103 protein-coding genes, 3 tRNA genes and 1 pseudogene (2 of these 107 cut by a window edge) are annotated in these 115343 nt (G+C 68.7%); 49 read left to right on the plus strand and 58 right to left on the minus strand.

The window, feature by feature from the left end; translation table 11 throughout:
• The 4 genes from FEK34_RS25915 to FEK34_RS25930 all read left to right on the plus strand — a co-directional run.
• Positions 1–1087, plus strand: partial view of an alpha/beta hydrolase family protein gene (locus tag FEK34_RS25915; protein WP_171048406.1) — the 3' portion only. 65 nt of this gene lie to the left of the window's left edge; 1087 of the gene's 1152 nt are visible here — the last part of the coding sequence; the start codon falls outside the window, past its left edge; it ends in the stop codon at positions 1085–1087.
• A gap of 342 nt (positions 1088–1429) precedes the next feature.
• Positions 1430–3460, plus strand: a complete 2031-nt coding sequence (locus tag FEK34_RS25920) for an MDR family MFS transporter (RefSeq protein ID WP_249359617.1) — start codon at positions 1430–1432, stop codon at positions 3458–3460.
• A 254-nt stretch (positions 3461–3714) separates the two neighbouring features.
• Complete coding sequence (locus FEK34_RS25925) at positions 3715–4362, plus strand: PadR family transcriptional regulator (RefSeq protein WP_138451967.1); 648 nt, start codon at positions 3715–3717, stop codon at positions 4360–4362.
• Positions 4363–4539: 177 nt separating this feature from the next.
• A complete protein-coding gene (locus FEK34_RS25930) occupies positions 4540–5760 on the plus strand; it encodes an FAD-dependent monooxygenase (RefSeq protein WP_138451969.1) in 1221 nt (406 codons plus the stop codon).
• Positions 5761–5820: 60 nt separating this feature from the next.
• On the opposite strand, the gene FEK34_RS25935 is transcribed toward FEK34_RS25930, so the two are convergent.
• The 3 genes from FEK34_RS25935 to FEK34_RS25945 all read right to left on the minus strand — a co-directional run bounded on the left by FEK34_RS25935 (position 5821) and on the right by FEK34_RS25945 (position 8584).
• Positions 5821–6045, minus strand: coding sequence for a hypothetical protein (locus tag FEK34_RS25935; protein ID WP_138451971.1), 225 nt, complete (start codon positions 6043–6045; stop codon positions 5821–5823).
• Positions 6046–6080: 35 nt separating this feature from the next.
• Positions 6081–6857 carry an HNH endonuclease family protein gene (locus FEK34_RS25940; RefSeq protein ID WP_138451973.1) on the minus strand — a complete coding sequence of 259 codons (777 nt, stop codon included), beginning with the start codon at positions 6855–6857 and terminating at the stop codon, positions 6081–6083.
• Positions 6858–7441: 584 nt separating this feature from the next.
• The gene (locus FEK34_RS25945; RefSeq protein ID WP_138451975.1) at positions 7442–8584 is read right to left on the minus strand and encodes a TDT family transporter; all 1143 of its coding nucleotides are present in this window, start codon (positions 8582–8584) and stop codon (positions 7442–7444) included.
• Between the two features lie 70 nt (positions 8585–8654).
• Between FEK34_RS25945 and FEK34_RS25950 the strand changes: the two genes are divergently transcribed.
• Positions 8655–9575, plus strand: coding sequence for a LysR family transcriptional regulator (locus FEK34_RS25950; RefSeq protein ID WP_138451976.1), 921 nt, complete (start codon positions 8655–8657; stop codon positions 9573–9575).
• Between the two features lie 15 nt (positions 9576–9590).
• On the opposite strand, the gene FEK34_RS25955 is transcribed toward FEK34_RS25950, so the two are convergent.
• Entirely contained in the window at positions 9591–10262 is a 672-nt protein-coding gene (locus FEK34_RS25955; protein ID WP_138451978.1) for a phosphate signaling complex PhoU family protein, read from the minus strand.
• Positions 10263–10443: 181 nt separating this feature from the next.
• Between FEK34_RS25955 and FEK34_RS25960 the strand changes: the two genes are divergently transcribed.
• From FEK34_RS25960 to FEK34_RS26000, 9 genes are all read left to right on the plus strand, one after another.
• Positions 10444–11913, plus strand: a complete 1470-nt coding sequence (locus FEK34_RS25960) for a hypothetical protein (protein ID WP_138451980.1) — start codon at positions 10444–10446, stop codon at positions 11911–11913.
• Positions 11914–12483: 570 nt separating this feature from the next.
• Complete coding sequence (locus tag FEK34_RS25965) at positions 12484–13329, plus strand: MlaE family ABC transporter permease (RefSeq protein ID WP_138451982.1); 846 nt, start codon at positions 12484–12486, stop codon at positions 13327–13329.
• Complete coding sequence (locus tag FEK34_RS25970) at positions 13329–14195, plus strand: MlaE family ABC transporter permease (protein ID WP_036534003.1); 867 nt, start codon at positions 13329–13331, stop codon at positions 14193–14195. Before FEK34_RS25965 ends, FEK34_RS25970 begins: the two co-directional genes overlap by 1 nt.
• 20 nt (positions 14196–14215) lie before the next feature.
• Positions 14216–15241, plus strand: coding sequence for an MlaD family protein (locus FEK34_RS25975; protein WP_249359637.1), 1026 nt, complete (start codon positions 14216–14218; stop codon positions 15239–15241).
• Positions 15238–16242 (plus strand): MlaD family protein, encoded by a 1005-nt coding sequence (locus tag FEK34_RS25980; RefSeq protein WP_138451984.1) that lies wholly within the window; start codon positions 15238–15240, stop codon positions 16240–16242. The genes FEK34_RS25975 and FEK34_RS25980 overlap by 4 nt, the downstream gene beginning before the upstream one ends.
• Complete coding sequence (locus FEK34_RS25985) at positions 16230–17297, plus strand: MlaD family protein (protein WP_249359619.1); 1068 nt, start codon at positions 16230–16232, stop codon at positions 17295–17297. The genes FEK34_RS25980 and FEK34_RS25985 overlap by 13 nt, the downstream gene beginning before the upstream one ends.
• On the plus strand, positions 17297–18400 hold the full coding sequence (locus FEK34_RS25990) for an MlaD family protein (protein ID WP_138451985.1): 1104 nt from the start codon (positions 17297–17299) through the stop codon (positions 18398–18400). The genes FEK34_RS25985 and FEK34_RS25990 overlap by 1 nt, the downstream gene beginning before the upstream one ends.
• Entirely contained in the window at positions 18397–19476 is a 1080-nt protein-coding gene (locus FEK34_RS25995) for an MlaD family protein (protein WP_138451987.1), read from the plus strand. The genes FEK34_RS25990 and FEK34_RS25995 overlap by 4 nt, the downstream gene beginning before the upstream one ends.
• Positions 19473–20429 carry an MlaD family protein gene (locus FEK34_RS26000; RefSeq protein WP_138451989.1) on the plus strand — a complete coding sequence of 319 codons (957 nt, stop codon included), beginning with the start codon at positions 19473–19475 and terminating at the stop codon, positions 20427–20429. The genes FEK34_RS25995 and FEK34_RS26000 overlap by 4 nt, the downstream gene beginning before the upstream one ends.
• Positions 20430–20488: 59 nt before the next feature.
• Here the strand turns inward: FEK34_RS26000 and FEK34_RS26005 are convergent, their stop codons facing one another.
• Both FEK34_RS26005 and FEK34_RS26010 read right to left on the minus strand, forming a co-directional pair.
• The gene (locus FEK34_RS26005) at positions 20489–20869 is read right to left on the minus strand and encodes a DUF5313 family protein (RefSeq protein WP_138451991.1); all 381 of its coding nucleotides are present in this window, start codon (positions 20867–20869) and stop codon (positions 20489–20491) included.
• The gene (locus tag FEK34_RS26010; RefSeq protein ID WP_138451993.1) at positions 20866–21384 is read right to left on the minus strand and encodes a MarR family winged helix-turn-helix transcriptional regulator; all 519 of its coding nucleotides are present in this window, start codon (positions 21382–21384) and stop codon (positions 20866–20868) included. Before FEK34_RS26010 ends, FEK34_RS26005 begins: the two co-directional genes overlap by 4 nt.
• Before the next feature lie 81 nt (positions 21385–21465).
• Between FEK34_RS26010 and FEK34_RS26015 the strand changes: the two genes are divergently transcribed.
• Positions 21466–22095, plus strand: a complete 630-nt coding sequence (locus FEK34_RS26015) for a TetR/AcrR family transcriptional regulator (protein ID WP_138451995.1) — start codon at positions 21466–21468, stop codon at positions 22093–22095.
• A 104-nt stretch (positions 22096–22199) separates the two neighbouring features.
• Positions 22200–23300: a DUF6670 family protein gene (locus FEK34_RS26020; protein WP_249359620.1), complete on the plus strand. Its 1101-nt coding sequence runs from the start codon at positions 22200–22202 to the stop codon at positions 23298–23300.
• Between the two features lie 106 nt (positions 23301–23406).
• Here the strand turns inward: FEK34_RS26020 and FEK34_RS26025 are convergent, their stop codons facing one another.
• From FEK34_RS26025 to FEK34_RS26090, 15 genes are all read right to left on the minus strand, one after another.
• A complete protein-coding gene (locus FEK34_RS26025) occupies positions 23407–23793 on the minus strand; it encodes a phage holin family protein (RefSeq protein WP_138451997.1) in 387 nt (128 codons plus the stop codon).
• A gap of 67 nt (positions 23794–23860) precedes the next feature.
• Positions 23861–24451, minus strand: a complete 591-nt coding sequence (locus tag FEK34_RS26030) for an SRPBCC family protein (protein WP_138451998.1) — start codon at positions 24449–24451, stop codon at positions 23861–23863.
• A 26-nt stretch (positions 24452–24477) separates the two neighbouring features.
• Positions 24478–24930 carry a hypothetical protein gene (locus FEK34_RS30995; RefSeq protein WP_138452000.1) on the minus strand — a complete coding sequence of 151 codons (453 nt, stop codon included), beginning with the start codon at positions 24928–24930 and terminating at the stop codon, positions 24478–24480.
• A gap of 23 nt (positions 24931–24953) precedes the next feature.
• Entirely contained in the window at positions 24954–25106 is a 153-nt protein-coding gene (locus tag FEK34_RS31000; protein ID WP_171048407.1) for a hypothetical protein, read from the minus strand.
• 151 nt (positions 25107–25257) lie between these two features.
• The gene (locus tag FEK34_RS26040) at positions 25258–26520 is read right to left on the minus strand and encodes an MCE family protein (RefSeq protein ID WP_138452002.1); all 1263 of its coding nucleotides are present in this window, start codon (positions 26518–26520) and stop codon (positions 25258–25260) included.
• Positions 26517–27599, minus strand: a complete 1083-nt coding sequence (locus FEK34_RS26045; RefSeq protein WP_138452004.1) for an MCE family protein — start codon at positions 27597–27599, stop codon at positions 26517–26519. Before FEK34_RS26045 ends, FEK34_RS26040 begins: the two co-directional genes overlap by 4 nt.
• Positions 27600–27661: 62 nt before the next feature.
• A complete protein-coding gene (locus FEK34_RS26050; protein WP_138452006.1) occupies positions 27662–28756 on the minus strand; it encodes an MCE family protein in 1095 nt (364 codons plus the stop codon).
• Positions 28753–29835 (minus strand): MCE family protein, encoded by a 1083-nt coding sequence (locus tag FEK34_RS26055; RefSeq protein ID WP_138452244.1) that lies wholly within the window; start codon positions 29833–29835, stop codon positions 28753–28755. The genes FEK34_RS26050 and FEK34_RS26055 overlap by 4 nt, the downstream gene beginning before the upstream one ends.
• Positions 29835–30857, minus strand: coding sequence for an MCE family protein (locus FEK34_RS26060; RefSeq protein ID WP_138452008.1), 1023 nt, complete (start codon positions 30855–30857; stop codon positions 29835–29837). Before FEK34_RS26060 ends, FEK34_RS26055 begins: the two co-directional genes overlap by 1 nt.
• A gap of 60 nt (positions 30858–30917) precedes the next feature.
• Entirely contained in the window at positions 30918–32552 is a 1635-nt protein-coding gene (locus FEK34_RS26065) for an MlaD family protein (RefSeq protein WP_138452009.1), read from the minus strand.
• An 8-nt stretch (positions 32553–32560) separates the two neighbouring features.
• On the minus strand, positions 32561–33421 hold the full coding sequence (locus FEK34_RS26070; RefSeq protein WP_138452012.1) for an ABC transporter permease: 861 nt from the start codon (positions 33419–33421) through the stop codon (positions 32561–32563).
• Between the two features lies 1 nt (position 33422).
• Entirely contained in the window at positions 33423–34277 is an 855-nt protein-coding gene (locus FEK34_RS26075) for an MlaE family ABC transporter permease (protein ID WP_138452013.1), read from the minus strand.
• 328 nt (positions 34278–34605) lie between these two features.
• Positions 34606–35397: a hypothetical protein gene (locus FEK34_RS26080; RefSeq protein ID WP_138452015.1), complete on the minus strand. Its 792-nt coding sequence runs from the start codon at positions 35395–35397 to the stop codon at positions 34606–34608.
• Positions 35398–35455: 58 nt separating this feature from the next.
• Complete coding sequence (locus tag FEK34_RS26085) at positions 35456–36190, minus strand: VIT1/CCC1 transporter family protein (protein WP_138452017.1); 735 nt, start codon at positions 36188–36190, stop codon at positions 35456–35458.
• 9 nt (positions 36191–36199) lie between these two features.
• Positions 36200–37246: an AraC family transcriptional regulator gene (locus tag FEK34_RS26090; protein WP_138452019.1), complete on the minus strand. Its 1047-nt coding sequence runs from the start codon at positions 37244–37246 to the stop codon at positions 36200–36202.
• A 70-nt stretch (positions 37247–37316) separates the two neighbouring features.
• On the opposite strand from FEK34_RS26090, the gene FEK34_RS26095 reads away from it, so the two are divergent.
• The 3 genes from FEK34_RS26095 (at position 37317) to FEK34_RS26105 (ending at position 41156) form a co-directional block, all read left to right on the plus strand.
• Positions 37317–38828, plus strand: a complete 1512-nt coding sequence (locus FEK34_RS26095) for a flavin-containing monooxygenase (RefSeq protein ID WP_138452021.1) — start codon at positions 37317–37319, stop codon at positions 38826–38828.
• 213 nt (positions 38829–39041) lie between these two features.
• On the plus strand, positions 39042–39851 hold the full coding sequence (locus tag FEK34_RS26100) for an SAM-dependent methyltransferase (protein ID WP_138452023.1): 810 nt from the start codon (positions 39042–39044) through the stop codon (positions 39849–39851).
• Positions 39852–39887: 36 nt separating this feature from the next.
• Positions 39888–41156: a sensor domain-containing diguanylate cyclase gene (locus FEK34_RS26105; protein ID WP_138452025.1), complete on the plus strand. Its 1269-nt coding sequence runs from the start codon at positions 39888–39890 to the stop codon at positions 41154–41156.
• A gap of 27 nt (positions 41157–41183) precedes the next feature.
• On the opposite strand, the gene FEK34_RS26110 is transcribed toward FEK34_RS26105, so the two are convergent.
• The gene (locus FEK34_RS26110) at positions 41184–41885 is read right to left on the minus strand and encodes a metal-dependent hydrolase (protein ID WP_138452027.1); all 702 of its coding nucleotides are present in this window, start codon (positions 41883–41885) and stop codon (positions 41184–41186) included.
• 469 nt (positions 41886–42354) lie between these two features.
• On the opposite strand from FEK34_RS26110, the gene FEK34_RS26115 reads away from it, so the two are divergent.
• Positions 42355–43158, plus strand: coding sequence for an SDR family oxidoreductase (locus tag FEK34_RS26115; protein ID WP_138452029.1), 804 nt, complete (start codon positions 42355–42357; stop codon positions 43156–43158).
• Positions 43159–43211: 53 nt separating this feature from the next.
• Here FEK34_RS26115 and FEK34_RS26120 read toward each other — a convergent pair whose 3' ends face one another.
• Both FEK34_RS26120 and FEK34_RS26125 read right to left on the minus strand, forming a co-directional pair.
• Positions 43212–44498, minus strand: coding sequence for an MFS transporter (locus tag FEK34_RS26120; protein ID WP_249359622.1), 1287 nt, complete (start codon positions 44496–44498; stop codon positions 43212–43214).
• Between the two features lie 64 nt (positions 44499–44562).
• Positions 44563–45039, minus strand: coding sequence for an RrF2 family transcriptional regulator (locus FEK34_RS26125; protein ID WP_138452031.1), 477 nt, complete (start codon positions 45037–45039; stop codon positions 44563–44565).
• Between the two features lie 59 nt (positions 45040–45098).
• Between FEK34_RS26125 and FEK34_RS26130 the strand changes: the two genes are divergently transcribed.
• On the plus strand, positions 45099–45938 hold the full coding sequence (locus FEK34_RS26130) for a DUF72 domain-containing protein (RefSeq protein ID WP_138452033.1): 840 nt from the start codon (positions 45099–45101) through the stop codon (positions 45936–45938).
• Between the two features lie 37 nt (positions 45939–45975).
• Here the strand turns inward: FEK34_RS26130 and FEK34_RS26135 are convergent, their stop codons facing one another.
• On the minus strand, positions 45976–47481 hold the full coding sequence (locus tag FEK34_RS26135; RefSeq protein ID WP_138452035.1) for a hypothetical protein: 1506 nt from the start codon (positions 47479–47481) through the stop codon (positions 45976–45978).
• Between the two features lie 257 nt (positions 47482–47738).
• On the opposite strand from FEK34_RS26135, the gene FEK34_RS26140 reads away from it, so the two are divergent.
• Together FEK34_RS26140 and ilvD are read left to right on the plus strand one after the other, a co-directional pair.
• On the plus strand, positions 47739–48089 hold the full coding sequence (locus FEK34_RS26140; protein WP_138452037.1) for a hypothetical protein: 351 nt from the start codon (positions 47739–47741) through the stop codon (positions 48087–48089).
• Between the two features lie 61 nt (positions 48090–48150).
• Positions 48151–49866, plus strand: coding sequence for a dihydroxy-acid dehydratase (ilvD, locus tag FEK34_RS26145; protein ID WP_138452248.1), 1716 nt, complete (start codon positions 48151–48153; stop codon positions 49864–49866).
• Between the two features lie 111 nt (positions 49867–49977).
• Here ilvD and FEK34_RS26150 read toward each other — a convergent pair whose 3' ends face one another.
• Positions 49978–50580: a VOC family protein gene (locus tag FEK34_RS26150; RefSeq protein ID WP_249359624.1), complete on the minus strand. Its 603-nt coding sequence runs from the start codon at positions 50578–50580 to the stop codon at positions 49978–49980.
• Between the two features lie 33 nt (positions 50581–50613).
• A complete protein-coding gene (locus FEK34_RS31005) occupies positions 50614–50781 on the minus strand; it encodes a hypothetical protein (protein ID WP_249359626.1) in 168 nt (55 codons plus the stop codon).
• Between the two features lie 267 nt (positions 50782–51048).
• On the opposite strand from FEK34_RS31005, the gene FEK34_RS26155 reads away from it, so the two are divergent.
• From FEK34_RS26155 to FEK34_RS26175, 5 genes are all read left to right on the plus strand, one after another.
• Positions 51049–52419, plus strand: a complete 1371-nt coding sequence (locus FEK34_RS26155; protein ID WP_138452039.1) for an ABC1 kinase family protein — start codon at positions 51049–51051, stop codon at positions 52417–52419.
• 44 nt (positions 52420–52463) lie between these two features.
• Positions 52464–53162 carry a TetR/AcrR family transcriptional regulator gene (locus FEK34_RS26160; protein ID WP_138452041.1) on the plus strand — a complete coding sequence of 233 codons (699 nt, stop codon included), beginning with the start codon at positions 52464–52466 and terminating at the stop codon, positions 53160–53162.
• 175 nt (positions 53163–53337) lie between these two features.
• Positions 53338–54609: a PucR family transcriptional regulator gene (locus FEK34_RS26165; RefSeq protein WP_171048409.1), complete on the plus strand. Its 1272-nt coding sequence runs from the start codon at positions 53338–53340 to the stop codon at positions 54607–54609.
• 343 nt (positions 54610–54952) lie between these two features.
• Positions 54953–56254, plus strand: coding sequence for a lipase family protein (locus tag FEK34_RS26170; RefSeq protein WP_171048410.1), 1302 nt, complete (start codon positions 54953–54955; stop codon positions 56252–56254).
• Positions 56255–56264: 10 nt separating this feature from the next.
• On the plus strand, positions 56265–57029 hold the full coding sequence (locus FEK34_RS26175; protein WP_138452044.1) for a hypothetical protein: 765 nt from the start codon (positions 56265–56267) through the stop codon (positions 57027–57029).
• Here FEK34_RS26175 and FEK34_RS26180 read toward each other — a convergent pair.
• Entirely contained in the window at positions 57013–57705 is a 693-nt protein-coding gene (locus FEK34_RS26180) for a TetR/AcrR family transcriptional regulator (RefSeq protein WP_138452046.1), read from the minus strand. The two genes, FEK34_RS26175 and FEK34_RS26180, sit on opposite strands and share 17 nt — an antisense overlap.
• A 450-nt stretch (positions 57706–58155) precedes the next feature.
• On the opposite strand from FEK34_RS26180, the gene FEK34_RS26185 reads away from it, so the two are divergent.
• Positions 58156–59841, plus strand: coding sequence for an FAD-binding dehydrogenase (locus tag FEK34_RS26185; RefSeq protein WP_138452048.1), 1686 nt, complete (start codon positions 58156–58158; stop codon positions 59839–59841).
• A gap of 157 nt (positions 59842–59998) precedes the next feature.
• Here the strand turns inward: FEK34_RS26185 and FEK34_RS26190 are convergent, their stop codons facing one another.
• Positions 59999–61348: a TIGR01777 family oxidoreductase gene (locus tag FEK34_RS26190; protein WP_138452050.1), complete on the minus strand. Its 1350-nt coding sequence runs from the start codon at positions 61346–61348 to the stop codon at positions 59999–60001.
• Between the two features lie 160 nt (positions 61349–61508).
• On the opposite strand from FEK34_RS26190, the pseudogene FEK34_RS26195 reads away from it, so the two are divergent.
• Positions 61509–62008: pseudogene (locus tag FEK34_RS26195) on the plus strand (DUF6764 family protein).
• A 497-nt stretch (positions 62009–62505) separates the two neighbouring features.
• On the plus strand, positions 62506–62730 hold the full coding sequence (locus tag FEK34_RS26200) for a hypothetical protein (RefSeq protein WP_249359627.1): 225 nt from the start codon (positions 62506–62508) through the stop codon (positions 62728–62730).
• Positions 62731–63249: 519 nt separating this feature from the next.
• On the opposite strand, the gene FEK34_RS26205 is transcribed toward FEK34_RS26200, so the two are convergent.
• Together FEK34_RS26205 and FEK34_RS26210 are read right to left on the minus strand one after the other, a co-directional pair.
• The gene (locus tag FEK34_RS26205; RefSeq protein ID WP_138452053.1) at positions 63250–63732 is read right to left on the minus strand and encodes a GNAT family N-acetyltransferase; all 483 of its coding nucleotides are present in this window, start codon (positions 63730–63732) and stop codon (positions 63250–63252) included.
• Positions 63733–63931: 199 nt separating this feature from the next.
• Positions 63932–64016, minus strand: a tRNA-Leu gene (locus tag FEK34_RS26210).
• 382 nt (positions 64017–64398) lie between these two features.
• On the opposite strand from FEK34_RS26210, the gene FEK34_RS26215 reads away from it, so the two are divergent.
• Positions 64399–73752: a type I polyketide synthase gene (locus FEK34_RS26215; protein ID WP_138452055.1), complete on the plus strand. Its 9354-nt coding sequence runs from the start codon at positions 64399–64401 to the stop codon at positions 73750–73752.
• Positions 73753–73763: 11 nt separating this feature from the next.
• The gene (gene acpS, locus FEK34_RS26220; protein ID WP_138452057.1) at positions 73764–74201 is read left to right on the plus strand and encodes a holo-ACP synthase AcpS; all 438 of its coding nucleotides are present in this window, start codon (positions 73764–73766) and stop codon (positions 74199–74201) included.
• Here acpS and FEK34_RS26225 read toward each other — a convergent pair whose 3' ends face one another.
• Positions 74202–74846, minus strand: coding sequence for a TetR/AcrR family transcriptional regulator (locus tag FEK34_RS26225; protein ID WP_171048418.1), 645 nt, complete (start codon positions 74844–74846; stop codon positions 74202–74204). It lies immediately after the preceding gene.
• A 320-nt stretch (positions 74847–75166) separates the two neighbouring features.
• On the opposite strand from FEK34_RS26225, the gene FEK34_RS26230 reads away from it, so the two are divergent.
• A complete protein-coding gene (locus FEK34_RS26230; protein ID WP_138452059.1) occupies positions 75167–76438 on the plus strand; it encodes a hypothetical protein in 1272 nt (423 codons plus the stop codon).
• 19 nt (positions 76439–76457) lie between these two features.
• On the opposite strand, the gene FEK34_RS26235 is transcribed toward FEK34_RS26230, so the two are convergent.
• Entirely contained in the window at positions 76458–77246 is a 789-nt protein-coding gene (locus FEK34_RS26235) for an ABC transporter permease (RefSeq protein WP_138452061.1), read from the minus strand.
• A 27-nt stretch (positions 77247–77273) separates the two neighbouring features.
• Positions 77274–78251, minus strand: a complete 978-nt coding sequence (locus FEK34_RS26240) for an ATP-binding cassette domain-containing protein (RefSeq protein ID WP_138452063.1) — start codon at positions 78249–78251, stop codon at positions 77274–77276.
• A gap of 126 nt (positions 78252–78377) precedes the next feature.
• Here FEK34_RS26240 and FEK34_RS26245 point away from each other — a divergent pair, with 126 nt between their 5' ends.
• Positions 78378–79109 (plus strand): TetR/AcrR family transcriptional regulator, encoded by a 732-nt coding sequence (locus tag FEK34_RS26245; protein ID WP_138452065.1) that lies wholly within the window; start codon positions 78378–78380, stop codon positions 79107–79109.
• 18 nt (positions 79110–79127) lie between these two features.
• On the opposite strand, the gene bcp is transcribed toward FEK34_RS26245, so the two are convergent.
• Positions 79128–79598: a thioredoxin-dependent thiol peroxidase gene (gene bcp / locus FEK34_RS26250; RefSeq protein WP_138452067.1), complete on the minus strand. Its 471-nt coding sequence runs from the start codon at positions 79596–79598 to the stop codon at positions 79128–79130.
• Between the two features lie 180 nt (positions 79599–79778).
• Here bcp and FEK34_RS26255 point away from each other — a divergent pair, with 180 nt between their 5' ends.
• Positions 79779–80000 (plus strand): DUF3618 domain-containing protein, encoded by a 222-nt coding sequence (locus tag FEK34_RS26255; protein ID WP_138452069.1) that lies wholly within the window; start codon positions 79779–79781, stop codon positions 79998–80000.
• A gap of 93 nt (positions 80001–80093) precedes the next feature.
• Here FEK34_RS26255 and FEK34_RS26260 read toward each other — a convergent pair whose 3' ends face one another.
• Positions 80094–80393 carry an excalibur calcium-binding domain-containing protein gene (locus FEK34_RS26260; RefSeq protein WP_014349542.1) on the minus strand — a complete coding sequence of 100 codons (300 nt, stop codon included), beginning with the start codon at positions 80391–80393 and terminating at the stop codon, positions 80094–80096.
• A 293-nt stretch (positions 80394–80686) separates the two neighbouring features.
• Here FEK34_RS26260 and FEK34_RS26265 point away from each other — a divergent pair, with 293 nt between their 5' ends.
• A complete protein-coding gene (locus FEK34_RS26265; protein WP_138452071.1) occupies positions 80687–82807 on the plus strand; it encodes an acyltransferase family protein in 2121 nt (706 codons plus the stop codon).
• A 54-nt stretch (positions 82808–82861) separates the two neighbouring features.
• Positions 82862–83356, plus strand: coding sequence for a MarR family winged helix-turn-helix transcriptional regulator (locus FEK34_RS26270; RefSeq protein WP_138452073.1), 495 nt, complete (start codon positions 82862–82864; stop codon positions 83354–83356).
• Between the two features lie 107 nt (positions 83357–83463).
• Here FEK34_RS26270 and FEK34_RS26275 read toward each other — a convergent pair whose 3' ends face one another.
• The 3 genes from FEK34_RS26275 to FEK34_RS26285 all read right to left on the minus strand — a co-directional run bounded on the left by FEK34_RS26275 (position 83464) and on the right by FEK34_RS26285 (position 85055).
• Positions 83464–83778, minus strand: a complete 315-nt coding sequence (locus FEK34_RS26275) for a hypothetical protein (protein WP_138452075.1) — start codon at positions 83776–83778, stop codon at positions 83464–83466.
• 38 nt (positions 83779–83816) lie between these two features.
• Positions 83817–84437 carry a transglycosylase SLT domain-containing protein gene (locus FEK34_RS26280; protein WP_138452076.1) on the minus strand — a complete coding sequence of 207 codons (621 nt, stop codon included), beginning with the start codon at positions 84435–84437 and terminating at the stop codon, positions 83817–83819.
• A gap of 545 nt (positions 84438–84982) precedes the next feature.
• A tRNA-Lys gene (locus tag FEK34_RS26285) sits at positions 84983–85055 on the minus strand.
• Positions 85056–85365: 310 nt separating this feature from the next.
• On the opposite strand from FEK34_RS26285, the gene FEK34_RS26290 reads away from it, so the two are divergent.
• Positions 85366–86577: a L,D-transpeptidase gene (locus FEK34_RS26290; RefSeq protein WP_138452078.1), complete on the plus strand. Its 1212-nt coding sequence runs from the start codon at positions 85366–85368 to the stop codon at positions 86575–86577.
• Between the two features lie 68 nt (positions 86578–86645).
• On the opposite strand, the gene FEK34_RS26295 is transcribed toward FEK34_RS26290, so the two are convergent.
• The 7 genes from FEK34_RS26295 to orn form a co-directional block, all read right to left on the minus strand.
• Entirely contained in the window at positions 86646–86930 is a 285-nt protein-coding gene (locus tag FEK34_RS26295; RefSeq protein WP_138452080.1) for a hypothetical protein, read from the minus strand.
• 183 nt (positions 86931–87113) lie between these two features.
• Positions 87114–88604, minus strand: a complete 1491-nt coding sequence (locus FEK34_RS26300; RefSeq protein ID WP_138452082.1) for an amino acid permease — start codon at positions 88602–88604, stop codon at positions 87114–87116.
• Between the two features lie 34 nt (positions 88605–88638).
• Positions 88639–89751 carry a Glu/Leu/Phe/Val family dehydrogenase gene (locus tag FEK34_RS26305; RefSeq protein ID WP_138452252.1) on the minus strand — a complete coding sequence of 371 codons (1113 nt, stop codon included), beginning with the start codon at positions 89749–89751 and terminating at the stop codon, positions 88639–88641.
• 167 nt (positions 89752–89918) lie between these two features.
• Entirely contained in the window at positions 89919–93392 is a 3474-nt protein-coding gene (locus FEK34_RS26310; protein ID WP_138452084.1) for an indolepyruvate ferredoxin oxidoreductase family protein, read from the minus strand.
• A 197-nt stretch (positions 93393–93589) separates the two neighbouring features.
• Entirely contained in the window at positions 93590–94075 is a 486-nt protein-coding gene (locus FEK34_RS26315; protein ID WP_138452087.1) for an Lrp/AsnC family transcriptional regulator, read from the minus strand.
• Between the two features lie 67 nt (positions 94076–94142).
• Positions 94143–94215: transfer RNA gene (locus FEK34_RS26320), tRNA-His, on the minus strand.
• Positions 94216–94270: 55 nt separating this feature from the next.
• A complete protein-coding gene (gene orn / locus FEK34_RS26325; RefSeq protein ID WP_138452089.1) occupies positions 94271–94912 on the minus strand; it encodes an oligoribonuclease in 642 nt (213 codons plus the stop codon).
• A 264-nt stretch (positions 94913–95176) separates the two neighbouring features.
• Between orn and FEK34_RS26330 the strand changes: the two genes are divergently transcribed.
• From FEK34_RS26330 to FEK34_RS26345, 4 genes are all read left to right on the plus strand, one after another.
• Positions 95177–97105 carry a helicase HerA-like domain-containing protein gene (locus FEK34_RS26330; protein ID WP_138452091.1) on the plus strand — a complete coding sequence of 643 codons (1929 nt, stop codon included), beginning with the start codon at positions 95177–95179 and terminating at the stop codon, positions 97103–97105.
• A 112-nt stretch (positions 97106–97217) separates the two neighbouring features.
• A complete protein-coding gene (locus tag FEK34_RS26335) occupies positions 97218–97460 on the plus strand; it encodes a ribbon-helix-helix protein, CopG family (RefSeq protein ID WP_138452093.1) in 243 nt (80 codons plus the stop codon).
• Positions 97457–97885 carry a type II toxin-antitoxin system VapC family toxin gene (locus tag FEK34_RS26340; protein ID WP_138452095.1) on the plus strand — a complete coding sequence of 143 codons (429 nt, stop codon included), beginning with the start codon at positions 97457–97459 and terminating at the stop codon, positions 97883–97885. Before FEK34_RS26335 ends, FEK34_RS26340 begins: the two co-directional genes overlap by 4 nt.
• A 134-nt stretch (positions 97886–98019) precedes the next feature.
• Positions 98020–98985: a peptidase gene (locus FEK34_RS26345; protein WP_138452254.1), complete on the plus strand. Its 966-nt coding sequence runs from the start codon at positions 98020–98022 to the stop codon at positions 98983–98985.
• Positions 98986–99060: 75 nt separating this feature from the next.
• Here the strand turns inward: FEK34_RS26345 and cmrA are convergent, their stop codons facing one another.
• The 3 genes from cmrA to FEK34_RS26360 all read right to left on the minus strand — a co-directional run bounded on the left by cmrA (position 99061) and on the right by FEK34_RS26360 (position 102818).
• Positions 99061–99864 carry a mycolate reductase gene (cmrA, locus tag FEK34_RS26350; RefSeq protein WP_138452097.1) on the minus strand — a complete coding sequence of 268 codons (804 nt, stop codon included), beginning with the start codon at positions 99862–99864 and terminating at the stop codon, positions 99061–99063.
• 323 nt (positions 99865–100187) lie between these two features.
• Entirely contained in the window at positions 100188–102224 is a 2037-nt protein-coding gene (locus FEK34_RS26355) for an NADPH-dependent 2,4-dienoyl-CoA reductase (RefSeq protein ID WP_138452099.1), read from the minus strand.
• Positions 102225–102245: 21 nt separating this feature from the next.
• On the minus strand, positions 102246–102818 hold the full coding sequence (locus FEK34_RS26360; RefSeq protein WP_138452100.1) for a PadR family transcriptional regulator: 573 nt from the start codon (positions 102816–102818) through the stop codon (positions 102246–102248).
• A 249-nt stretch (positions 102819–103067) separates the two neighbouring features.
• Here FEK34_RS26360 and FEK34_RS26365 point away from each other — a divergent pair, with 249 nt between their 5' ends.
• Positions 103068–104420 (plus strand): MFS transporter, encoded by a 1353-nt coding sequence (locus FEK34_RS26365; protein ID WP_138452102.1) that lies wholly within the window; start codon positions 103068–103070, stop codon positions 104418–104420.
• A 69-nt stretch (positions 104421–104489) separates the two neighbouring features.
• Here the strand turns inward: FEK34_RS26365 and FEK34_RS26370 are convergent, their stop codons facing one another.
• Positions 104490–105098 (minus strand): TetR family transcriptional regulator, encoded by a 609-nt coding sequence (locus tag FEK34_RS26370; RefSeq protein WP_249358059.1) that lies wholly within the window; start codon positions 105096–105098, stop codon positions 104490–104492.
• A gap of 181 nt (positions 105099–105279) precedes the next feature.
• On the opposite strand from FEK34_RS26370, the gene FEK34_RS26375 reads away from it, so the two are divergent.
• The 5 genes from FEK34_RS26375 (at position 105280) to FEK34_RS26395 (ending at position 109350) form a co-directional block, all read left to right on the plus strand.
• A complete protein-coding gene (locus FEK34_RS26375; RefSeq protein WP_138452106.1) occupies positions 105280–106338 on the plus strand; it encodes a ferredoxin reductase in 1059 nt (352 codons plus the stop codon).
• Positions 106339–106358: 20 nt separating this feature from the next.
• Positions 106359–107543 (plus strand): fatty acid desaturase family protein, encoded by a 1185-nt coding sequence (locus FEK34_RS26380; protein ID WP_138452108.1) that lies wholly within the window; start codon positions 106359–106361, stop codon positions 107541–107543.
• Entirely contained in the window at positions 107544–107888 is a 345-nt protein-coding gene (locus FEK34_RS26385) for a hypothetical protein (protein ID WP_138452110.1), read from the plus strand.
• A gap of 241 nt (positions 107889–108129) precedes the next feature.
• Positions 108130–108450, plus strand: coding sequence for a hypothetical protein (locus FEK34_RS26390; RefSeq protein ID WP_036534317.1), 321 nt, complete (start codon positions 108130–108132; stop codon positions 108448–108450).
• Between the two features lie 174 nt (positions 108451–108624).
• A complete protein-coding gene (locus tag FEK34_RS26395; RefSeq protein WP_138452112.1) occupies positions 108625–109350 on the plus strand; it encodes a DUF4389 domain-containing protein in 726 nt (241 codons plus the stop codon).
• 61 nt (positions 109351–109411) lie between these two features.
• On the opposite strand, the gene FEK34_RS26400 is transcribed toward FEK34_RS26395, so the two are convergent.
• The 8 genes from FEK34_RS26400 to FEK34_RS26430 all read right to left on the minus strand — a co-directional run.
• Positions 109412–110653: an MFS transporter gene (locus FEK34_RS26400; RefSeq protein WP_138452114.1), complete on the minus strand. Its 1242-nt coding sequence runs from the start codon at positions 110651–110653 to the stop codon at positions 109412–109414.
• Positions 110650–111750 (minus strand): PLP-dependent cysteine synthase family protein, encoded by a 1101-nt coding sequence (locus FEK34_RS26405; protein WP_249359642.1) that lies wholly within the window; start codon positions 111748–111750, stop codon positions 110650–110652. Before FEK34_RS26405 ends, FEK34_RS26400 begins: the two co-directional genes overlap by 4 nt.
• A gap of 272 nt (positions 111751–112022) precedes the next feature.
• Complete coding sequence (locus FEK34_RS26410) at positions 112023–112448, minus strand: hypothetical protein (protein WP_138452116.1); 426 nt, start codon at positions 112446–112448, stop codon at positions 112023–112025.
• Between the two features lie 46 nt (positions 112449–112494).
• Entirely contained in the window at positions 112495–112980 is a 486-nt protein-coding gene (locus tag FEK34_RS26415) for an excalibur calcium-binding domain-containing protein (RefSeq protein WP_138452118.1), read from the minus strand.
• Positions 112981–113007: 27 nt separating this feature from the next.
• On the minus strand, positions 113008–113166 hold the full coding sequence (locus FEK34_RS30235) for a hypothetical protein (RefSeq protein ID WP_171048411.1): 159 nt from the start codon (positions 113164–113166) through the stop codon (positions 113008–113010).
• Between the two features lie 213 nt (positions 113167–113379).
• Positions 113380–114357 carry an ABC transporter ATP-binding protein gene (locus tag FEK34_RS26420; protein ID WP_138452120.1) on the minus strand — a complete coding sequence of 326 codons (978 nt, stop codon included), beginning with the start codon at positions 114355–114357 and terminating at the stop codon, positions 113380–113382.
• The gene (locus tag FEK34_RS26425) at positions 114358–115179 is read right to left on the minus strand and encodes an ABC transporter permease (protein ID WP_138452122.1); all 822 of its coding nucleotides are present in this window, start codon (positions 115177–115179) and stop codon (positions 114358–114360) included.
• Positions 115172–115343 carry the 3' end of an ABC transporter permease gene (locus tag FEK34_RS26430; protein WP_138452124.1) on the minus strand. The gene runs 656 nt beyond the window's last position, so the window shows 172 of its 828 coding nt (coding positions 657–828); the start codon falls outside the window, past its right edge; the stop codon is at positions 115172–115174. Before FEK34_RS26430 ends, FEK34_RS26425 begins: the two co-directional genes overlap by 8 nt.

Genomic DNA, 115343 nt, shown 5'->3' on the forward strand with positions numbered 1-115343 from the left:
GGAACCGCCCGGCGTGACCGTGCTTCCGCGGCCCGGCGGTGAATCGCCGGTCGGCACAACGGTTCTGCATCTGGTCGACCATGCGCGCGCGGATCCGTTCGAACCGGATCGCCCGCGCGAGTTGATGGTCTCGGTGTTCTATCCGGCGGCGAAGGTCGACGGGCATCCGCGTGCGCATTACGTCTCGACCGAGCTGATGCCGTCGCTGGAACAGCGGTTCGGCGTCGAATTGCCTGGGTTGCACACCAATTCGTACACCGGGGCGCCGGTCGCGGACGGCGCGCATCCGGTGGTCCTGTACAGCCCGGGAGCCGGCGTCACCCGGCTGCTCGGCACCGGGTTGGCCGAGGATCTGGCCAGCCGCGGGTACATAGTGGTGACCATCGACCACACCTATGAGGCGCCCGCGGTGGAGTTCCCCGGCGGCCGCATCGTCGCCTGGGAACCGGCGGCACAGTTCGATACCGCGCTGCGGCAGAAGTACGTCGAGGCACGCCTGCCCGACGTGCGCTTCGTGCTCGATTCGCTGGAACGGCTGGCACGGGGCACGAATCCGGACGCCGGGCAGCGGACACTGCCCGCGGGGCTCGACCGCGGGATCGACCTGGACCGCATCGGCATGGCCGGTCATTCCTCCGGCGGGTACGTCGCGGTCGAGTCCATGCACCTGGATCGCCGCATCGATGCCGCGGTGAACCTCGACGGGCAGATCGGCGTCGACACGGCGTTCGGGAAGTCCGTCACCGAAGGCGTCGACCGACCCGTCCTGGTGATGACGAGCGCGCAGGCCGAAGAGGTCGGCGACGCCCATCCATCCCTGGACGAGTTCTGGCGCACCTCCACCGGCTGGAAACGCCAGCTGACCATGCGCGATTCGGCCCACTACGACTACACCGACTTCCCCCTCATCGTGCCCACACCCGCCCGCGACGCCGCAAAGACCTACATCGGTCCCGTCGCCGCCGACCGCGCGTCCGCCCTGACCCGCATCTACGTCGCCGCGATGTTCGACAAGTTCCTGCGTGATCGCAAGGACACCGCGCTGGACCGGACGCCTACAGAACCCGAGATCGTCATCGTCCGCTGACCGGCGCATGCCGGGCCGATGAACTCGGGCAGCCGGACGCCGCTGACAACACCCGCATCACCCAGGGCGGACCGCCCGCATCTTGCCGTTCACTTGGCGCCGGGGACAAGCACCGGATTCGATGCCGAACGGTTGCTGCGCCGGACGCGATGCTTCGCGCCGTCTGTGCGGCTGACGTTTTGGGTAAGGCGGCGCCGTGACTTCGCTCTGATCCGACCACGCGAGTCGGTCTCGGTAGCGGGCCGCAGTCGAAGAACGGCAGGCGGCTGAAGGCGACGTAGCTGTGATTCGCTGCCGTGTCGCTGCCTTCCGCGCGATGGGGGTCCGGACCATACTGGGCCGATGAGCGGTGCGGTGGCAGTCGCGCAGCGACCACCCGAGCCGATGAGCCGGGCGAAGACCAATGTGGTCTTCGGGACCATCGTGCTCGGGATGCTGATGGCCGCGCTGGATCAGACGATCGTGTCCACGGCACTGCCGACGATAGTGGCCGATCTGGGTGGGGCCGGGCATATGGCGTGGGTGGTCACCTCGTATCTGCTGGCCGAGGCGGTGGCGACGGCGCTGGCGGGCAAGCTCGGTGACCTGTTCGGGCGCAAATTGATCTTCCAGCTCAGTGCACTGATCTTCATCGTGGGGTCGATGGTCGCGGGGCTGGCGAACGGGATGCTGCTGCTGATCATCGCGCGCGCGATCCAGGGGATCGGCGCGGGTGGGCTGATGGTCACCTCCATGGCGTTGATCGCCGACATCATCCCGCTGCGGGAGCGCGGCAAGTATCAGGGCGCGCTCGGTGCGGTTTTCGGCGTCACCACCGTGATCGGGCCGACCCTCGGCGGGCTGTTCACCGACCATGCGAGCTGGCGGTGGTGTTTCTACGTCAACGTGCCGCTGGCGATCTTGATGATCGTGCTGGCCGCGCGCACCATCCCGCACGTGAAGGCCATGGCGAGGCCGATCATCGATTACGCGGGCATCGGCCTGGTGGCGCTGGGCGTGTCGAGCCTGATCCTCGGCCTGGAGTGGGGCGGAACCGAATACGCGTGGGGTTCGGTGCAGATCATCGGGTTGTTCGTGGCGGCGGCGGTGCTGCTGTCGGCGTTCGTCTGGGTGGAGTTGCGGGCGCAGGAACCAATGCTGCCGATGGGGTTGTTCCGCAGCCAGGTGTACACGGTGTGCTCGATCCTGAGCTTCATCGTGGGGTTCGCGATGCTCGGTTCGATGACGTATCTGCCCGCCTACCTGCAATACGTCGACGGTGTGTCGGCCACCGCGTCGGGTGTGCGCACGCTGCCGCTGGTGTTCGGCCTGTTCGCCACCTCGATCCTGTCCGGCCAGGTGGTCGGCAAAACCGGCCGCTATCGATGGTTCCCGATCGCGGGCACGGGGGTGATGGCGATCGGGCTGTTCCTGATGTCGACGATGGGGCGCAATACCAGCATCTGGCTGGAATCGCTGTACATGCTGATCCTCGGTCTCGGCATCGGCCTGGCCATGCAGGTGCTGACGATCGTCGTGCAGAACACCGTCCCTTACGCGCAACTGGGCACCGCCACCTCGGGTGTCACCTTCTTCCGCACGCTCGGCAGCGCGTTCGGCACCGCGGTCTTCGGCACCCTCTACACCAACAAACTCGATCCCGAACTCGCCGGCGCGCTGACCCAGGTGCAGGTGGTGCCGCCCGAAGTGGCCGCCAATCCGGAGGCGTTGCGCGCGCTGCCGCCGGAACTGGCCGAACCGATCATCGACGCCTACGCGGCCGCCATCGACCATGTGTTCCTGTGGGTGGTTCCGGTCGCTCTCGCCGGTTTCGTGGTCGCCTGGTTCCTGAAGGAAGTCCCGTTGCGTGACAGTGCGCGCGCCGACGCGAGTGACGTCGGGGAGGGCTTCTCGGTGCCGGATTCGGCCGATCGGGTGGTGCTGCTGGAACGCGCGATCGCCGCGACCATGCGGTCCGCGCGCGCCGAGGGCCCGATCGGCCCGGTCATCCTCGCCGACGCCGGCACCGACCTCACCCGCGGACAGGCCTGGGCGCTCGGACAGGTCTACCTGCACAACCGGATTCGCGGCGAGGCCACGATCGAGGCGATAGCGCGCGTGCACCGCCTGCCCGACGAGGTGATCGCGCCGGTCTTCGCCGAGGTGAGCGACGCTGGATACATCATCCAGGACGGCCCGCTGCTCACCGTGACCCCGGCGGGGCAGGCGCAGATCGACCGGATCAAGGCGGCGTGGCGGCGCTGGCTGGACGTGCGGCTCGACGACTGGGACCGCACCGATCCGACCGACCGGTTGCTGCTGGATCAGGCGCTGGAGAGCATCGCCACCAAACTGCTCGACCAGGACGTACAGGAACTCGTCCCCGCGCACTGATCGGCGTCCGAGGCAGATCAGCCCAGCGGGTGGCGCGGTCATCGAGCCTGCCGCGGATCTCGGCGGCGGTGGCTTCGGGGCCGGCTGCTCGCGGATCGTCCCGGCGGATCGCTGTTGTGCCGGTCCTGTCGCGTTCGAACCTGGCCCACGCCACTCAGCCCTGACCTATGCCGACAACGTCCCGAGGCGCGCCGAATGACCCTTGCCGTCCAATACTCGTGCACGTATATTCGTAGACGAGTAAGGAGGTGCGCGTGGCGGCCAAACGCAAGGTCGGCAACCTGCTGGCGTTGGCGGTGCTCTCGGTGATCATCGAACGGCCCATGCACCGCTACGAGATCGCCTCCACGCTGCGCGACCGCGGCAAAGACCGCGATATGGACATCAAATGGGGATCGCTGTACACGGTGGTGCAGAACATGGCGAAGGCCGGATTCCTCGAAGTCGTCGGCAGCGAACGTGCGGGCGCGCGGCCCGAGCGGGTGATCTACCGGATCACCGACGCCGGCCGCGCCGAACTGGTCGACTGGACCAGGGAACTGCTCGCCGAACCGCAGCCCGAGCAGCGGCAATACGTGGCCGGGCTGTCGATCCTCGCGGCGCTGCCACCGGATGAGGTGATCGAACTCCTCGGGCGCCGGATCGACGCCTTGGACGAGCAGATCGCCGGTGTGCGCGCCGAATTCGACGCGGTCGCGGGCTCGCTACCCAGGTTGTTCATGGTCGAGACCGAATACGGGCTGGCCATGCTGGAGGCCGAGCGCGCGTGGACCGCGGCGTTCCGTGACGAGCTGGTGTCGGGGACGTTCCCCGGACTGGACGGCTGGCGCACCTGGCACGCCGAAGGCATGGATCAGGCGAAAGCCGACGACCTCATGGAAGGGGGGACGCCGCACTCCTAGCAGCAACCGAGACCGAGTCCGGCGGAGGTGCGGCAACACCGCCGCCGAACTCGGGGAACCGTCTCGGACCGTGCCCGCATACGCACACCCGGCCAGAGTTTGGCAACCACAGGATAACCGGGTGGGTGATTCGGGGCGCGGTTCGCCGTACACACACGACCCCATCAGGAGTTACCCATGTCCACAGTGCGTTCCGCACTCGTCATCGGCGGCGGCATCGCGGGCCCGGTCGCCGCCACCGCCCTGCGTAAGGCGGGTATCGATGCCCGCGTCTACGAGGCCTATTCCGGGCCATCGATCACTATCGGCAGCGGGCTGGCCCTCGCGCCCAACGGCCTCGCCGCCCTGGACGTGATCGGCGCCGGTGATCGTGTCCGGGGGATCGCGGTGCCGATCCCGAAGATGAACCTGTCCGTCGGCGGCAAGCGCATCGAGGTGCCGACGCTGCCCGATGTGGAGCCGATGCAGGTCGTCGACCGCAGCGAACTGCATCGCGTACTGCACGATCACGCGATCGAAGCGGGCGTGCCGATCGAATACGACAAGCGGCTGACCGCTGTCGACGAGCACGCCGACGGCATCACCGCCCACTTCACCGACGGCAGCACCGCCACCGCCGACGTCCTCGTCGGCGCCGACGGAATCCGCTCCACCGTGCGCGGATTGATCGATCCGGACGCGCCGGGCCCGGAATACACCGGCATGCTCGGCTTCGGTGCGCTGACCGAATGCGAGATCGATACCCCACCCGAGACCATGGTCTTCGCCTTCGGCAAACGCGCGTATTACCTGTACTGGCCGGAGGGTGTGGGCACGATCGCATGGGGCGCCAACCTGCCGCACAAGGAATACCTGTCGCTGACCGACGCCCGCGCGATACCGGCCGAGCACTGGCTGACGATCCTGCGCGAAACCTACGCCGAGGACACGCCGGGCGGCCAACTGGCCCGCGCCACCACTGCCGATCAATTGCAGATCACCGGCGCGCTGCACATCATGCCGCCGGTGCCGCACTGGTATCGCGGGCGCATGGTGCTGGTCGGTGATGCGGTGCACGCACCGTCCAACAGTTCGGGTCAGGGCGCGTCGCTGGCGGTGGAGAGTGCCGTCCAACTGGCGCGCTGCCTGCGAGATCTGCCCGGTCCCGCCGAGGCTTTCGCCGCTTACGAGGCGCTGCGGCGTCCGCGGGTGGAGGGCATCGCGGCTCGTGCGGCCAAGATCAACCGGTCCAAGACGCCGGGGCCGATCGCGGGCCGGATCATGCGTGCGGTGATGCCGGTGATGATGAAAATGATGAAGGGTCAGCAGAAGACGATGGGTGCCGAGCAGCGGTATGCGATCGATTGGGAGGCACCGGTCGGCGCGGAACTGGGATCCGATCCGGCGCCGGTGCGCTGAGTGCTTGTCTGATGGGTGTGGCCGGACGGGTTTCCGGTCCACCCATCAGGACAGATTCGGTTACGCCTCGAAGGGGATGGTGTTGCCCGCCGCATCCCGCTCGCCGATTCCGGCTTCGATCGCGGTGACCAGTTCGGTGACCGAGGCCCAAGTGCGCGGCGGTTCGGCGTCGAGGTTGCCGATGGTGTACCAGGTTTCGGTGTCGCGGTAGCGCACCAAGCCCCTGCCGGATTCGTCGACGGTGACATCGAGGTCGCCGGATACCGTGCCTTCCTCTTCGGTCATGACGGCAGCCGCGGCGGTGAGCTCGATGATGTCGCTTATCGGAATTCTCCTCGCTTGACACAATCGTCGACGGCGGTGCGGAGGGCCTTCTGCTCGTCGGGGTCGACGGCGAGCCCGTACTTTACCTTGATCTTGACGTAGTGATCGATATAGCCACACCGGAAATTGCCCGGTGGGAGGTAGTGCGCGGGGTCCTGATCACCCTTGGACCGGTTGGCCGACGGGTCGGAGGCGATGAGATTGCCCGCATCGTTGGCGATCCGGCGGCGGGTGTCCTCGTCGAGCTTGTCGGCTCCCGAACGCCAGGCCTCGGCGAGCGGGACGATGTGCTCGGCGTCCACGGAGGCCGGATCGGTCATCCACTTGTACGGCTTCAGCTGCCCGGTCTTGCGGTCGGTGAAGCCGTACTGGTCGCGCCAGCCGCCGTCCGCGCCCACGGTCAGCTCGCAGGTCTTCGCGTCGAGGGTGACCTTGCCGGTGGCGTCGCGCAGCATCATCACTTCGCGGGTGGTGCATTTGGCGTACTGGGCGAATTCGGGGCCGAAGCCGTGTTCGGGCTTGTTGGTGTCCCAGTGCGGGAACTTCTCCCGGCTGTAGCCGGTCATCGACCCCTCGGCCGAGACGGCCAAGCGGCCGAGCAGTTCGCTGACGTCGCGTCCGGATGTGGTTGCCGCGCCCGCGGAACCCGCGCCACGCTTGGCGAACAGGTCGTCGACGTAGCCGTAGCCGACGATGGCGAGGGCGATGAGGCAGACGGCGGCCGCGATGATCGTGCGGGTGCGGCCGGAGGTGCGTGCGAGCAGATCGTTCACCGCGAGACCTCGCCGCGGACGGAGGAACCGATCTGGAGTGCGGTGAAACTCAACTGACTTCCTTGTCCTGCGCCCGAAAATTACCGGGCGTCAAGCTACCCGGTGTCAGCAGCCGTCGAAGAGACTGACGGGTATGAGATTACGCACAGCACGACGGGGCGGCCACGTGGACCATCCCCGGACCGGCGTGCCGGCGCCGATCCGGGGATGGCGTGCCACGGGCGAATTCGATACACCGCCCGCGCGACTGAGGGCGGCCGGTTGTCCAGACCGGGCCGCGGCCACGACACCTCGAGGCTGATGAGGGGGTAGTCCCGGGGTGTCGTGTCGCACGAGCGCGAACTCGTCGTGACGTTTCGCGGTCCGGGAGCTACCCAGACCAAGCTTTCATCTACGTAATCGAATAGTAGATGTCCGTTTTCGTCTCTGCAAACACCCTACCCACTTCCCAGGATTGGGAGTTTTGTCCAAGTCCTGAGCGCTTGATCTACGGTGCGAGTACGGAAATGGGCTACAGGCTGGGTGTTCGCCTGCTCACTCTTCGGGCCGATGCCCGGTGAGCTGCTGTTTCCCGGTGGGCACGATCACACCGGGGCCGGTACGGCCGGGCGCAGCAGGGAACCATCGCGCACACCGAGCGCGGTGCGTGGCGCGACCGTGCACCAGGCGACGGCCAGCAGCGCGTACAAGGCGACGGCCGCGACGGCGAACAGTTCGGCGCCGGTATGCGCGAACAGTGCGGTGCTCCCGGTGACGCAGGTGCCCAGCGGGAAGGTGAAACCCCACCAGGTGAGCGAGAAGCCGAGCGCGCCCGCCCGGACGGTGCGCACGGTGACCGCGAGCGCCAACGTCAACCACAGCATGGCGAAACCCCAGGTGGCGATCCCGAACACGGTGGCGGCCAGCGCCAATCCGGCGGCCTGTTCGGGCGCGGCGACAGCGGGTGCGGCATCGGCCATCGCGCCCGCGGCGGTCACCGACTGACCGAGCGGGCCGAGCACGATCCACAGCGTCGGCACCAGCGCGGCGGCGGGCGCGCCGAAATGCATCAGCTTCGACCAGATCATGGTGGTGGTGATCAGGGCGGCGATCAGGCTCAGCCCGAACATGGCGCCGCAGCACGCCAGCAACGTCATCCGGGCCTGGCCGGGCGGGAGATACGGGAGAAGCAGGACGCCGGTGGCGGCCGAGACCATCGGGGGCACCACGGGCATGAGCCAGCCGCCGAATGCCGCGTCGGATGCGCCTGCCGGAGTGCGGGTGATCATCCGGTAGGGCACGGCGACCGCGGTGGCCAGGCCGAGCGCGGTACCCAACGGCCACAGCACCCAATCCATCGCGACCGCCGCCGGTTCGCCGATGACGTCCTTGCCGAGCAGCATCGCGCCCGCGCCGACCGTCAGCAGGGCCATCGGCGGCGCGCCGGAGAAGTGGGCGAGCACCGGATGGTCGCGTTCGGCCCGCACATGACCGCGATGGCGGATCATCCGCACCGCCCAGACCAGGCCGAGTGCGGCAAGCAGCAGCGTGGCCAGCAGCCAGACGCCGGTGGCGGCGGCGCGCTGCCCGGGGAGCTGGAGCGGCAGGGTGGCGGCGGCATTGGCGAGGATGCCGGTGCCCATCACGATCGCGAACCAGTTGAGCCCGACCTGCGCCAGCGCGCCGGTGCGCGCGGACGCGGTGCGGCGGGCGACGGAGACGGGCCGGTGGGTCGCGGTGAGGGTCATGGATCCAGGCTCGCGCGCTGGCCGCGTGGCGGGTAGGCGTCATCGATCTATGGGTACATAGAATGGTTCTATGCCTTTGTCGCCGCGGGTGCCCGACCTCGCCGCGCTCGACCTGCTGCTTTCGGTGGTCGAGCTCGGCAGTCTCGGGCGGGCCGCGCAGGCGCACGGCATCAGTCAGCCCTCGGCGTCGTCGCGGATCCGCACCCTGGAGAAACTGGTCGGCGTGCCGGTGCTGGAACGCACCACGCTCGGCTCCCGGCCCACTCGCGCCGGCGCGCTCATCGTGGAATGGGCCCGCGCCGTCATCGACGCCGCCGGACAGCTCGAGGCCGGCATCGACACGCTGCGCTCCGAACGTGACTCCCGCTTGCGCGTCGCCGCCAGCCAGACCATCGCCGAATACCTGTTCCCCGGCTGGCTCACCGCCCTGCGCGCCGCGGCCGCCGACCTGACCATCGCGCTGGAATCGGGCAACTCGGTGGAGGTCGCGCAGGCGGTGTTGGACGGACGCGCGGCCATCGGATTCATCGAGAGCAGACAGAGTTTCGCCGGGCTGGACAGCCGGGTGGTGGGCAAGGACCGGTTGGTCGTGGTGGTCGCGCCGGGCCATCGATGGGCGCGGCGCGGATCGGTGAGCGTCGACGAGCTGGCCGCAACGCCGTTGCTGCAACGAGAAACCGGATCCGGGACGCGGAACTGGTTCGAGCATGCGCTGGCTCGCATACGTCCGGGAGTGCAGCCGGCGGTGGCGCTGGAGCTGTCGTCGACCACGGCGATCAAGACGGCCGTCGCCGCGGGAGTCGGCCCGGCCGTGCTCAGCTCACTCGCGGTAGCGGCCGAAGTCGCGGCGGGAACACTGGTCGCGCCTGCGGTGACCGGCCTCGACCTCGACCGCGTGCTGCGGGCAGTGTGGCCCGCGGGGACGCGGCCGACGGGACCGGCGCGTGACCTCTACGCGATCGCCCGGAGATCCGGGTCGGCGTCACGATAGGCGCCGTCGGGGCGTTCAGTCCCTTTCTTCTTCGATGGGCTGTGCGGTCGGTGGGACGCCGGTGTCGAGGAAGCGGATCAGGCGTTCGATGCGGGCGGTGTGGTCGACGCAGCGTTCCAAATGGTGGCCGAGCAGGGCGAGTTCGATTGCGGTGTCGGTGCTTCCGGTCCAGGCGGGGGCGCTGAGGGCGGCATGGAGTTGGCGGTTGAGCTCTTCCATGGTCTCGGCGGGCGGGTCGGGGGCCTCTTCGGGCGGCTGCTGGCCCGCGGCGACCGAGCGCAGCGCGTGCGCGGTCGCGTGGGCGGCGCGCCTGCCCATCTCGGCGAGCAAGGCCACGATCGGTTCGGGCGCCACCGGATCGGGGCTGCTCTTGTAGACCTGATCGGCCACCCGGCTGGTGAGCCAGCCGATCCGGGACAGCTCACCGGCGATCTGGATGGCCGTCACCACATGCCGCAGATCGCGGGCGACCGGCGCCTGTAGCGCCAGCAGCACCACCGTGCGCTCCTCGCAGGCCGCGTACATGGCCTGTAGGCGCTCGTCGAGCGCGAAAACCTCGTAGGCCGCCGTGAGATCGGCCTCGACGAGCGCATCGGTGACGCGCTCGGCGGCGTCTTGGGTGAGCCGGCACATCTGCGTCAACTCATCGGTCAACGCGACGAGCTCATTGGTGAACTGGGTCCGCACGCGCCAAATTGTCGCCTATGTGTACCCCGCCGGTCGATTGATCGCGTGATCTTCGTTGCCGCGTCCCTGCGCGATACACTCCCGCACACCGCGAAGCCGGGAACCCCCGCAGCCCGTGACGGCTCCGATCCGGCCCGGTCAGCCGGTATTCCCACTAGTGCAGGCACCATAAACTGCGGTAATGGCGGGCCCAAACCCCTGGCAGGCCAAGGCTGCCCGAGACACCGGCGAATCCGCGACCACGCACGGCTCCGAGACGACCGGCTCGGCCGAACCCACCGCGCTCCCTCCGCACGAGAGCGCGTCGAGTGCGGGCGGTGGCATCGTGGCGGTGTCGGGCGAGTTCGTCGGCGGGGGAACGCTCGAATCCGATACGGGGCGATCGGGCGAGCCGATGGCGCCGCGGATCGCCGGGGAGGGATCGGGAGGACACGCGGACGCCGACTCGGTCGAGGTGGGCGCACCGGAGGTTTCGGCCGCGGGCGAGATGAGCGCCTCGGGTTCCAGCAGTCCGGCGAGCGCGCCCTCCGGAGGATCCGGGGCGGCTGCGCGGGGACGGCTCGGAGGGGCGGGTTTCGCCGGCGGCGCAATGGCCGTCTCGCACAAGCTCGTCGGCGGGGGAGCAGCCGAATCCGATGCAGTGCGATCGGAAGCGCCGGGGCCGGAAGTTCGCGCATTTGCCGGTTCGCGAGCAACCGCAGGTGAGGGCTCCCGCAGACGCGGCGCGGCGGAACGCTCCGGGGAGTCGATGAGGCGCCGCGCCGGTGCGGTCCGGGGACGGGTGGCGGCGGTGCGCGGAGTGGGGACGCCGTTGCAGGGACATTGGGGTTATCTGGTGGCGGCGGTGGGGGCGTTCATCACACTGGTGTTGATGACGCGGCCATGGCTGGTGGCCACCGGCGCCAACGGGTCGGTGGAGTCCACGGCGTTCGGGCGCATCGACATATCCACCAAATACCTGACGGTGTGGTCGAAGTCGGCGCCGAAAACGCCGCAGATCAGCGGGCTGTGGGCGTTCGCGACGGCCGCCGTGATCGTGCTGACGATCTGTCTGGTCGTGCTCTATTTCCGCATGCGCTCGGAGTATTTCGCCCGGCTGGTGGCCGGATCGTCGGTGGCGGTCGCGGTACTGGTGCTGTTCACCATGCTGTACCTCGACAGCAAGGGCGCCGAACTCAAGGCCCTCACCGCGCGCAAATACGACCTCGGCGGTCAGGTCGGCCAGTTCCTGAGCTGGGTCAAGGGCAATGGCAAGTTCATCCTGCCGGGCGCGAGCCAGGGACAATACGTCGCGACCGCCCGTTTCACTCCCTCGGCTGTGGCTGCCGCCGTCGTCGCGGTGATCTCGGCCTTGGCCGCGGTGACCCAGTGGATGGTCGGACGCGGTGTGGAACCGGGTGGGCTGATGGCGAAAGTGGCTGTCCTGCGCGAGAAGTGGGACGCCGCCGGTCGCGCAGCGGCCGCGAAGCCGGTTCCCGCCGGATCCGGCGCAACGCGTACGGGTTCCGGCGACGCCGAGCCCGCGACGGCGTATGCGGGTTCCGCAGACACACCCGCGACCGCGGAACCCGCCAGGGCACAAGCGGATTCCACCGGCCCACCGTCCACCGGCGCGACAGCTGGCGAGCGCGCGGCGGGCACCGACCGCTGATACCGGGCCCGGGAGTTCCTCGCCGTGCGGCGTTCGATACCGCTCGGGATGACGGTGCGAGCGGTTCACCGAACGAGCCCGAAACAGCACAGGAATCATCGGTTCGCGGGCCGTTTGCCGGACCTGCGGCCGCGGACTCCGTGACCGGCACATGCCCACCGATGCCGCCGGGCGGGCGGGTTCCCGAGGGCGTGCGGAGAGCCTCGCGGTAATCGGTCAGGCGTGCTTGTTGTGGGAGCCGCCGACGCGACCCATCTCCGCCGTCGCACCGTTCTGAAGTGCGCAAACAGCCTGCGCGCGGCCTGTGCTCGGTGGTCGAAGGCCCAGCGCGAGCCGACCGCTCCACGCCCGATGGTGACCTATAACACCAATGCTCTCGCGTGATGTCGAATTCGGTTTCTTTGTGTTCATGGTCACCCCCCTGTGAATTTGTATGTCACCTCTCGTAACGATTAGCTTCCTCAGGGTTGGCATCGACGCCGAAAGCAGAGAGTGCGCCATGAAACCCGAAACACGCCGCCGCCCGCGCGGGTGCTCGAGCATCGCGAGCGCGGCGCGAGGACTTCGCCGATGACGCTGGATACCCGCAAACCGCCGAGCGATTCCGCCGTCGCGATCGTGCGCAAGAATTTCTCCGGCACGGTGGTGTCGTCGCTGCGGACCTTCGGTCGCGCGGTCGGGATGGCGCAGGAATCGGTGACGGGCGCGGCGAGCGATATCGCGCGCGGGAAATTCCAATGGCAGGAGACGCTGGTCCAGGCGTGGCGGTTGATCACCGTCACCGCGATCCCGGCGATCCTGATGGCCATCCCGTTCGGTGTGATCGTGTCGGTGCAGGTCGGCAACCTCATCCACACCCTCGGCGCGGATTCGCTGCTCGGCGCGACCGGCGGGCTCGGCGTGATCAAACAGGGTGCGCCGATGGCGACCGGATTTCTGCTCGGTGGCGCCGGTGCGGCGGCGATCGCGGCCGATCTGGGTGCGCGCACCATCCGTGAGGAGATCGACGCGCTCAACACCATGGGCATCAGCCCGATCCACCGACTGGTCATTCCGCGCATGGTCGCGATGCTGATCGTCGCGCCGCTGCTGAACGTGCTGATCATCTTCGTCGGCGTGCTCGCCGGGTACCTGGTGGCCATCGGCGGCCAAGGTGTCACGCCCGGTTCGTACTGGGCGACCTTCGGTTCGTTCACCACCGTCGCCGACGTGTGGGTCTCCTTGTTGAAGGCGTTGATCTTCGGCTTCCTCGTGGTCGTCATCGCCTGCCAGCGCGGGCTGGAAGCCAAGGGCGGGCCGCGCGGTGTGGCCGACGCGGTGAATGCCGCCGTGGTGCTGTCGGTGGTGTCGATCGTGATCGTGAACCTGGCGATGTCGCAGATCAGCGCCATGTTCATGCCGACGAGGCTGGTCTGATGTCGACGTCGTCGTATGTCCCGAAGGGGCTCGGCTGGGCCGCGCGCTACTTCCGTCGCGGCAGCCGGGTGCTGCGCGGTGTCGAATCGCTGGGTTTCGTCGCGGTATTCGTCTGGCAGGTGCTGTCCTCGGTGCCGCTGACGTTGCGCCGCTACCGCCAGGAGACGATGCGCGCGATCACCGATATGACCTGGGGCCGTGGCTCGGTGATCGTCGGCGGCGGCACGGTGCCGATGATGATCGTGCTCGGCCTGGTGATGGGCGCCTCGGTGGGCGTGGAGTCGTTCGCGATCCTGGACATGCTGGGCATGGGCCCGGTCACCGGCATCGTCTCGGCCTTCGCCAGCACCCGTGAGCTGGCGCCCATCGCCGCCGCGATCGGGTTCGCCGCGCAGGCGGGCTGCCGGATGACCGCCGAGATCGGTTCGATGCGCATCTCCGAGGAGATCGACGCCATCGAGGCGCTCGGGCTGCGGTCGGTGCCGTTCGTGGTCACCACCCGCGTCATCGCGGGCGCCATCGCGATCGTGCCGACCTTCCTGATCGCGCTGATCCTGAGCTACCTGGCCTGCCGCGGCCTGCTGACGCTGGTGCACAGCCAGTCCGCGGGCGTCTACGACCACTATTTCTTCCAGTTCGTGTCCGGGTTCGACGTGATCGCCGCGGTGATCAAGGTGGCGATCTTCGGCACGGTGGTGATCCTGGTGCACAGCTACTACGGGTTCTTCGCCACCGGCGGCCCCGAGGGCGTGGGTATCGCGTCCGGTCGCGCGGTGCGCGCCAGCTTCGTGGCGATCATCGCGATCGACATGGTGCTGTCCATCGCCCTGTGGGGCTTCAACGCGGCGATCAGTTTCACGGGGTAGGACAGATGCCGAAATACGGAATGCCCGGAGTGGCAGCGGATCGCACGCGCGCGATGACGGTGGGCGCGGCCATCGTCGGCGTGATCGTCGCGGTGGTGCTCGCCACCGTCTGCTATCGCGGGCTGCGCTCCGAGGACGGGCTGCGCATCGCCTTGCGGACCGAGCAGATCGGTGACGGCGTCATCGCGGGCACCCAGGTGCGCGTGGACGGCGTGCTGGTCGGCGAGGTCGCCGAGATCGCGCCCGCTGAGCGCGGCACCCAGCGCATCACCCTCGACCTCGACGAGTCCCGGCTGTCCGGGCTGGACGACAGCCTGAAGGTCGATTACGCGCCGTCGAATCTGTTCGGCGTCAGCGAGCTCGAATTGCTGCCGGGCTCCGGCGGTTCGCCGCTGCGCGCGGACATGGTGATCGACCTGACCGGCGACCGCGCCGCCGACGTCTACGACGCCACCATGGGCAGCCTGTTGCGCGGCATGTCGCAGGTGGGTGCGACGGTGTTCACCCCGCAGATGGCGACCGTCATCGCACAGGCGGCCGCGGATGTGGAGGCGTTCACGCCGCTGGCGCAGGCGTTGATCGCGGCCGCGCGCACCGTCGCTGACAACCAGTCCATGCCGTCCTCGGAGCTGGTCGGACGATTGGGCGGCGCCTTCGAGGGTGGCGGCAAGTTCGCCGGCGCCACCATCGAGGTCATCGATCAGTTCGTCGAGATCGACGTGCTGAACACCGACCGCGAGCGGCTCGATGCCGGTGTGGCCGCGCTGACCGGGCAGATTCTGCCCGCGCTGGCCACCACCCTCACCGAGGCCGGGCAGCTGTCGGGCTACACCGACATGCTGGCGCCGATGCTCACGGTGCTGGCGCGCACGGTGTCGACCCCGCAGCAGTCGGCGGCCGATCTGCGCGCGCTGCTGACCCGGCTCGGCGCTGCCATGAAGGACACCCCGGACGGTCCCGTTCTCGATCTCGAGCTGGAACTGCGTGGCGTGCCGGGTATCGCGGTGCCGCTGCTCGGGCTGCCCGCGAAGGGAGGTGCCCGATGACGGTGCGTGGTGCGGCCTGGCGGCTGGCGACGTTCGCCGCGGTCATGGTGGGGATTCTGCTGGTCGTGATGACTGCGATCAAACGGCCGGTCGACGGTGACACCGAGGCGCACAGCGCGCTGTTCACCGACGCCAACGGCCTCAAGGTCGGCGATGACGTGCGCATGTACGGCGTGCAGGTCGGCAAGGTGGAGGGCATCGAGCTCGACGGCTATCAGGCCGAGGTGCGGCTGACGGTCAAGACCTCGACCCCGATCTACGACAACAGCGTGCTGGCCATCCGGTACCAGAACCTCACCGGCCAGCGCTATATCGACTTGCAGCAGCAGCCGAATCCGGGCACCCGGCTGCCCGACGGCGCCCGCATCGGCACCGATATGACGCTGCCGTCGTTCGACGTGACCAGCCTGTTCAACGGTTTGAAGCCGGTGCTGGCCACCATGTCCCCGGAGGCGATCAACCAGTTCACCGAGAGCATGCTCGCGGTGATCGAGGGCGACGGCGCCGGTCTGGGTCCGGCGCTGGACGCCATCGGCAAGCTCAGCGAGCATGTCGGCAACCGGCAGGAAGTGATCGCCACCCTGGTCGGCAACATGTCCGATCTGGCCGATCGGGTGGGCGGCCGGGTGCATCATCTGGTGCCGCTGCTGGCGCGGCTGTCCGACATCTTCGAGGGCTTGCGCGCCAATGTCGGTGGCCTGGCCGAATTCGCCATGACCGCGCCCTCGGTGCTCGGCCCCATCGACCGCCTGCTCGACGCGCTCGGGCTGGCCACCGACGGCAGCACCGATGTGGACGCGATGATCCGCGGGCTGTTCCCGGACCCGCAGGAGGCGGTCGAGGTGTTCGGCCGGCTGCCCGGCCTGCTCGCCGCGGTCGACAACGCCCTGCCGCGCACCGTCGCCGGGTGGAAGCCGGAGTGCAGCAAAGGACAAGCCGAACTGCCCGAGCCGGTGCAGGTGCTCATCGGCGGACAGAAGGTCGCGATATGCAACGCGTGAAACTGCCCGGCCTGGGCCGGATCCGCCGCGATACCCCGATCATGGACGAGCCGACCCGGCTGCGTAAGGAGTTGCGGCTGGGCATCATCGGCGCCGTCGCGCTGGTGATCGCCGCTGTCGCGGCCGCGGTGGTGTACGTGGTGCCGTTCGGCAAGACCACCTACACCGCCGAACTCACCGAAGCGCAATCGGTGAAGGCGGGCGACGATGTGCGGCTGGCCGGAATCTCGGTGGGCACGGTGGAATCGCTGGAGTTGAAGCCGGATCGGGTGGTCATGCGCTTCACCGTTGACTCGGAGGTGTTCGTCGGCGATCAGACCTCCCTCGACATCCGGATGCTCACCATCGTCGGCGGCCACTACGTCGCACTGTTCCCGGCCGGTGAGCGGCCCTTGGGGGACAAGCCGATTCCGGCCGAGCGGGTCCGCCTGCCCTACAGCCTGATCGAAACCTTCCAGGACGCCACCGCGCCGTTGCAGGCCACCGACGGTGACACCCTGCGCCGCAATCTGGCCTCGATCCAGACCTCGATCGACGGTGCTCCCGACACCCTGCGCACCACGCTGGACACCCTCGGCCAGTACCTCGACGCCATCGAACGTCAGCGCACCCAGGTGTCCAACGCGATCGCCGTCGCCGACGAGTACGTCACCATGTACGACGGCGCGAAGTCGGATCTGGGCCGGCTGATGGACAACGTCAACCTGATGGAGACCGTGCTGCTGGACAAGCGCGCCGAGCTGAAAGCGGCGGTCGGCCTGCTGTCCTCGGTGGTGCAACGGCTGGCCACGCTGGCACCGGCCTGGGACGACACGCTGAAACCGAAGGCGCAGCAGCTCGCCGACGCGCTGCCGCGGCTGCAAGAGTTCGGCACCCAGCTCGAACCGCTCATCACCGCCGTGCAGGGGCTCGGCGACCGGCTGAGCGGGCTGGTGATCCCGGACGGCCCGGTGACCATCGACCGCTCGGGCGAAACCGTCACCGCGCCACCGGGTCTGGACCCGGCTGCGGCGCTGGGCCCGATCTGTGTTCCGGTGCCGGGGAAGGTGTGCTGATGGTGAAGCGGATTCTCGGCTCGCAGGCGTTCATGTCGATCGCGGGCGCGCTGGTCATCGTGGTGCTCGCCGTCGTCGGCTATGTGATCGCGTTCGATCCGATCAAGGAGACCAGGTCCTACTGCGCGATCATGCCCGACAGCGTCGGCCTGTACGAGGGCAACAAGGTCTCGATGCGCGGGATCGACGTCGGCACGGTGACCGGCATCCGGCCCGACGGTGCGGCCGTGCGCGTGGATTTCGAGGTCGACGCCCAGTATCCGGTGTATGCCGATGCCTCCGCGACCACGGTGTCCGACAGCGTCGTCGCCGACCGTGAGCTCGCCGTGCTGGCCAGCGGCAAGACCGCCGACGAGTGGGACGCCGGGCAATGCATCACCAAAACGCTGACGCCCAAGAGTCTCACCGAAACCATCACCGCGCTCGCGGCCCTGTCCGAGGAGATCGGCGGCACCCCGCAGACCCAGCCGGACGCGCTGGCCGGTGGCTTGCGCGCCCTGGATTCGGCCACCGCGGGCACCGGCGCGCAGATCAACAACCTGGTCATGAAGCTGGGTTCGACGCTGAAATCGCCGGACGCCGATATCGGCCACCTCGCGGGCATCTTCGACGCGTTCTCCTCGGTGTCGCAGAAGGTCAGCACGCACTGGGGTGATCTGAAGACCATGCTCACCCGGCTGGCCCCGGTGTTGAACCAGGCCAGCAATGATCTGCTGGTGCCGGGCGCGGCCCTGTTCGACGGGCTGCGCGAGGTGCTGCCCATGCTCAACGACCTGACCACCATCCTGGCCGACCCGCTCATGGGCACCCTGGACGGTTTGCTGCCGCTGGTGAAGATGTTGCGCGCCAACGTCGGATCGCTGCGCGACATCGTCCTGATGACGCCGGCGCTGACCTCGGCGTTCCGCTCGGTCACCGATCCGGCGACGGGTGCGCCCGGCCTGGTCTACGCCCCGCCGAAGGTGGCCATCGCCCAGCGCGACGCCGAACAGGTCTGCGCCGCCATCAACGCCGTCGCGCCCGGCCGGTGCGCGGGTGCGGGCAACGGCATGGTCGATGTCCAACTCGTTCAGCTGGTGCTGGGATTGGCAGGTACGCGATGACCGCGTTGCTCGGCAAGCGGATGCGCTCGGCCGCGATCGCGCTGGCCTCGGCGGCAGTGCTGTATGCCGGTGGCTGTGCGTTCGATCCATCGCAGGTTCCGGTGCCCGGTACCTCGGTGTCGGGGTCGACCTACAAGGTCAGCATCGAATTCGCGAATGTGCTGAATCTGCCCGCCCGCGCCAAGGTGATCGCCAACGGCGCGCAGGTCGGGACGGTGGATTCGGTGCGCGTGGTGCCCGCGGCCGAGGCGCCCGAGGGACGCGGCGGCTACGTGGTGGTCGACATCGAGGTCTCCGATGACGTGCGCCTGCCCGCCACCACCGTCGCCGAACTGCGGCAGAACACCGTCCTCGGCGACATCCACATCGCGCTGACCACCCCGCCCGACGGGTTCGACACACTGCTGCCGCGCGGTGGCACCATCACCCTCGAGCACACCAAACCGCCGGTGCAGCTCGAGGACACCATGGCCGCGATGGCGGTGTTCGTGCAGGGCGGCGCGGTCGGGCAGGTGCAGGACATCATCAACCGGTTCAACTCGGTGCTGCCGCAGGACCCGATGGAGACCCAGCGCATCACCCAGGTGATCGCGGGGGACGTCGTCGATCTGGCGGCCAACCTCGATCAGGTGGACCGGCTGCTGTACGGCCTGGAAACCAATTCCAGTGTGCTGCACAAGATCCAGCCGGAACTCGACAACATTCTGCGCCCGGAGTCGGTGCAGCAGATGACCTATGCCACCGACTCCATCGGCGGGGTCACCGATATCTTCGGCGCGCTCGCGCCGGTCGGCGCCTCGATGACCTGGCTGACGCCGCTGGTGCAAGCCGGTGACGCGGCGGCGATGGCGTTCGCGCCGCTGGTCACGGGTGCGCCGTTGAATACCGCGTCGCCGTCGAATCTGGCGCTGCTCACCGCATTGCTGCGGGACAAGATCATTCCGTTCGTAGAGCGCGGCGCCAAGGTGAACATCGCCGACGTCCAGGTGACGCCGTCAGGCGGTGCCCCGGTCTCCGCCGACGACCAGATCGACCGCATCATCGAGACCCTGCGCATGATCGGAGCCATCCGATGAAGATCGGCCCGCTGGCTTCTCTCGGCGGCATCGCCGCCATCACCGTGCTCGGCGCGAGCTACCTGACTTTCGGTGTGGTGCAGGTGGATCCGTTCGCCGACTACACCGAGGCGTCGATGGTGCTGAAGAACTCCGGCGGTCTCGGCGTCGGTTCGCCGATCCTGCTGACCGGTATCGAGGTCGGCCGGGTGACGTCGGTGGACCGCACCGCCTCCGGGGTGGAGGTGGGGTTGCGCGTCGACAGCGAGCACAAGGTGCCCACCGACAGCGTCGTCACCATCGAGCATCTGTCCGCGCTCGGTGAACCGTATGTGCAGTTCCGGCCGAGAACCGGTGCGGGACCGTACCTCGAGGATGGGCAGCGGTTGCAGTCGCAGGACGTGCGCACCCCGCTGTCGATTCCCGAGGCGGCCAGGATGGTCACCGACACGATGAACCAGCTCGACCCGGCGGTGGTCGGTTCGCTGGCCGAGACGATGAGTGTGGCGCTGCACGGCACCGACGCCGTGATGCCCGAGCTCACCCGCGCCGCCGATCTGCTGGCCTCGACCATCGTGTCCCGGGAACCGCAGATCGCGCAGCTGCTCAACGATTTCGAAACCGTCTCCCAGGACATCGACTGGGCGGGCCCGGCCACCGCCGCCGCCGCGCCCGCCTTCACCCAGTTCGCGCAGCGACTCGACGAGCTGGTCGAATCGGTGGGCCGGCTGATCCAGACCGGCGACGCCCCGCAGATGTACCTCGAGGGCAACGGCCTGGTGCCGTTCCTGCAACGGCTCACCGAATGGGTGCATCAGGTCGGCCCGGAACTGGCCTCGCTGCTGCCCGGCCTGCAACCGCTGGCCGATGCCGTCACCACCGCCGGTCCGCGCCTGGATCTGTCGGCGCTCATCGCCCAGGCGCTCGAATCCACCGACGACGACGCCGTCAAGGTCCGCGTCACCGTCAAATAGCTCACCGAGAGCTACATGAGCGAGGGCGGTACTCGCGAAACGCCTCGCTCATGTAGCTCTCAGTGCGGGTGCTGTGCCGCGTAGCGGGCGCGTTCCTCGGCGCGGCGGTCGGCGCGTTCGGGGTTCTCGAGATCTGCGGGCAAGCCGTGCTTGGCGAGGCGGTGCGCGCGGTTCATCGGCATGAAGGCGACGGTGTAGAACAGCGCGAGCAGCAGCGCCAGCAGCACCATCGAACCGCGTAACCACAGCTCACCGGGGAAGAACAGGAATACCGCGAACAGCGGGACGAACGGCACCAGGCCGCGCAGCACATGCCGGGGGAAGGCGTATGTGCCGGTGAGATCGTTGCGGACCCAGTCGCGCATGGAGTCCGGCAACCTGCGCCCGCAGGCGTAGCCGAGCCACTGGATCGGATTCGGGCGGCGGCGTTCTCGGCTCATGAGCGGGCTCCTTCGGTGCTGTGCTTGTTCGCTTCGGTCGCTTCGGGCTCGGCGAGCACCGAGCGGCGCGCCGCCTGGTTCACCCGGGTCAGCACGGTGTGCAATTCCTCCAGGTCATCGAGGCTGACGCCGAGTCGCTGCACCACCGCGGGCGGGATGGCCTCGGCCTGAGTGCGCAGGGCGCGGCCCTGTTCGGTCAGGTCGATCACCAGGTTGCGTTCGTCGCGCGGATCGCGTTCCCGGGTGATCAGCCCGGCGCTGTGCAGCCGCTTGAGCAGCGGCGACAGGGTGGGGGAGTCGAGCTGGATGGCCTCGGCGATCTCCCTGACCGTCATCGGCGCCGAACCCCACAGCGCCAGCATCACCAGATACTGCGGATGGGTCAGGCCCATCGGCTCCAGCAGTGGCCGGTAGACCGCGAGTACCGCGCGGTTGGCCACCGCGAGGGCGAAGCACACCTGGCGGTCCAGGCGCAGCGGATCGTCGAGCTCGAGGTCCGTCGGCTGTCCGTTCATGCCCACCACGTTAGCGCATTAATAGTTAGTGCGTTAAGTAATGTGATCGGCATCCTGTGCGGGCTGTGGTCTGATAGGTGCATGGGCACGGCAGGTACGAAGGGTGTTCCGCGCGCGGAGCGGGAGCGGCAGATCCTGGATGCCGCGACCGAGGAGTTCGGCAGGCACGGATACGCGGGTACCTCGCTGGCGGCGGTGGCGGCCCGGTCCGGGGTCTCCAAACCGATGGTGCTGGCGTACTTCTCCTCCAAGGACGGGCTGTACGCGGCCTGTGTGCGCCGAGCGGGCGACAACTTGACCGGCCACATCGAGACCGCGATGGCCGACGGCGCCTCGGGCCTGCAATTGCCCGCGCTGGTGTTCACCGCGATCTTCGCCGCCCTGGAACCGCGGCCCAACGACTGGAACGTCATCTGGGATCGCGGCCTGCCCGACGACGGAAACGCGCTGGCCGAGGCGACGCGGGTGCGGCAACGGCTGATCGAGCAGGCCTCGCGCGGTGCCGCGGTGGTCGGCGAGGCGGGCGCGCGGACGGTCGATGCCGACGACCTGGCTGTGCTCACCGAGGTGTGGACCGGGATGGTCAGCTCGGTGGTGCGGTGGTGGCTGCGGCATCCGGAGCAGTCGGCACCGGAGATGGCCGCGCGCTGCCTGCGCATCGTCGACCTGATCGCCGACGCGGGCATGCGCGATCGGCAGCGGACTCCTTGACCCCGGTATGACCGATCGGTAAATTACCGAGTGGTCACGCAACGGCGCGTCGACCGGACGACCGCCCCGGCGGACGTCCACGCTGGTCGAGAGGATGTTCTCGGATGTCGGCAACCCCAAGCACCGATCGGTTCCACCCAGGCCGGCGCAGCCTGCCGGTGCGGCTCGCGGCACGAGCGCTGCTGTCCGGGCTCGCACCACGGGTGGACCGGCGGGTCATCGAATCCAGCCGCCCGTTCGACCGGCCGGAGATGCTCCGGCCGCACCAGGATTCGTCGCTGTGGGCGTGGACGCACTACGGGATCTTCCTGCCTCGCCTGCCCGGACGTCACCGCTACCTGAACACCATGACGCTGATCGGCGCCACCGGCTCGGTCTGCTTCGACAACGACTATTTGGCCGTCGCCGACGCCAGGCACACCAGCACCGTTTTCTCCTCGACCGCGCATGCCGCGCAACGTCATTACCGGGCCTACGACACCCGCACCGACTGCGCATTCGCCGTCGACGGCTCGGCGCTCAGATGGGGTGAGGACCTCGACATCACCGGCAGCTACCCGCATTTCACCCTGACCGGCCGCTATCCCGGCTTCCGGGTGGACGCCGAGATCACCGCGACGCCGCAGGTGTCCTGGTTCATCCGCACCCCCGTCTACGACCACTTCAGCCTGCTGGCGACCTGCCGCGGCACCCTCACCGACGCCGAGGGCAGCACCGCTTTCGACACCCTGGGCACGGTCGAATACGCGCGCTGCCTGTCTCCGCAGGCCTTGACCGCACGCCCGGTGCCCGAGAACCTCAAGGTGCCGGTCGACTTCTTCACCTACCAGATCATCAACCTCGACCAGCGCACCCAACTGCTGCTCACCGACGTCCGCGCCGCGGGCACCACCGCCTGCCGCATGGCGCATCTGCGCTCCCTGGACGGTGACGCCCGCGCCTACACCGACGTACGCATGGAGGTGCTGTCCGACCGCCCGGCCGTGGACGAACTCGGCCGCGTCATGCGGGTGCCACGCGCACTGCGCTGGTCGGTGCGCGACGGCAGTCGCGAAGTCTTCGCGCTGGCTGCCGTGGTCGACTCGCCGCTGCGCTACGGGCACGGCCGCGGATACGCGGGCGCGATGACCTACACGGGTAGTTGGCGCGGGCGCCCGATCGACGGGAGCGGGTACGTGGAATGGGTGGACTGCGAGAGCCGGTGAGGGGCTGAGGGGTGCACCGGGGGTGGACGCGGGCGGCAGGCGGGGGAGCCGCGCGGCTGTTGCGGGCGGGCGCGACACCTTGCCGGGCAGGTGGTGGTCGAGCCTCCTAATGGCCGCCGGGTGCGGTGGACCGCCGGCGGCGTGCGCGCGCCAGGAGCCAGAGGCCGATGCCTGCCGCGCCGGCCGCGAAGAGCAGGAGCGCGCAGCCCTCGATCAGGAGAGCAGCCCAGCGCGGTAGCCACAGGTCGAGCACCTCGACCCCGGCGGCGAGCAGGAGATAGCCCGCGCAGGCCAGCATGACGGCGGCGGCGCCCAGAGCGACGGCGCCGAGCAGGGCGGTCTGTAGACGGTCGAGCAGGTCGGCGCGCAGTGCGAGAGCCTTGCGCCGCAACCACTTCCACACTGCGCGCAGCGTTCGATAGCTGCTGGTGAGCAGGGTGTCCGGTTGCGGGGCGGTGGAGCCAGGCCTCGGTTCGGTGATGGTTTCGGTCATGCCGGCTCCTTGTGCCGCAGTGGTGCGCCCTCGGTTCGGTGCTCGATCGCGGCGTCGGTGGATCGGTTCATGCCGCCACCCGCGTCGACAGTCGGCCGAGGGCGAAGCGGGCGAAGGGGCGGACGAACGGTGCGACCCAGCTCGCCGGGAGGAACGCGAAGATGGCGGGGCGGCCGCCGACGGTCCAGGAGACGTCGGTGCCGCCGTCCGCGGTGGGTTCCAGCCGGAAATCCTGCTGGTAGGTGAGCACCACCAGCGGCACCGAAGTTCGTACGCCGACCACGGTCAGGCGGCGGCCCGGCTCGGCCCTGGTGACCTGTTCGACGGCCGCGAACAGCAGCGCGTCAAGGGTCCGCATGGCGCCGACGCCGCGCTCGCCGCGCTGGTAGCGGATGCCGTTGATCAGCGGGAACCAGGAGAACGCACCCTCACCGAGGGCGTCGTAAATCCGCTCCGGTGGTGCGTGGAAACGGCAGACCACGGTCATCTCGAAGGTCGGGCGCCGCGATTGCAGGGTGTCCAGCAGCGTCTCCGATTCCGGCTCGGCCCTGGCGGACAACAGTTTTCGCACTCGCGCACGCAGAATGGCCAGCGCGATGAGCCCGGCGACCGCGCCCGCGACGACGAGCACCGCCGCGACGATGACGAGTTGTTTCATGGGTTTGTTCCCTCGATAGATGGTGGTCACTGCGGCAGCAGCGGCGAGCTGACCTCGTTCACCAGCCACGATCCGTCCACGTTCCGCATGGACAGGGTGACCGTGAGCTGCCCTTCGCGCGGTTGCCCCTGGGTGCCGACGCTGCTGATCGACTGCCCGATCACGACGACCGCTCTGGCGCTGTGTTCGTCGCCGGATTCGATGGCGCACTGCACCTCTCCCGGCCTCGACACCACCTGCCCGTGCGTCAGCACCTCGCGCAGGTCCTTACTGGTGGCGTCGAATTCCTGCTTCCACGCTCCGGTCGCCCCATCGAGCACAGCGGCGAAATAGGTGTCGAGGTTCTGCGCGTTGTAGTCGGCCAGCACCGGCGCGTACTCGCACGCCGCCAGCCGCGCCGCCTCCTTGGCGTCCTCGCGGGACTGGATCTGCTCGGCACGGAAGGCGAAGTACCCGGCGGCGCCCAGCGCTGCGAGCACAAGAGCCGCGCCAGCCGACCAAATTACTCTGTTGCGACGCAGAGTGATTCGATCCGCACTGTCGCCGCTTCGGCCCTGTCTGGGGATGGCACCGTCGGCGGCACCGGCACCGGCACCGGCACCGGCACCGGCATCGGCATCAGCACCGGCATCAGCATCGGCATCAGCACCGGCATCGGCACCGGCATCGGATGCCGCGGGTGCGCTCGTTTCGGAGTCGGCGGCCGGGTCCGCGATGTCAGCACTGGCGCCGGAGGGTGCCTCGTCTGATCGGTTCGGTTCCGGGTCTTTGACGCTCATTGCAGTCCTGTCGTCGATGGGGTGCGTTCACTTGGCGGGCAACGGGACCGACAGCTCGTCACCGCTGACGCCGGGCGGGGGACCGGCGCCACTGTCGGGCACCTGCGGGCGTGGCGCGTTGGCGGAGCCACGGATCTGGATCTCGGGGCGGGTGGTGACGCAGTAGTTGTAGAGGCGGACCCGGCCGTCGGAGATCTGCGTGGGGGAGACGGGGATGGTCTCGTATTCGCAGGTCGGGCGCGGCCAGATGTCGGTGAGGGTGTGGAAGGCGTTGTCGTGGGCCGGGATTCCCATGGCGGCCGAGCCGAGCCGGATCGCCGGGAACAGCGCTCGCATGGCCGGGGTGCGCAGCCGGGCGGCGCGGGTGATGGCGACGAAGTTCGTCACTAGATCGGTGATCGGGTCGGTGGTCTCGGCGATGACGCCGCCGAGGGTCGCCAGCTGGCCGGGCCCGAGATCGAGCAGCCGCCGGACCTCCTGGTCGGCGGCGGTCAACTGGTCGAACAGGATGCCGGAGCCGCGCACCAGCGTGCCGAGATCGGGTTGGGCGTGTGAGGTGGTTTCGGCGATGACGCTCAGATTCCGGATGAGTTGGGTGGTCTGCGGAAGCATCCCGGTGAGCCCGGCCATGGCCTGGCTGATCCCGGCGATGACGCTGCGCAGCCGGTCGGGCCCGTCGGCGAGCGCCTTGTCCAGTTCGTCCACGATGACGCCGAGGCGCTGCGGGTTCAGCCCCGAGATCAGCCCGCTGGTATTGGACAGGAACGATTCGATCGTCACCGGCGTGGACACCCGAGCCGCATCGATCACCGAACCATCGGCCAGGTAGGGGCCGTCGCCGGTGCTCGGCCGCAGATCCAGGTACTGCTCACCGGCCGCGGACAGGCGCTGGACGGCAGCCGTCGTGTCCTGCGAGATCCGGATACCGGACTCGATTTCCGCGACGGCCGTGACCCCGGAGCCGGACAACTCCACCGACCGCACCGTGCCCACCCGTACCCCGCGCACGGTGACGTCGTTGTCGGCCAGCAGCCCACCCGAGACCGGCAGCAACACCGTCACCCGGTAGGTCTCCCGCAACGGGTTGAACCGCACGATGTCGACCGCGATATAGCCGGAGCCGAGCAGCAGCATCGCGACCAGGCCGATCGAGGCGACCATCGTCACCCGGTCCGAGAGCCAGGTCGCGCCGCGCACGAGCACACTCGCCCCGCGATCGAGCCACCGATCCGCCAGCCGCAGGCCGGCATCGAGCAGCCGCAGCAGCGGATAGGTCAGGTGCCGCTTCATCGGTGCCCGCCCTGCAATCGTTCCTGCACCCGGGCCAGCACCTGCGCCAGACTGCCGACGAAGGCGGCCGGATCGCTGCCATCGGGCAGTCGGCTGCCGCGCGGATCGGTCAGCGCCCCCAGACTCAGATACGAGATCCGCGCACCCACCGCGAGAGCGGTGCCCTCGGTGGTCGCTTGCAGCGACGGATACAGAGTGTGCAGGCCGTCGAGAGTGCCCGCCAGGTTGTCGCCCATCCGGGTGAACCCGCCCATCAGCTGCTGCACGCTGTCGAACAGGCTGCGGAACTGCTCGCCTGTGGTGGTGGTGAAATCGCCGAGCGCGGCCATGGTGACCGACACCTTCGCGGTGAGATCGACGATGGCTTGATTGTTCTCGGCGATCACCCCGATCAGCGGCGGGAATTGCTCTGCGGCAGCGCCCAATTCGGCCTTGCGAGCGTTGAGCACGGTGGTGAGCCCGGTCAGGCCGTGCAGCACGCTGTCGATCTGGCCGGTGCGCTGGTTCAACGCGTCCAGCGTCTCGGTCAGCTCGGTGAGCAGATGCGCCAGCTGCGGGCCGCGGCCGCCGATCATCGAGTTCATCTCGTTGGTGATTCGCGCGACCTGATTGAGCGCGCCGCCGTCGAGCAGCATCGACATCGACATCATCAGCTGCTCCACCGACGCACCCGCCGAGGTGTGCTCGCGGTCGATGGTGTCGCCGTCGGTGAGCAGCGCGGCGCCGGGGCGCTTCGCGGGCAGGGTGAGTCCGATGAAGATATCGCCGAGCGGCGTCGCCTGGCGCAGTTCGGCACGGGTGCCCTCGGGGAGCTGGATATCGCTGCTGATGGTCAGCTGGACTTCGGCGCGGAAATCCATGGTGTCGATCTCGGTGACCACGCCGACATCGGTGCCGCCGATCTTGACCCGTGCGCGTTCGGGCAGGTTGAGGGCGTCGTCGAAGACCGCGTGCAGGGTGTAGCTCGGCCCGTCCACACCGGGTTGCGGCAGCGGCAGGTTGTCGATGGTGACCGCACAGCCGCCGACGGTGAGCACCGCGAGCACGGCGCCGGTGATGCGGGTGAGCCGTCCGCTCATGCTGCTGCCTTCTTCCTGCCGTTGCGACTGCGCTCGGCACCGCGTCGTGGCCGGAAGCGCCCTCATGCCGTCAGCCCCAGCAAGGCGGCGGTCAGTCCGAAGTCGGGTCCGAAGTCCGCGAGCCGCCCCGTGCGGCATCCGTCCGACCGCAGTTGCACCCGCTCGCAGAACAGCGACAGGGTCTCGTTGTCCAGCAGGGATTTATCGGTGAGCAGGTGCAGCCGCAGCGCCCGATGCTCCGGGCTCATGGCGGCCGCGAAGTTCTGGAAGAACAGCGGGCCCACGTCCACGATCTCGGTCAGCCCGCGGGCGTGGGCGCGCATCTGCGCGGTGATGGTGGTGAGCCGGTTCAGTGCCGCCGTCAACGGTGCGCGATTCTCCGCGACCACGGCGCTGGTATTGGTGACGAAGTCGTTGAGCTGGGTGAGCACCGCCTGTAAGCCGGGCGCCTGGTCGCTCATCAATGTCACCAGTTCGGTGAGCCTGGCGCTGAAATCGCGGACGGTCCGATCGTTCTCGGCGACGATCTGGGTGATGTCGTTGAGTTTCACGATGGTCGTGGAGATCTGGTCCTTGTTGGCGAGCGTCACCTCGAACGCCGATGACAGCGCGTCGAGGGTCTCGCGGATCTTGTCGCCATTGCCGTCCAGCATCGGGAACAACACCCGGCTCGCCATCGGTCCCTCAGTGGAGCTGCCCTTCAACGCATCGCCGAGCTGTTCGAAAGTGCGCAGGATGCGATCGAGTTCGACGGGAGTCCTGGTGCGGGCCAGCGGAATATGCGCACTGTCGGCCAGCGTCGGGCCGTCGCCGGTGGTGGCGGGGGTGAGTTCGATATGGCGATTGGTGATCAGCTGCGGCGACACCAACGCCGCCTTCGTGTCGGCCGGTAGTCCCACATCGTCGATGGTCATACGCACTTCCACGAACGCGCCCTTGGCCTCGATCGCGTCGACCCGGCCGATCGGCAGCCCGAGCACCGCCACCTCATTGCCGGCATACAGTCCGGCGACGTTCTCGAAGTCGGCGCTGATATGCAGCAGATTCCCGCGCAGGCGATCCGGCAGCGAGGTCAGGCTGTGCGGTAGCGCCGAACAGCCGGCGGCCACGACCGCGACCACGCCGAGCACGGTGAGACGAACGAGATCGCGGATCATCGGCACTCCTGTACCGCGTGCGCCAGGCACAGCCAGTTGTCGGGGAATACCCACGGCAGATAGACCTCGCCGTAGGGTCCGTTGCCGAAGGCATTGTTGAACTGCCGCAACGCCACCGGCATCACCTGGTAGAGGGCGTCGAGGTTGTCGCGGTTCTTCTGCAAGCCGTCGGACATGGTGTTCAAGTTCTGGATCAGCGGGCCCAGCTGACCGTTGTTCTGCACGCCCATGTCCTGCAAGGTCGCGGACACGGCGGCGATATCGTCGAGCAGGCCGCGAATCAGTTCTTGGCGCCGCGCCACCGCATCGCCGATGGCCTGCCCGTGGGTGAGCAGCATGAGCACGCTGTTCTGGTTGTCGGCCACCAGCTGCGAGACGGCGTCCATGTTCTTCAGCAGACTGTCCACCTCGTCGCGCCGATCGCCGATCACCCCGGCGAGCACACCGACGCTGTCGAGCGCCTGCGCGGTCAGTTCCGGGGAATCACCCATCTGCTGGTGCACTGCCTCGAGCGCGGCCCGCAGCTTGTCCGGATCGAGACGTTCGATGTGCTCGAAGGAGTTCTCGTAGACCGGATCGTCGATGACCTTGGACAGGTTGTACGGAACGGTGGTGCGCTCGAGCGGGATCAGCTCACCGGGCAGGTCGCTGCCGGTGCCGGGATTCAGCTCGACGTGCATCTTGCCGAGAATCGTGGACATCTCGATCGCCGCACCCGCGTCCGCGCCGAGGGTGAGATCGTCGCGGATAGACAACTCGACCACGATCCGGTCCCGCCGCAACTGCGCCGCCCGCACCGTCCCCACCTCGATCCCGGCCACATCCACGCTGTCACCCGGACGCAACCCGGCGGCCTGGGCGAACTCGGCGCGCACCGTCCGGTGACCGATGCCCGCCTGGGTGAGCAGACTCGAACCGGCCAGCAGCGCCAGCACCACCGCACCGGCCGCCAGACCGAGCCACCAGTGCCGGTTCTGCGAATAGCTGGGGATCGCCGCCCACATCTCGGGCAGCGTCGGTAGCCCGAACCACACCAGAATGCGGTTGATCAACCGGAACCGCCCGAGGAACTTCTCCATCACCGGCACACCTCCGTATGCGAGTTCCCGCCGACCCGCGAGAACAGGCCCTGCGGGAACAGCACGCCCCACAGCGACACATCGAGTCCGCAGACATAGGAATTGATGTAGGTCCCGTTGCCGCTGATGCGGGCCAGTCCGGCCAGCACATCCGGCAGCTCGACGGCCGCGCGGTCGAGCCGGGCGCCGTTGGACAGCAGCAGATTCACCCCGGCGGTCGCATCCAGCTGCGCCTGCGCCATCCCCGGCGCCACCTGCCCGATCAGCTCGGTGAGCTTGTCCGTCGAATCCGCGACCTGGGTGACCGCGCCCTTCAACGTCTCGCCCTGCTCATACAGGCCGGTGACCAGCGCACGCGATTGCGTGATGAGCGTTTCCAATTCGTGGCTGCGGTTCGCGAGCCCCGCGAGGACGCCGCTGAGGTTGGTGATCACCGCGCCCAGAATCTCGTCGCGCTCCCGGAACGTGCTCGCCAGGCTCGCCGCACGGGTGATCAGTGCCGACAACGACACCCCATCGCCCTGCAACGCCTGCACCATCGTCTCCGACAGCGAATTCACCTCATCCGGCTGCAACATGCTGAACAGCGGCTCGAACCCGGCCAGCAGCGTGGAGACATCGAAGGACGATTCGGTGCGCTCCAACGGAATCGAGGCACCCGCCGTCAACCGCTGGCCCGCACCCTCGCCCGGCGCCAGCGCGATATAGCGCTGACCGATCAGATTCTGATACCTGATCAGGGCCTTGGTGGTGGTGTAGAGCTTCTGCCGCGACTGCACCGAGAACTCCACCCGTGCCTTACGCTGCGGATCGAGTTCGATCGCATCGACCCGGCCCACCCGCACCCCGGCCATCCGCACGTCGTCACCGACGCGCAGGCCGAGCACATCGGTGAAGGTGGCGGAGTAGCCGGTGGTGTCGCCCGGGACCGAGCGTTGCAGGGTCGACCAGATCGTGTACGTGGCGCCTAGAGCGAGTGCCACGAAGACGGCGAGTCCGGCTATCGCACTGCGGGAGTTCATGATTCGGCCTCATGATCGGTCGGTGGTGGCTCGTGTGCTGAGCGGTGCGCGAGAGGCATGTCACCGTCCTCCGTTCGGCCCGCTCGCGGCGGTGTCGCGAACGACGAGGGACCCGCCGGCCACGACCGGGCCGAGCAGCAATAGTTGGGCGGCGTTGGGCTCACCGCCGACGAGGGCGGCGACGGCGGCGCGACCGCGGAGCGGCCGGGTGGTGGCGGGCGCCGACTGCTGGGTGAGGGATGCCGCGCCGGGGTCCGCGGGGGAGCCCGGCGCCGGTTCGGGTTGCGGGGTGGCCTCGCCGGATTCGGCCGTGCCGGCCGTGGTCGCAGCAGGTCGAGGTGTTCCTGGAGCCGCGGAACCGGCAGGCGCAGACCCTGGTGCGGTTCCCGGAGGCGGCGGAGTTGATGCACCCGGGACCGGGAAGGGGAGCGGGGGCAAACCCGGGATGAGCGGGACGCCGGGCGTCGGCGGCGTCGCGGGCGCTCCAGCGGTACCGGGTGTTCCGGCCGTTCCCGGGGATCCGGGTAGCCCGGGCACTCCAGGAATCCCGGGAGCGATCGGTGCAGGTCCGGCCGAATCCAGCCGGCGCGGGACCAGTGACGATGGAAACTGTTGTACTGGTGTGGCATTTGGCACCGACCCATCGGTGCAGCGCGGACCTGCCACCTCCCCGTATCGCGGGCAGTCCTTCGCGGTGTACTGCTGGAACGGGGTGAATGTGACGTCGATGGCCCAGCTCATCTGCTTGCTCGGACCCCAGTTGAAGACGGTCGCCAGCTTGCCCAGCGCGGCGTTGAGGTTGGCGACCGATACGGGAAGTGCGTCCGGATCGTCGGCGAGCGCGCCGAACGTCTCATCGAGGCCTGCCACCAATTCCTTGCCGGCGTCGGGGTTGCGGGCGAACAGGGCATTGGTGGCGTCGATGGTGCTGCTCGCACCGGTGAGCAGGGCGACGACGCCGGCGCGCCGTTCGGTGATGGTGCGCGCCGAGGTCACCGATTCGGCGAGCACGTCGATCAATTCGGGAGCCGACGCGCTGATGGCCGTTGTCGCCGCACCCAGATCGCCGAGCAGATCGCCGATTTCGGGGATGGCCCTGACCTGCGTGGTCCAGGTATCCAGGCGCTCGATGGTCGAACCAGGCATCCGGGCGGTGGGGTCGAGGGCGTCGGCCAGGGTGCCGAGCACCCGGCCGAGCTTCTCGGGCTGGATATGGTCGAGCACGGTCCGCAGGGTGGTGAGGGTGGTTTGCAGCTCGGTGGTCGCCCGGCTGGTGTCCTGCTCGATGATGACGCCGGCGTGCAGCCCGCGCGGTGACGGGCCATTGTCCACCAGTTCGACGGCCGTGACGCCGAAGATATTGGCCGGCACCACGCGCGCGGTGACGCTGCCGGGGATATCCTCGGCGGCCTCCGGCAACAGATCGATCTCGACCCGCTGACGCTCACCCTTCGCGACGATCTCGACGCCGGCGACCGAACCCACCAGCATCCCGCGAAACTTCACGTCCGCGCGCTCGGGCAGCCCGTCACCAGTGCTGGTCAGCATCGCGACGACCGCCACCCGGTCGTCGAACGCGCCGGTATAACGCAGGCCGAGCAGCGAGACCACCGTGGCGATGACGGCCAGCATGGCCACACCCGCCAGGCCCAATGTGCGGTGGGACGGCCCGCGCCCGCTCGGATCGATGATCATCGCCCGCCCTATCCGGAGATCCGCAGACCCGGGTCGATGCCCCAGATCGCCAATGTGAGCAGCAGATTCGCGAAGACCACCACGATGATGGTGGTCTTGATCGCCTTACCGGCCGCGACGCCCACACCCTCGGGTCCACCCGAGGCGACGAACCCGTAGTAGCACTGGATGAAGGTCGCCAGCAGCACGAAAACCACGACCTTGAGCACCGAATACGCGATGTCGGCCGGGTTGAGGAACTGGTGGAAATAATGGTCGAAGGTGCCGAGGGTGGTGCCGCCGAGGAACAGGATCGACAGCTTGGTGGTGAGGTAGGCGATCGCCAAGCCGATGCTGTAGAGCGGCACGATCGCCACCATCGCCGCCAGCATCCTGGTGCTGATCAGGTACGGCAGCGGCCGGATCGCGATGGATTCCAGGGCGTCGACTTCCTCGGAGATCCGCATCGAACCGAGCTGCGCGGTGCACCGGCAGCCGGCCTGCGCGGCGAAGGCCAGCGTCGCCAGCAGCGGAGCCAGTTCCCGTGTGGTGGCGAAGCCGGAGACCGCGCCGGTCAGCGGGGTCATGGTGAGCAGCTCGAGTGCGGTGTGCGATTCCATGCCGACGGTGATGCCGCCGAAACCACACAGGATCAACACAACGCCCGCCGTGCCGCCGCCGACGACAAGGGAGCCGTTTCCCCAGGTCACATCGGTGATCAGCCGGAGCAATTCCTTGCGGTAGTGGCGCAGCACGAACGGCATCGCGGCGATCGACCGCACCAGGACCAGACCGATATGACCGAGCCGGACACTGGCCTGGACCGGCCCGGAGACCGCGATGGCGAGCGTGCGCGCGGGGCGCAGCAATGGCGGTGTGTAGGAGCTCATCTCAGAGCACCTTCGCCGGGAACAGCGTGTTGTAGATCTGGGTGATGACGATATTGGTCGCGAACAGCACGATCGCCGAGGTGACCACCGCCGAGTTGACCGCGTTCGCGACCCCGGCCGGACCGCCCTTGGCATTGAGCCCGGTATCGCAGGCGATGATCGCGGTGAGCGCCCCGAAGATCGCGGCCTTCACGATCGCGACGACGAGGTCGGCGGCCACCGCGAACGAGGCGAAGGTGCTGACGTAGGAGCCGGGCGTCCCGGACTGGATGTAGACATTGAACACATAGCCGGTGGCGAAGCCGACGAAGACCACGAATCCGCACAGCAGCATGCTGATCAGCACCGCCGCCAGCAGCCGTGGCGCCACCAGCCGGCGCACCGGGTCGACACCCATCACCCGCATCGCATCGATCTCCTCGCGAATGGTGCGCGAGCCGAGGTCGGCGCACATCGCCGAGCCGACGGCTCCCGCGATCATCAGCGACGCCACCAGCGGCGCGCCCTGCCGGATGATGCCGAGGCCGTTCACCGCCCCGATGAAAGTGGTGGCGCCGACCTGACTGACCAGCGAGCCGACCTGGATCGAGACCACCACCGCGATGGGGATCGCGATGAGCAGCGTCGGCGCGGCCGACACATTGGCCATGAAGGCGGCCTGCTGCACGAATTCCCGCCCCGGAAAGCGCCGTCGCGCAAGCGAAGTGAACAGTTCGGCGAAGGCCCGACCGGTCATGGTGACCTGACGCCCGGCCGTTTCCACCGAACGCCGCGGATGGTCGCGCCAGTAATCGAGCCCGAACCGGATTACTCGTTCTCGGTCCGTCGGATCGGCAAGGTCCCCGGTACTGATCATGCAGCCGCCTTTGGCTAGGTAGAGCACATCGACCCCCGCGCCTCGCCATGTTCCTACATCGGCGAAGCAAATTGTCTGAGACAGTAGCAATTGCGCGTGTTGACCGCTACCCCTTTCGGGGAGTTTCTCGGGCGGCGCGGTGAATCGGCCGCGCAGTCGTCGGGCTCGATCGTCGCGAGGAGGCGACGCTCGAGTCGGGTCGTGGAACTCGGCCTGGTGTCGCCCGCGCGCGAGGATGCGCGATGTCCGCGTATGCGTCGCTGGGCAGTGGATGCCGGAACGTCAGGTGCAGGAATGGCTTTCGGCCACAGGAGCGGTGAACGAAACGTCAGACGTCGAAGGTGGGAATCTCGATATCGAGGACCGACTGGGTCAGTGCGTCCAATTGGTTCAACGCCGCAGCGGCATCGAGGGCCTCGAGGTCGTCGACCTCGGCGCGCAGCTGCTCGAGTTCGGCCAGCAGCGCGGCGGCTTCGTCGGTGACGGGTGCGTGGTCGGCCGATGCGTCGCAGGGCTGCCAGGAGATGGCATCCTGCCACCAGTCGTCCCGGCGAGCCCACGACCAGGTGACTCTGCGGGCGAGACGCGCGTCGTCGGTGAGCAGGCGGAAGTGTCCGCTCCCGGTGTGGTGGGTCAATTCGACGATGCCGTCCGGCAACTGTCTGATACGGAGCTGGACGTCACGATTGTGGGCCAAGGTCAGCGCCGGGTCGTCGAGGCCGCGGTTTTCCGGGATCAGCAGGTCCACCAGCGGTTCTGTCACGGTGGGGAACGCATGAGGTCCGGCTTTGACGGGTACCCGAGCCGCGGCGCGCGGATTGTGCAGGCGCCGGGCGTCGACCTCGAAGACGGCAAGATCACGTGTGGCGGTCAGGCGCAGCGCGGCGCACAGGCCGGTGAGCGGATCGCCGGATTCGGCGCGCAGCACCAGCCCGCGCCCGTCGGGCGGTTGAACGACCGACAGCGGCGTCGCCTGACGCCGCAGCTGCGCGACGACGATGCCGACCACCGGCAGCGGCGCGGTCGATTCCGGACGGTCCAGGATCGCCCGGTACTGCCCGAAAGCCTGTTCCGGCGAATCTGTTCCGGCGGCGGGCAATACGGCGAACACTGAACTCACCCGCCAAGTACAGCACCAACCGCCCGCACGCGCGCCCGCACTCGGCAGAAATCGGACCTCAGAGCCCGGAGACGTCCGCGAGTTGCCCGATTCCGTAGGTGACCGCCATGGCCAGCGCCCCGCCGATCACCACCCGCACCACCGCCCGGCCGCGGCGGCTGCCGCCGAGGCGCGCGCTGATCGAACCGGTGAGCGCGAGCGCGACGAGCACCGCCGCGAAGGTCACCGGGATCCGGAGATGGGTGGGCGGCAACAGGATTGCCAGCAGCGGCAGCAGCGCGCCGACGGTGAACGCGACGGCGGAGGAGAACGCGGCATGCCACGGATTGGTGAGTTCGTCGGGGTCCAGGCCCAATTCGGCTTCGGCATGCGCGGTGAACGCGTCGTGCGCGGTGAGTTCCCCGGCGACCTGGCGCGCGGTCTCCGGAGACAATCCCTTGGCCCGGTAGATGGCGGTCAATTCGGCGAGTTCGGATTCCGGTTCCTCACGCAGCTCGCGGCGCTCCTTGGCCAGCAGCGCCTTCTCGGAATCGCGCTGGGTGCTCACCGAGACGTACTCGCCGACCGCCATCGAGATCGCTCCCGCACTCAATCCGGCGATACCGGCGGTCAGAATTGTGCTGGTCGCGGTATTCGCGGCGGCCACACCCACCACGAGACCCGCGGTGGAGACGATGCCGTCGTTGGCCCCGAGGACGCCGGCGCGCAACCAGTTCAGCCGCGTCGCCAAGGCTTCGGTGTGCGGCTCGCCCGGGTGTTGTGCCGCGCCGTCGATCCCGCTCGATGCGTCCATGGCCGCAGCCTATGTGCCGGTGGCCGTCGGCGGGGAGACGTGGTCACGGGCCAGGGCGGGGTCCTTGCGGATCGCGGTCGGCGGCCTGCCCCACCAGCGGCGGCAGCAGCGGGTCAGCGTGGCCTGTTCGGTGAGGCCGACGAGCGAGGCGATCTGGCTCATCGCGATATCGGTGGTGGTGAGGTAGCGGCGGGTTTCGGTGCGGCGCACGTCGTCCAGGACGGCGGCGAAGGTGGTGCCCTCGGCGCTGAGCCTGCGTTGCAGCGTGCGCGGATGCATCGTCAGCAGTCCGGCCACCACACCGATTTCGGGTGGGGTGGTGCCGAGCAGCTGCTTGACGGCGGCGCGCACGGTCGGCACCACCGAGCTGCCGGTGGTGGCGGTCTGCTGGGCCAGGAACTCCATGGCCAGCCGGTGCAGCTGCTCGTCACCGCCGCTGAGCTGACGCGCGGCGAGGCTGCTCGGCACCCGCAGCAGCGCATCGCGGCGGCCGACCCGCACCGGCGCGCCGAAGAACTCCTCGTACACCGACAGCGACGCGGGCGGCCGATACGGCAGCTCCACCGAACGCAGGCCGTAGCGGTCGCCGGTCAACCGCTGGATGGCCCGGTGGACGAAAGCGAGCCCGAGGTCGGTGCCCTGGATCGGGGTCGCCATCGCGGCCCGCACGCCGTAGCGCAACGCCACCACACCGCGGTCGCCGTACGGATCGGGTTCGAGCACCAGGCTCAGCGAGCGGGCATGCACGAACAAATACCGGGAACTGCATTCGAGGACGTCGGCCAGCGTCGGTGAGCTGCGGATGGCCAGCGCCAGCGGACCGAGCATGGCCAGATCCTGGCGCGCCGACATGCGCAACCCCAGGTCGGGGCAGTCCAGCCGGTGCGCGGCCAGCTCCAGTACCGCCGCCACCGCTTGATCGGAGACCAGCATGTCGTCGGTGTCCAGGGCCGCGACGGGCAGCCCGCACGCGGTGGCGAACTCCTCGGCATTGCCGCCGAGCTCGGCGACCGTCGCCCGGAATCCGCGCAGACCGGCGGAACGAATCACCGACATGTCGCCCAGAATCAAATACTTGTCGTGTGAAGTCAAGTAGTGGCGGCAGGCGCCTCGCACACTGGAGACCATGACCGAGACCGTTGTTGCTCCGGAACACCTGGATGTGGTGATCGTCGGCGCCGGCCTGTCCGGCATCGGCGCCGCCTACCGGTTGCAGACCGAATGCCCCGGCAAGTCCTACGCCGTGCTCGAGGCGCGCGACGCCATGGGCGGCACGTGGGACCTGTTCCGCTATCCGGGCATCCGCTCCGATTCGGACATGTTCACCCTCGGCTATCCCTTCAAGCCGTGGCGCGATGCCAAGTCGATCGCCGACGGCCCCTCGATCCTGCGCTACATCACCGAGACCGCCGCCGAGAACGGCATCGACCGCAAGATCCGCTACCGGACCAAGGTCGTCGGCGCCGAATGGTCCAGTGCCGCCGCGCGCTGGACGCTCACCCTCGAGCAGCGCGACGAGCACGGCGCGGTCGAACAGCGCGAGCTGACCTGCGAGTTCCTCTACGCCTGCGCCGGCTACTACAACTACGATCAGGGGCACGCGCCCGAATTCCCCGGCATCGACGACTTCGCGGGCACGGTGGTGCACCCGCAGTTCTGGCCGGAGGAGCTGGATTACACGGGCAAGCGTGTGGTGGTCATCGGCAGCGGCGCCACCGCCGTCACGCTGGTGCCGTCGATGGCCGAGCAGGCCGAACTGGTCACCATGCTGCAACGCTCGCCCACCTGGATCAGCCCGGTGCCCGGCCGCGACAAGATCGCCGACCGGATCCGGGCCACGCTGCCGCCGAATCTCGCGCATCGGCTGATCCGCACCAAGAACATCCTGTTCAACGTCGGTTTCTACCAGTACTGCCGTCGGCGTCCCGAGGCCGCGCGCAAGCTGCTCACCGGCCTGACCACCCGCATCCTGAAGGACGAGCAGGCCGTCGCCGAACACTTCACGCCCAGCTACAACCCGTGGGATCAGCGGTTGTGCGCGGCGCCGGACGCCGACTTCTTCAAAGCCATCCGCAAGGGCAAGGCCGAGGTCGTCACCGACCGGATCGACACCTTCGTCCCGGAGGGCATCCGGCTGACATCCGGGCGCACCCTGCCCGCGGATGTGGTCATCACCGCGACGGGCCTGCAATTGCTGGCCTTCGGCGGCATCACCCCGGTGGTGGACGGACGCCGGGTGGAGCTGTCCGAGCAGTTCGTCTGGCAGGGCGCGATGCTCACCGGCGTGCCGAACTTCGCCGTCTGCATCGGCTACACCAACGCCTCGTGGACCCTGCGCGCCGACCTGACCTCGCGGCTGGTCTGCAAGGTCGTCAACCATATGGACCGCAACGGTTACGCGGCCGTGGTGCCGCGTCCGGACGGCCGCCTCGACGAACGTCCGCTGCTGGATCTGGCCTCGGGCTACATCCAGCGTTCCATCGGCGACTTCCCGCGCCAGGGCGATCGGCATCCGTGGAAGGTGCGGCAGAACTATCTGCTCGACTCGGCCACCACCATGCGCACCGATCTCGGCAAGACCCTCGCGCCGACGCCGCGCTCGGCGGTGCGGGCGCCGGTCGAGGCGGCCGCGCGCTGATCCGATGCGGCACTGCCGTGGATCCGGCTCAGGTGAAATGCCTACCGGCGCACGGTAATTGAATCCGCAAGCAGATGTAACGTGCGGCCGGTCGCGGACTATATGTCGATGCCCCGGGCTATCATGCGCTTGGTTCGTTCGGGGTGAACGAGCACACAGACCGTGACCGTTCCGCACGGGGCGAGCCGCGATCGTCGAGGCAGAGGGGTATCGATGGACAGGCCGGCGTGGGCGCCCGAGGGCGTGGATATGCAACAGGCGAGCCCGGCGCGGATGTACGACGCCCTACTCGGCGGCTCACACAATTTCGAGGTCGACCGGCGCGCGGCGGAGATGGGCACCAAGCTGGTGCCCGACCTACCGCGGCTGGCCCTGAGCAACCGGGCCTTCCTGCGCCGGGCCGTGCGCTACCTCGTGCAGGCCGGCATCACCCAGTTCCTCGATATCGGCTCCGGCATCCCGACGGCGGGCAATGTGCACGAGATCGCCCAGGAGCTCGACCCGAGCTGCCGGGTGCTCTACGTCGATATCGACCCGGTGGCCGTCGCGCACTCCCGCGCCATCCTCGGCGACACCGAACAGGCGGCGGCCATCGAAGGTGATCTGCGCAAGCCCGCCGATCTGCTGGCCGCCGTGCGCGCCAGCGGTCTCATCGACTTCGACCGGCCGGTCGCGGTCCTGCTGGTGGCCGTCCTGCACCTGGTCGCCGACGCCGACGACCCGGCGGCCAAGGTCGCCGAACTCCGCGCGGCCGTCCCGGCGGGCAGCTACGTCGCGATCTCGCATCTGACCTCGGCGCTGCGCCCCGACGACGCCGCCCAGCTCGGCGCCGCGGCAGCCAACGACAACCGGGTGGGCATCCACTTCCGCACCCGCGAAGCCATCGAGGCTATGTTCGAAGGATGGGACCTGGTCGAGCCGGGTGTGGTGGAGCTGCCTGCCTGGCGGCCCGAATCCGAGCGCGATCAACACGAAGCACCCGGCCGTTCGCTCGGCTTGGCGGGGCTGGCGCGCAAGGCCTGAGCCAGGGCGCGAGGGGATGTGGCAGGGGGTGTGAGCGTGGGTGCGGCTGAGCTCGCGGTGGTGTGGGCCGATGCGCTCGACGGTGCGGTGGCGCCCACGCTCAACCGCGACCGGATCGAGCAACTGCTGGCCGAACTGGCCGGACAACTCGACGCGGCGCTGCGGGGGCAGACCGAACCGCAGGCGGTGCGGGAGACGGCGGCGGCTCTCGTCGCCGCGAACTATCGCGATCCGCAGGTGGTCGGGCGGACCATCCCGGTGATCTTCGGCGCCATGGCCGAGCACGCCGGTCGCGCCGAGGGCGACCCGGAAGCGGTGCGTGAACGTGCCGTGCTCGTCGCGGCCGAATTCGCCACCGGTTTCACCGCCGCATTGCGCTCGGCGGCGCTGACCGAACAGGAAGCCACCCTGGCCGCGGCGCTCGGGGCGGCGCAGACGGCCGAAACCCGGCGCGAACTGTCCGAGGCCCGCTTCGCCGCGGTGTTCGCCGGTGCGTCGGTCGGCATCGGCACCGTCGACGTCAACGGACGGGTGCTCGATGTGAACGCGGCACTGGCCGAGATGCTCGGCCTGTCGGCGGAATCCATGCCGGGGCGTCCGGTGGCCGAGCTGGTGGGAAAGGCGAATATCGGGCAGGCCTACGCCCAGATGAAACAACTGCTGGCAGGCACCATCGACCGATTCCGGCTGGAAACCGATCATCTGCGCAGCGACGGCACCATCGCGAGCCTTGACCTGTCCATGTCGGCGGTGCGCGACAACACCGGGCAGGTGCGCTTCCTGATCGGCGTCGCGGTCGACGTCACCGATCGCAAAATGCTGGCCGATCAGCTCTGGTACGACGCCAACCACGACGGCCTCACCGGGCTGCCCAATCGCGGCCTGTTCTTCGACCGGCTCGCGTGTGCCACCCCGCCGGTCGGCGTCTGCTACCTGGATCTGGACGGGTTCAAGGAAGTCAACGACGAGTGGGGGCACACCATCGGCGACAAGGTGCTGCGCGTGGTCGGGGAACGCCTGCAAGAAGGCGTGGCCGCGGTCGGTGGGCTCGCCGCGCGCATCGGCGGTGACGAATTCATCGTCATGGTCGAACAGTGCACCGGCGAAGACCAGCTCACCGCCTTGCGTGCGGATCTGCTCGCCTCGTTGACGCGGCCGATGACGATCGGGCACCGGTCCATCACCATCGGCGCCAGCATCGGCACCGTGTACCTCGAGGAGCCGCCGTCCGCCGTGGACGAAACCATGCACGCGGCCGATACCGCCATGTACCGCAACAAGCCGTCACGGTCGCGGGCGCAGTAGCAGTTCTCCCGCGCTGTGCGCAGCCGGCTACGGCACGGTGTGCACGTAGAGCAGGCCGATGGTGGTCAGCGTCATCGCGGGTGTCAGCAGCCAGGTCTCGATCTTGTTGCCGGTGCGCGAGATCAGCGGGATGCCGATGCGCGTGCCCAACGGCCACAACAGTGGACAGCCCTTGTCGGTGAGGCAGTCGCCGATGATGTGGATCAGTACGCCCAGCCCGATGGCGAACGGTAACCAGGCCGGAACGTCGGGCAGCCAGCGCGCCATGAGCAGCGTGCCGCCGCCGGCCAGCAGGACGCACGGGCCGTAGGCCTTCAGCGAATCACCCGACGGGCACAGATGCAGGGCGCGCGCGCCCAGCGCCAGCATGAAGAAGATCAGCCCGAAGGTGAAGTACTTGCCCCACACATGCTGCCCTGCCCAGGTCGCCCAGCCCGCGAGCAGCACGAACAAGAAACTGTGCGTGCCGTGCCGATGCCCGCCGGACACCGCGGAAACCCCTTGTGACAACAGGTGACTCACCGGCCCGAGCGAATGGGAGATGGTGCCCTTCGGATGATCGATGTCGGGCAGCAGCGCCGCGCCCGCGGTGATGATGGTGCCGAGCACCAGCTCCATCGCACTCACCCGCACCGGGCCCTGCGCCAACTCCAGGACGGCGACCGGCGCTATGGTCGCCGCGCCAGCGAAGGCCAGCGCCCCGCTGGTGGCATGCGAGTGCCCGAGCATGCTGTGCTGTTCCCCCCAACCGGTGGACCGTCATGTGCCCGAACAACTTAACAACCCCCACCGACAACACTGGTTTCGCGCGTCGACATGCGATTCCGCCGCGGTCACGAGGCGGCCGGGCGGGATCGGGGCACGGGAAACGCCCGGCGGAATCGGACTCGCCGTGACGACGGTGCCGGCGAATCCGGAACTGCGCGACGTCGATACCGGCGCGCGCCGCCGCCGTCATGCTGGTCGCAGTCGATCGCTCTACGCGATCCGGAACAGGGGGATCTGGGGGGATGGAAGAACAACGGCCATGGCTCACGCCGATTCCGCGGTACGAGCCGCCGGCCTGTCCATACGTGCTGGGCCGGTCGGATACGACGGCGCTTTCGTGGTGCGGCCACGTCCGATACATTCCTGAATCGAACCGCGCGCAGGAGCGCGAGGATGCCGGCGCGGCCGGCGATCGAGGATCGGGGCGAACATGACGAAAACCGCGGTGGTGACCGGCGCATCGTCGGGTATCGGACGCGCGACCGCGCAACTGCTGGCCGATCGCGGCTATCGGGTGATCGGCACCAGCCGCGATCCGGACAAGATCGCCGAACAGGCCCGGATTCCCGGTGTGGACTACCGCGCGCTGGATTTGACCGACCCCGAGTCGATCGAGGCGTTCGGCGCCGAACTCGGCCCCGTCGACGTGCTGGTGAACAATGCGGGGGAGAGCCAGTCCGGGCCGCTCGAGGAGCTGCCGAGGGATGCGATCGAGCGACTGTTCCAGGTCAATGTGTTCGGCCAGGTCCGGTTGGCGCAACTGGTGCTGCCGGGCATGCGGTCGCGCGGGTACGGCCGCATCGTGATGGTCGGCTCGATGCTGGCGAGTTTCCCGCTCGCCTACCGGTCCTCATATGTGGCGGCCAAGGCCGCGCTCAAGGGTTTCGCCGACGCCGCGCGGCTGGAGACCTCGCCGTTCGGCGTGTGGATCACCACGGTCGAACCCGGCTCGATCAGCACCGGCATCGGTGAACGCCGCACCAAATACATCGGCGACGATTCGCCCTATCTGACCGACTTCCACACCATGATCGACCGGCTCGACCGCAACGAACGCGCGGGCATCCCGCCCGAACAGGTGGCGGCGCTGATCCTGCGCGCCATCGAAGCCGGCACGCCGAAACCGCTGTACGCCACCGGAAGCCGAGCGCCACTGGTCTTCCTGCTGCGCCGGCTGCTGCCCGGGACGGTGATCGAGAAGGTCGTCGCCCGCTCGCACGGCTTGCGTCGCTGATCGGCCGCTTGGTCCGCGACGACGCGCAGCGGCTCCGGTCGCCTGTGCCGGTGTCACGGCCGCCGGCCACGGACCGCTCGGCCGGGTGCGGTGACCGACGGCCGGTGCTGTGCCGGTTCGCATTCCAGCTCGTGCCGCCGAGGTCGGGGGACGCTGCTGACCAGCAGGAAGATCAACGCAACCACGGCGATCACCGCGCCGAGCCCGAAAATCGTATCGGTGCGCGCAGGCACCGCGGCGCCGCCGACCACGGTGCCGAGACCGATCCCCGCGTAGATCGCCGAGGCGTTCAACGACACCACCAGCGGCGCCCCCTCGGGAGCCGCGTCGATCAGTCGATGCTGCTGGGCGGGCGTCTGGCACCAGGTGCCAGCGCCCCAGACCACTACCAGCACCCCGACGAGCGCGGGGGAGTGCAGACCGGACACCGCGATCCCCATCAGCGCCGCCAGCCCGATGGCCATGCTCGTGTACCCGACCGCCAGTACCCGCGTCGGGCCCCAGCGGTCGGTGGCGTAGCCCGAGACGAGGTTGCCTGCCACCGCACCGGCGCCGTAGAGGAACAGCATCAGCGTCATCGCATGCTCTGGGACGCCGGCACTTGCCAGCGCGGGCACGGTGTACGCGTAAGCGACGTAACCGGCGGCCATCCCGATCACCGTCACCGGCAGGATCGCCGCGACCGCCGGAGTCGTCAGCACCGCCAGCCGCGTCCGCATGGGCACGCGCGGATTCCCCGGTAGCGAGGGAAGCAGCCGCAGCAGCCACACCGCCACCAGCAGGCACAGCGCAGCGACGATGCCCAGTGCGGTCCGCCAATTCAGCCACCGCACCACCACATTGCCCAGCGGCACACCGAGGGCGGTCGCGACCGTCAAGCCGCCCACGACGATCGCCAGTGCTCGCGCCCGCAACTGCGGCCGCACCAACGCCGCGCTCACCGCACCGGCGTTCGGCGTGTACACCGCGGCCCCCAGCGCCGCCAGCACCCGAGCGGCCAGGAGCAGCGCCATGGTCGGTGCCAGCGCCGACCCGAGATTCGCCACCGCGAGCACGATCAGCGCCGCCACCAGCAGCCCGCGTCGCGGAATCCGCGCCGTCAGCGTGGCCAGCACCGGAGCGGCCACCGCGTACGCGACCGCGAACACCGTGATCGACAGCCCCGCCGTCGCCGCCGACACCGCGAGCGATGCGGCCATGTCCGGCAGAAACCCGGCGACCACGAACGCATCGGTGCCGACGGCGAAAGTCCCGAGCCCGAGCATCCACACCGCCCCGAGACCGCTGGCGCCACGCTCGTCCGCGGCGGGTCGGCCGGCCGCTCCTGCTTCACCATTCACTCGTATCGGGATATTTGGCATCCCCATTCTCCTCCCATGTGCACCACCGCGGGGGCGGCGAAATCTAGTTCATCTGCGCGTAGGTGCGCCGCGTCCACTCGGCGGTGCTCGCGGGTGTCTGCGCCATCAGGTCGGCGATGGTGGTCGCGGCGAGTTCGCGCCGCCAGGCCAGTTCGGCCTTGCGCATGGCGGTGGCGATGCCGCAGGGGCGGGCGAAACGGGAGGCCGGGGCGGTGCTGCCCGCGCCGTCGCGGCGGATCTCGGTGCAGCGGAAGGCCTCGTCCGGGCCCTCGATCGCGCTCACCACGTCCATCAGGGTGATCCGCTCGGGGCGGCGCGCGAGTTCGAAACCGCCACGCGCGCCGGGGATCGATGTCAGGATCTGTGCGCGCACCAGATCTTGCAGGCGCTTCTTCAGATACTGCTGTGGTAGGTCGAACCATTGCGCGAGCCGGGTGGTGGGGATCGGGCCATGATCCTCGAGCCACGCGATGGTGAGACAGCAGTGGATGCCCCATTCGACGCCTTCGCCCATCCGCATGAAGGGGATATTACATGTACCGATTACATCCTGTCGGGCAGGTGCGCTAGCGTCGGGGCATGCGGCTTCATGTGGGCTGTGCGATGTGGCAGCATCCGCACTGGCAACAGCGGCCGCTGCCCGCCGGGCAGCGGCTGGCGTGGTATGCCTCCCGGTGCAACGCCGTCGAGGGCAACACCACCTTCTACGCCACCCCGTCACGGCAGACCGTGCAGACCTGGGCCGCGCAGACGGCGCCGGACTTCCGCTTCGTCGCCAAGCTGCCCCGCACCATCACCCACGACCGCAGGCTCAACGGCGCTGACGCCGAACTACGTGCCTTCCTCGACGCCATCGAACCGCTCGGCCCGCGCGTCCATGCGCTGTGGATCCAGCTGCCCGGCTCGTTCGGACCCACCGATCTCGGCGTGCTCGCCGGTTTCCTGCGCAATCTGCCCGGCGGGCATCGCGTCGCGGTAGAGGTCCGCCACAGCGCGTTCTTCACCGACGAGGGCCTCGCGCGACAGCTGGAACGCGTGCTGGCCAGGGTGGACGCGGAATGGATACCGTTCGACACCACAACGCTGTTCGCCGCACCCGCGGTCAGCGACGGTGAACGCGAGGCCCAGGGGAAGAAGCCCCGCCTACCACGCCGGATGCGGGCCCTCACCGAGTTCCCGATCGTGCGTTATCACGGCCGCGACGCGACCGAACCAACGGTGGCCGGGTGGCAGCCGTGGGTCACGACGGTCGCCCAGTGGTTGCGGGAAGGCCGCTCGCCCACGGTATTCCTGCACACCCCCGACAATGCCGCCGCACCGGAGCTGGCTCGCCGCTTCCACGACGAGATACGCGCCCTGGTCCCGCGATTGGAACCGCTACCGGAACCGGTTTCGGCCGAGCCGATGACCTTGTTCTGACCGGCACCGCCGAACCGCGGGGAGCTGTCCGAACCGGCTAGCTCGACCGCCCACCCCGGAACGACAGCACGTGCTCGCCGTAATCGGTGAGCGGCCGCGACTCCACGGCCTGGCGAATACCGCTGGCGGGCAGCTGGGTCAGCTTCGCGAACATGGGCGTGTTGCCGAACGCTGCCCGCACCTGCGTCTCCGAGGCGTAGTCGGCGCCGTAATCGGCCAGCACCCCGAAGTTCAACGGCGCCAGCGGCGTATCCAACGGTGTCGGTTCGGCGGGGCGGCCGAGCGCGGCGTACTGGGTCGGCACACCCTGCTCGTACCAGCACAATTCGTAGGACAGCTGCTCGACGGTGGTCACGCTGACCACCGGCCAGCGCTGCGACAGCCGCAAGGCCAGCGGATGCCTGCCGACGGGCGCGATCTCCCAGTTCAAACTCTGCACCGCCACCCAGCTGCCCGACAGCCGTTCGATCAGCACCAGATCGTCGCCGAGGGTGGTTGCGGTATTGAGTTCGGGATCCGGTGTACTCCAATGCGTTCGGTCCACGCCCTGGAACGCGGAGATGGCGACGGGCTCGGCGCCGTCGGCCGCGTAGGCGGCGATGACGGCGGCGCGGATCTGCGCCACCGCGTCGGCCGATGAACACCGCACCGCCAGCGCACCGAACGAGGTGGCGATATCGACGGGTTTGGACGGCGGATCGGGCAGGGCGCCCGCGGCCAGCGGCTTCAGGCCGACCAGCGCCAGATTCCAGTTGATCTCCTCGATGGTGGAGAGATCGCCCGCGCTCTGGTACAGGATCTGCTGCTGGGTCAACCGGCCCGCGCGCTCCAGGGTGGGGCAGTCCAGCTTCTTCAATGCGGTGAGAGTCTTGCTGGTGAAACCGATCTCGCTGATCTTGGTTTCGCGCATGGTCGCCGTCATCGCCGGCGAGGTGAGCGCGGCGTAGCGCTCGCGGTACATGGCGACGGCCTGTTTACGTTGTCTGCCGACCATCAGAGTCCGCAGCAGCGTGTTCAAACTGGCCAGGTACTTGCTGGACTGATCGGGGTCGGCCGCGAACAGCCGAGCCCGGATCCGCACCGCCTCCTCGGTGGCCGCCACCGCGGCGCCGGGATCCAGACGGCACAGCCACACACCGCATTTCGACAAACCGTCGGCGCACACACCCGCCGCGTTCGGGTGGGTGGCGGCGACCTGACGGTAGGCATTGCAGGCGTCGCGGATGGTGGCGGTGGCCAGTTCGCGATGCCCGATCGCGCGGGCGGCCTGTTCCAGGATGCGCAAGGCATCCTGGACCTGGCCGGCGAATTGGGCCGAGACATGGCCGTTGGTGAGCCAGCGCAACCGGATCAGTACCGCTTCCTGGGCGGGTTCGAGGGCGGCGGCGGAGCGGTCGCGCGCGGTGGGGTCGTTCTTGGTGGCGGCCAGTGCCGTGGCCAGCTCGCACAGCGAGGTCGCCAACTGCAATTCGGATTCGGCCGAACGGTCCATGGCGGCACGTCGATCCGTGGCCACCCGGCGCTCGACGGCGCTCAGATCCATCGCGATCCCAACTCCCGCATCACCTTCCGTATCCGGTCGCCTATCGGCCGGCTCGGGTGATCGGGCCGAGTCTGCCACAGATCCGAGGAGGGCAGCACCCAGATGCCGTGGCCGCAAGGCGGAACGCGAAACCTGTTGAACGTGCCGTTATTTAACGGTACATTAATTGACGATCAGCAACGCGCCTCCCGCTCTCAGCGGACCGCTACCGGGCATCGCCGAGGACCGCGGCGGTGCGATCCGAACCAGGAGTTCCGATGAACCGAACCACCGTCCTCGCCCGCACCCGCCGCGGCCTCGCGCGCGCGGCCGCCGTCGCCGCCATCGCCCTCGCACCGGCCGCCGTGATGATCGCGCCCGCCGTCGCCGAGCCGCTCATCCTCGAGCCGATCGAATCCGCCGAGCACGCGACGCCGGACGCGTCGGCCGACGCGGTGTACTACGGCTACGGTTACGGGGGATACGGCGGTTACGGGTACGGCGGCTACGGCTACCCGGGTTACGGCGGGTACGGCGGCTATGGCTACGGCGGATACAGCTACCCCAGCTACGGCGGGTACTACCTGTGGCCGGTGATCGTGCTCCCGCCGACCGGAAGCGCCTACTGAATCCCCGCCATGCCCGGCGATCGGCGTGGGTGACTGCCGTAATCGGAGCGGGGCGAGGATGATGGCGGTCGTGGCCGACCGAACCGAGACACCCGATATGAAACCCCGTAGCCGCGACGTCACCGACGGCCTGGAGAAAACCGCCGCGCGCGGCATGCTGCGCGCGGTCGGCATGGACGACGAGGACTTCGCCAAACCGCAGATCGGCGTGGCCTCGTCGTGGAACGAGATCACCCCGTGCAACCTCTCCCTGGACCGGCTGGCCCAGGGCTGCAAGGACGGCGTGTTCGCCGCGGGCGGGTTCCCGATGCAGTTCGGCACCATCTCGGTGTCGGACGGCATCTCCATGGGACACGAGGGCATGCACTTCTCGCTGGTCTCGCGGGAGGTGATCGCCGACAGCGTCGAGACGGTCATGCAGGCCGAGCGCCTCGACGGGTCGGTGCTGCTCGCGGGCTGCGACAAGTCGCTGCCCGGCATGATGATGGCGGCGGCCCGGCTGAACCTGGCCAGCGTCTTCCTCTACGCGGGCTCGATCCTGCCCGGTATCGCGAAACTGTCCGACGGCAGCGAACGCGAGGTGACGATCATCGACGCGTTCGAGGCCGTCGGCGCGTGTTCGCGCGGGTTGATGAGCCGCGAGGACGTCGACGCCATCGAGCGCGCGATCTGCCCCGGCGAGGGGGCCTGCGGCGGCATGTACACCGCGAACACGATGGCCAGCGCCGCCGAAGCGCTCGGCATGTCGCTGCCGGGCAGTGCGGCTCCGCCCGCGACCGACCGCCGCCGCGACGGTTACGCCCGCCGCAGCGGTCAGGCCGTGGTCGAGTTGATCCGGCGCGGCATCACCACCTCCGACATCCTCACCAAGGAAGCCTTCGAGAACGCGATCGCCGTCGTCATGGCCTTCGGCGGCTCGACCAACGCGGTGCTGCACCTGCTGGCTATCGCACACGAAGCGAATGTCGATCTGACGCTGGACGATTTCGCCAGGGTGGGCCGGCGGGTGCCGCATCTGGCCGACGTCAAACCGTTCGGCAGGCATGTGATGACCGATGTGGACCGCATCGGTGGCGTGCCGGTGATGATGAAGGCCCTGCTCGATGCCGGTCTGCTGCACGGTGACTGCCTGACCGTCACCGGCCGCACCGTGGCCGAGAACCTGGCCGCGATCGCCCCGCCCGACCCGGACGGCAAGGTGGTGCGGGCGCTGGCCGAGCCGATCCATCCGACCGGCGGGATCACCATCCTGCACGGTTCGCTGGCTCCCGGCGGGGCGGTGGTCAAGTCGGCGGGGTTCGATTCCGATGTCTTTCTCGGCACCGCGCGGGTCTTCGACCGGGAGCGGGCCGCGATGGACGCGCTCGAAGACGGCACCATCACCGCAGGCGATGTGGTCGTCATCCGGTACGAAGGGCCGAAGGGCGGGCCGGGCATGCGGGAGATGCTGGCGATCACCGCCGCGATCAAGGGCGCCGGGCTGGGCAAGGACGTCCTGCTGCTGACCGATGGTCGCTTCTCCGGCGGCACCACCGGGCTCTGCGTCGGTCACGTGGCGCCGGAGGCCGTCGACGGCGGGCCGATCGCGTTCGTCCGCGATGGTGACGAGATCCGTCTCGACGTCGCCGCGGGCACCCTCGACCTGCTGGTCGACGACGAGGAACTGGCCCGCAGGCGCGAGGGCTGGGCGCCGCTGCCGCCGCGCTACACCCGCGGCGTGCTGGCGAAGTATTCGAAGCTGGTGGGTTCGGCGTCGTTCGGCGCGGTCTGCGACTGAGGCCCGCCGATATCCGGCGCACGCCGTGATCGACGTTCGGCGCGCTCTACGCCCGACCTGGCATCGAGCGCGTGCGGCACGCCCACAAGGCTCCGCACGCGCTGCCGGCGCTCAGGCCGGGCGCCCGGTCGGCGGCGCACCGACGGTCGTCGTCGGATCGATGACGGCGAACGTCTCACCCTGCGGCGCGCGCACCACGCCCTGACGGCCGAACGGACTGTCGCCGGGACCGCTCATCACCCGCGCGCCGAGTTCGGTGGCGCGGGTGAGCGCGGTGTCGGTGTCGTCGACCTGGAACCAGGTCAGCCAGTACGCGGCGTCGCCGGAGGTGATGTCGTTGATGCCGCCGAGCGGATGGTCGTTTCCGGCGTAGCCGAAGGTCGAGTAGGTGAAGTTCTCGCCGTCGCCGATCTCGGTGTACTTCCAGCCGAAGACCTCGGCATAGAACTCCTGGGCCCGCCGGTAATCGCCGGTGTGCAGTTCGTTCCAGCAGTAGGCGCCGTGCTCGTTGTATATCCCGGCTCCGCGATGCGCCTTGGCCTGCCAGCCGCCGAACACGCCGCCGGTCGGGTCGGCCGCGATGAACATCCGGCCGACGTCGAGCACATCGAACGGCGGCAGCATCACCGTCCCGCCCGCCGCGCCGACCCGGGCGGCGACGGCGTCGGCGTCATCGGCGGCGATATAGGTCGTCCACGTCGACGGCATCGGCATACCGGCGGGCTTGGGCCCGATTCCGGCCGCCGGTCACCCGTTGCGCAGCGCGATCAGGTAGCCGCCCGCCTGCTGTGGGCTGTCGGCGATCTCCCAGCCGAACAGGTCGGCGTAGAACGTGCGAGCGCGAGCCACATCGTCGACCTGGCAGTCCACCCAGCAGGGTGTGCCTTCCGGCCAGGCCTTGTCGCGGGTTGGCATCAGCAGTACCTCCCTGGCATTCGAGTCGGAAGACCGACCGCCTGAACCCGGTCGGCGTCCGCTCAGTCAAGCACTCGGTAGCGACCGGCGACAGGGTCGCGGCAGATGTTCACCCGATCCGGGCGAACCATCCGAGCGCCGGTCGCCCGCACCGCTCGCGGCGGCAGTGATCGAGCACAGACTTCGCCCGAGTGGTCGACAAGATCGTCCGCTGCGCGAGAGGATCGTGACGCCCGTCCGATGGTGCGCGGGCCGAGGAGGTGGGAGATGGCGGCCGGTCGCGTGCCGAAGAGCCGTTTCGCGCGGGGAAGCAGGCTCGGACGGCTGGCGGCGGGGCAGGCGGTGCGCGGGGTCGGCACCCGGTTGTCGATGGTCGGACGCACCGAGCAGGCCAGGCAGGTGCTCGCCGAACGCTCGGCCTTGCAGACCGCGCAGCAGATCGTCACCGTGCTCGGCGGGATGAAGGGCGCGGCGATGAAGCTGGGCCAGATGCTGTCGGTGCTCGATATCGACATGGTCCCGGAATCGCACCGGGAACTGTTCCGGGTCAAGCTCGCCGAACTGCGCGACCAGGCGCCCGCGGTGTCGTTCGCCCAGATGCGCACGGTCATCGAGGACGATCTCGGCCCGCTGTCGAGGGCGTTCGCCGATTTCGACGAGACGCCGATGGCCGCCGCCTCCATCGGCCAGGTGTATCGGGCCCGGCTGCACGACGGCCGCGCGGTGGCGGTCAAGGTCCAATATCCGGGCGTGGACGAGGCCATCGCCGCTGATATGCGCAACCTGGAGTTCTTCAGCAGGCTGTGGAAATCCATCCTGCCCAGTGCCGCCGACGCCGCGGTGCTCGAGGAGATCACCCGCAATCTGGAACGCGAACTGGACTATCCGCGCGAAGCCCGCACCCAGCATCGGGTGGCCGAGCGCTATCGCGATCATCCGTTCATCGTGGTGCCCGACAGCGTCGAAGAGCTGTGCGGGCGTCGCGTGCTGGTGACCGAACTGGTGGAAGGCAAGCAGTTCCAGCAGATCCGGGAGCTGCCCGAGGCCGACCGCGATCGGATCGGCGAGCTCATCTACCGCTTCTACGTCAGCTCGCTGTTCGTCGACTACGAATTCTGCGGCGATCCGCATCCCGGCAATATCCTGCTCGCCGACGACGGCCGGGTCGGTTTCGTCGATTTCGGGCTCTACAACCGGATGGACCCGGTGGACGCCGACTTCGAACGCGACTGCCTGCGATTCGCCGGCGAACACCGGGCCGAGCAGCTCTACGACGCCTGGGTCGGGCGCGACATCATCGACCCGGCCGCCGGGGTGAGTCCACAGGAATGCCTGGAATACGTGTGGGCGGCGGCGGGCTGGCATCTGCTCGACGAGCAGATCACCATCACCCCCGAGTTGGCGACCGGCGCCGTTGTGCTCGCCGTCGACCCGCGGGCCTCGGAGTTCCGCGGTATGCGTCATCAGCTGCTGCCGCCCGAGCACGTGTTCTCCCGCCGCGCCGACCTGTTCACCTATGCCGCGCTCGGCCAGCTCGGCTCGACCAACAATTGGCATCGCATCGCGCGCGAGTGGCTCTACGGCGAACCTCCCGTCACCGAGATCGGAGTTGCCACGCAGCGCTGGCGCACTCGCTAAGGTGAGTGCTCACTCATTTTCAGCGAGAACGGCAGGGGAGCGCCATGCCCTCGAAGACAGTCGGTCAGCGTCGACGTCCCAGCCAGGAGCGCGCGAAGGCGACCAGGGAGCACATTCTCGATACCGCGGCCCGGTTGTTCGGTGAGCGCGGCATCGCCAATACCTCGACCAATCGGATCGCCACCGAAGCCGGACTGAGCATCGGCACGGTCTACCGCTACTTCTCCGATCGCACCGTCATCGTGGAGGAACTGCTCGGCCGGCTGCTCGAAGACATCGAAAGACGCTTCACCCAGCAGGTTTTCGATCTGTCGGAGAACTCGGTCGAGGACCTGACCATCAATGTGCTCGAGGTGATCACCGAGGAACTGGTGGCCAATGCCGCACTGGTGCGCGCGCTCGTCGCCGGAGTTCAGTTCTACAACAGTGGAATTCCGGAGTTCGAACCACGGCTGCGGCTGCTGGTGAAGGTGCTGCTGATCCAAGTGCTCGGTCCCGGTGACGATCACGAATACGACGTGATGACGTTCGTGGTGCTCAATACCGGTTTCGCCGCCGTACTGCGCGCCTCGGCCCTCGAGGTCGGGATCGAGGAACGGCAGGAGGCCATCGCGATGACCGCGCGCATGCTCGGCGCCTGGTTCGAGGCCGAAGCCGCAGCTCGCGGCCTGCGCGAGACCCGCTTCACCGGGCTGGGCGGACGGAACGGGAAGCAGCCGTCCCGTGTGGGCCGCAAAAAGTGAGCGGTTCCCCAGGTATAGCTCCGCTGGATCGACGTGTTTGCGCGGTGTTTCCGCCATAATGCCTGGTAGATGTGGTGGCGCGGGGTGGTGGAAAACTCGAACAAAGAGGAGTGGAAGGTGAGCGCGCGCTCGCATTAGTGTTCGTTGCGTAGTACAGGTGACGAGGAGGTCACACGTGACGATCGAGAACGCGATTCGCCCCGGATGCCAGACCCCTGGACGGTCCATCTCACCGCCCGTTCGTGATGTCCGCCGGTTGTCGCGCCGGCTGGTCGACCACCTGGCCGCCTCGGTGCCGCCGTTCAGCACCCTCGGGGCCGAGGTGATGGCCGGAGACGTGGCGGCCCTGGTCCGGGTCTGCGTGGAGTGGTCCATCCAGCGGATGAACGGCGAAGACGAACCCGTGCCCACCGAACGCATCAATGCCGCTGCGGCCAAGTGGGCCAAGGACGGTGTCCCCATCGACACCGTGTTGCACGCCGTGCACGCCGGATTCAAAGCGGGCCTGGACCTGTTGTTCGCGCGCAGCGAGCCGGACGGAAGCGGTCACAAGCCGAACAGCAGCGACAACATCGTCGACGGCACCACGGCCGCACTGGAATTGCTGAACCTCATCACCTCGACGGTGAGCAAGGCCTACGTGCGCGAACATCGCGCCGGCGTCGCCGAACACCACACCGCGGTGCATACGCTGACCTCGGCCCTGCTCGGCGGTCATGCCACCTCGAAGATGGCGCGCGAGTGCGGTATTCAGATCGCGGCCGAATACTACGTGCTCGCGGTGTCGCTGCCCGCACATCCGGATGAGAGCCATCCGCGGCTGGACCCGCACGTCGTCGCGCGACGCAAGCTGCGCCGGGTGCAGGCCGCGCTGGCCGATCAGTTCGGCGATACCGCGCTGTCGCTGCTGTCGGTGGACGGCGGAACCATCCTGGTGCCAGCCACCGCATGCGCCGAATCCGACCTCGACGAGATGGTGCGCAAGCTCTCCGAGGCGGCGCTGGTGCCGATCCGCGCCACCGTCCTCACCGCCGCCGCCGATGAAGTCGCCGCGGCTGCCGACCGCGCCTGCGACCTGCTCGACACCGTGCATCAGCTCGGGCGCGGCCCCGGCCTGTACCGGTTCGCCGAGCTGGCGCTGCACTATCAGCTCACCCGCCCCGGCATCGGCCGCGACATCCTGCACGCCCGGCTGGCGCCGCTCGACGATCACCCCGAGCTGATGGAGACCCTGCGGGTGTTCTTCGCGATGGACCTCAACCGGCAGCGCACCGCCCGCATCCTGCATGTGCACCCCAATACCGTGGACTACCGGCTGCGCCGCATCGGTCAGCTCACCGGCCTGGATCTGTCGCCCACCGAAGGCCTCTGGTACCTGCGCTCGGCCCTGATCGCCCGCGTCAACGGGCCACGGGACTCCGAGGTCGACGCTCGCCAGCCGGCCTGAACTCCGGTCAGGGCCGACCTGCCGCTCGGCCCCGCCTTCGGAAATCACGGCACCGGGCCGTGCCGACGGGTCGATCCGGTGGATCGGCGCCCGCGCCCGGCTGGGTGAGCCGTTCCGTAATTCCGTTGCGGGCCGGTTGTGTTCGCGCCGTGCGGAGGTGAGTCCGTTCCTCGGTGGTGGATCGGGGCCTTCGCCGTGCTGCGATCATTTCGGCGCCGGTGGTACCTACCGGCAGGCCACGGGTCTATCCTCGGTATCCGATCCTCGAGCTGTATCCATTCTCGATGCTGTATCCGCTTTCTCGATGTCCTGGGCTTTTCCCAATCGTCGGAAGGATCGAATCGTGAGGAGCCGAGCACGTAGCTTCACCGCGGCGGTGGCGTGTGCCCTCGCTGTCGGGGCCGGTGCGATCAGCGCCCCGCAGGCTTGGACCCAGCCGGTCACGGAGGTCGCCGGCGCCGCTTTCTATGTACCGCCCGCCCCGCTACCCGGTGGCCCCGGCACCATCGTGCGCGCCGAGCCGTCCCACCTGGCGCTGTCGATGGGAGCGATGCCGGCGTCGGCGACCCGGGTGATGTACACCAGCAGCGACACCCATGGCGCTCCGGCCGCCGCCACGGGCACGTTCCTGATGCCCGCGATGCCGTGGACCGGACCCGGACCGCGTCCGTTGGTCGCCTACGCGGGCGGAACGAAGGGCCAGGGCGATCAGTGCGCGCCCTCGAGACTGCTCGCCCAGTTCATCCATTTCGAGCCGCCGGTCAACCTGATCTTCGAATACGACGTGGTCGCGTTGTACTCGCTGCTGTCGCGTGGCATGGCGGTGGTGATGACCGACTATCAGGGCCTCGGCACACCGGCCGTGCACGGATTCCTCAACCGTAAAGAGCAGGCGCATGCCGTGCTCGATTCCGCCCGCGCGGCGCTGCGGCTGCCCGGCACCGGCCTGGCCCCGGATTCGCCGGTGATCCTCTACGGCTACTCCCAGGGCGGCATGGCGTCTGCCGGTGCGGCCGAACTTCATCCGAGCTACGCCCCGGATCTCAATGTGCGCGGCGCCTACGTCGGCGGGCCGGTCGTCGATGACCAGTACTTCGTCGGCTACAACGACGGCCGCGCCGCCGCCGCGCCCACGCACGCCTGGATCCTCAACGGCATGGCCGCCTCCTATCCGGAGGTGCGCCCGGTGCTCGACGCCGAACTCAACGACACCGGCAAGGCGATCCTGCGGGATTCGGAAAGCAAATGCGCCATGCCCGTCGGGATGGCGCAGAACCATCCGCACACCGCGCAGTGGACCACCAGCGGCCAGCCGCTGACCGCGGTGATCGACCGGAATCCGGTGCTGCGGGCGGTCTTCGCCGAACAGCGCGTCGGCTCGCTCACCCCGTCGGCTCCGGTGCTCATCGCCTCGGCGAAAAATGATGAGGGCGCGCCGTTCCCGCCGATCCATGCCACCGCGGCCGACTGGTGCGGCGGCGGTGCGACGGTGCACTTGGAGGCGAACTCCTCGATTCCGCCGATGACCGGTCTGGCCGGCACCCACGTGCTGGCGTTCTTCCCGGCGCTGGACGCCTCCCAGCAGTGGATCACCGACCGGCTCGCGGGCCGGCCCGCACCGTCGAACTGCGCTGCCCTGCCCTGACCGTGCGCCCATGAGTTACCGGCTTCGGCGCGGGTCGGCTCCGACCCGCGCCGAAGCCATCGCCGTCTACCCCGAGGATCAACCGAAGGAGCCTGCGATCAGCCAGAACCGGAAATCCGGACACCGTGAACGGTCGGCGGTGGCGCGGCCGCATATCGTCGTCGACCGGGTCGAGATCGTCACCGTGCACGGGACGCTGGCACTGCGCTTCTCCGACACCGCGGGCCGGCCGTTCTCGGTCGTCTTCCCAGCCGAATTCGCCGCCAATGCCCTCGGCCCCCTGCGCTCGGCGATCCTCGACGCCGAGGAAGCCTATTGGACGCTGGTGCCCTCGCTGGTGCGTTCCTTCGGCACCAAGGAGCCGGACGTCGTGGCCGAACGCATGGCGGCCTGGCATCGTGAGCAGGGCTGGGATCGCGTCATCGAGTTCGCGACCGCCGAGGACCCCGCCTCGGTCACGCTGCTGACCCACGCCGGGCACGTCGGCATCTGCGCCGACCCGCCGTACAGCGGCGAGTCGCTGCTGGCCATCTTCGACCCGCTGCAATTGCGCCGCATCGAACCCGGCCTCGTCTCGGCCCTCGGCCAGGCGCTGCGTGAGCAGGGCACTCGGCATTGGAGCCAGCGCGTGCGTGCCGCCCGTCAGTACATCGACGGCCGCCAGTGGATCATCCCCGGCGATTACTGCGATCCCGCCCCCGAAGCCGCCGCCGCCCATATGCGGGAACGCTACGTCGAGTACCTGCGCCGTTCGCCGGTCAATCCCGGGCTGTGATCCGGCCTTTCCGGTTCTCCTGCTCCCGGGTGTAGGACATGATCACCCGCAGCACCAGATCCACGCGCAGTTCCCGCGCCTCGTCGCTGCCGGGTTCCATCAGGCACTGCACCGTGGTGCCGTCGTGCACCGCGATCAACGCGCGTCCCAGCGCCTTCGGGTCGGTGACGGTGCGGCCGACCCGGTTCAGCAGTGTCTGCACCACCGGCAGCAGCGCGGAGCTGATCGACTCCTCCCGTGCGACCATCAGGTCCCGCAGCTCCGGATTGCGCAGGGCGTGCGCGGTCACCTCGAGGCTGATGCGCTGCCACTTGTCGTCCATCGGCACCGCGCGCAGCACATGCTCGACGACCTGACGCACATCGCGGACATCGGTGACCGGGTCCTCGCGCAGCACCGCCGTCACATCGGCGAGCAGCTGCGCCGACTGCTGCTCCCACATCGCCAGGAACAGCTCGTCCATGGTGGTGAACTGGGAATAGAACGCGCCGCGGGTGTAGCCGGCGCGTTCGCAGATGTGGTCGGGTTTGGTGCGGCCGAAGCCCTGTTCGGCGAAGACCTCGTAGGCCGCGTCGAGCAGGCGCTGGCGAGTTTCGGCGCGCCGCTTGGTCACTCGGCGGCCGGTCGAGGGCTTCCCGTTCGTCGCGGCTGCGGCGACGTCGTCGGAGGGTGCCACGTCGTGTCCTTCTCTGTCCGGCGGTGGACGGGCCGATGCGCGATCACGCTGTCTGCTCCGGCCGTGCGCGCCGCTGTCGGGTGCGCTGAACCCGAGGCACAAGGTACCAAGGCCCGACTGCCGGTCGCCCTCTATATTCAATGCAATAGTGAATCCGATGCGATATTGTATCGCCGTGAAAGTGTCGGACGTTGCGGCCCTGATGCCGGTGAGCTCGGGTAGGACGGCGTCCGGTTCCTCCGGCCCCGCGACCGTCTCCCTCTGCCGGTCGGGTGTATCGCCCGATGGCTGCTCAGGCGGCGGCGCCGGGGTCAGGAGCGGAGCTCGGCCGGCGACACCGACTCGGCGATTGTGCTGCCTGCGGCACTCGTCGGTGCTTAGGTTGGAACGCAGGCGATGGGACGGTCCAGCGGGCCGCCGGCCGTCGATGCGACTACTCGAAGGAACGACATGACACACAACAGTCCTGACTCAGCGTTCGACGCCGAAGTGATCGTGGTCGGTGCGGGACTGGCCGGATTGGTCGCGACCCATGAGCTGGTCAAGGCCGGCCGTCGGGTGCTGGTGCTGGACCAGGAGAACCGCAACAACCTCGGCGGCCAGGCGTTCTGGTCGCTGGGCGGGCTGTTCTTCGTCGACAGTCCCGAACAGCGTCGCCTCGGCATCAAGGATTCCTACGAACTGGCGTTGCAGGACTGGATGGGTTCGGCAGGCTTCGACCGCGAGGACGAAGACCACTGGGCCAGGCAGTGGGCCCGCGAATACGTGCGGTTCGCCGCCACCGAGAAGCGCGACTACCTGCGTGCGCTCGGGCTGCGGGTGACGCCGCTGGTGGGCTGGGCCGAACGTGGCGGCGCGTCCGCCGACGGGCACGGCAACTCCGTCCCCCGATTCCACCTCACCTGGGGCACCGGACCCGAGGTCGTGCGCGTCTTCGCCGAACCCGTGCTCGAGGGTGAACGGAAGGGTCTGGTGCGGTTCGCCTTCCGGCATCGCGTGGACGAACTCGTAGTCGAGGACGGCGCCGTCACCGGCGTGCGCGGCAGTGTGCTGGAGCCGACCGACCTCGAGCGCGGCAAGGCCTCCTCGCGAACCGTGGTGGGTGACTTCGATTTCCGTGCGAAGGCGGTGGTCGTCACCTCCGGCGGCATCGGTCACAACCATGAGCTGATCCGCAAGAACTGGCCCGCCGACCGGCTCGGCCCGTGCCCGAAGACGATGATCTCCGGCGTGCCCGCGCATGTCGACGGCCGCATGCTCGGCATCAGCGAGGCCGCGGGCGGCGCCATCGTCAACCGGGACCGGATGTGGCATTACACCGAGGGCATCATCAACTGGGATCCGATCTGGCCCGATCACGCCATCCGGATCATCCCCGGCCCGTCCTCGCTGTGGTTCGACGCCAACGGAAAACGCTTGCCCGCACCGTGTTTCCCCGGCTTCGACACCAACACCACCATGAAGGCGATCCTGGCCACCGGCCACGACTACTCCTGGTTCGTGCTCACCCAGTCGATCATCGAAAAGGAATTCGCGCTCTCCGGTTCGGAGCAGAACCCCGATATCACCGGCAAGGATATGAAGCTCACGCTCAAGAGCCGGGTCGCCAAGGGCGCGCCGGGCCCGGTGGAGGCGTTCAAGCAACACGGGGTGGATTTCGTCGTCGCCGATACGCTGCGCGAATTGGTGGACGGGATGAACAAGATCGCGCGCGGCCCGCAACTCGACTACGACGACCTGGAACGCCAGATCGTGGCCCGCGACCGCGAAGTCGCCAACAAGTTCTCCAAAGACGCGCAGATGATGGCGATCACCAACGCCCGGCAGTACTTCGGGGATAAGGCGGGCCGCGTCGCCAAACCGCATCGCATCCTCGACCCGGCGGCCGGTCCGCTGATCGCGGTCCGGTTGAACATCCTCACCCGCAAGACTCTCGGCGGTTTGCAGACCGATCTGAAGTCGCGGGTCATGCGCCCGGACGGCGAGCCGCTGCCCGGCCTGTATGCCGCCGGTGAAGTCGCCGGCTTCGGCGGTGGTGGGGTGCACGGGTACAACGCGCTCGAAGGCACGTTCCTGGGCGGGTGCATTTTCTCCGGACGCGCGGCGGGTCGGGCGATCGCGGCCGAATTGGGCTGATCGACGACTGTATTCGGTCCGCCGGGCGGGTGCGGTATCCGCGGGTGCGCTGTGGTTTCGGTGGAGTTGTCCGGCAGATCGGATGCGTCGGTGCGGGATCGGCTATCGGCTTCGGCGGGGGTGTCCGGTGTGCCGCCGGCCGTTCCGGCGGGATCTTTCACCCGCTTCGCCCGAGGACATGGCCGAGCGCCGACTCGAGATCGGGCGTCCGGAAGGGGTGTTCGGCGCGAAGGAGGCGCTGCGGCGCGACGTGCTGGCTCGCCGCGGCCAGCTCGCGCGCGCCCTCGCGGCCGAGCAGCAGGGCGGGCCCGAACTCGGGGACCGGGATCGGCGTCGGCCTGCGCATCACCCGGCCCAGCGTGCGGGTGAACTCCGCATTGCGCACCGGATGCGGCGCGACCGCGTTCACCGGTCCGCGCAGTTCGCTGTCCCAGAGCGCGCGGTGATAGATGTCGAGCAGATCGTCGATGCCGATCCACGACATCCATTGGCGCCCATCGCCGATGCGCCCACCGAGGCCGGTGGCGAACAACGGGCGCAGCAGCCGGAGGGTGCCGCCGCGCGGCGACAGCGCGATGCCGGTGCGCACGGTGACCACGCGGGTTGTTCCGGTCGCGGCGGCCGCGGCGGCGTCTTCCCAGTCCGCGACGACGTCGGCCAGGAAACCGTCACCGCGCGAACTGTTTTCGGTGAGGTCCTCGTCGCCGCGGTCACTGCCGTAGTAGCCGATCGCGGAGGCGCAGACGAATGCGGGCACGCCGCTGTCGGCGCTGAGTTCGGCCAGCGCGCGGGTCGGCCCGATCCGGCTGTCCCGGATCGAGCGTTTGTGTTCCTCGGTGAATCGCCCCGCGATCGATGCACCCGCCAGATGGATGACCGCGTCCACGCCGGTGAGCAGGTCCTCGGCCGGACGATCCGGGTCCCAGCGGCGTTCACCCGGGTGGCGCGGTTCGCGGCGTACCAGCCGGACGACCGTGTGGCCGCCCGCGCTGAGAAAAGCCGTCAGCGCGGAACCGATCAGTCCCGAGGAGCCCGTCACCGCGATCCTCGACGCCGCGAACCCGTGGGCCTTCGCCCGCTCATGCGCGGCCAGATCGTGGGCCAGCTGCCGGTATCTGTAGGCGAACATGGGCCGCAGCACGGCGGCGGGCAGCCGGGTCTCCACCCGATCGATCACCCGGGTGTGGGTGGAATCGATCTCGGCGAATTCATGGACGTGGTACCAGGACAACGCCGTGGCCAGGGGAATCGATGCCAGACCGTCGCGCGCGAGCCGGTCGGCGAATCGGCGCGGCGGATCGTAGGCCCGCGCCTCGTGCTGAGCCACCCATCGGAGACCGCCGGGCAGGGCGAGCACGGCGCGCCCATCGGCGAGTGAGTTCGCCTCCTGGACCAGCGTCACCGGCTGCCACGGCGGCGCCAGCCGGGTGAACGCGCCCGGCCGGGCGAACCAGGCGAAGACGTCGGATCGAGGGACCGCGACCACAGCCGAACACTCGATGCTCATACCTCGAATCTACGCACTCGATCCCAGCAATGCATCGTTTATGCATCGAATTGGCGGTACCGTGAGAGCTGACCGGACGGCTACCGCGGTCGCTCGTCCGGCCCAGCCGACAACACGGCCGTCGCGGATTGCCTCGGCCGACAACGCAGAGGAGAAACCCATGAGCAACCACCTGCCGGTGCGCCGCATATTCGTCCCGGCCGCCGCCGCAGCAGCCCTGATCGCCGGCGCTCTCATCACCGCCCCCGCCGCCGCGGCCCAGCCCACGGCGTCCTGCCCGGTCCCCGGTGCGGGCTCGGTCGCGGCGGACACCGGGGCGGGCAGCTGCGCGGCTCGCAGCGTCGACGGCGCGGCAGCCGCCGCCTACGGTCTCGGTGGCACCGCCACCGCCGACGCGGGCCCGACCAGCCTGTCCCTGGCCATCGCCCAGAACGACGGCACCGCCTGTCCGCCTCGCAGTTCCTGTCCGGCCCCGCCGCCATCGCCCTCGGCCCAGGCGCCACCGTCACCACCTACGGCGTCCGCCCCGGCCTGTCCATCGGCATAGCCGGCCCGGGTGCCACCGTCACCGTCACCGGCACCAGCACACCCACCTGCACTGGAGGCCTCGGATTCGCCGGCGACTTCCAAACGTTCCAGGGGTGCCTGTCGATGGGGTGAGAATCTATTGCCGCCGTTGAAGGTATGCCGCGCTGCCCTGGCGCACGCATCGCATCCATTCAGGGTGGGGCGACGGTCCAGCCAGACCGCCGTGACCACGTAGACTCCGTATTCGCAGTGGCAGGTCCGGCAGCTGCGCGGCCTCCGGCGTCGAGGGTGCGGTGAGCGACCGCCCTGATCTGGACGAGTGGGCCGAGCATCAGGGGTCCGGGCGAGCCCTGGGAGAGGCGTCCTGCCGCCCAAGCTGCGTTGGCGGTACCCTTGGAGCGCAGGATCTAGACAGAGGGGTGCGTGGTGGAGCGTCGTCGAGTGACGAAGGAAGCCGTGAGGCGGTCTGCCGTGCGTTCGACCAAAGCTTCGGCCCGTCTCGAACGTCGCACTGTGCCGACCGGGTATGTCCGCTCGCAACGGGTCGTACAATTCTTGGCCGAGCGTCGACAGAAGGCCTGATGTCCCTTTCACCGGGGTACGGTGAAACGCCGGTACATGACGACGAAGTGAGCCTTTTGCTCCCCGACGTCCGTGAGCTACTCGGGGAACCGCTCAGCAAGGCCGCTTTGTACGACCTCGAACAGGCCGTTCAAGAGGAGGTCACCGAGGACCTCATGTACGACTGGGAGGTCGACAAGCGGTCCTACATCGATCTGCTGCGGCGATTCGACGGCCACAGGGACCCAAGCGAACTCGCAGCGTTCATCGGAACCAAGCCGTTGGGGGAGTAGCGCTGACAGATGGCGGGCATCGCCGTGTGTACGGAAAGTGGTGGTAGTCGTTCCGCTCGGCGTCGACGGCATTGTCGAGCTGATAGCCCGGGGTTACCGCCGCGATCATACTGCTGGAAACCGCAGCTGTTCCTGCGCATCGGTTCCGTACGGCGCACCGACAACCCGGTGCCCGACATACCCCACGGTGAACCCACCGAGCGCCCCGATCCCGGTGGCCGCCACCAGCCGCCTATCCATCTGCCATCCCTCGCGATCCACGGCGGACATACCGACGGCCACGCCGAACTGCGACCGTAACGGCGCGGCCTGCGGTCGGCAACTACTCAGCTACACCTAGGGGTCTGTGCGACGACCATGGTCCCATCAGATGGCCGAGCCGCCTTGACTCTCGCCTGAATGACCCGTGCTGGCGGCAGCAGCCGCACGCCTCCCCCGGCCGTGGTTGCGTCGCTCGGTCCAACGGTGCCCATCAGGATTGCCGCCGCGGACCGCTCGGCCACGTCCTCGACCGGACGTTCAGGCGCTGAGCTCGAGGGTGATGGCGGTGAAACCGGTGTCCTCCTCGGGGTGGCGGCCGATTTCGCGGAAGCCGAGGCGGGCATAGAAGGCGCGGGCGGAGGAGTTCTGTTCGAAGACGTCGAGGGTGACCGTGCCGTGCCGGCGTAGCGCGTGCTCGACCAGTCGCCTTCCGATACCCAACTTCTGGGCGTCGGGGTCGACGAAGAGGCCGCCGATTTCGGAGCCGAGCATTCCCAGTAGTCCGACGACACCCCGGGACGGGACTTCGGCGACCCAGTTGTCGGCCTGGACGAGATAGATCTCGCGAAGCTTGCGCTCGCGCTCGCCGGTTCCTTCGCCTTCGATGAAGGGGTGGGCGATTCGGCTGGCCCGGCTCCACAGACTCACCACGGTGGCTTCGTCTTCGGGGCGGTAGGGGCGGATGGTCACCGAGGTCGCTACGGAAGGGTGAGCGGCGGGATCGGTTTCGGGAGTCGTCACGAGTGACAACCTGCGCTACCGGACGGAGCCTTGGCAATCGATTTTCGGGGCTGCTCATGAGGACGGTAGCCAGATGTGTACCGAACACTCCGCCGCGGGCTGATTCCCAGCGCTGAGAATGTGAAATCGCTGGTGGGCGCGGCAGCTGCGTAGCCTGAAAGTCCTGCGGACCGCCCGGGGGGTGCGGCCCGGATTCCCGTGGTGCGCGAGGGGGGACTTGAACCCCCACGTCCGTGGACACCAGAACCTAAATCTGGCGCGTCTGCCAATTTCGCCACTCGCGCTGATGGTACGACCGTGCAAACTCTACCGGTCTCGGGGCGGATCGCGAAGCGATGGATGGGTGTGGCGTACTCGCGAGTAACCCGACCAGCGATTATAACGATTAGGTAACGGGCAATATGAGGGGGACTCATGTTTCGTCAAGGGAAACAGTGGGGGGACCTGCGGGTTCAAACATGAGGAGGGGTCATGTTTCTGAAAGTTCTGGTACTTCCGTACTGAAATACCGGGCGGTAGCCGAGTGACGGCGGAGCAAACGTGAGGGTTCCCTCATGATTTTGTGCGATCCTCGCCTTATCAGGGCCAGTTGGGTGAGGAGTGCGCGCACGAGGACGTGCGGCATCCCCGGACGGCACGTCGCCACGAGAAGGAAGTCGAAGCGTCTTGACGATCAACGAGAGCACCACGGCCGGAACCGGATTTCGCGCACACACGGGTAGGGGCGAAGCCGACGGAACGCGATCGCCCTTGCTGGATCGTCTGCTGAACGGGGCGCCCTACGCGCTGGCGTTCGGCGGTCAGGGGGCCCAGTGGCTGGGCGAGCTCGAGGAGATCGGCCGCGACGCGGCGCTGGAGCCGGAGCTCACCGCGCTGGTGAACGAGGCCGCGGCGCTGCTCGAGCCCGTTGCCGCGCAGTTGCTGGTGGTGCGGCCGATGGGCTTCGACCCGATCGGCTGGATGCTGGAAGACGAGCTGGTCGACACCGATCAGGGCGAGACCTCCGCGGCGCCGTCGGAGCGGGTGCTGCGGTCGGCGACGGTGTCGATGCCCGGTGTGATGCTGAGTCAGCTGGCCGCGCTGCGCGCGCTGCGGTTGCAGGGCCTGGACCCGGCCGAGCACGCGCCGGTCGCGATCGTCGGGCATTCGCAGGGCCGGCTGGCGGCCTCGGCGGTGGAGGCGGGCGGCACCCGTGACGCCGAACTGCTCGCCATCGCCCAATTGATCGGTGCCGCAGCGGGTCTGGTGGCCCGTCGGCGCGGATTGATGCCGGTGGGGCAGCGGTCGCCGATGGTCGCGGTGTCCAATGTCGATCCCGATGAGCTGCGCGCGGTCGTGGCCGAGGTGTCCGAGGGCGTCGATCCCGCGGCCGCCGCGGTGGTCTCGATCCGCAACGGCCGCAGGCGCGCGGTGCTGTCGGGCACGCCCGCGCAGCTGGAGCGGGTGCGGTTGCGGTGCGAGCAGATCCACGCCGAGCAGACCCGTGAGCGCGAGGCGAAGGTGCGTGGCGGTGCGGTGTTCGCGCCGGTCTTCGAGGACGTCGACGTCGACGTCGCCTTCCACCACCCGGCGCTGGCCGACACCGTCGACCTGGTCGCCGGCTGGGCGGGTCAGTGCGGCCTGGACACCGAGCTGGCGGGCTCGCTGGCCAAGGAAATCCTGGTCGACCCGATCGACTGGGTGGCGACGGTGGACTCCGTGGTCGCCGATGGCGCGGAATGGATTCTGGACCTCGGCCCCGGCGATCTGCTGTCCCGGGTGACCGGCGGTTCGCTGAAGGGCACCGGCGTCGGCATCGTCGCCGTCGCGACCCGGGCGGGGCAGCGCAGCCTGCTGACGCCGGGCGCGGCCCCGGAGGTGGCCCAGCCGTGGTCGGCGTACGCGCCGAAGCCGGTGCGGCTGCCCAACGGCCGGATCGTGGTCGAGACCGCCTTCACCCGGCTGACTGGTCGCTCGCCGATCCTGCTGGCGGGCATGACCCCGACGACGGTGGACGCCAAGATCGTCGCCGCGGCCGCCAATGCCGGTCACTGGGCCGAGCTGGCCGGCGGTGGCCAGGTCACCGAGCAGATCTTCACCGACCGGGTCGCGGAGCTGAAGACGTTGCTGCACCCGGGCCGCTCGGTGCAGTTCAACTCGCTGTTCCTTGATCCGTACCTGTGGAAGTTGCAGCTCGGTGGGAAGCGGTTGGTGCAGAAGGCCCGTGCGGCGGGCGCTCCGTTCGACGGTGTCGTGGTCACCGCCGGTATCCCGGAGCTCGAGGAAGCCGTCGCGCTGGTCGAGGAACTGACCGAGGCCGGGATCACCCATGTGGCGTTCAAGCCGGGAACCGTCGCGCAGATCCGCGCGGTATTGCGCATCGCCGACGAGATCCCCGGCTACCCGGTGATCATGCACATCGAGGGCGGCCGCGCCGGCGGGCACCACTCGTGGGAAGACCTGGACGATCTGCTGCTCGAGACCTACGCCGAGCTGCGCGCCCGGGACAACGTGGTGGTCTGCGTCGGCGGCGGCATCGGCACCCCGGAGCGGGCCACCGAATACCTCACCGGCACCTGGTCGCAGCCGCACGGCTACCCGGTGATGCCGCTGGACGGCGTGCTGGTCGGCACCGCCGCCATGGCGACCCTGGAGGCCACCACGGCTCCTGAGGTCAAGCAGATGCTGGTCGACACCCCCGGAACGCCCGACTGGGTGGGTGCGGGCACCGCGAGCGGCGGCATGGCCTCGGGCCGCAGCCAGCTCGGCGCCGACATCCACGAGATCGACAATGCCGCCTCGCGCACCGGCCGCCTGCTCGACGAGGTCGCCGGTGACGCCGACGCCGTGGCCGCACGCCGCGAGGAGATCATCGCCGCGCTCGACGCCACCGCCAAGCCGTACTTCGGCGACCTGGCCACCATGACCTACATCGAATGGCTGGAGCGCTACGTCGAACTGGCCGTCGGCTTGGACCGGCGCAAGGACTTCGACTGCGGCAGCGATCTCGGCGACGCCATCCTGGAAGCCACCCGTTCGGTGTGGCTGGACATCACCTGGCGCGACCGCTTCGCGGAGATGCTGCGCCGCGCCGAATCCCGGCTCAACCCGGCCGATCGCGGCGAGATCCCGACGCTGTTCACCGACGAGGATCTGGAGCGTCCGGTCGCGGCGCTGTGCGAGCTGCGCAAGCAGTACCCGGCCGTCGCCGAGACCCTGCTGCACCCGGCGGACGTGCCGTTCTTCATCTCGCTGTGCAAGACCCCGGGCAAGCCGGTGAACTTCGTGCCGGTCGTCGACGCCGATGTGCGGCGCTGGTGGCGGTCGGATTCGCTGTGGCAGGCCCACGACCCGCGCTACTCGGCCGATCAGGTGTGCATCATCCCCGGCACGGTGGCCGTCGCGGGCATCACCCGGGTCGACGAGCCGGTGGGCGAGCTGCTCGACCGCTTCGAGCAGGACACCGCGTACTCGCTGGTGCGGGCCGGTGTCGTTCCGGCCCCGGTGGACGCGCGGCGTACCGCGTCGGTGACCTCGGGTCCGATCGATGTGGTGCTGGCCGCCCCCGATGTCGAGTGGTCCGGGCGCACCACCGTCAACCCGGTGCACCGGCTCGGCGATCTGGCCGACTGGACCGTCGACGGTCAGGGCGCGGTGCATCCGCCGACCGGCGCCACGCTGGTCGAGACCACCGGTCCGGTGGCCGAGAACAGCTATGTCGAGCTCACCGTCCCGCTGTACGCGGGCAATGTGGTGCGCATCCGGATCACCGTGCCGGTCTCGGTGTACAACGGCGGCGCGCCGGTCGTCACCGCCGATGACGCCGACGCCGCCATGTCCGCGCTGCTCGCGGTCGCCGCGGGCCAGTCGCTGCCGGAGGTGAAGGGCCGGGTCGCGCACGTCAACTTGGCCTGGACCCCCGACCTCATCGCCGACCACGCCGGCGTCACCGGTTCCGGTCTGCCCGCCGACCTCAGCACCCTCGGCCGCACCGTGCCCGACGTGCTGGTGGGCGCCTGCTGGCCTGCGGTCTTCGCGGTGCTCGGCGCGACCCGCACCGACGCCGCGGAGTCGGTGATCGAGGGCATGCTCGACCTGGTGCACCTCGATCACCAGATCGAGCTGCTGCGCGAACTGCCCGGCGACACCAGCATTCTGGTGGTGCGTGCGGAATCGACGTCGGTGCTCGACACCGATATGGGCCGCGTGGTCGAGGTGCGGGTCACCGTCGGCGAGATGCGTGATCAGGGCCTGGATGTGGTGCCGCTGGCCGAGCTCACCGAGCGGTTCGCCATCCGCGGCCGCAACGGCTCCGGCGAGCTGTCGGATCCGCCGCGCGCGGCGGGCACGCTGTCCGAGCACGCCACCGACACCCCGCGTCGCCGCCGCCGTGACGTCACCATCGTCGCGCCGCGCACCATGGCCGCCTTCGCCGCGGTCTCCGGCGACCACAACCCCATCCACACCAGTGAGGCCGCCGCCAAGCTGGCCGGACTCGGCAGCCCGATCGTGCACGGCATGTGGCTGTCGGCCGCGGCCCAGCACGCGGTGTCGGCGATCGATCCGCAGAGTTCGGTTCCTGCTCGCACGCTGACGGCCTGGACCACCCGGTTCCTCGGGATGGTTCGCCCCGGCGCGGAGATCGACGTGCGCGTCGAGCGGGTCGCGGTGGATCAGGGCAGCGAGATCGTCGAGGTGTCCTGCCGCACCGGCGGCGATCTGGTGATGACGGCGACCGGCCGCACCGCCGCCCCCAAGACCGTCTACGCCTTCCCGGGCCAGGGCATCCAGCGCAAGGGTATGGGCCTGGACGCGCGCTCGCGGTCCAAGGCCGCCAAGGAGATCTGGGATCGGGCCGACAAGCACACTCGCGCCGCGCTCGGCTTCTCCATCCTCGCCGTGGTGCGCGACAACCCGACCTACCTGAAGGCGCGCGGCGTCGAGCACCGTCACCCCGACGGCGTGCTGCACCTGACCCAGTTCACCCAGGTCGCGATGGCCACCCTCGGTGTCGCCCAGGTGGCCGAGCTGCGCGAGGCCGGTGCCTTCGTCGAGGGCGCCTACCTGGCCGGGCATTCGGTCGGTGAGTACAACGCGCTCGCCGCGGTGGCCGGCGTGCTGCCGCTGGAGGCGGTGCTCGAGGTGGTGTTCCAGCGCGGTTCGGCCATGCACGAGCTGGTGCCGCGTGATGCCAAGGGCCGCAGCGATTACCGGATGGCCGCGATCCGGCCCTCGCAGTTCGGGCTGCCGGACGACGAGGTCGTCGGGTTCGTCTCGGGCCTGTCCGAGCAGACCGGTGAGTTCCTCGAGGTCGTCAACCTGAACCTGCGCGGGTCGCAGTACGCGATCGCGGGCACGGTGGCCGGGCTCGAGCATCTGGAAGCCGAGATCGACCGTCGCCGCGCCGAATTCGGCGGCAAGCGCGCGTTCATCCTGGTGCCGGGCATCGACGTGCCGTTCCACTCGACCGTGCTGCGCGAGGGCGTGCCCGAGTTCCGGCACAAGCTCGAACAGCTGCTGCCAGAGAACCTGCACCCGGAGGTGCTGGTCGGGCGCTACATCCCGAACCTGGTGCCCAAGCCGTTCTCGCTGGAGCGCGAATTCATCGCCGAGATCGCCGATCTGGTGCCCTCGGAGCCGCTGGCCGCCGTGCTGGCCGACTTCGACTCCTGGTCGCAGCGGCCCACCGAACTGTGCCGCGTGGTGCTGATCGAGCTGCTGGCCTGGCAGTTCGCCAGCCCGGTGCGCTGGATCGAGACCCAGGACCTGCTGTTCACCGATACCGCGCACGGCGGTCTCGGGGTGGAGCGGTTCGTGGAGATCGGTCTCGGTGCGACCCCGACGGTGGCGAACCTGGCGAGCCAGACGTTGAAGCTGCCCGATTTCGGCACCACCACCGTCGAGGTGCTCAATATCGAGCGTGAAGCCGGCATCGTCTACTCCACCGATACCGATCCGGCGCCGGTGGACGAGCCCGAGGATGCCCCGGCCGAAACCGCCTCCGCCGCACCGGCTCCCGCCGCGGCACCGGCCCCGGCTGCCGCACCGGCCGCCTCGGGTGGACCGCGCCCGGACGACATCGCCTTCACTGCCGCCGACGCCACTCGCGTGCTGATCGCCCTGTGGACCAAGCTGCGCATCGACCAGATCGGTCCGGTCGACACCATCGAGGGCCTGTGCGACGGCGTCTCCTCCCGGCGCAACCAGCTGCTGGTCGACCTCGGCGCCGAGCTGTCGCTCGGTGCCATCGACGGTGCCGCCGACGCCGATATGGGCGCGCTGTCGGCCACCGTCGACCGGCTCGCCCGCACCTACAAGCCGTTCGGCTCGGTGCTGTCGGACGCCATCGGCGATCACCTGCGCAAGGTGTTCGGCCCCTCCGGCAAGCGGCCCGCCGCGATCGCCGAGCGGGTCAAGAAGGTATGGGAACTCGGTGACGGCTGGGCCAGCCACGTCACCGCCGAGGTCTCGCTCGGCACCCGTGAGGGAGCGAGCGTGCGCGGCGGCGACCTGGGCGGGCTGGTCTCCGGCGCCCTGTCGGACGCCGCCTCGGTCGATGCCGCCATCGACGCCGCCGTGCAGGCCGTGGCCGCGCGCCGCGGCATCTCGGTGGCGCTGCCCGCGACCGGCGGTGGCGCCGGCGCGACGGTGGACGCCGCCGCGCTCGGCGAATTCACCGAGCAGATCACCGGCCGCGACGGCGTGTTGGCCTCGGCGGCGCGCCTGGTGCTCGAGCAGCTCGGCCTCAGCGAGGAGGTCTCCGCACCGGAGGCCACCGAGGACGGCCTGGTCGATCTGGTCGCGGCCGAACTCGGTTCGGATTGGCCGCGCCTGGTCGCGCCCGCGTTCGATGCCCGCAAGGCGGTGCTGATCGACGACCGCTGGGCGACCGCGCGCGAGGATCTGGCCCGGCTGTGGCTGGCCGAGGACTCCGAGACCGCCAAGCAGTCGGTCGACGGTTTCGTCGGCGCCGGTGAAGCCGTTGCCGCCCAAGCGAAGTGGTGGCGCCAGCGCGCCATGCACGAGGCGCGGTCGGTGCTGGCGGGCCACTACGAGCGCATTGCCACGGCCGCGCTGAGCACCGAGGAGCCGGGCCTGTGGTCGGCCGACGTCGCCGTGGTCACCGGTGCCAGCAAGGGCTCGATCGCCGCGGCGGTCACCGGGCGCCTGCTCGCCGGCGGCGCGACGGTCGTGGTCACCACCTCCGGCCTGGACGACAACCGGCTCGGCTTCTACCGCGAGCTCTACCGCGCCAACGCCCGCAACGGCGCCGCCCTGTGGGTGGTGCCCGCGAATATGGCCTCCTACACCGATATCGACGCGCTGATCGAGTGGGTCGGCACCGAGCAGGTGCAGACCGCGGGCGGCGCCAAGATCAAGGTGAAGGACGCGCTCACCCCGACGCTGCTGTTCCCGTTCGCGGCACCGCGCGTCGCGGGAGATCTCTCCGACGCCGGCGCCCGCGCCGAAATGGAGATGCGGGTGCTGCTGTGGTCGGTGGAGCGGTTGATCGGCGGGCTGTCCAAGCTCGGCGCCGACCACGATGTGGACGCGAAACTGCATGTGGTGCTTCCGGGTTCGCCCAACCGCGGCCTGTTCGGCGGTGACGGCGCCTACGGCGAGGCCAAGGCGGCGCTGGACGCCGTCGTGGCCAAGTGGCGGGCGGAGAAGTCGTGGTCTAGCCGGGTCACCCTGGTGCACGCGCTGATCGGCTGGGTCCGCGGCACCGGCCTGATGGGCCACAACGACCCGATGGTCGAGGCGGTCGAGAAGGCGGGCGTGCAGACCTGGTCCACCGCCGAGATGGCCGACGAGTTGCTCAAGTGGGCCACCGCACGGGCCCGCGCCGTCACCCTGACCGGACCGCAGCAGATCGACCTGACCGGTGGTCTCGCCGGCGCCAAACTCGATCTGCCCGCGCTGGCCAAGCAGGCCATGGAAGCCGAGCGGGCCGAGGCCGGCGACGCGGACGCCGAGCAGGCGCAGCTGATTCCCGCGCTGCCCGCGCCGCCGACGCTGACCTCCGCGCTTCCGGTGCCCGAATGGGGACAGGTCACCGCCGATCTCACCGATATGGTCGTGATCGTCGGCGCCGGTGAGCTCGGCCCGTACGGTTCGGCGCGCACCCGCTTCGAGATGGAGGTCTCCGACGAACTGTCGGCGGCGGGCGTGCTGGAGCTGGCCTGGACCACCGGCATGGTCACCTGGGAGAACGAGCCCAAGCCCGGCTGGTACGACACCGAAACCGGTGACTACGTGCCCGAATCCGAGCTCGCCGACAAGTACCACGACGCCGTGATCGAGCGGTGCGGCATCCGCCGCTACGAAGACGACGGCGCCATGATCGACAACACCAGCCCGCTGATGACCTCGGTGTTCCTCGATCAGGACCTGTCGTTCACCGTCGGCAGCGAGGCCGAGGCGCGCGCCTTCCACGCCGCCGACCCCGAGCACACGGTGATCACCCCGGTCGCCGACTCCGCCGACTGGACCGTGACCCGCAAGGCGGGCACCGAGATCCGGGTGCCGCGCAAGGCGAAGCTCTCGCGCACCGTCGGCGGCCAGATCCCCACCGGCTGGGATCCGACCGTCTGGGGCATCTCCGCCGACATGGCGTCCTCGGTGGACCGGGTGGCGCTGTGGAACATCGCCTGCACCGTCGACGCGTTCGTCGGCTCCGGGTTCAGCCCGGCCGAGCTGATGAGCTGGGTGCACCCGAGCCTGGTGGCCAACACCCAGGGCACCGGCATGGGCGGCATGTCCTCGATGCGCTCGCTCTACGTCGACAACCTGCTCGGCGAGCCACGCCCGAACGACATCCTGCAAGAGGCGCTGCCGAATGTGGCGCTGGCGCATGTGGTGCAGTCCTACGTCGGCAGCTACGGCGCGATGGTGCATCCGGTGGCGGCGTGCGCGACCGCGGCGGTGTCGGTGGAGGAAGGCGTCGACAAGATCAAGCTCGGCAAGGCCGAGGTGGTCGTGGCCGGCGGCTTCGACGATCTCGGCATCGAGGGCATCGTCGGCTTCGGTGACATGTCGGCCACCGCGGATTCGGCGGCCATGAGCGCCAAGGGCATCAGCGACCGCTACTTCTCCCGCGCCAACGACCGCCGTCGCGGCGGATTCGTGGAATCGCAGGGTGGTGGCACCGTGCTGCTGGCCCGCGGCGATATCGCGGTCGAGCTCGGCCTGCCGGTGCTCGGTGTGGTGGCCTACGCGCAGTCCTTCGCCGACGGCGTGCACACCTCCATCCCGGCGCCGGGACTCGGCGCGCTGGGTGCGGGCCGGGGCGGGCGGGAATCCCGGTTCGCCGCCGAACTGCGCAAGCTCGGCGTCGGCGCCGACGACATCGCGGTGATCTCCAAGCACGACACCTCCACCGCGGCCAACGATCCGAACGAATCGGAACTGCACGAACGCCTCGCCGAGGCGATCGGCCGCTCCGACGGCGCGCCGCTGTTCGTCATCTCGCAGAAGAGCCTGACCGGGCACGCCAAGGGCGGTGCGGCCGCGTTCCAGCTGATCGGCCTGTGCCAGGTGCTGGAAAACGGTGTGGTGCCGCCGAACCGGAGCCTGGACTGCGTCGACGAGAAGATGCGCGAATACCCGCACCTGGTGTGGGTGCGTGAGGCGCTGCGCTTCGGCGAGCGTTTCCCGCTCAAGGCGGGTCTGGTGACCTCGCTCGGATTCGGGCACGTGTCGGGTCTGCTCGCGGTGGTGCATCCGGAGGCGTTCATCCAGGCCATCGACCCGGACAAGCGCGAGGACTACCAGCGCCGGGCGCAGCAGCGTCAGCTCGCCGGACGTCAGCGCTTCGTGGAGGCGATGTGCGGTGGCGCCCCGCTCTACGAGCGCCCGGCCGACCGCCGGCTCGGCGGCGACGGCACGCCCGCGGCGCAGGTGCGCGGGCTCGAGGCGGGCGTGCTGCTCTCGGGTGAGGCCAGGCTCGGCGCGGACGGTGTGTACCGGATCGGCGGACGTGGTTGTGAGACCGGGCAACTCGTCGACGGTTCCGGCACCGCGGGGCGCACCACACCGTAGGCTGCGCCACTGTGACCATCCTCGGAATCGGCTTGGACCTGGTAACCATCTCCGAGTTCGCCGAACAGCTGCAACGGTCGGGCACGACCATGCTCAGGGAGAGCTTCACCGCCGGTGAGCGGCGCTACTGCCAGAGCAAAGGCACCGACCCGGCCCGCAGCTACGCGGCGCGATGGGCGGCGAAGGAGGCGGTGCTCAAAGCCTGGGCATCGTCTCGCTTCGCGCGCCGCCCGCAGATCGGGGACAACCCGTATCCGCTGATCGAGGTGGTCAACGACGCCTGGGGCAGGCCGAGTATCAAGCTGCACGGCCTGGCCGCGGAATTCCTGCCCCGGGCGCGGGTGCACCTGTCGCTGACCCATGACGGCGATACCGCCGCGGCGATGGTGGTGCTGGAAGATCCGGGCGAGCTGGCCGATCTCATCGAGGGCCGGGCGCCGGAGAGCTGATCAGCTCTCGTTCGCGGTACGCGATTCCTTCTCGGCCACCAGCAGATAGGCCACCATCAGCCGTTTGAGTTCGGCGACGGCGTCGGCGTGGCTCTGCTCGTCCTGCACCGAGAAGTTGAGCATCGAATAGACCACGTGCACCAGCACCTCGGCCATCATGGTGCGCCGGGCGCGCGGTGTGCGCGGGGTCAGCGGCCGCAGCATCTGCGAGACGACCTCGGCGAACTCCTTTTCGTGGATGGCGCCGGTGGCCCGGGTGGACGGCGTGGACTGCATCGCCAGCCACACTTCGCGCCGCGACGGGTCGGTCATCCACAGGCTGGCCAGGTGGTCGACGAACTGGTTCATATGGCGCAACCAGTCCAGCGACGGGACTTCACCGTGGAAGTCGGCCAGCTCCTGGGAAACCGCGACCAGGTCTTGCCGATTCAGCTCGCACACGATGACGTACTTGTTGGCGAAGAACTGGTACAGCGTGCCGATCGGCACCTCGGCGCGGGCGGCCACCTCTTCACAGGTGAACGATTCGAACCCGACCTCGACCAGCAGTTCCCTGGAGGCCTGCAACAGCGCGTCGAACTTGCGTTTGCTGCGCTCCTGCGTCGGCCGCTTACGCGGCATCAGCTCCTGCGGATCGTCCTGCATATCCAACGCAGGGTCCAGGCGTCGTTTCGACCTGGTCTCCGTGCGCGTTTCCACACGTCCAGGCTAGCGGTAGCGGCCGGTCCGCGGCACACTGCCGCTACTCCCGGTACCTGAAACTGTCATTTGTCACCACCCATCCGCATCGGCCGTGGTATCGAACACATACCAAGGGCACGTGCCTCCGGCGGGTGTTCAGGGCAGGGATCCAGGGGAAATGCAGGGAAATCTCTCCAGGCTCATGGTTTTCGATGCGTCCGTGAGCCGGTAGCGGCACAGGGAAGGCGTGAACTGTGGTAGCTCGGTCCGTACAGGCTCGATCCGTGATCACTCTCGGCGTGTCCACCGAACGTGGTGCGGTGCACGCGGTGGCCCTCGGTGCGGAGGGTACGAAATTGTCCGAACGGGTGCTGCTGCACCGTGTGGCCACCACCGAGGGTGACGGGAAGGGCGAGCTGGCCGAGACCGTGGCACGCGTGCTGGACCGGATCGCGGCCGAGATCGGCTCAGGCGGTGAGATCGACGGGGTCGCGGTGGCCTACCGGGACGCCGCCGAGCGTCGCGCGATCGTCACCCGGCTGGCGTCGGGGCCGTGGCGCAGCGCCTCGCTGGTGTCGACCAAGTCCGCGCATCTGAGCGTCGCGGGAGCCATGACCTGGCTCAACGAATTCGACAACCTGCTGATCTGCGAGGTCGTACCCGGCTACCAGGCCTTCACCCTGGTCGATCCCGGCCGCAGCCGGGTGCTGGCGGCCACCGGCCACTCCGGTGCCGCGGTCACCATGGAGACCATGCGGGCGGCGGTCACGGTGGCCCGCGATCAGCTCGATGCCGCCGAGGTCCGCCCGGACGCGGTGGTGTTGATCGGTTCGAGCGCCGACCAGCCCGCCGTCACCGGTGCCGTCGCCGGATTCGGTGCGCCCGTAATCCCGTGCATGATCGCCGCTCCCGCGCCCGCCATCGGCGCCGCGCTGTTCGCCATGGACGATCTGATCGACACGGTTGTGCCGATCGAACAGGCGCGCCGCCAGCGCGGGGGCGGGGTCGCGCTGGTCGCCGCCGCCGGTGTGCTGGCCAGCGGCCTTGCCGGTGGCGGGATGTATCTGCTGGCCCAGAACCGGCACTCCGGGCCCGCCGCCACCGACGCGATGTCGGCGGCGAACTCGCACACCGTCGACGCCGACAGCGGCGATCCCGCCCGCCCCGGTGCCGCGCCGCACCCGCCGCACGCACCGGCCCGGGCGCCGGAACCCATGGGATTCCAGCCGGGTTCGGCGACAGCGATCCCGGAAACCGAGAGCCTGCACACCACCCCACGCCCGCAGTACGCCGCAGGTCACCGGAATTCGTGGCCCGGCCATGATCGGGGCATCCCGTTGGTCGACGCGGAGCCGGAAACCGCGCCCGCGGCGTGGGATCCGAGCCGCAACTCGGTGGTGCCGGAGCCGCAGGTGAAGGTCGGTGAGCCACACGGTTTCCTGTTCCCCGGGGAATCGCCGCCTCCGCCGGCCTTCAGCGCCGAGTCCTACGCCTGGTGGACCGAGCATGTGCGGATGCTCGCCCAGTGGGCCGCCGAACAGGTCCTGCCCAGCTGATCGGCGGCCATCGAGCGGATCAGTTCATGGTGCGGCGGCGCAGCAGCACACGGGCCGCGAGATAGCCGGCCAGCGCGATCACCGAGCACCAGCCGATCGCCAGCGCTGCGCTGTTGCCGATCGGCGTGCCCATGAGCAGTCCGCGCATCGTCTCGATCACCGGCGTCACGGGCTGGTGTTCGGCGAACGGATGCAGCCAGGACGGCATCGATTCGGTCGGCACGAAGGCGCTGCTCACATACGGCAGGAACATGAACACGAAGGTGAAGCCGTTGGCGGCCTCCGGATTGCGGGCCAGCAGGCCCAGCGCCGCCGCGACCCAGGACAGAGCGAGCACGAACATCGCGATCACCGCGATGGCCGCGAGCCAGCGCAGTGGGTCGGCGGTGGGCCGGAAACCCAGCGCCACCGCGACACCGATGACGATGCCTGTGGTGATCAGATTCCGGATCACGCTCTCGGCGACATGCCCGGTGAGCACCGCCGACCGCGCGATATCCATCGTGCGGAACCGGTCGATGATGCCGTTGTGCATATCGGTGGCCAAGGCGGGCGCCGTCATCGCGGCACCGAAACCGGCGCACAGCAGGATGATTCCGGGCACCACGTAATCGATGTAGGCGCCCGGGCCCACATCCATCGCGCCGCCGAAGACGTAGACGAACATCAGCAGGATCATCACCGGCAGCGCGATCGTCATGATCATGGTGTCGGGACTGCGCAGGGTATGGCGCAGATTGCGGTCCAGCATGGTGCCGGAGTCGACGGCGGCACGCACGGTGCGTGCGGCGGGGGACAGGGTGGTCATTCTCAACTCGATTCGGAGTACGCGCTGTCAGGCGGCGGTGTCGACACGGGTGGGATGGCCGGTCAAGGCGAAGAAGACGTCGTCGAGATCCGGCAGGTGCACCGTCAGCTGATCGACGGTGATGTCGAGTTCGTCGAAGCGGTACAGCAGCCGCTTCACATCGCCGGCGTTGCCGTCGGAGGGAACCTGCAGGGTCAGCTGGTCGACGTCGGCCAGTGCGTGGTTGCCCGCGGCGACCACCCGGTCATCGAGGGCGTGGACGGCGGCGCTGAGCTGGTCGCGGTCGGCGAAACGCAGCCGGATATGTCCGCCGGGGGCCAGCTGTTTGAGTTCCTCGGGAGTGCCGTCGGCGACCAGTTTGCCGCCGTCGAGCACGGCGACGCGGTCGGCGAGCTGATTGGCCTCCTCCAGATATTGCGTGGTCAGGAAGACCGTGGTGCCGTCGGCGGCGAGTTGTTGGATCACTTGCCACAAGTCGCGTCGACTGCGCGGATCCAGGCCGGTGGTCGGTTCGTCGAGGAACAGCATCCGCGGCTCGCTCATCAGGCTCATGGCCAGATCGAGGCGGCGGCGCATACCGCCGGAGTAGGTGCCCGCCCGGCGGCTCGCGGCCTCGGTCAGATCGAACCGCTCGAGCAATTCGGCGGTGCGGCGGCGTGTTTCGGCGCGGCCCAGGTGCAGCAGTTTGCCGGTGAGGTGCAGGTTCTCCACCCCGGTCAGCACCTCGTCCACGGCCGAGTACTGGCCGGTGACGCCGATCAGCCTGCGCACGATCGCGGGCTCGTCGACGACGTCGTGGCCGAACACCAGGGCCCGGCCCTGGTCCGGCGTGCTCAGTGTGGCGAGGATGCGCACCATCGTCGTCTTGCCCGCACCGTTGGGTCCGAGCAGCGAGAAAACTGTTCCGGCAGCGATGTTCAGGTCGATGCCGTCGAGCACCACGCGCTCGCCGAATGACTTGCCCAAGTGGGCGAGGGTGAGCGCGGGTGGGCGAGAGGAACTCATGAGGATCTCCGATCCAAAACTGTTTATAACCTATACTGTGTTTATAGAGTAAACAGTTTATGGGCGCAAGGGAAGGCGGCCGCGGACACGGATAGAGTCGACGCGAGCGAAGGAGGATGGCAGACGATGACGTCCGGTACCGGCGAGCTACCGAAGGCGGTAGCGCTGATGTGGGGGCTCGAACAGCCGGGCGGTCGCGGCCCCAAACGCGGGCTCACCCTCGAGCAGATCATCGAGGCCGCCATCGCGATCGGTGACGCCGAGGGGTTCGCGGCGCTGTCGATGAACCGCGTCGCCCGCGAACTCGGGTTCACGGCGATGTCGCTGTACCGCTATGTCGACAGCAAGGCGACGCTGATGGAGATGATGCTCGATCACGTCATCGGGCTGCCGCCGGAGATCGAGCCCGGCACCTCCTGGCGCGCCGGCCTGGCGCAGTGGGCGCGCAGCGAATACGAGGTTCTGGGCAGGCACCCCTGGGCGCTGGACATTTCGTTCGGCGGCTCACCGCCGCTCGGCCCGAACAATATGGCCTGGCTCGAGGCCGGACTCGGCACCTTGCGCGAGGTGCCGGTGCCCGACGCGGTCAAGCTCCAGCTCGTGATGAACCTGTCGCTGTATGTGATCGGGCGCCGCCGCGCGGCCCGCGATATCGCCCCGAGCCTCGAGTCCGAGGCCGACTTCACCGAACCGCTGCGGCAGCTACTCGATCCGCAGCAGTTCCCGGCGCTGCTGTCCGCGCTGAGCAACCGCGCCTTCGACGACGACGACATCGATTGGGAGCAAGGCGATTTCGAGTTCGGCATGGAGCGGCTGCTCGACGGCTACGAATGCTTCCTCAACGCCTACGGCAGCTGATCACACCGACAGCTCACCTCACACCGACAGGTCGCGGCGCAGCTTGGCCACATGACCGGTGGCGCGCACGTTGTACTGAGCGACCTCGATCTTGCCTTCCTCGTCGACGAGGAACGTCGAGCGGATGACGCCGGTGACCTTCTTGCCGTACATCATCTTCTCGCCGAAGGCGCCCCACGCGGTGAGCACGCTGCGCTCCGGATCCGACAGCAGCGGGAAGTTCAAGCCCTCGTTGTCGCGGAACTTGGCCAGCTTGGCCGGTTTGTCGGGGGAGATGCCGATGACGTCGATGCCCGCGCCGGACAGCTCGCTCAGGTTGTCGCGGAAATCGCAGGCCTGCTTGGTGCAGCCGGGGGTGCTCGCGGCCGGGTAGAAGTACACGATCACCTTGCGGCCGCGGTAATCGGCGAGGGAGACGTCCTTGCCGTCGGCGTCGGGCAGGGTGAAATCCGGGGCGGGATCGCCAGGGGAGAGACGGTTGTCGGTCATCACCGAACCGTAACCGAAGGCGCCGACAGCGAGCGCGGATACACTCGTCGGCGAGCCCTGGACCGGCCGCGCTCCACAGCCGGCCGTGGGCCCGTGAACCCTGTCGCGCATCGCGCGGCGACGCACGACACAGCACCGTTTCCGCGCGCAGGCGCGGCGATTGTCTACAGGAGGCGCCAAGTGGCAAGGGATACCGAGCGGATCGAGCAGGAGATCGAGGCCGCGCGGACGCGACTGGCCAGCACGCTGGACGAGATCGCGGTGCGGGCCGATCCGCAGCGGATCGCCGACGACACCAAGCAGCTGGTGGTGGCCAAGGTCAACGAGCCCAAGGTGAAGTACACCCTCATCGGTGCCGGGGTGCTGCTGGCCGGACTGCTGCTGGTCAAGATCTTCCGCTGAGCGCTGCGGCAGTTCCGCTGAGCGCGGGGCCCGCGAACAGACGAACACCCGGTCGGCAGTAGCCGTACCGGGTGTTCGTCTGTGTGGAGAGTGTCAGACCGTCGGGCACGCGAATCCGTCACCATCCGGATCCAGGTGCGGGCCGAAACCGGGTTCGCCACGGAAGATCGGCGCCCGGCCCGCGGCCTTGACGTCCTCGCAGTTGGCGAAGGCGCCACCGGCCGAGCCGGTCTGCGAGGTTCCGGCCGAGCCGGTGGCCGCCGAACCGGTGTCGACGGCGGACGAACCGGTGCCTGCGGAACCGGAGGGAGCGGGGACGGCCAGCGCGGTGGGGGCCGCGAGGAGGGTCAGTCCCGCGGCGGCGACGCTGACGGTGAGCCGGCGAACGTTCATGTATTCCTCTATGTTCTGCTGCGGTGGAATTGGCGCCGGAGAGTCCGAACGCCGCATCCACTGTTGTGACGACCCACGCACTTGTCAACCGGATGACTCTCATATGCCGGTGCCGACCGGGGGATCCGGGGCACCGACCAGGGGCGGGACACGCGCACGGTGGTGTTCGGTGAATTCCGGTGAAACGGCCGGTTGTGGTAGGGATTCAGCTTGTGTCCGTTGTATGCCTACCGCCGCGCGCGATCATCGCGCGCCCGGTGTGCGGGCGAGTGAGCTAAACCGGGAGAGAGCAGTTGGTGCGGATCAGCGAGGGCTCGGCGGTCGCTACGGCGGCCGCCGATTCGGTGACGGAGGCCGCGAAACCGGCCGACTACCGCCTGGATCTGGACGGCCTGCGCGGGGTGGCGATCGCCCTGGTGGTCGCCTTCCATGTCTGGTTCGGCAAGGTCTCCGGCGGCGTCGATGTCTTCCTGGTGCTGTCGGGCTTCTTCTTCACCGGCATGCTGCTGCGGCGCGCCGAAGGTGACGGCGGGATCGGCCTGTGGCAGACCTTCCGCCGGACCGCCCGCCGCCTGTTGCCCGCATTGTTCGTGGTGCTGGCGCTGGTCGTGGTGATGACGGTGGCCGAGCATCCCTACACCCAGTGGGCGGATATGTCGGGCCAGACGGTGGCCTCGGCGCTGTATTACCAGAACTGGTACCTGGCCAATGCCGCCGCCGACTATCTGGCGGCCGATCCCTCGGTGAGCCCGCTGCAACATCTGTGGTCGATGGCGGTGCAGGGGCAGTTCTATATCGCCATCACACTGCTGCTGGCCGCGGTGGCGTGGGCATGCCGTCGCGCCGGGCGCCGCGAGGCGATCAGGCCCGCGGTGGGTGCGCTGGCGGTGGTGCTCGGTATCGCCTCGTTCATCTACGCTGCGCTGCGTTCGACGACGTATCAGGAGTGGATCTACTACGACAGCGGCGCCCGGGCTTGGGAGCTGCTGGTCGGCGCCCTGCTCGCGGTGATCGTGCCGTTTCTGCGGGTGCCGGAACGGTTGTGGGCGAAGGTGGGATTGTCGCTGCTCGCGGCCGCGGGTCTGCTGGCGGTGCTGACCTGCGGAATCCTCTTCGACGGTGCCCGCCAGTTCCCCGGGCCCGCGGCGCTGTTCCCGGTGGGCGCGGCGGTCGCCTTGATCCTCGCGGGTGTGCGGACCGAGTCGGGCTGGAAGCCTGCGGTGTCGCGGCTGCTGGCCACCCGCCCGATGGTCGAGCTCGGAGCCGTCGCCTACGCGCTGTATCTGTGGCATTGGCCGCTGCTCATCTACTACTTGATCCGCGCCGACACCACCGAGGTCACGGTGACCGCCGGGCTGATGATCATCGGTGTCTCGCTGGTGCTCGCGGTGGTGACGAACCGGTTGATCGAGGAACCGCTGCGGCTGCGCTCGGGCGCTGCGATCACCTCGCCGGCCTGGTTGCGCCGCGGTGCTGCGGTCGCGGTCAGCGTCGTCGCCGCGCTGGTGCTCGGCGTCTCGGGGTTCTGGCAGGGCGTGCTGATCACCAACCCGGCGCGCCCCATCGGCGCGCTCGACCCGGCGGTGTACCCGGGTGCGGAGGCGCTGCTGGCCGGTGCCACGGTGCCGCCGGCCCGGGTGCGGCCCTCCGTGCTCGAGGCGCCGGGTGATGTGCCCGCGTCTACCATCGACGGCTGTATCTCCGACTGGTTCACCACCGAGATCACCACCTGCACCTACGGCGACCCGAACGGTTCGCGCACCATGGCCGTCGTCGGCAACTCCCATGCCGAACACTGGCTGCCCGCGCTGGACGCGCTCGGTCACGCGCACGGGGTGAAAGTGGTCGTGCTGCTCAAGATGGGCTGCCCGCTCAATATCCGCGAGGACGCCAAGTATCGCGGTCTCGATATCCCGGACTGCCGTGACTGGTCGCGCGCGGTGATCGATCGACTCGGCACCGAACGCCCCGATTGGGTGTTCACCACCGCGACCGAACCGCAGTGGCCGATCGGCGGCGACCGCACGCCTGAGGAGTTCGTGGAGGTGTGGTCGGCGATGGCCGAGCTCCAACTGAACGTGCTGGCCATCCGGGACACTCCATGGCTGCGCAATGAGAAAGGCACCCGGTACCGCGCCGTCGACTGCCTCGCCGCCGGCGGTGACGCGGAGAGCTGCGGCATCGCGCGCAGCGAGGCGCTCTCGCCGGTGAACCCGGCCGTCGAGCCCGCCGCGGCGTTCCCCAACGTCCATCTGCTCGATCTCAGCGACGCCGTCTGCGGCCCGCAGGTGTGCCGGGTCGTGATCGGGAACGTGCTCGTCTATCACGACGAGCACCACATGACGGCCAGCTACGTCCGCACCATCGCCCCGGAGCTGGAACGCCAGATCGGGGCGACCACCGGCTGGTGGTGAACGCCGCGGCCGCGGTTGGTGTCTACGTCAACCATCGGTGGCTAGCATCGTGGGGTGGTGCGATGGCTGAGCGACGAGGAACAGGCTACCTGGCAGGCCTACATCCTGCTGCGTCAGCGGATGGACGCGGCGATCACCGCGGGATTGGCGGCCGACGGGCTGTCGATGCCCGACTACGAGCTGCTGGTCCCGCTCTCGGAGGCACCGGACGGCTGCCTGCGCGCCAAGGAGCTGGCGGCGCGGGTGTGCTGGGAGAAGAGCAGGCTGTCCAAGCACCTGGCGCGCATGGCCGCGCGTGGTCTGGTCGAGCGTGAGCCGGTGGCCGGGGATGCCCGCGGCGTGCTGATCCGGTTGACGCCGCAGGGGCGTGCGGTGCTCGAGAAGGCCGCGCCGCATCATGTGGGGCTGGTGCGGGAGATGTTCATCGACGGGATCACCGATGCGGAGGCGCGGGCGCTGCGGACGTTGTCGGCGCGCGTCGTGGAGCGATCCGAGCGCGGGAGCACCGACCGCTGGGTGGCGCCGGATGGAGCCGACGAAGCCGTCTGATCGCCCCAGATGATGATCGAGGCGTAGCCGAGCGGATACTCAGCCGGACGGCCTGCTTCGGTCAGGAGTTCGCCCGGCGGCACCTCGGGGCTGCGGCGGAAGCGCCATCACGACCAGGGCGTGATCGGCGGTTTGACCCACAACAGCTTCTCGTCGAGATGCGCCCGCACGGCGGCCGGATGGTCGGGATGACGCTCGGCCCACGCGTCCTTCTCATCGAGCAACCGGGCCACCGATTCCCAGGTCTCGCCGGTGCTGGGCGGATTGGTCCGCGCGGCCCTGGCCAGTTTGCGCCGGAGCGCGGCGGGCATCGCCAGTAGTTCGGTGCCGGTGATACCGCGGTCCCAGATGAAACCGGCCAGGCGCCGCGCCTTCTCGGCGCGGCTCCTGGCCGCTGCGTCGGAGTGGGCGTAATCGGCCATGGCGCAGTGTACGACGGGCCGGTGACGCCGGATCCGGGTCAGTACGCGCTGTTGACGTTGTCCATCGAGCCGTAGCGGTGCGCCGCGTAGTTGCAGGCCGCCACGATGTTGGACACCGGGTTCCAGATGTCGAACGGGGTGCCTTCGACGTGGTAGGCGGCGAAGGTGGGGTCGATCACCTGGAGCAGGCCCTTGGACGGGATGCCGGCGGCGGCGTTGGAGTCCCACAGGTTGATCGCCTCGGGGTTGCCGGTGGATTCACGCATGATGTTGCGCATGATGCCGTCGTAGGAGCCGGGGATGCCCTTGGCCGCCATGATGTCGAGCGCCTGGCGGATCCAGCCGTCGAGGTTGTCCGGGTAGACCGGCGGGGCGGGGGCAGGCGCGGGGATCGGCTCCGGCGCGGGGGCCGGGGCAGGGGCGGGCGCCGGAGCGGGGATGGCCTCGGCGACCGGCTGGTCGGCCGGCTTGTCGGCGACCGGCTCAGCCTGCGCGGGCTGCTGCTCGGAGACCATCGCGATGCGCTCCGGAACGCTGTCGTCGGCCACCGAGACCGCGGAGGATGCGGCGACGGCGACGATTCCGGCCGCGGCGGCGGCGACGGCGAAGCCCTCGCGCAGCGAGCGGCGGCGAATGGTGGAAATGCGTCGGTCAGGCATGCGAAATCGGTTCCTTGATCGGTGTAGGTTTCGATCCGGCGGCCACTGGGCGGCACGGATCCACGGCGGCGGCTCGTTGCGCGCACGCCGGAACAGGGCTGTGTGCTGTTGTGGGGTTGTGTTGTGTGACGGGAACACTCAGCGGTTCCCGATCACCGACGCGTGGATCTCATGCGGTTCCCGGAATCTCGTCCGGCCCGCCGCGTCGCGCGGAACTCCACTCGGGTGGAGCGTCGGCCCTTGCTTCGACCTGATTGCAGAATGGTCACGGAAGGTTAACGGAAGGTGAACGAATCGCTAATCGGAGGCGATGTTGACCTTGAAACCCTCGAGTGAACTGCCGTGATCCCTGAGCTATGCAGGGGGTTTGCGAATAAACCTCTTGTGCTTCAGTTCACAGAAGTTTTCAACTTCTGGTCTGTTTTTCGGCCGGGAAAGTGACATTCCCGTGACCTTTCCGGTGTATTCGCGCGTGAGCGCGGACACTTTCCCGGAAACGAGAAAGGCCCCGGCGTCGTGTGTCGCCGGGGCCTTTCTTGCTACTGTGCGCCATCAGGGACTCGAACCCCGAACCCGCTGATTAAGAGTCAGCTGCTCTGCCAATTGAGCTAATGGCGCGTGCTCCGTGTTCCGGTGCGGGACAGACATTAACAGGCCATGGCGCAGAAAGTGAAATCGATACCCCGCGCGCGGGTGTGGCCTTCGTCGCGTCGCCCGTAACGGCGCGAGGTTGGAGGGGGATCTAACCGGGGAGACTCGCCGCGACGAGCCGGTCATCACGTTGGGAACGGTCTGCCGGGCTGGCAGAATGGCAGAACGTGGTCTCGACCGGTCCCGCCCGGCGCGGTGGGTTGAGCTCGGTGGGTAGTCGGTGGGATCCGAAGCCGTCGGTGCGGGCTGTTGCACCGGGACTTGAAACGGGGTTGAGATGCGCATTGGTCGAGGTCGACATCGGTCGACGTGGAAACTCGCAGGACCGCTGGTCCTGCTCGCGGTCGTGGCGTTGGCATTGCCGTCGTGCTCGTCGTCGCAGGCGACGGACGCGTCGGTCCCCATCGATCGCAACCCCATCACCGAACTGATCAAGCCGAAACTACTGGCGCCGGTCAAGGATGGCGATGTGGGTGTGTCGCCTGCCGCGCCGATGACGTTCCAGGTCGAGGACGGCAAGTTCACCAATGTGTCGTTGCTCACGCCCGAGCAGGAGCCGGTCAGCGGCACGCTCGCCGCCGACGGACGCTCGTGGGCGACCACCGAACCGCTCGGCTACGGGCGCACCTACAAACTCGTCGCGGAGGCGGTCGGGCTGGGTGGCGCGACCACCAGCACGATGAGCTTCACCACCACCTCGCCCGACAACAAGACCAAGCCCTATCTCATCCCCGGTGAGGGCGAGGTCGTCGGTATCGGCCAGCCGGTGGCGATCCAGTTCGACGAGAACATCCCGAACCGCAAGGCCGCCCAGGAGGCCATCAAGATCACCACCGAGCCCGCGGTGGAGGGTGCCTTCTACTGGGTGAACAATCGCGAAGTCCGTTGGCGGCCGGAGCATTTCTGGGCGCCGGGCACCAAGGTCACCATCGACGTCAACGTCTACGGCAAGGACCTCGGCGACGGCCTGTACGGCGCCGACGACATCCACTCGTATTTCACCATCGGTGACGCGGTGATCTTCACCGCCGACGACGCCACCAAGCAGGTGACGGTCACGAGGAACGGCGAGGTGATCCGCACCATGCCGACGTCGATGGGTAAGGACAGCACGCCCACCGACAACGGCATCTACATCGTGGCCGACAAGCACCGCGAGATCATCATGGACTCCTCGACCTACGGTGTGTCGGTGAACTCGCCCGACGGGTATCGCACCCCGGTCGATTTCGCGACCCGGATCTCCTACAGCGGCATCTTCTTCCATTCGGCGCCGTGGTCGGTGGGGCAGCAGGGCTATTCCAACACCAGTCACGGCTGCCTGAATCTGAGCCCGGAGAACGCTCGCTGGGTGTTCGAGAACGCCAAGCGCGGTGACATCACCATCGTCAAGAACACCGTCGGCGGCACGCTGTCGGGGGTGGACGGTCTCGGTGACTGGAATATCCCGTGGTCGGAGTGGAAGGCGGGCAACGCCGACGTCGGCTGAGCCGACCGCAAAACGCACGAGCGGGCGCCGGTGAATCCGGCGCCCGCTCGCTTCGTTTCAGGGTGCGGTCAGGGCAGCATGCCGCAGCCGAGGTGGGCGGTGCCCGCCATGGCGGCGGCGCTGCCGGTGGCCGCGCACAGCAGTTTCTCACCGCCGAGCAGCAGCCGGTCGAGGTTGGGCAGCCCGGCCGAGCCGGTGCCCGAGGATCCGGTGGTGGCCAGGCCGCCGGCCGAGCCGCTGCTGGCCGAACCGGAGTCGGGCATGTCCGGCAACCCGACCGCCGCCGCGGCGGTTCCGGCGGATCCGGTGACGAGGGTGGCGCCGATGAAGGCTGCGATTACCGCGGAACGCATCAGGAGATGTTGTCTTTCTCGTCGAACGGGCGGGCCACGGTGGCCGCCCTCAGCGCAGTCTACGGACCGGTACGCCAGATGCACCACACATTCGGATCACGATCGTTTCACACATGACATCGGCAGGTCGGCGCATGCCACGGCCCCCGGCTCGCGGGCGAACCGGGGGCCTGCGACTGCTGGCTACGACACGGGTGTCAGGGCCTTCTCTTCCTGCGCGGATTGTTTCCGCAGCATCGAATGGGAGCGGCTGTAGGCGAAGTAGACGACCGTGCCGAGGGCCATCCAGATCACGAACCGCAGCCAGGTCTCGATGGACAGATTCAGCATCAGCCACAGGCAGGCGAGCGCGGCCAGGATCGGCAGCACCGGCACGAACGGCACCCGGAAACCGCGCGGCAGATCCGGGCGGGTGCGCCGCAGGATCAGCACGCCGACCGACACCAGCACGAACGCGACGAGGGTGCCGATATTGACCATCTCCTCCAGTGTGCCGAAGTCGACGAACCCGGCCAGCAGCGCGCAGACCACGCCGACGATGACGGTCAGCCGCACCGGCGTGCCCTTGCTGCCGGTCTGGGCGAGGCCGCGGGGGAGCAGTCCGTCGCGCGACATGGCGAACAGCACCCGGGTCTGGCCCAGATACATCACCATGACGACCGTCGAGAGTCCGGCGAGCGCGCCGATGGCGATGATGTTCTTCACCCAGGTGGCGCCGTTGAGGGCGAAAGCCGTTGCCAGAGTGGCGTTCCCGTCGGCGAGCTGGGTGTAGGAGACCATGCCGGTCAGCACCAGTGACACCGCGACGTAGAGCACGGTCACGATGGCCAGCGAGCCGAAGATGCCGCGCGGCACATCGCGCTGCGGGTTGCGGGTCTCCTCGGCGGTGGTGGCGACGACGTCGAAGCCGATGAAGGCGAAGAACACCAGGCTGGCCGCGGCCAGCAGCCCGTACCAGCCGTAGCTGGTGCCGCCGGAGCCGGTGAGGAAGGCGAACAGCGACTGGCGCACGCCCTCGGCCTTCTCGGAGGGCTCCGACGGCGGGACGTAGGGCGTCAGGTTGGACGGTTTGAAGTAGGTGGCGCCCACCACCAGCACCAGGGCGATCACACCGAGTTTGATCGCGACCGCGATGGCCGAGACCCGCGACGACAGTTTCGTCCCGGTGGCCAGCAGCACGCCGACGATCGCGATGATCACCACCGCGCCCCAGTCGAAGTTCACCGATCCGATCTGGATGATCGGCGCGTTCGAGCCGAGTACCTCGCCCAGGTACTGCGACCAGCCTTTCGCCACCACCGACACCGCCAGCGCGAATTCCAGGATCAGGTCCCAGCCGATGATCCACGCGATGACCTCGCCGAAGGTCGCGTACGCGTAGGTGTAGGCGCTGCCGGCCACCGGCACCGTCGAGGCGAATTCGGCGTAGCACAGCGCCGTCAGCCCGCACGCGATCGCCGCGAAGACGAACGCGAGCGAGACCGAGGGCCCGGCCACCGTGCCCGCCGTGCGTGCGGTGAGGGTGAAGATGCCCGCCCCGATGACGACCGCCACACCGAAGATGGTGAGGTCCTTGGCCGTCAGGTCCTTGCGCAGTTTCGACTCCGGTTCATCGGTATCCCGGATCGACTGTTCCACCGATTTGGTGCGGAATATTCCGCTCGCGATCGCCATTGCAGGTCTCCTCTCTGAAACTCCGCCGGCGCCGTCAGAGCGACCGCGGGATGGCGTCGAGGCGGCGTTCGGCGAACCGGTTGGCGGCCTCGCCGGTGCCGATGCCCTCGGCTTTCGCGGCGGCGATGATGTCGCGGCAGCGGTCGAAGATGCCCGCCACCTCGAATTCGACCTCGGCGGGTGCGGCGGCCCGCAGCTCGCCCGCCACCTGAATGAGTCCGCCGGCATTGGCCACGAAGTCGGGCACCCAGGTGATGCCGCGCTCGGCGAGCAGCCTTTCCACGCCGGGATCGGCCAGCTGGTTGTTGGCGGCGCCGCAGATGAGCTTGGCCTCGATCTCGGCGGCGCTGGTGCCGGTCAGGGTGGCGCCGAGGGCGCAGGGTGCGTAGACGTCGACGGGCGCGGTCGATACCGCGCCGAGCAACCGCACCGCGGGGTGCTGTTCGGCCACCCGTTGCATGGCCGCCTCGTTCACATCCGCCACGCATACCTCGGCGCCGTCGGCGAGCAGCAGCGCGATGAGTTCGCGCCCGACCTTGCCCGCGCCCTCGACGCCGACCGTGCGGCCGGCGAGTGTCGGTGCGCCCCAGACCGATTCGGCGCCGGCCCGCATCGAATGGAAGACGCCGAGCGCGGTCAGCCTGGCGCTGTCGCCGGAGCCGCCCGCGGCGACGCTACGACCGGTGACGTGCCGGGTGTGCTTGCCGATGACGTCGAGATCGTCGGTGTTCGTCCCGACATCGCCCGCGGTGATGTAGCGCCCGCCCAGGGTGTCGACGAACCGCGCGTAAGCCGCCAGCAGCGCCTCGCTCTTGTCGGTGGACGGATCGCCGATGATGACGGCCTTGCCGCCGCCCAGATGCACACCGGCGGCCGCCGCCTTGTAGGTCATGCCCCACGACAGTCGCAGCACGTCCTGCAACGCCGCGGATTCGTCGGCGTACGGGTAGAAGCGGGTGCCGCCGAGCGCGGGCCCGAGCGTGGTCGAATGGATCGCGATGATCGCCTTCAGGCCCGTCTTGTCGTCCTCGCAGAACACCACCTGCTCGTGGCGCCGGGCGCTGAGCTCGTGCGAGCGGCCGAAGACTCCTGCCTCGGTGTGCAGAACTGTCACTGTCGATTCCTTTCCTGGGCGCCGAGCGGGCATGCCTGGTGGGCGGGTGCCGCTGCGGCTGGGGTTGTTCGCCGCGGGTGTGCAGCGGATTTCTGTTGTCGCTGTGTTGTGCGGCAGGCGGGTCGTCGTGCCGCGGCGCACCGTGGCCGCGGCCATACGCAGGGGCCGTTCGGGTTTCGCCGTTGTGTGCGGTGCTCGGATCAGTGCTCGATGCCGAGTTCGCGCAGTCCGGCCCAGTACAGCTCGACGTTGCCGAGCTTCACGTCCTCGTAGCCGCGCACGACATCGGGCAGCTCGGCGGCCTTCGTCGCGATGTCATAGGACTCGCTGGTCAGCCCGTCGGCCAGGCCGCACACCATGCCGGTGTAGTGGGCGAGCAGTTCACGCTCGACCTTGCGGACGTGGGCGTAGCCGAACGGATCGAGTCTGGTGCCGCGCAACACCTTGCCCTTGGCCAGAACCTTCAGCACCCCATGCGATTTCGGCCCGAACCCGATCTTCTTGCGCCGTCCCATGGCACGCAGCACCGGCGGATGCAGTTTGTAGGTGAGTTTCTCGCCACCTGGCACCTGCGCCTGCACCTCGGCCAGGAACGCCGGATCCACCAGCAGCCGGGCCACTTCGTACTCGTCCTTGTAGGCGGTGAACTTGTACAGCCCGCGCGCGACGGCCGCGCTGAAATCGGTGCGGTCGGTGACCGAGCGCTCGGCTTCCCAGACGTGCTGCACGGTCTCGACGTAACGCCGAGCCACCCTGGCGTTCTGATAGCCGACCAGTTCGGCCGCGCGCCGCTCCACCAGCTGCCGCACCTCACCCTCGAAACCGGTGTGCGCCAGCAGATCCGCAGGCACCGGCGGCGGGGTGCGCCGCGGCTGCCCCTCATCGACAGCCGCGGCGAACGCCGCCGGATCGGCGATGGCGGCGCGTCCCCACCGGAAGGCGGCGATATTGCTGTCCACCGCGACTCCGTTGATCCCGATGGCCTCCTCGATGGCCGCGGCCGGCAACCGCAGTCCACCGCTCTGCACGGCCGCGCCGACGATCAGGAAGTTGGCCGCGGCCGTGTTCCCGAACAGCGTCTGCGCGGCGGCGAGCGCGTCGAAATGCCGCAGCGAACTCGACACCGCGGTGAGCCGGTCCAGCAGCAGCCCGGTGTCGGGGTAGCTGACCGACTTGTCGTAGACCATGTCGCCGGTCGGGGTCTGGCTGGTCGACGCGACCGCCACCGTGCTGCCCGGATCGCCGTACTGGAGGTAGCGGGGGTCGGTGGCGGTGAGCAGGTCGATGGCCATGATGCAGTCGGCGCTGCCGGGGGTGAGCCGGTTGGACGGCTCCAGCGCGGTCGCGGAGAACCGCAGATGCGAGACCACCGGGCCGGCCTTCTGGCTCAGGCCGATCTGATCGAGGCTTTCCACCTCGTAGCCCGCGCGCAGGGCCGCGGTCGCGAGCACCTGGTTCACGGTGACGATGCCGGTGCCGCCGATACCGGCGATGAGCACGTTCTGGGTGCCTACGGGCGTACCGAGCCCCGGATCGGGTGCGGCGGGCGGTTCGGCGGCCTTCCGCGGCTTGCGGCTCTTCTTCGCCGGTGTGAGCTCGACGGTCACGAACGACGGGCAGTCGCCGTCGAGGCAGCTGTAGTCGGTATTGCAGGAGGTCTGATCGATGCGGGTCTTGCGGCCGAACTCGGTCTCCACCGGCTGCACCGACAGGCAGTTGGACTTGGTGCCGCAGTCACCGCAGCCCTCGCAGACCGCCTCGTTGATCACCACGCGGGTGTTGCGCACCGGCAGGGCGCCGCGTTTGCGCTGCCTGCGGGCATCGGCCGCGCAGTGCTGGTCATAGATCAGCACCGTGACGCCCTTGATCTCGCGCAGCAGCTTCTGCGCCTCGTCGAGCCGGTCGCGATGCCACAGCAGCGTGCCCTTGGCCAGGTCCTTCTTCTTGTGCCGCCGGGGTTCGTCGGCGCAGATGATGATCTTCTTGACGCCCTCGACGGTGAGCTTGTGGGTCAGCTGCGCGACGGTCAGGATGCCCTCGACATCCTGGGCGCCGGTCATCGCGACGACCTCGTTGTAGAGCAGCTTGTAGGTGATGTTCACCCCGGCCGCCACGCACGCCTGCACGGCCAGCTGCCCGGAGTGGAAGAAGGTGCCGTCACCGATGTTCTGGAACAGGTGCGGCACATCGGTGAACGGCGCCTGGCCGATCCACTGGCTGCCCTCGCCACCCATCTGGGTCAGTCCGGTGACAGCGCTGTCGCTGCGCCCGGACATGGTGACCAGGGTGTGGCAGCCGATGCCGCCGCCACCGATCGAGCCCTCGGGCAACGCGGTGGAGCGGTTGTGCGGGCAGCCGCTACAGAAGTACGGCGTCCGCTTGGCGGAGAGCACCTCCAGCGAAAGCGGCGGCGGTGCGGTCCTTTTCAGCTCGACGCGGTCGCGCAACACCCGGCGCAGCGGTGCCAGCAGTCGGCCCGCGGTGAGTTCACCGTCCACCGGCATCAGCCGGGCACCGCGCTCATCCTGCTTGCCGAGGATGCGTGGCGCATCGGCGGTGCCGTAGAGGATCTCCCGGATCTGCGTTTCGATGAACGCCGTCTTGTCCTCGACCACCACCAGTTGTTCCAGGCCGCGGGCGAATTCGGTGACCGTGCCCGCACCGACCGGGTAGGATATCCCGATCCGCAGCAGCCGGATACCGGCGCGATGCATGGCGGCCTCGTCGACGCCGAGATCCACCAGCGCCTGGCGGACCGCGTCGAAGGTGGTGCCGGTGGCGGCGATCCCGATCCTGGCCTGCGCCGGATCGACCTCGATGACGTCGAGATCGTTGGCCGCGCCGTACGCGCGCACCATCGCCCAGCGCGGGCCGTACAGATCGGCCTCGGCGAGCACACTGTCGGTCGGGGCCGCCATCGGGCGCTGCCGGTAGGTGAAAGGCTTGCCCTCCCACTGTAGTTCGGGCACCACGATCGGCCGGTCGGCCACCGAGGCGTCCACCGTCCAGGCGCCGTCGGCGACGTCGGCCACGATCTTCATCGCCACCACGCACCCGGAGGCCCGCGAGAGCGCCACGCCCTGCATGCCCATGGTGATGATCTCCTCGGCATTGCGCGGGAACAGCACCGGCACGCCGAGCGCGGCCAGCGACCGCTCGCTCACCGCGGGCACCGTCGAGGATTTCGAGGCCGGATCGTCGCCGACCAGCAGCAGCACACCGCCGCGCGGATTGACCCCGTACATGTTGGCGTGCCGGATGGCGTCGGTGGCGCGGTCCACACCCGGTCCCTTGCCGTACCAGACCCCGACGACGCCGTCATGGGTCGCGCGGCCCGCGGGCAGATCCGCCTGGCTGCCCCACACCGAGGTGGCGGCCAGCTCTTCGTTGAGACCGGGCACGAAGGTGATGTCGTGTTCGGCGAGCACCTCCGGCATGCCGAACAGCATCTTGTCCACCCCGCCCAGCGGGCTGCCCTGATATCCGGAGACGAACGTCGCGACCCGGCGCCCTGCCCGGATATCGCGCACGTGCTGCTCGACGAGTAGCCGTGCGATGGCCTGAACGCCGGTGAGCAGGACCGGGCCCGCTCCGGAGCGGTAGCGGTCGGCGAGGTCGTACGGCGCGGTCGGCTCGGCCTGGGGCACACAGGTCGGACAGGCAACGGTCGTCATGGACACCTCACCACTCTTTCCACAACCCAGATCGTGAGCTGCAAACGAAGGGACTTGCGTTCGGTGCAGCGAAATGTGCCGTGGATGGGTGATCTGTGTCAACAGTCGGCCGAAAGGTTGATCAATCTGCTCAAAAGTGATCTGGAACACTTCGAGCGGTGCGTCAGTTTGCTCGAGCCGGAGAGAGCTGGGTCACATCACGGCGCGGGCGGGGAGTTCGTCAGATGCTCGACGATCGGCAGGCAGCGATATTGGATCGGGGTGGCCAGCGCGAGCATCGTCTCGGTGTGTTTGACGCCGGGGATGGCGTGCACCCGCTGGATGATCTCGAGCAGGTCCTGCTGGGTGCGGGCCGCGATGCGCACGAGCAGATCGGCCCGCCCGGTCGTCGCGTGTACCTCGAGCACGTGCGGGAAGGTGCGCAACGCTTCGACGATGGCGTCCATCTTGTTCTGATCGAGTTCGATGCCGAGGAAGGCGTGCACGGCGAAGCCGACGGCTTGTAAGTCCACGTCGGGCGGGTATCCGCGCACCGCGCCGGAGGATTCGAGCCGCTTCATCCTGGCCTGGACGGTGTTGCGGGCGATGCCGAGGCGCTGGGCGAGTTCGAGAATCGGGGCGCGCGGATCGGCGGCCAGCTCGGCCAGCAGCGCGGCGTCGAGAGCGTCGATCTTGATGGTCATGACGCATTCTCGCACGGTGAAAAAGTTCGGGCCCGGGAGAAAGATCTCCCGGGCCCGAACTCCCTTGGGTGAGTGACGGGACTCGAACCCGCGACAGCCAGGATCACAACCTGGTGCTCTACCAACTGAACTACACTCACCATCGCCGGTGCGACACCGGCGCGGTCGATAGTAGCGCGTCAACCCCCTTCGGAGCTAATCGGTTACCGGCGAGTCGCTGACCTGCGGTTTCTCCGGCTCGCCCATGACCTCCGCGGCCACCGCGGCGATCTCCGCGGTCGACGGGCCCGGTGCGGGCACGAACGCGGTGCGCCGGTAGTACTCCAGCTCCCGGATGGATTCCTTGATATCGGCCAGCGCGCGGTGGGTCAGGCCCTTCTCCGGCTGGCCGAAGTAGATCCGCGGATACCAGCGGCGGCACAGCTCCTTGATCGAGCTGACGTCGATCATCCGGTAGTGCAGATGGCTGTCGAGGGCGGGCATATCGCGGGCGATGAACGCGCGGTCGGTGGCGATCGAATTGCCTGCCAGCGGCACCGTCCCGGGGGTGGGCGCGAACTGGCGGATGTAATCGAGCACCTGCTGCTCGGCCTCTTCCAAGGTCACCGTGGAACGGCGGACCTCGTCGGTGAGACCCGAGCGGGCGTGCATGTCGGCGACCACGGCCGGCATCGCGGCCAGTGCCTCGTCATCGGCGTGGATGACGATGTCGACGCCGTCGCCGAGAATATTGAGGTCGCTGTCGGTCACGAGTGCGGCCACCTCGATCAGCTTGTCGCTGTCCAGGCGCAGCCCGGTCATCTCGCAATCCATCCACACCACTAATTTGTCGGACACTCGCCATACCCTAGTCAGCGCGGCACCGGGCGTGTCCGATTACCTCACTTCACCTGTGCGCGCCCGATCCGGCGATACGCTGTTGGCCAAGCACATCGACCAGGCTCGCCCGTGCCGATGTGCCGCTCGGTAGTCCGGTTAGGCGTTCGATGCTGCGGGAAAACCGCAGGCGAAATACCCGCCCTCTCGGAGCTCTCGGAGCAGCGGTCGTCACTGTGCCGGCCCTCCGGTGGCGGGTGTCGGCTCGACACAGGAGGACCTGCGATGACCAGCCCACAGGAGAAGGCCGCGGCCGCCCGCAAAGCAGCCGAGGAAGCCGCGCGCATCGCGGCGGAGGCCGCGGCCGCTGCGGAAGCCGCCGAAGCCGAAGCGGCGACTGCCGAGTCCGGTGGGGCTCCTGCCGCATCCGGTGCGACGGCGGCAGAGTCCGGCGCGGGCTCGAGCGGGTCGGGAGGGGCGGCAGCAGGTTCCGGTGGGGCAACGGATGCGGTGGGTGGCGCTGCGGCCGGCTCCGGTGGGGCAGCCGAGTCTGCGCGTGGCACAACCGCGTCGAGTGATGTGGCGGCGAGTGCCGGCGGTGCCGCTGGTGCGTCGGGTGGTCCGGTCGGACCGGCAACTGAGTCCGGCGGAGCGGACAGTGGCTCCGACGACGACGCGCCCGAGGGTGGTGGCTCATCTGCCGCGCAGGAGATCGCGGCCGGATACGCGGTCGAGGGCGCCGCGCTGGAACTGGGCACCGTGGTCGTCGACGGCACGGTCGATCGCACTGCGCGGGTACGGATTCCATTGCGGACGATGAACCGGCACGGTCTGGTCGCCGGCGCCACCGGTACCGGCAAGACGAAAACGTTGCAGGGCATCGCCGAACAGCTCTCCCGCGCCGGAGTTCCGGTGGTGCTCGCCGATGTGAAGGGCGATCTGTCCGGGCTGTCGCGGCCGGGGGAGCAGAACGAGAAGCTGGCCCAGCGGGCGGTGGAGACCGCCGCCACCGACTGGGCGCCCACCGGGTTCCCGACCGAGTTCGTCTCCCTCGGCACCGGTGGTCTCGGCGTGCCGATCCGCGCGACCATCACCTCGTTCGGTCCGATCCTGCTCAGCAAGGTGCTCGGGCTCAACGAAACCCAGGAGTCCACGCTCGGGCTGATCTTCCACTGGGCCGACAAGCAGGGCCTCGGCCTGCTCGACCTGAAGGATCTGCGCGCGGTGATCCAGCACCTCACCAGTCCGGAAGGTAAGGCGGATCTGCAAGGCATCGGCGGGGTTTCGGCGTCGACGGCCGGGGTGATCCTGCGGTCGCTGGTGAACCTGGAGGCCGACGGCGGCGACACCTTCTTCGGTGAACCCGAACTCGATCCGGCCGATCTGCTGCGCACCGAGGGCGGGCAGGGCGTGATCACACTGTTCGAACTCGGCGCGCAGGCGGCGCGGCCCGCGATGTTCTCCACCTTCCTGATGTGGGTGCTGGCCGATCTGTTCCAGACCCTGCCCGAGGTCGGCGACGTGGACAAACCCGAGCTCGTCTTCATCTTCGACGAGGCCCACCTGCTGTTCGCCGACGCATCGAAGGCCTTCCTCGACCAGGTGGAGCAGACCGTCAAGCTGATCCGCTCCAAGGGCGTCGGCGTCTTCTTCTGCACCCAGCTGCCCACCGACATCCCGAACGCGGTGCTCTCGCAATTGGGCGCGCGGATCCAGCACGCGTTGCGCGCCTTCACCCCCGACGATCAGAAGGCACTGTCGAAGACGGTGCGCACCTACCCGAAGACCGACACCTACGATCTGGAGCAGGCCCTCACCTCCCTCGGCATCGGCGAGGCGATCGTGACGGTGCTCTCCGAGCGCGGCGCTCCGACGCCGGTGGCCTGGACCAGGATTCAGCCGCCGCGTTCGCTGATGGACACCATCGGCGCCGACGCCATCAAATCCCGCGCCCTGGCCAGCGCACTGCACGGCAAATACGGGCAGACCGTCGACCGGGAATCGGCCTACGAGATGCTCGCCGCCAACGTCGCGGCGGCCGAGCCCGAGGCCGAGCCACAACCCGTGCCCGGCCGGTCGCCGAGCGCCGAGGAGGACTCGGCCGCCGAACGCATCATGAAGAACCCCGCGGTGAAGAGTTTCCTGCGCTCGGCCGCCACGGTCGCCGGCCGCGAGATCACCCGCACCCTCTTCGGGACCCGCAAGCGCCGCTGAATCGCCCTCCGAGCCCGACGAGCAGTGTCGTCCTCTGCGGTGGACTCGGGCTGTGCGCTCAACGCGCATCACTGATTCACACCGCTTGAATCAGTGATGTAGGATGGTGGCCATGCGAACGACGATCCGGCTGGACAGCGACGTCGTCGCCGCTGCGGAGCGACTACGACGGGAACGTGGCATCGGGCTGGGTGAGGCGATCAACGAACTCGCGCGAGCAGGGATGCACAACCAGTCGGCAACGCAACGTCGCCCGTTCCGTCAGCGGACCCGCGACTTGGGAGCGCGGGTGGATCTATCCCGGAACTCGGAGGTCCTGGATCTGATCGACGAGCCGTATCCCGGACGCGCATGATCGTCGACGTCAACGTACTGCTGTATGCCGTGGACGAAAGCAGCCCGCACCATGAGGTAGCGCACGCTTGGCTCCAGGACGCGATGAACGGCGATGTCCGGGTCGGGCTTCCATGGCACAGCCTGGTCGGTTTCGTCCGTATCTCCACGCATCCCAAAATCTTCGCCGCGCCGATGACCGGCCGCGAGGCATGGCAATTCGTGGACGAATGGCTGGACCACGACATGGCATGGGTCCCGTTGCCCACGGACCGGCACCGCCGAGTTCTCGGGCGGCTCATCGATGACCATTACGCCACAGGCAATCTCGTGCCGGATGCTCACCTGGCCGCGCTGGCGATCGAGCATGGTGTGGCGATCTGCTCATTCGACACCGATTTCGCCCGGTTTCCCGAAGTGGAATGGATCAACCCGCTCCAGCGGTGACCGCGCTTCCCGCCCCCGAACCCGATCCTGACCTCCCGTTGACGTCCCGCCGGGCCGTTCGGCCTATTTGCACGGCGATTGCTCGTGCGGCAGACTCGACAGCCCGGCACCGATTCGGGAGGACCGACGTGAGGATGATTCGCGCGCTCGCGCTCGCCGCCGTGGTGCTCATTCCTGTCGCCGGTTGCGGTGACGACGCGAACGAGGCGCCATCCGCCACGCCGAAGCCCATGCCCGCGCCGGTGATCCCCGCGCCGCCGCCGCAGTTCTGGTCGACCCCGGCCGCCACCCCGCAGCAGCACGCCACCGTCGCGCAGGCGACCAGGCAGATCGACGTGTGCTCGCTGATTCCGCGGGAGGTCCTCGACGATCTCGGCGGCGTCGACAGCGTCACGGTGGGTCTCGATTCGTGCCGGGCGAACCTCCGCGCCCAGGGCGCGGACAGCACCCTGACCTGGCATGCCACCCTGTTGCCCGAGCTGACCCCGGGCCAGGGCATCAGCAAACAACTCGGCGATGTGAGCGTGCTGCTGGTGCCCGACCGCAAGGACGGACCGGCCGGTTCCTGCGGCGCCACCGCGCGCTTCCCGGCCGGCGCCGCGTTCTATCTCGGTGCCACCACACCGGGGCAGGACCCGTGCGCGGTCGCCGACCGGCTGCTGCCGGGCATGATCGAGCGCTGGCGGCAATCGCCGCCGCAGGGCACCTCGCCCGATACCGTGCCGACGGTGCTGCTCGGCGCCGACCCGTGCGCGGTGCGCGCGAAGCTGGCCGGCACCACCGACACCGACCAGCGGCGGCTCACCCAGTGCCTGTTCGGCTATCGCAACGAGACCGTCACCGTGAGCTACGAGTACCGCGACCCGGCGCATATCGCGGCGAACAGCACTATCGAGCAGTTCGGCGAGCGCCCGGTGCACCGATGGGCCTCGCTCTACGACAGCCGCATCCCCATCCTGACCGCCGTGGTCGGTCCCGAATTACCGCCCGGCAGCACGGTATTCGGCCCGCGCGTGCCGGTCGTCGAGGTGTCCGCCGCGAGCTACGAGGTGACCAGGGAAGTGATGGAGCAGGTGCTCGGCCTGTTCCCAGCGCGGTGACGCAGGCCTACCGGAGCGCTCCAACGAATTGGCCGACGACTCCGCGGTCGCCCGACCCGGTCGGGCTGCGCTGAGTCAGCCACCGAGCTTCTTATAGAACGCCCCCGCCACCGGCGCGGTGACCGCGCGCGGCCCGTACTGCCCGGCCACGCTCATTCCCTTCGAGATCAGGCCGGGCACGATGCGCATCTTATTGCGGGCCAGGGCGTCGATGGAGACCTTGGCGGTGTACTCGGAGGAGACCCACATGAAATCGGGGACCATGCGGTCGACGATGGACGCTTCGGCCGGATCGGGCGTCTCGGTGCGGACCGGGCCGGGGGCCAGCAGGGTGACGTGCACGCCGGTGCCCTTCAGCTCCCCGCGCAGCGATTCGGAGAAGGTATTGGCGAAGGCCTTGCTCGCGGCGTAGGTGGCGTTGTTCGGGATGGGCATATTGCCCGCCGCCGAGCCGCTGATGAGGATGCCGCCCGCGCGGCGTTCGATCATGCCCGGCAGCACCGCCAGGCTGAGGTCGTGCACGGCGACGGCGTTGAGTTCGAGCTGGTCGCGTTCGTAGGCGGGATCGAGTTCGGCGACCGGGCCGAAGGTCGCGATGCCCGCGTTGTTGCACAGAATCGCGATATCGCGCGCCGACAGCTCCTCCACCAGCGGCGCCCGCTGCTCCCGGTCGGCCAGATCGACCGCGCGCACCTCGGCGGTGATGCCGTGCGCGAGGGTCAGCCGCTGCGCCAGCTCCTCGAGGACGTCCCCGCGCCGGGCCACCAGGATCAGCGAGTACCCGCGCATGGCCAGCTCGGCGGCCAGCGCGGTCCCGATCCCGGACGACGCTCCGGTGACGACGGCACGGTTATCGGCAGTGGGGGAAGGCAAGCTCACGCCATGAGCGTAAGCGACTCCGATCCGCCGTGTGCCGCTGGCCGGATCGCCACCGATCACCACCGCGCACCGCCGGGCGCCGGCATATGTTTCGCCCACCTCTGAGCGACAACTCACATGATTGTCGCTCAGAGGTGGGCGGCAGGTGGTGCTCTCCGGGGTGCAGCGGCGGCCCGGGGCGCGCCGCGTTTGTCGCTCGGCGACCGGCAGCAGGTGGCTCGCCAGAGGAAGCGCGCCAGGGCTCGAGCCGCGTTGTCGCTCGGAGGTGGGCGAACATTCGACCGGCCGCAGCGCAGGTGTGTCCACTCACCACCTGGGGCGTGTCAGAGCCGGGCGGCCAGGCGGGTGCCCTGATCGATCGCGCGCTTGGCGTCGAGTTCGGCGGCGAGTTCGGCGCCGCCGATCAGGTGCGGGTTCACCCCCGCGGCGCGCAGCTCGTCTTCCAGGTCGCGCACCGACTCCTGGCCCGCGCAGATGACGACATTGTCCACCGGGATCAGCCGAGGACGTTCACGCTTCTCCCCGAAACTGATGTGCAGGCCGTTGTCGTCGATGCGCTCGTAGTTGACGCCGCCGATCTGCTCGACGCCCTTGGCTTTCAGCGCCGCCCGATGCACCCATCCGGAGGTCTTGCCCAAGCTCTTGCCGAACGAGCCCGACTTGCGTTGCAGCAGCACCACATCGCGCGCCGCGGGGGAGGGGACAGGCGTGGCGAGCTGGCCGCGCACCTGCTCATCGACCGAATCGACGCCCCACTCCTGCTTCCATTCGTCCAGTTTCAGCGTGGGATGGCCGTCGACGGTGAGGAATTCGCTGACGTCGTAGCCGATGCCGCCGGCGCCGATCACCGCGACCCGCTTGCCGACCGGCTTCTCCTCCCGCACCAGCTCGGCGTAGGTCAGCACCATCGGATGGTCGATGCCGGGGATGTTCGGGATGCGCGGGCGCACACCGGTGGCCAGCACCACCTCGTCGTAGCGGCCGTCGATGAGCTCGGCCGCGGTGGCGCGCTTGCCGAGGTGAACGGTGACGCCGGTGATTTCGAGTTTGCGGGTGAAGTACCGGATGGATTCGTCGAACTCTTCCTTGCCCGGGATGCGGCGGGCGATGTCGAATTGGCCGCCGATCTTGTCGTCGGCCTCGAACAGCTCCACCCGATGCCCGCGTTCGGCCAGGTTCACCGCCGCCGAGAGACCCGCGGGCCCCGCGCCGACCACCGCGATGCGCTTGCTGCGCCGGGTCGGCAGCAGTTTCAGCTCGGTTTCGTGCCCGGCGCGCGGGTTGAGCAGACAGGACACGGTCTTGTGCTGGAAGGCGTGGTCGAGGCAGGCCTGGTTGCAGGCGATGCAGGTGTTGATCTCGTCGACGCGGTTCTGGGCGGCCTTGTTGACCCATTCCGGGTCCGACAGGAACGGCCGGGCCAGCGACACCAGCTGGGCGTCCCCGCGAGTGAGGATCTCCTCGGCGATCTCGGGCATATTGATCCGGTTCGACGCGCAGACCGGGATGTTCACCTTCGCGGTGATCTTGGCGGTGAACTCGACGAAGGCCGCGCGCGGCACCGAGGTCACGATCGTCGGCACCCGCGCCTCGTGCCAGCCGATGTCGGTGTTGAGGATGCTGACGCCGGCGGCCTCGAGTTCCTGTGCCAGCGCGACGATCTCGTCGAAGGTCTGGCCCTTCTCCACCAGCTCGGCCATCGACAACCGGAAGATGATGATGAAGTCGTCGCCCACCGCGGCCCGGGTGCGGCGCACGATCTCGACCGCTAGCCGTCGCCGGTTCTCCGGCGATCCGCCCCATTTGTCGGTGCGCTTATTGGTGCGCGGGGCGAGGAACTGGTTGATGAAATAGCCTTCACCACCCATGATCTCGACGCCGTCGTAGCCGGCGAACTTCGCCAGCCGAGCGCAGCGCGCGTAATCGTCGATGGTCTGCTCGACGCCCTTGGCCGAGAGCTTGCGCGGGCGGAACGGGTTGATCGGCGCCTTGATCGAGGAGGCCGAGACGCTGCCGGGCATATAGGAATACCGGCCCGCGTGCAGGATCTGCAGGGCGATCTTGGCGCCCTCGGCGTGCACCGCGCGGGTGATGACGCGATGGCGGTAGGCCTCGGTCTTGTTGGTGAGTTTGGCGCCGAAGGGCAGCAGCCAGCCGGTGCGGTTGGGCGCGTAGCCGCCGGTGATGATGAGCCCGACGCCGCCGCGCGCGCGTTCGGCGAAATAGGCGGCGAGGCGGTTGGTGTCCCAGGCCCGGTCCTCGAGGCCGGTGTGCATCGACCCCATGATCACGCGATTGCGCAAAGTGGTGTGGCCGAGATCGAGGGGCTCGAACAGGTGGGGATAACTGGTCGATCGCACGAGCGGGCTCGCTTTCTTACCTCAGTCCGCACCCGGGGCTGTCGGGCGCGAGGGCGGAGTGTCGGGTCGCAGGGCTTGCAGGACCTCGTCGCACCATTCGGCGGACCCGAGCTCCTTGCGGATGCCCGCGCGGAGCACCAGGTACTGGTGCAGCCCGGTACCGGTGAGCTGATCCGGTGCCGGGAAGTCTCGTTTCTCGATGAGCCGGTACAGCTCGAGTTGGCGCAGGTGTTCGTCGCGGCGCCGGGCGACCTCGGTGAGCAGCGCGTCCAGATCGCCGTAGGCGGCCGCGCGCACCTTGACGAAGAATTCGTTGCGTTCGCGTTCGGGTTCGGTGGGTTCGGCGATCCAGCGCGCCAGTTCCGCGCGCCCGGCCTCACTCACCGCGTAGACCTTCTTGTCCGGCCTGCCCTCCTGGGCCACCGATTCGCTGTGCAGCCAGCCGGATTCCTCCATGCGGCGCAGCACGCGATAGATCTGCTGATGGGTGGCGCTCCAGAAATAGCCGATCGACTTGTCGAATCGCCGGGCCAGTTCGTATCCGGACCCGGCGCGTTCGGTCAGCGAGACCAGCAGGGCATGCTCGAGAGCCATGCCACACAGGGTATCCGAGACCGCAAGTACTATGCAACTAGGTGCATAGAGGCGGTGAGGCCATCGATCCGCAGCCGAGCCCGTCCAGCGTATGGCGACTCGACGGCGACGGGTGTCCGGCCATGCGGCCCATGATCACAGGCTCGAGTCGGACACCATCGGCCTTGCTCAGGTGCGTGTCAGCATCGAAGCGTGAGGCGCGACCGGAAGATCGGGCCGCATGAGTTCATCTCGATTAGGGTGCGCGGTATGAGCGAGGTCGACGTGCGCGGTGAGGCGGGGACCGGGCGCGGGCAGGTGGTGGCGTGGGGGCTGTGGGACTGGGGTTCGGCCGCGTTCAACGCCGTCATCTTGACCTTCGTCTTCTCGGTGTATTTGACCGACAGCGTCGGCGACGATCTGCCCGGCGATATCTCGGCCGGAGCCTGGCTGGGCTGGGCGCTCGGCATCGCCGGGCTGGTGGTCGCGCTGACCGCGCCGGTCAGCGGGCAGCGCTTCGATGCCACCGCCAGCCGTAAACGGTCTCTCGGTGCGCTGACCGCGTTGACCGTCGCCGCGATGGCCGCGATGTTCTTCGTGCACGACGACTACCGCGATCTGTGGCTCGGGCTGGTCCTGCTCGGCTTCGGCTCGGCTTGCTTCGAGCTGGCCAATGTGCCCTACAACGCCATGCTGCGCCAGGTCTCCACCCCGGCCACGGTGGGCCGGGTATCCGGATTCGGCTGGGCCATGGGCTATTTCGGCGGCATCTTGCTGCTGCTGATCTGCTATCTCGGCTTCATCGCCGGTGACGGCGACCGGCGCGGACTGTTCGGCATCCCCACCGACGACGGCCTCAATATCCGGTTGGTCGCCGTGCTGGCCGCGGTCTGGTTCGCCGCGTTCGCGTTGCCGGTGCTGTTCGCGGTGCCCGAGGTGGTGCGCACCGGTGCCGACCCCGGTGCGGAGAGCGCAGGCTTCCTCGGTTCCTACCGGGTGCTGTGGCGCGACCTGCGTGAGTTGTGGATCGCCGACCGGCGCACGGTCGGATTCCTGTTGGCCAGCGCGATCTTCCGCGACGGGCTGGCGGGGGTGTTCACCTTCGGTGCGGTGCTGGCGGTCGGTGTGTACGGCATCGCCGACGCCGATGTGCTGCTGTTCGGCATCGCCGCCAATGTGGTCGCGGCACTCGGCGCGATCGTCGCCGGCCGCTTCGACGACCGCGTCGGCCCGAAACGGGTGATCGTGGTGTCGCTGGTGTCGATGATCATCTGCGGCACGGTGCTGCTCGTGGTGTCGGGCCCGGTCATGTTCTGGGTGTTCGGGCTGATGCTGACGGTGTTCGTCGGGCCGGCCCAATCCTCGGCCCGCTCGTTCCTGGCCCGGCTCGCGCCCGCGGGCCGGGAAGGTCAGCTGTTCGGCCTCTACACCACCACCGGCCGGGCGGTCTCGTTCCTGGCGCCGATGCTGTTCGGATTCTTCGCGTGGGCGTTCGCCACCGACCGGGCGGGCATCGTCGGCCTGCTCGTGGTGCTCGCGCTCGGGCTACTCGCCCTGCTCGCGGTTCCTGGGCCGGACCCGGTGCCGGGGTCGGCGGGTATCGCCGAAGATGCGAACGGGTGAGAAGCGCCGATGCCCACCGGGGTTCGCCGAGGGTGCCTGTGCCCGCCGTGACCCGGCCGGACGGGCCGCCTACGGCTTCCAGACGCCCATGCCCAGCGCGATGAGCCGGACCTGGTACACCGTGCGGTCGATCGTGCTCTGCTGATCGCGCGGTGCGGCGGCGACATAATCGGCGATGCCGTCGGCCACGGTGGACACGATCAGGTCGGCCGCCAGCTCGAGATCGTCCGACGACCAGGAATCCAGCGCGCTGATCCGGGAGAAGTCGACCACCAGTTCGCGCACGATCAGCTGCATTTCCGTGGCGATCGCCTGACGCAGTGCGGCCGACCCGCCGCGGCGCTCACGGGTGAGGAATCCGAACAGTTCTCGCTTGTCGGCGACCTGATCGAAGACGAAACGCACCGTCTCCGACAGCTGCGCGTCCGGGCGGCGGCGCAATTGCCGCAACGCCAGTCGAAGGGCCTTGACGCCTTCGTCGACGAGGGTGGCGCCCAGATCGTCCAGTGAGGCGAAATGCCGGTAGAACGCGGTGGGCACGATGCCCGCCGAACGGGCGATCTCGCGCAGGCTGAGCGCGGCGAACCCGCGATCGGCGGCGAGCGCGAGGGTTCCGTCCAGCAGCGCCCGTCGCGTGCGCTCTTTGCGCTCGACCCGAGTTTCCGCCTGCTCACTCATCACGGTGAGCATACATCCGTTCACCATGTGCTCTTTCTCCAGATGTAGTTCGGGTCACACCAGCTGCTGGTTGACATCCATCCCCGGTCATCAGTCACACTATTGAGTGTACAGACGTACACTGAAATTTGTCTCGGGCTCGACTGCCGAGTGTGACCAACGACAGGCACGGAGAAACCGCATGGTGGATCTCATCAATCTGGTGCAGACCCTGACCACACCGCATCCGCTCGACCGCTATCTGGAGCTGGTGCGCCCCATGCTCACCGCCAGGGAAATGCGGGCGGAGATCGTGCGGGTGGACCGTTCGGTGCCGGGAACGGTCTCGCTGTCGCTGCGGCCGACGCGCCAGTGGTCCGGCTTCCTGGCCGGGCAGTTCGTGCAGATCGGCGTCGTCATCGACGGCGTACGCCACACCCGCTGCTATTCACCGGTGAACTCGCAGCACCAGCGCGACCGTCGCATCGACCTGACCATTCGAGTGCACCCGGAGGGCCTGGTCTCGCGGTACCTGCACCGGGCCGCCGAGCCGGGCCTCGTGGTGGACCTGGCGCCCGCCTCCGGGGTGTTCCACCTGCCCGAGCAGCGGCCCGAGCGAGTCCTGCTGATCAGCGGCGGCAGCGGCATCACGCCGGTACTGTCGATGCTGCGCACCCTCACCGACGAGGGCTACACCGGCCCGGTGGTGTTCCTGCACTACGCCCGCTCGCCGGAATACGTTCCGCACCGCGCGGAACTGGCCGCCATCGCCGCCGCCCATCCCAACGTGTCACTACAGATGCGTTATCCGGAACTGGACGGCAGCGCCTTCGATTACGACGAACTCGAGCGGACCGCACCGTGGTTCGCCGACGCGCACACCTACCTGTGCGGGCCCGGCCCGCTGATGGATTCGGTGCGCCGCGTGTTCGACGCCGAACAGCTCGGCGAACGCCTGCACACCGAGGAATTCACGGTATCGGTGGCGCCGGTCGACGCCGCCGACGCGCACGGCACGATCACCTTCTCCGCCAGTGGCGTCAGCGCCGACAACACCGGCGAGAGCCTGCTCGAACAAGCCGAAGCCGCCGGGCTGAACCCCGAATACGGCTGCCGGATGGGTATCTGCTTCTCCTGCACCGCCGTCCGGCGCATCGGCTGCACGCGCAACCTGCGCACCGGTGAGACCGACGCCGATCCCGATCAGCCCATCCAACTCTGTGTCAGCGCCGCCGTCGGCGACGTCGACATCGACATCTGACAACTGAAGGGGAGCAACCGATGACCATTCTGACCGAGACCAAGGACGGACCACTCATCCTCACGCCGGAGCAGGTCGAGGAGATCGGCCGCGCGCTCGACGAGCTGCGCGACCGCATCGTCGCCGACCTCGGTGAACGCGACCGCGAATACATCTACTCGATCATCAAGGCGCAGCGTGGTTTCGAGGTCGCCGGCCGCGGCCTGATGTATCTGGGTTTCCTGCCGCCGTTCTGGCTGGCCGGCGTCGCCGCGCTCGGAGTGTCGAAGATCCTGGACAACATGGAGATCGGCCACAACGTCATGCACGGCCAGTACGACTGGATGCGTGAACAAGGCCTCAATTCCCGTGTGTTCGAATGGGATACGGTCTGCCCGGCGGACCAGTGGAAGCATTCGCACAACTACATGCACCACACCTACACCAACATCCACGGGCGCGACCGCGACATCGGCTACGGCATCCTGCGCATCGACGAGGACCAGAAGTGGAATCCGTACTACCTGGGCAACCCGCTGTACGCGTTCCTGCTGATGGTCTTCTTCGAATGGGGCGTGATGCTGCACGACCTGGAGGCCGAGAACATCATCCAGGGCAAGCGCAAGTGGTCGGATCTGAAGCCGCTGATCAAGGGGCAGCTGCGTAAGTCCGGGCGCCAGGTGCTCAAGGACTACGTCATCTTCCCGGCGCTGACCGGGCCGCTGTTCGTCAGCACGCTGGCGGGCAACTTCACCGCGAACCTGATCCGCAACCTGTGGGCGTACTCGATCATCTTCTGCGGACACTTCCCCTCGGGCGTACAGACGTTCACCGAGGAGGAGACCGAGTTCGAGACCCGCGGCGAGTGGTATGTCCGGCAGATGCTCGGCTCGGCCAACATCACCGGCAGCAAACTGTTCCACATCATGTCGGGCAACCTGTCGCATCAGATCGAGCATCACCTGTTCCCCGACCTGCCCGCCAACCGTTACCCGGAGATGGCGCCGGAGGTCGAAGAGCTGTGCAAGAAATATGGCCTCCCGTACAACACCGGGCCGTTCAGTAAGCAGATCGCTTCGGTGTGGGTGAAGATTTTCCAGCTGGCCCTGCCGCCGAGTCTGCTCGAATCCCGTTTCGCCGGTCTGCTGCCCGCTGTACTACGGAAGCGAAAGGCCCCCGGTGTTATCGTGATGCGACAGCGGAAGGCTACCGAAGTGGGCGTGTAAATGATCGGGAAATTCGAAGCCAACAAAGATCTGATCCAGGAATTGACGTCCTCCGGCGCCCGGCATGTCGGCAATATCGCCACCATCATCACCGGCACCGTCCAGGAGGTCACCCGGGAGATCGGTGAGTGGATCACCGACGCGATCGAAATGAACGAGGCGGCGGCCGCGGCCAAGCGCGACGCCGCCGCGGGCCCGGTCGAGGCCGACGCCGACGATCCGGGGTTCGACGCCGAACCGCGGATCGCCGATCCGGCCGACGATCCTCGATTCGCCGCCGACGCGCCACCGGCGAGCTACGTCGAGGCCGAGATCGTCGAACCGGAGTCCGACGGCCCGCGCTAGCCGCGGGTCTGCCGACCACCATCGCGGCGAACCCCGTGGATGGCAGCGCCGGCGCCGAGGGTCCGACTGGGACGGACACCCCTCGGCGCCGGTGCGATCCGCGCGCTGCCATTCGCGCATATGCACTGCCGCTTGCTTGTCCGCCGCTTCCTGATCGGCCGTTCTGGGCCCGGCGCATCCGCGGCAACCGCCCGCGCGTAGTGCCTGCACAGCGAACCTCCATGGGCTAGCCTCGGAGTTTGTGCCCGCCTACGTGTCCTCGCCCGAGTTGACATTCGGCTTCATGTTCGCGCTGGAAGACCCCGAGCGAATCGCCGAGGTCATCCGCGATCTCATGCTGCGCCAAACGGTATCGGTGTTCCGGCTGGCCCGGCTCTCCGACGACGCGGGCCCGCCGCAACGCTATGTCGTGAACTGGTCGTCGATTCCGCAGATCACCATCACCACCAGCGCGCCCGAACCCGATGTGCTGCGCGAGGATCGCATCATGCTGGTCAACGCCTTCCTCGGCGAGGACGGCGATATCAGTCTGTACTCCGCGCACGGCGAAGCGCCGCACTGACGCCGGATTTCCGTTCCGGAAAGCCGGTGCCGGCAGGGTCGTTCATCCGGCGAACGATTTGTTGGCGTGTCGGTACCGCAACGTTGCCGAAGTCGTAGCCGTGGTGGGACACAATCACCACATAACGGCCTGTGTGCCGTCCCGCTCTCCGACCTTTGGTGAAGGAGTGTCGACATGCAACCCGGCAATCCCGAGAATACCGGCGTACCCGCGACATCCGGCTATCCCGTCTACGTCCGCGGCGATCTCGACCCAGGGCTGTCACGGTGGATGTGGCTGGTGAAGTGGATTCTCGCCATTCCGCACTACATCGTGTTGTTCTTCTTGCACATCGCCTACGCGATCGTCACGATCATCGCTTTCTTCGCGATTCTGTTCACCGGGCGGTACCCGCGGGCGCTGTTCGAATTCAATGTCGGTGTGATGCGCTGGTCCTGGCGGGTCGGCTTCTATGCGTGGGGTGTGCTCGGTACCGACAAATACCCGCCGTTCTCACTCGATTCGAAGCCCGACTACCCGGCCGACGTCGTCGTCGACTACCCCGAACGCCTGCACCGCGGCCTGGTGCTGGTGAAGTGGTGGTTGCTGGCGATCCCGCACTATTTGCTGGTCGGGGCCATGGTGAGCGGTACCTGGGTGCCGATGGGCTGGGATGACGACGACTGGTCGGGTGCCTACGCGCCGCCGCTGCTCGGCCTGCTGGTGTTCTTCGCGGTCATCGCGTTGCTGTTCACCGCGCGCTACCCCGGTGGCCTGTTCGATTTCGTCGTCGGCATTCAGCGCTGGGCTTTGCGTGTACAGGCGTACGCCTCGCTGATGCGCGACGAGTATCCGCCGTTCCGGCTCGACCAGGGTGCCCGTGAGCCCGGTATGCCGGACGGTCCGAGCGCCATGAAGTAATCGCTTGTCGCGGCCGGTGGGTGGTGTGCGCGGAATCCCGTGCACACCACCCACTGGTGTGTCAGCCGACCGGAACAGGCGCGTCCAACCGGCCGGCCCGGGCGAGCAGGGCCAGCCCGCCCGCCGAGACCGCGCCGATCGCGATCAGGCCGGCCCAGGCCAGCGAACTGACTCCCGCCGCGCGGGCCGCGTCCAGAATGGTCCCGGTGCCGAGATTTCCGAGCAGGATCCCGACGCCGACGATGGTGTTGTACAGCCCGTAATGGGTGGCCACCAGCCGGTCACCGCACAGCGCGACCACGGTGTCCATCTCGAACGGGAACACCGCCGCCGCGCCGACACCGAGCACCGCTGCCGTCAGCAGCATGGCGCCGATCGCGACCGGCGTGCCGAGCCCGGTGCCGGGTACCAGCAGCAACGGCACGAACGCGGCCGCCAGGATGCCCATGCCGAGGACCAGGCTCTGCGGCCGTCCCCAGCGCGCGGCGAACCAGCGGGTGATCCGCAACTGGCCCGCGATGGCGATCAGACCCGACACCACGAACACCGCCGTCATCAGCGTGGCCGCGGCCTCGGCTCCGACGACCCTTGTCGCCTGCATCGGCAGCGCCAGATACACCTGGAACGACAGCACATAACAGCCGATCATGGCCGCGGAGAACAGCAGGAACGGCCGATTGGCCAGGACGACGCGCCAATCGTCGAGCACCGACGCGGTCTTCTGCTCCGCCGCGTGCTGTGGCAGCGCGCGCAACTGGGCGACGGTCAGCAGCGCGAAAACGATCGCCGATCCGGCGGCGGTGGCCCGGAAATCGAAGGCCATCAACGCCAGTCCGACCACCGGCCCGAACAGGATCCCGGCCTGGTAGAAGATGTTGAACATGGCGAAGGCCTCGACCCGCCGATCGGCGGAGTCCACCGCGAGATAGGCCCGCACTGCCGGATTGAACAGGGCGCCCGCGAATCCCGTCGCGGCCGAGGCGATGAGCATGGCCGGTAGCGAATCGGCGAAGGCCAGCAGCGCGAATCCGCCCGTGCGCAACAGGCATCCCGCGACGATCAACGGCTTGTATCCGAGCCGGTCGGCCAGCGTGCCGCCGACCAGGAACATGCCCTGCTGGCTGAAATTGCGGATGCCGAGCACCAGCCCGACCGCCCAGGCCGCCAGCCCCAACGGGCCCGCCATGTACCCGGCCAGATACGGCATCAGCATGAAGAAGCCGGTGTTGATAGCGAACTGATTGATCATCAGCATCCGGCTCGGCTTGTTGAAACTGCGATAGGTGGCGAGGAACTCGGTCACCGGATGCTCTCCTTGGTGTTGTCGTGGCGCAGGTCGATCTCCGACGCGGTGGCACCGTGTGGGGTGGACGTCCGGCCGGCGCTCGCGCGCGGATCGACCACGGTGGTGCACCGAGTCCAGCTGGTGACGACCGCGTCGTGCGGGTGGCCGATGGTGGCGGGCTCGTCCGGAATCGCGGCGTCGAGCAAGCCGTGTTCCCGGCAATAGTCGTCGTTGTAGACGGTGTCGAAGTAGCGCAGCGGACCGTCCGGGAACACCGCGGCGACGCGGACGTGGGCGTCGCTGGTGCGGGCCAGCCAGCCGGCCACCAGCGCGACGGCCCCCACACTCCAGCCGCCGCTGGCATGGTGGGTCGCGGTCAGCGCGCGGCAGGCCCACACCGCTTCCGCCGGTGCGACCCAATGGATTTCGTCGAACGCGTCGTAGTCGACATTCTCGGGATGGATGCTGGAACCGAGCCCACGCATCAGCCGCAGGCCGGCGGGCTGGCCGAAGATGGTGGAGGCCACCGTATCGACCCCGACGAGCCGCAGATCCGGGAAGTACTCGCGCAGCACCCGCGCCACCCCGGCCGAATGGCCGCCGGTGCCCACCGAGCAGACCAGCACGTCGATCCGGCCCAGCTGCGCCACCAGCTCGAGGGCAAGCGAACGGTAGGCCTCCCGGTTATCGGGATTGCGGTACTGGTCCGGGCACCAGGCCGCCGGGTCCTCGGCCAGCAGCTGCGCGACCCGGTCACGGCGGGCCTGCTGCCAGCCGCCGACCGGATGCGGTTCATCGACCAGCTCCACCCGCGCGCCGTAGGCGGCGAGCATGTGGCGCATCAACGGCTCCAGCCCGGGATCGGTGACCACGGTGACGGGGTGACCGTGCACCATCCCGGCCAACGCGAGGCCGAGACCGAGCGTGCCGCTGGTGGATTCGATGATCTGGGCGCCCGGCGCCAGCTCGCCCCGCGCGGTGGCGCGCTCGACCATATGCAGGGCGGTGCGGTCCTTCATGCCGCCCGGATTGGCGCCCTCGAGTTTCGCCCAGAACCCTCGGCCGGCCGGCGCGAGCGGTTCGGTGATCCACAGGACCGGGGTGTTGCCGACCATCGTCGCAGGCCGGGGGCAGCGGTTCGCCGTGGTCAGCAGGGCGGCGGGGCTGAGGGTGTCGGGCACGCGGGGTGCGGTGGGGTGCGAGGGGACCGGCCGCAGCGGACCGGTTTCCGCGCCGGCGAGCGCGGCAGCGGACAGGGCAGCACTGTGCAGTGCAGAAGACATGATGAACAGTCGATTCTGTGCGGTCGCTGATCGCAGCGAACAGGTGTGAGTGCGGAATGCACGAACACCGGCCGGCCCGGCAGCATCGGCCTGACGCTGACCGGTCAGTTCCTGGCGATACAGAATCGAGTGAGTATGTCCCGGCCGCTGTGGGCCGGTACGACGCTGGGCGGGGGCGCACGCACGCCGTGGGCGAGCGCGGCCGTCAACGAGAGTGCGACGATCAGCAGCGCCGCGAGAACCAGCAGGTCGAACAGGCTGACGCCGCTGCGAGGAAGGGTGGCGAGCACCGCTTCGGTGGGCAGATGCCGATCCGGCTCACCGGCGTGCGGATGCGGGATCGCCAGCGCCCGCACCGCCTCGGGGGTCGCGACGCCGGGATCGGTGGACTCGATGTGGGGATGCACGACCGCCGACGGGTGCGCCGGGAACACGTGGCATTCCGGCAGCGACATCGCGATCGACCAGACCGCGAACAGGAACGCGACAACGACCCGGATACCCGGGGTACGTATCGCGTAGGTGGTCACGTCTGCCGATAGTACAACCGGCGTCGGTGCTGGGAAGTCCGGCTCGTCAGCGGCGGCTGGAACCGGAGCGGCTGCCCGACCCGGAACGTCCCGTGCCGGTGCCCGAGCGGTTGCGGCTGTCGGAACCTCCGCTGGAGGTGTGCTTGGGCGTCTGGGTGGTGCCCGGGTGCGCGGAACCACCCGAGTCCGGTTTCGGCGCCGGGGTGGGCGCGGGCTGGGTGGCCGCTCCCGGTATCACGCGCTTGGTGGTCGAGGTGGCGGCCGGGCGGTCGGCGCAGGCGAGGCCGTCGTTCTTGCCGTCGAGCTGATCGAGCTGGGTGGTGTAGCCGGCGCTGCCGCGCCGCAGCGGGGCCTTGCCGGCGTCCCATACCTGCTGGCAGTTCTGGTAGGCCTGCGTGCTGGTGGCCGCCGCGCCGTGCGAGGAGCTCGACGAGCGGCGTTTCTTACTCGAACCGCACCCGGTCATCGACAGCACCAGAACGGCGGCGAGCAACGCGCCGAGTATGACGAGCACAGGCCGGGATTTGACCATGATCGGCTCCCCCCAAAGGTTTTCGGATCAGGCGAACGTCAGCCAGTATCGACGACGCGAGCGCTTACGGCAATATCGACCACGGAGGGTACCGGCCCGGTGTTCGTCACGGGCGGTGTGGATCCCGAGTGCTATGCCGATCAGCAACGCGAGCATCATCGCCGCGAGCAGCGCTATCGTCGTCATCGTTCACCTTCATGACCGGACGGGCTCGACCATCCGGTGCCCGTATGTCACCGGATGTCGTCGAGGGCAGGTCCGTGCTGCGGCGCGGTGGTTGCCGTGCCGGTATTCGTTCCTCGCGCGAGAGGTGCTCGCGTTCACCCCTTCATCCACCCGGCTACCTGTGGTGTTACGTGTCGCGCCCGCGTGTCGTATGCCTGCGTGTGTGCCGTGCGGTCAGCGGGCGGACTGGTAGATCCGGCGCACGATGTCCTCGATCTCGGGCTCCTCGATGGACAGGTCGCGCACCTCCGCCCGTTCCGACACCGCGGCCAGAAGAGAGGCGGCGGTGGTGGTTTCGGCGTCGAAGGCCAGCCGCTGCCGCACCCCGCCGCCCTCGCTGGACACCAGCGTGGCACCGGGCAGATCGCGCAGATCCGGTGTCGCTTCGGCCAAGTCCACCACCAGCACCCGCCGCGCGCCGACGGTCGCGCCCAGACCGGCCAGCGTCCCGTCGTAGACCAGGCTGCCGTGATCGACCACCAGCACGCGATCGCAGAGCCGCTCGATATCGCCCATATCGTGCGTGGTCAGCAAGAGCGTGGTGCCGCGCTGCGTGCGTTCATCGCGCAGGAATTCGCGCAACCGCTGCTTGGACAGCACATCTAGTCCGATGGTCGGCTCGTCCAGGATCACCAGGTCGGGGGAGTGCAGCAACGCCGCCGCCACCTCGGCGCGCATGCGCTGGCCCAGTGACAGCTGACGCACCGGGGTATCGAGGGTGTCGCTCATCTCCAGCTGCTCGACCAGCTCATGGGTGCGTTTGCGGGCGATCTCGGGGTCGAGCCGGTGGATCGCGGACAGAATCGAAAACGATTCGCGCAGCGGCAGATCCCACCACAGCTGCGACCGCTGGCCGAAGACCACACCGATGCGGCTCGCCAGCTGCCTGCGCTGGCGCACCGGCTCGAGACCGCAGGTCCGCACATGGCCGGAGGTCGGCACCAGGATGCCGGTCAGCATCTTGATGGTGGTGGATTTGCCCGCACCGTTGGCGCCGATGTAGCCCACCGCGGCGCCGGGTTCGACGCGGAAGCTCATCCGGTCGACGGCGGTGAGCACTTCCCGGCGCCTGCGCCAGCGGTCGCCGTCCTTGCGGCGCACCACGAATTGCCGTGTCAGGTTCTCGATCTCGATGATCGGCCCGTCGTTCATCTAGCCGCCGCCTCCCTGGTAGTGCCTGGTGCCGAGCCGCCATGTGCCGAGCGCGATCAGCCATACCCACAGCGCGGCCAGCGGTGTCAGCCAGGCGAGCCAGGCGGGCAGGAATGCCGGGCCCTGGACCCCGAGCAGGGCGATGGTCGGCAGGTAGGCGGTGAACGCGACCGGAATGGCGAAGCCGAACAGCAGCCGCAGCGGCGGTGGGAACACCGACGCGGGCTGGGTGGCGGCGAACACGCCGCCGTAGGTGAAGCTGTTGGTGAGTTCGGAGCCGTCGATCAGGTAGAACTGGCAGCCTGCCGCGCAGACGAACAACCCGCCGAACAGCGCGATGGCGCTCACCATGGCCGTCACCAGCAGCACGATCGAGCCGAGCGACCAGTCGATATCGTTGCGGGCCAGCCCGATGATCAGCACCGCGATCGAGACGATCGCGCGGGCGAAGCGGCGCAACGCGATATCGCCGGTGATCAGTTGCAGCAGCAGCGGTTGCGGGCGCAGGTGGTAGATGTCGAGGGTGCCGAGCCGGATCAGCGTCGGCAGTTGGTCGAGATGCCCGAACAGCACCTGGGCCAGCGCGAACGCGGTATTGCTCAGCCCGAACAGCAGTAACGCGCCGTCCAGGTCGAGCCCGCCGAGTACTCGGCCGCTGCCGAAGATCACCCAGACCTCGCCGAATTCGGCCAACCCGAGCAGCAGTGAGCCGAACAGGTCGCTGGCGAAGGAGAGCCGGTAGCTGCGCTGGGAGTCCAGGCGCGAACGCAGGACCGCGCGATAGGGGGTGAGCCAGGTGCCGGCCGCGGTTCGTTCAGCCACCCTGCACCTCGAGTCTGCGTCGTCCCGCGCGCAGCAGCATCTGACCGAGCGCACCGATCGCCACCACCCAGAACAACTGGATGCCGACGACCGCGAGCGCGTCGATCCCCAGCACCCGGCCCGACAGCACATCGACCGGAGCTTGCAGGATCGACGGAAACGGG

The sequence above is a fragment of the Nocardia cyriacigeorgica genome, assembly GCF_005863245.1.
Taxonomy (GTDB): domain Bacteria; phylum Actinomycetota; class Actinomycetes; order Mycobacteriales; family Mycobacteriaceae; genus Nocardia; species Nocardia cyriacigeorgica_C.

What these genes read in the sequence shown, in the direction of transcription:
- FEK34_RS25920 (WP_249359617.1), top strand. Translation starts at nt 1,430, where the DNA reads ATGAGCGGTGCGGTGGCAGTCGCGCAGCGACCACCCGAGCCGATGAGC.
- FEK34_RS25930 (WP_138451969.1), top strand. Translation starts at nt 4,540, where the DNA reads ATGTCCACAGTGCGTTCCGCACTCGTCATCGGCGGCGGCATCGCGGGC.
- FEK34_RS25935 (WP_138451971.1), bottom strand. Translation starts at nt 6,045, where the DNA reads ATGACCGAAGAGGAAGGCACGGTATCCGGCGACCTCGATGTCACCGTC.
- FEK34_RS25945 (WP_138451975.1), bottom strand. Translation starts at nt 8,584, where the DNA reads ATGACCCTCACCGCGACCCACCGGCCCGTCTCCGTCGCCCGCCGCACC.
- FEK34_RS25950 (WP_138451976.1), top strand. Translation starts at nt 8,655, where the DNA reads ATGCCTTTGTCGCCGCGGGTGCCCGACCTCGCCGCGCTCGACCTGCTG.
- FEK34_RS25960 (WP_138451980.1), top strand. Translation starts at nt 10,444, where the DNA reads ATGGCGGGCCCAAACCCCTGGCAGGCCAAGGCTGCCCGAGACACCGGC.
- FEK34_RS25965 (WP_138451982.1), top strand. Translation starts at nt 12,484, where the DNA reads ATGACGCTGGATACCCGCAAACCGCCGAGCGATTCCGCCGTCGCGATC.
- FEK34_RS25970 (WP_036534003.1), top strand. Translation starts at nt 13,329, where the DNA reads ATGTCGACGTCGTCGTATGTCCCGAAGGGGCTCGGCTGGGCCGCGCGC.
- FEK34_RS25975 (WP_249359637.1), top strand. Translation starts at nt 14,216, where the DNA reads ATGCCCGGAGTGGCAGCGGATCGCACGCGCGCGATGACGGTGGGCGCG.
- FEK34_RS25980 (WP_138451984.1), top strand. Translation starts at nt 15,238, where the DNA reads ATGACGGTGCGTGGTGCGGCCTGGCGGCTGGCGACGTTCGCCGCGGTC.
- FEK34_RS25985 (WP_249359619.1), top strand. Translation starts at nt 16,230, where the DNA reads ATGCAACGCGTGAAACTGCCCGGCCTGGGCCGGATCCGCCGCGATACC.
- FEK34_RS25990 (WP_138451985.1), top strand. Translation starts at nt 17,297, where the DNA reads ATGGTGAAGCGGATTCTCGGCTCGCAGGCGTTCATGTCGATCGCGGGC.
- FEK34_RS25995 (WP_138451987.1), top strand. Translation starts at nt 18,397, where the DNA reads ATGACCGCGTTGCTCGGCAAGCGGATGCGCTCGGCCGCGATCGCGCTG.
- FEK34_RS26000 (WP_138451989.1), top strand. Translation starts at nt 19,473, where the DNA reads ATGAAGATCGGCCCGCTGGCTTCTCTCGGCGGCATCGCCGCCATCACC.
- FEK34_RS26005 (WP_138451991.1), bottom strand. Translation starts at nt 20,869, where the DNA reads ATGAGCCGAGAACGCCGCCGCCCGAATCCGATCCAGTGGCTCGGCTAC.
- FEK34_RS26010 (WP_138451993.1), bottom strand. Translation starts at nt 21,384, where the DNA reads ATGAACGGACAGCCGACGGACCTCGAGCTCGACGATCCGCTGCGCCTG.
- FEK34_RS26015 (WP_138451995.1), top strand. Translation starts at nt 21,466, where the DNA reads ATGGGCACGGCAGGTACGAAGGGTGTTCCGCGCGCGGAGCGGGAGCGG.
- FEK34_RS26020 (WP_249359620.1), top strand. Translation starts at nt 22,200, where the DNA reads ATGTCGGCAACCCCAAGCACCGATCGGTTCCACCCAGGCCGGCGCAGC.
- FEK34_RS26025 (WP_138451997.1), bottom strand. Translation starts at nt 23,793, where the DNA reads ATGACCGAAACCATCACCGAACCGAGGCCTGGCTCCACCGCCCCGCAA.
- FEK34_RS26030 (WP_138451998.1), bottom strand. Translation starts at nt 24,451, where the DNA reads ATGAAACAACTCGTCATCGTCGCGGCGGTGCTCGTCGTCGCGGGCGCG.
- FEK34_RS31000 (WP_171048407.1), bottom strand. Translation starts at nt 25,106, where the DNA reads ATGCCGGTGCTGATGCCGATGCTGATGCCGGTGCTGATGCCGATGCCG.
- FEK34_RS26040 (WP_138452002.1), bottom strand. Translation starts at nt 26,520, where the DNA reads ATGAAGCGGCACCTGACCTATCCGCTGCTGCGGCTGCTCGATGCCGGC.
- FEK34_RS26045 (WP_138452004.1), bottom strand. Translation starts at nt 27,599, where the DNA reads ATGAGCGGACGGCTCACCCGCATCACCGGCGCCGTGCTCGCGGTGCTC.
- FEK34_RS26050 (WP_138452006.1), bottom strand. Translation starts at nt 28,756, where the DNA reads ATGATCCGCGATCTCGTTCGTCTCACCGTGCTCGGCGTGGTCGCGGTC.
- FEK34_RS26055 (WP_138452244.1), bottom strand. Translation starts at nt 29,835, where the DNA reads ATGGAGAAGTTCCTCGGGCGGTTCCGGTTGATCAACCGCATTCTGGTG.
- FEK34_RS26060 (WP_138452008.1), bottom strand. Translation starts at nt 30,857, where the DNA reads ATGAACTCCCGCAGTGCGATAGCCGGACTCGCCGTCTTCGTGGCACTC.
- FEK34_RS26065 (WP_138452009.1), bottom strand. Translation starts at nt 32,552, where the DNA reads ATGATCATCGATCCGAGCGGGCGCGGGCCGTCCCACCGCACATTGGGC.
- FEK34_RS26070 (WP_138452012.1), bottom strand. Translation starts at nt 33,421, where the DNA reads ATGAGCTCCTACACACCGCCATTGCTGCGCCCCGCGCGCACGCTCGCC.
- FEK34_RS26075 (WP_138452013.1), bottom strand. Translation starts at nt 34,277, where the DNA reads ATGATCAGTACCGGGGACCTTGCCGATCCGACGGACCGAGAACGAGTA.
- FEK34_RS26085 (WP_138452017.1), bottom strand. Translation starts at nt 36,190, where the DNA reads ATGGACGCATCGAGCGGGATCGACGGCGCGGCACAACACCCGGGCGAG.
- FEK34_RS26090 (WP_138452019.1), bottom strand. Translation starts at nt 37,246, where the DNA reads ATGTCGGTGATTCGTTCCGCCGGTCTGCGCGGATTCCGGGCGACGGTC.
- FEK34_RS26095 (WP_138452021.1), top strand. Translation starts at nt 37,317, where the DNA reads ATGACCGAGACCGTTGTTGCTCCGGAACACCTGGATGTGGTGATCGTC.
- FEK34_RS26100 (WP_138452023.1), top strand. Translation starts at nt 39,042, where the DNA reads ATGGACAGGCCGGCGTGGGCGCCCGAGGGCGTGGATATGCAACAGGCG.
- FEK34_RS26110 (WP_138452027.1), bottom strand. Translation starts at nt 41,885, where the DNA reads ATGCTCGGGCACTCGCATGCCACCAGCGGGGCGCTGGCCTTCGCTGGC.
- FEK34_RS26115 (WP_138452029.1), top strand. Translation starts at nt 42,355, where the DNA reads ATGACGAAAACCGCGGTGGTGACCGGCGCATCGTCGGGTATCGGACGC.
- FEK34_RS26125 (WP_138452031.1), bottom strand. Translation starts at nt 45,039, where the DNA reads ATGCGGATGGGCGAAGGCGTCGAATGGGGCATCCACTGCTGTCTCACC.
- FEK34_RS26130 (WP_138452033.1), top strand. Translation starts at nt 45,099, where the DNA reads ATGCGGCTTCATGTGGGCTGTGCGATGTGGCAGCATCCGCACTGGCAA.
- FEK34_RS26135 (WP_138452035.1), bottom strand. Translation starts at nt 47,481, where the DNA reads ATGGATCTGAGCGCCGTCGAGCGCCGGGTGGCCACGGATCGACGTGCC.
- FEK34_RS26140 (WP_138452037.1), top strand. Translation starts at nt 47,739, where the DNA reads ATGAACCGAACCACCGTCCTCGCCCGCACCCGCCGCGGCCTCGCGCGC.
- ilvD (WP_138452248.1), top strand. Translation starts at nt 48,151, where the DNA reads ATGGCGGTCGTGGCCGACCGAACCGAGACACCCGATATGAAACCCCGT.
- FEK34_RS26150 (WP_249359624.1), bottom strand. Translation starts at nt 50,580, where the DNA reads ATGCCGATGCCGTCGACGTGGACGACCTATATCGCCGCCGATGACGCC.
- FEK34_RS31005 (WP_249359626.1), bottom strand. Translation starts at nt 50,781, where the DNA reads ATGCCAACCCGCGACAAGGCCTGGCCGGAAGGCACACCCTGCTGGGTG.
- FEK34_RS26155 (WP_138452039.1), top strand. Translation starts at nt 51,049, where the DNA reads ATGGCGGCCGGTCGCGTGCCGAAGAGCCGTTTCGCGCGGGGAAGCAGG.
- FEK34_RS26160 (WP_138452041.1), top strand. Translation starts at nt 52,464, where the DNA reads ATGCCCTCGAAGACAGTCGGTCAGCGTCGACGTCCCAGCCAGGAGCGC.
- FEK34_RS26175 (WP_138452044.1), top strand. Translation starts at nt 56,265, where the DNA reads ATGAGTTACCGGCTTCGGCGCGGGTCGGCTCCGACCCGCGCCGAAGCC.
- FEK34_RS26185 (WP_138452048.1), top strand. Translation starts at nt 58,156, where the DNA reads ATGACACACAACAGTCCTGACTCAGCGTTCGACGCCGAAGTGATCGTG.
- FEK34_RS26190 (WP_138452050.1), bottom strand. Translation starts at nt 61,348, where the DNA reads ATGAGCATCGAGTGTTCGGCTGTGGTCGCGGTCCCTCGATCCGACGTC.
- FEK34_RS26225 (WP_171048418.1), bottom strand. Translation starts at nt 74,846, where the DNA reads ATGCAGGACGATCCGCAGGAGCTGATGCCGCGTAAGCGGCCGACGCAG.
- FEK34_RS26235 (WP_138452061.1), bottom strand. Translation starts at nt 77,246, where the DNA reads ATGACCACCCTGTCCCCCGCCGCACGCACCGTGCGTGCCGCCGTCGAC.
- FEK34_RS26240 (WP_138452063.1), bottom strand. Translation starts at nt 78,251, where the DNA reads ATGAGTTCCTCTCGCCCACCCGCGCTCACCCTCGCCCACTTGGGCAAG.
- FEK34_RS26245 (WP_138452065.1), top strand. Translation starts at nt 78,378, where the DNA reads ATGACGTCCGGTACCGGCGAGCTACCGAAGGCGGTAGCGCTGATGTGG.
- bcp (WP_138452067.1), bottom strand. Translation starts at nt 79,598, where the DNA reads ATGACCGACAACCGTCTCTCCCCTGGCGATCCCGCCCCGGATTTCACC.
- FEK34_RS26260 (WP_014349542.1), bottom strand. Translation starts at nt 80,393, where the DNA reads ATGAACGTTCGCCGGCTCACCGTCAGCGTCGCCGCCGCGGGACTGACC.
- FEK34_RS26275 (WP_138452075.1), bottom strand. Translation starts at nt 83,778, where the DNA reads ATGGCCGATTACGCCCACTCCGACGCAGCGGCCAGGAGCCGCGCCGAG.
- FEK34_RS26280 (WP_138452076.1), bottom strand. Translation starts at nt 84,437, where the DNA reads ATGCCTGACCGACGCATTTCCACCATTCGCCGCCGCTCGCTGCGCGAG.
- FEK34_RS26290 (WP_138452078.1), top strand. Translation starts at nt 85,366, where the DNA reads ATGCGCATTGGTCGAGGTCGACATCGGTCGACGTGGAAACTCGCAGGA.
- FEK34_RS26295 (WP_138452080.1), bottom strand. Translation starts at nt 86,930, where the DNA reads ATGCGTTCCGCGGTAATCGCAGCCTTCATCGGCGCCACCCTCGTCACC.
- FEK34_RS26300 (WP_138452082.1), bottom strand. Translation starts at nt 88,604, where the DNA reads ATGGCGATCGCGAGCGGAATATTCCGCACCAAATCGGTGGAACAGTCG.
- FEK34_RS26305 (WP_138452252.1), bottom strand. Translation starts at nt 89,751, where the DNA reads ATGCCCGCTCGGCGCCCAGGAAAGGAATCGACAGTGACAGTTCTGCAC.
- FEK34_RS26310 (WP_138452084.1), bottom strand. Translation starts at nt 93,392, where the DNA reads ATGACGACCGTTGCCTGTCCGACCTGTGTGCCCCAGGCCGAGCCGACC.
- FEK34_RS26315 (WP_138452087.1), bottom strand. Translation starts at nt 94,075, where the DNA reads ATGACCATCAAGATCGACGCTCTCGACGCCGCGCTGCTGGCCGAGCTG.
- FEK34_RS26330 (WP_138452091.1), top strand. Translation starts at nt 95,177, where the DNA reads ATGACCAGCCCACAGGAGAAGGCCGCGGCCGCCCGCAAAGCAGCCGAG.
- FEK34_RS26335 (WP_138452093.1), top strand. Translation starts at nt 97,218, where the DNA reads ATGCGAACGACGATCCGGCTGGACAGCGACGTCGTCGCCGCTGCGGAG.
- FEK34_RS26340 (WP_138452095.1), top strand. Translation starts at nt 97,457, where the DNA reads ATGATCGTCGACGTCAACGTACTGCTGTATGCCGTGGACGAAAGCAGC.
- FEK34_RS26345 (WP_138452254.1), top strand. Translation starts at nt 98,020, where the DNA reads ATGATTCGCGCGCTCGCGCTCGCCGCCGTGGTGCTCATTCCTGTCGCC.
- FEK34_RS26360 (WP_138452100.1), bottom strand. Translation starts at nt 102,818, where the DNA reads ATGGCTCTCGAGCATGCCCTGCTGGTCTCGCTGACCGAACGCGCCGGG.
- FEK34_RS26365 (WP_138452102.1), top strand. Translation starts at nt 103,068, where the DNA reads ATGAGCGAGGTCGACGTGCGCGGTGAGGCGGGGACCGGGCGCGGGCAG.
- FEK34_RS26370 (WP_249358059.1), bottom strand. Translation starts at nt 105,098, where the DNA reads ATGAGTGAGCAGGCGGAAACTCGGGTCGAGCGCAAAGAGCGCACGCGA.
- FEK34_RS26375 (WP_138452106.1), top strand. Translation starts at nt 105,280, where the DNA reads ATGGTGGATCTCATCAATCTGGTGCAGACCCTGACCACACCGCATCCG.
- FEK34_RS26380 (WP_138452108.1), top strand. Translation starts at nt 106,359, where the DNA reads ATGACCATTCTGACCGAGACCAAGGACGGACCACTCATCCTCACGCCG.
- FEK34_RS26385 (WP_138452110.1), top strand. Translation starts at nt 107,544, where the DNA reads ATGATCGGGAAATTCGAAGCCAACAAAGATCTGATCCAGGAATTGACG.
- FEK34_RS26395 (WP_138452112.1), top strand. Translation starts at nt 108,625, where the DNA reads ATGCAACCCGGCAATCCCGAGAATACCGGCGTACCCGCGACATCCGGC.
- FEK34_RS26405 (WP_249359642.1), bottom strand. Translation starts at nt 111,750, where the DNA reads ATGGTCGGCAACACCCCGGTCCTGTGGATCACCGAACCGCTCGCGCCG.
- FEK34_RS26415 (WP_138452118.1), bottom strand. Translation starts at nt 112,980, where the DNA reads ATGGTCAAATCCCGGCCTGTGCTCGTCATACTCGGCGCGTTGCTCGCC.
- FEK34_RS30235 (WP_171048411.1), bottom strand. Translation starts at nt 113,166, where the DNA reads ATGACGACGATAGCGCTGCTCGCGGCGATGATGCTCGCGTTGCTGATC.
- FEK34_RS26420 (WP_138452120.1), bottom strand. Translation starts at nt 114,357, where the DNA reads ATGAACGACGGGCCGATCATCGAGATCGAGAACCTGACACGGCAATTC.